General features: G+C 67.1%; 101 protein-coding genes, 1 pseudogene and 1 other annotated feature (2 of these 103 cut by a window edge). Of the genes and pseudogenes, 54 read left to right on the top strand and 48 right to left on the bottom strand.

Going from position 1 to position 115343, the window contains the following annotated elements:
• The 3 genes in view from ncot_RS11845 to ncot_RS11835 are tightly spaced (at most 16 nt apart) and all read right to left on the bottom strand, a layout consistent with a single transcriptional unit that may run on beyond the window.
• On the bottom strand, positions 1-2333 hold the 5' portion of the coding sequence (locus ncot_RS11845) for a DEAD/DEAH box helicase (protein ID WP_168617793.1). The gene continues 847 nt to the left of window position 1, outside the view; 2333 of the gene's 3180 nt are visible here — the first part of the coding sequence; its start codon is at positions 2331-2333; its stop codon lies off the left edge, out of view.
• The gene (locus tag ncot_RS11840) at positions 2330-4081 is read right to left on the bottom strand and encodes a phospholipase D family protein (protein ID WP_168617792.1); all 1752 of its coding nucleotides are present in this window, start codon (positions 4079-4081) and stop codon (positions 2330-2332) included. Before ncot_RS11840 ends, ncot_RS11845 begins: the two co-directional genes overlap by 4 nt.
• A 16-nt stretch (positions 4082-4097) precedes the next feature.
• Entirely contained in the window at positions 4098-5297 is a 1200-nt protein-coding gene (locus ncot_RS11835; protein WP_168617791.1) for a DUF6361 family protein, read from the bottom strand.
• Positions 5298-5583: 286 nt separating this feature from the next.
• Here ncot_RS11835 and ncot_RS11830 point away from each other — a divergent pair, with 286 nt between their 5' ends.
• The 9 genes from ncot_RS11830 to ncot_RS11790 all read left to right on the top strand — a co-directional run bounded on the left by ncot_RS11830 (position 5584) and on the right by ncot_RS11790 (position 28684).
• Complete coding sequence (locus ncot_RS11830) at positions 5584-12414, top strand: AAA domain-containing protein (RefSeq protein WP_168617790.1); 6831 nt, start codon at positions 5584-5586, stop codon at positions 12412-12414.
• A gap of 538 nt (positions 12415-12952) precedes the next feature.
• Positions 12953-15484 carry a VWA domain-containing protein gene (locus tag ncot_RS11825; RefSeq protein ID WP_168617789.1) on the top strand — a complete coding sequence of 844 codons (2532 nt, stop codon included), beginning with the start codon at positions 12953-12955 and terminating at the stop codon, positions 15482-15484.
• A 22-nt stretch (positions 15485-15506) separates the two neighbouring features.
• Entirely contained in the window at positions 15507-18959 is a 3453-nt protein-coding gene (locus tag ncot_RS11820; protein ID WP_168617788.1) for a tubulin-like doman-containing protein, read from the top strand.
• Positions 18937-21627 carry a hypothetical protein gene (locus ncot_RS11815; RefSeq protein WP_168617787.1) on the top strand — a complete coding sequence of 897 codons (2691 nt, stop codon included), beginning with the start codon at positions 18937-18939 and terminating at the stop codon, positions 21625-21627. The genes ncot_RS11820 and ncot_RS11815 overlap by 23 nt, the downstream gene beginning before the upstream one ends.
• Positions 21628-21646: 19 nt before the next feature.
• The gene (locus tag ncot_RS11810) at positions 21647-22195 is read left to right on the top strand and encodes a hypothetical protein (RefSeq protein ID WP_168617786.1); all 549 of its coding nucleotides are present in this window, start codon (positions 21647-21649) and stop codon (positions 22193-22195) included.
• 80 nt (positions 22196-22275) lie between these two features.
• Positions 22276-24351 (top strand): hypothetical protein, encoded by a 2076-nt coding sequence (locus ncot_RS11805; RefSeq protein ID WP_168617785.1) that lies wholly within the window; start codon positions 22276-22278, stop codon positions 24349-24351.
• Entirely contained in the window at positions 24254-25966 is a 1713-nt protein-coding gene (locus tag ncot_RS11800) for a hypothetical protein (RefSeq protein WP_277345720.1), read from the top strand. Before ncot_RS11805 ends, ncot_RS11800 begins: the two co-directional genes overlap by 98 nt.
• Before the next feature lie 1288 nt (positions 25967-27254).
• Complete coding sequence (locus ncot_RS11795) at positions 27255-28157, top strand: hypothetical protein (RefSeq protein ID WP_168617783.1); 903 nt, start codon at positions 27255-27257, stop codon at positions 28155-28157.
• Positions 28154-28684 (top strand): TerD family protein, encoded by a 531-nt coding sequence (locus tag ncot_RS11790; protein WP_168617782.1) that lies wholly within the window; start codon positions 28154-28156, stop codon positions 28682-28684. Before ncot_RS11795 ends, ncot_RS11790 begins: the two co-directional genes overlap by 4 nt.
• A 1-nt stretch (position 28685) precedes the next feature.
• Here ncot_RS11790 and ncot_RS19825 read toward each other — a convergent pair whose 3' ends face one another.
• Positions 28686-29522: an HNH endonuclease family protein gene (locus ncot_RS19825; RefSeq protein WP_277345719.1), complete on the bottom strand. Its 837-nt coding sequence runs from the start codon at positions 29520-29522 to the stop codon at positions 28686-28688.
• Between the two features lie 237 nt (positions 29523-29759).
• Here ncot_RS19825 and ncot_RS11780 point away from each other — a divergent pair, with 237 nt between their 5' ends.
• The 4 genes from ncot_RS11780 to ncot_RS11765 all read left to right on the top strand — a co-directional run bounded on the left by ncot_RS11780 (position 29760) and on the right by ncot_RS11765 (position 34485).
• On the top strand, positions 29760-31172 hold the full coding sequence (locus ncot_RS11780; RefSeq protein WP_168617781.1) for a hypothetical protein: 1413 nt from the start codon (positions 29760-29762) through the stop codon (positions 31170-31172).
• A 76-nt stretch (positions 31173-31248) separates the two neighbouring features.
• Positions 31249-31710: a hypothetical protein gene (locus ncot_RS11775; RefSeq protein WP_168617780.1), complete on the top strand. Its 462-nt coding sequence runs from the start codon at positions 31249-31251 to the stop codon at positions 31708-31710.
• Complete coding sequence (locus ncot_RS11770; protein WP_168617779.1) at positions 31707-32795, top strand: hypothetical protein; 1089 nt, start codon at positions 31707-31709, stop codon at positions 32793-32795. Before ncot_RS11775 ends, ncot_RS11770 begins: the two co-directional genes overlap by 4 nt.
• A 958-nt stretch (positions 32796-33753) precedes the next feature.
• Positions 33754-34485: a hypothetical protein gene (locus ncot_RS11765; protein WP_168617778.1), complete on the top strand. Its 732-nt coding sequence runs from the start codon at positions 33754-33756 to the stop codon at positions 34483-34485.
• A gap of 24 nt (positions 34486-34509) precedes the next feature.
• Here ncot_RS11765 and ncot_RS11760 read toward each other — a convergent pair whose 3' ends face one another.
• Complete coding sequence (locus ncot_RS11760; protein WP_168617553.1) at positions 34510-35757, bottom strand: IS256 family transposase; 1248 nt, start codon at positions 35755-35757, stop codon at positions 34510-34512.
• 214 nt (positions 35758-35971) lie between these two features.
• Here ncot_RS11760 and ncot_RS11755 point away from each other — a divergent pair, with 214 nt between their 5' ends.
• The 16 genes from ncot_RS11755 (at position 35972) to ncot_RS11680 (ending at position 51324) form a co-directional block, all read left to right on the top strand.
• Positions 35972-36817: a hypothetical protein gene (locus tag ncot_RS11755; RefSeq protein ID WP_168617777.1), complete on the top strand. Its 846-nt coding sequence runs from the start codon at positions 35972-35974 to the stop codon at positions 36815-36817.
• A gap of 48 nt (positions 36818-36865) precedes the next feature.
• A protein-coding gene (locus ncot_RS11750; RefSeq protein WP_240937878.1) for an IS3 family transposase occupies positions 36866-38166 on the top strand; the annotation gives its coding sequence in 2 pieces (ribosomal slippage) (positions 36866-37160 and positions 37160-38166; 1302 coding nt in all).
• Positions 37144-37296: a sequence feature (AL1L pseudoknot), on the top strand. Its footprint overlaps the gene before it by 153 nt.
• A gap of 63 nt (positions 38167-38229) precedes the next feature.
• Entirely contained in the window at positions 38230-38535 is a 306-nt protein-coding gene (locus tag ncot_RS11745) for a hypothetical protein (protein ID WP_168617775.1), read from the top strand.
• Between the two features lie 113 nt (positions 38536-38648).
• On the top strand, positions 38649-39647 hold the full coding sequence (locus ncot_RS11740) for a hypothetical protein (RefSeq protein ID WP_168617774.1): 999 nt from the start codon (positions 38649-38651) through the stop codon (positions 39645-39647).
• A gap of 245 nt (positions 39648-39892) precedes the next feature.
• Entirely contained in the window at positions 39893-40129 is a 237-nt protein-coding gene (locus tag ncot_RS11735) for a hypothetical protein (protein ID WP_168617773.1), read from the top strand.
• A 10-nt stretch (positions 40130-40139) separates the two neighbouring features.
• On the top strand, positions 40140-40382 hold the full coding sequence (locus ncot_RS11730) for a hypothetical protein (protein ID WP_168617772.1): 243 nt from the start codon (positions 40140-40142) through the stop codon (positions 40380-40382).
• Between the two features lie 37 nt (positions 40383-40419).
• Positions 40420-41403 (top strand): LysR family transcriptional regulator, encoded by a 984-nt coding sequence (locus ncot_RS11725; RefSeq protein WP_206064949.1) that lies wholly within the window; start codon positions 40420-40422, stop codon positions 41401-41403.
• A gap of 258 nt (positions 41404-41661) precedes the next feature.
• The gene (locus ncot_RS11720) at positions 41662-43065 is read left to right on the top strand and encodes an MFS transporter (protein ID WP_168617771.1); all 1404 of its coding nucleotides are present in this window, start codon (positions 41662-41664) and stop codon (positions 43063-43065) included.
• A gap of 41 nt (positions 43066-43106) precedes the next feature.
• Positions 43107-43673, top strand: a complete 567-nt coding sequence (locus ncot_RS11715; RefSeq protein WP_168619317.1) for an OsmC family protein — start codon at positions 43107-43109, stop codon at positions 43671-43673.
• 6 nt (positions 43674-43679) lie between these two features.
• Entirely contained in the window at positions 43680-45257 is a 1578-nt protein-coding gene (locus ncot_RS11710) for an AMP-binding protein (protein ID WP_168617770.1), read from the top strand.
• Positions 45254-46078 carry an enoyl-CoA hydratase/isomerase family protein gene (locus tag ncot_RS11705; RefSeq protein WP_168617769.1) on the top strand — a complete coding sequence of 275 codons (825 nt, stop codon included), beginning with the start codon at positions 45254-45256 and terminating at the stop codon, positions 46076-46078. The genes ncot_RS11710 and ncot_RS11705 overlap by 4 nt, the downstream gene beginning before the upstream one ends.
• A gap of 25 nt (positions 46079-46103) precedes the next feature.
• The gene (gene ccrA / locus ncot_RS11700; RefSeq protein WP_168617768.1) at positions 46104-47378 is read left to right on the top strand and encodes a crotonyl-CoA carboxylase/reductase; all 1275 of its coding nucleotides are present in this window, start codon (positions 46104-46106) and stop codon (positions 47376-47378) included.
• 289 nt (positions 47379-47667) lie between these two features.
• On the top strand, positions 47668-48717 hold the full coding sequence (locus tag ncot_RS11695) for a zinc-binding dehydrogenase (protein WP_168617767.1): 1050 nt from the start codon (positions 47668-47670) through the stop codon (positions 48715-48717).
• A gap of 261 nt (positions 48718-48978) precedes the next feature.
• The gene (locus ncot_RS11690) at positions 48979-49854 is read left to right on the top strand and encodes a lysylphosphatidylglycerol synthase domain-containing protein (protein WP_168617766.1); all 876 of its coding nucleotides are present in this window, start codon (positions 48979-48981) and stop codon (positions 49852-49854) included.
• 103 nt (positions 49855-49957) lie between these two features.
• The gene (locus ncot_RS11685; RefSeq protein ID WP_240937877.1) at positions 49958-50674 is read left to right on the top strand and encodes a phosphatase PAP2 family protein; all 717 of its coding nucleotides are present in this window, start codon (positions 49958-49960) and stop codon (positions 50672-50674) included.
• Positions 50671-51324: a glycerophosphodiester phosphodiesterase gene (locus tag ncot_RS11680; RefSeq protein WP_168617765.1), complete on the top strand. Its 654-nt coding sequence runs from the start codon at positions 50671-50673 to the stop codon at positions 51322-51324. The genes ncot_RS11685 and ncot_RS11680 overlap by 4 nt, the downstream gene beginning before the upstream one ends.
• Positions 51325-51345: 21 nt before the next feature.
• On the opposite strand, the gene ncot_RS11675 is transcribed toward ncot_RS11680, so the two are convergent.
• The 6 genes and pseudogenes from ncot_RS11675 to ncot_RS11650 form a co-directional block, all read right to left on the bottom strand.
• Positions 51346-52098 (bottom strand): urease accessory protein UreD, encoded by a 753-nt coding sequence (locus tag ncot_RS11675; RefSeq protein WP_168617764.1) that lies wholly within the window; start codon positions 52096-52098, stop codon positions 51346-51348.
• On the bottom strand, positions 52095-52808 hold the full coding sequence (gene ureG, locus ncot_RS11670) for an urease accessory protein UreG (RefSeq protein WP_168617763.1): 714 nt from the start codon (positions 52806-52808) through the stop codon (positions 52095-52097). Before ureG ends, ncot_RS11675 begins: the two co-directional genes overlap by 4 nt.
• A complete protein-coding gene (locus ncot_RS11665; RefSeq protein WP_168617762.1) occupies positions 52798-53463 on the bottom strand; it encodes an urease accessory UreF family protein in 666 nt (221 codons plus the stop codon). The genes ureG and ncot_RS11665 overlap by 11 nt, the downstream gene beginning before the upstream one ends.
• Positions 53464-53474: 11 nt before the next feature.
• On the bottom strand, positions 53475-55184 hold the full coding sequence (locus ncot_RS11660) for an urease subunit alpha (protein ID WP_168617761.1): 1710 nt from the start codon (positions 55182-55184) through the stop codon (positions 53475-53477).
• Positions 55185-55414: 230 nt separating this feature from the next.
• Positions 55415-55672: pseudogene (gene ureB, locus ncot_RS19865) on the bottom strand (urease subunit beta); the annotation flags it as partial.
• The gene (locus ncot_RS11650) at positions 55669-55971 is read right to left on the bottom strand and encodes an urease subunit gamma (RefSeq protein WP_168617759.1); all 303 of its coding nucleotides are present in this window, start codon (positions 55969-55971) and stop codon (positions 55669-55671) included. The pseudogene ureB and the gene ncot_RS11650, both read right to left, overlap by 4 nt.
• Positions 55972-56191: 220 nt before the next feature.
• Between ncot_RS11650 and ncot_RS11645 the strand changes: the two genes are divergently transcribed.
• Complete coding sequence (locus tag ncot_RS11645; protein WP_168617758.1) at positions 56192-56848, top strand: hypothetical protein; 657 nt, start codon at positions 56192-56194, stop codon at positions 56846-56848.
• A 113-nt stretch (positions 56849-56961) separates the two neighbouring features.
• On the opposite strand, the gene treZ is transcribed toward ncot_RS11645, so the two are convergent.
• From treZ to ncot_RS11600, 9 genes are read right to left on the bottom strand one after another with little or no spacing between them, the layout of a single operon-like run.
• The gene (gene treZ / locus ncot_RS11640; RefSeq protein ID WP_168617757.1) at positions 56962-59493 is read right to left on the bottom strand and encodes a malto-oligosyltrehalose trehalohydrolase; all 2532 of its coding nucleotides are present in this window, start codon (positions 59491-59493) and stop codon (positions 56962-56964) included.
• Between the two features lie 47 nt (positions 59494-59540).
• The gene (treY, locus tag ncot_RS11635; RefSeq protein WP_168617756.1) at positions 59541-61817 is read right to left on the bottom strand and encodes a malto-oligosyltrehalose synthase; all 2277 of its coding nucleotides are present in this window, start codon (positions 61815-61817) and stop codon (positions 59541-59543) included.
• A complete protein-coding gene (glgX, locus tag ncot_RS11630; protein ID WP_168619315.1) occupies positions 61814-63994 on the bottom strand; it encodes a glycogen debranching protein GlgX in 2181 nt (726 codons plus the stop codon). Before glgX ends, treY begins: the two co-directional genes overlap by 4 nt.
• A 32-nt stretch (positions 63995-64026) precedes the next feature.
• Positions 64027-64617, bottom strand: a complete 591-nt coding sequence (idi, locus tag ncot_RS11625; RefSeq protein ID WP_168617755.1) for an isopentenyl-diphosphate Delta-isomerase — start codon at positions 64615-64617, stop codon at positions 64027-64029.
• The gene (locus ncot_RS11620) at positions 64614-65639 is read right to left on the bottom strand and encodes an FAD-dependent monooxygenase (protein WP_168617754.1); all 1026 of its coding nucleotides are present in this window, start codon (positions 65637-65639) and stop codon (positions 64614-64616) included. Before ncot_RS11620 ends, idi begins: the two co-directional genes overlap by 4 nt.
• On the bottom strand, positions 65636-66187 hold the full coding sequence (locus ncot_RS11615; protein ID WP_168617753.1) for an isoprenylcysteine carboxyl methyltransferase family protein: 552 nt from the start codon (positions 66185-66187) through the stop codon (positions 65636-65638). The genes ncot_RS11620 and ncot_RS11615 overlap by 4 nt, the downstream gene beginning before the upstream one ends.
• On the bottom strand, positions 66184-67272 hold the full coding sequence (locus tag ncot_RS11610; RefSeq protein ID WP_168617752.1) for a 3-oxoacyl-[acyl-carrier-protein] synthase III C-terminal domain-containing protein: 1089 nt from the start codon (positions 67270-67272) through the stop codon (positions 66184-66186). The genes ncot_RS11615 and ncot_RS11610 overlap by 4 nt, the downstream gene beginning before the upstream one ends.
• Complete coding sequence (locus ncot_RS11605) at positions 67269-68456, bottom strand: geranylgeranyl reductase family protein (RefSeq protein WP_168617751.1); 1188 nt, start codon at positions 68454-68456, stop codon at positions 67269-67271. Before ncot_RS11605 ends, ncot_RS11610 begins: the two co-directional genes overlap by 4 nt.
• Positions 68453-69286, bottom strand: a complete 834-nt coding sequence (locus ncot_RS11600; RefSeq protein WP_206064947.1) for a UbiA family prenyltransferase — start codon at positions 69284-69286, stop codon at positions 68453-68455. The genes ncot_RS11605 and ncot_RS11600 overlap by 4 nt, the downstream gene beginning before the upstream one ends.
• Before the next feature lie 430 nt (positions 69287-69716).
• On the opposite strand from ncot_RS11600, the gene ncot_RS11595 reads away from it, so the two are divergent.
• Positions 69717-70070 carry a hypothetical protein gene (locus ncot_RS11595; protein WP_168617750.1) on the top strand — a complete coding sequence of 118 codons (354 nt, stop codon included), beginning with the start codon at positions 69717-69719 and terminating at the stop codon, positions 70068-70070.
• Positions 70071-70156: 86 nt separating this feature from the next.
• On the opposite strand, the gene ncot_RS11590 is transcribed toward ncot_RS11595, so the two are convergent.
• The gene (locus ncot_RS11590) at positions 70157-70675 is read right to left on the bottom strand and encodes a gamma carbonic anhydrase family protein (protein ID WP_168617749.1); all 519 of its coding nucleotides are present in this window, start codon (positions 70673-70675) and stop codon (positions 70157-70159) included.
• Positions 70676-70737: 62 nt separating this feature from the next.
• The gene (locus tag ncot_RS11585; protein WP_168617748.1) at positions 70738-71499 is read right to left on the bottom strand and encodes a hypothetical protein; all 762 of its coding nucleotides are present in this window, start codon (positions 71497-71499) and stop codon (positions 70738-70740) included.
• A 103-nt stretch (positions 71500-71602) separates the two neighbouring features.
• On the opposite strand from ncot_RS11585, the gene ncot_RS11580 reads away from it, so the two are divergent.
• The 5 genes from ncot_RS11580 (at position 71603) to ncot_RS11560 (ending at position 78760) form a co-directional block, all read left to right on the top strand.
• On the top strand, positions 71603-73189 hold the full coding sequence (locus ncot_RS11580; RefSeq protein ID WP_168617747.1) for a hypothetical protein: 1587 nt from the start codon (positions 71603-71605) through the stop codon (positions 73187-73189).
• Positions 73186-74124, top strand: coding sequence for a phosphatase PAP2 family protein (locus tag ncot_RS11575; protein ID WP_168617746.1), 939 nt, complete (start codon positions 73186-73188; stop codon positions 74122-74124). Before ncot_RS11580 ends, ncot_RS11575 begins: the two co-directional genes overlap by 4 nt.
• A gap of 121 nt (positions 74125-74245) precedes the next feature.
• Positions 74246-77143, top strand: coding sequence for a hypothetical protein (locus tag ncot_RS11570; RefSeq protein WP_168617745.1), 2898 nt, complete (start codon positions 74246-74248; stop codon positions 77141-77143).
• Between the two features lie 8 nt (positions 77144-77151).
• Positions 77152-78252 carry a hypothetical protein gene (locus ncot_RS11565; protein ID WP_168617744.1) on the top strand — a complete coding sequence of 367 codons (1101 nt, stop codon included), beginning with the start codon at positions 77152-77154 and terminating at the stop codon, positions 78250-78252.
• A gap of 76 nt (positions 78253-78328) precedes the next feature.
• The gene (locus ncot_RS11560; RefSeq protein WP_168617743.1) at positions 78329-78760 is read left to right on the top strand and encodes a glutaredoxin domain-containing protein; all 432 of its coding nucleotides are present in this window, start codon (positions 78329-78331) and stop codon (positions 78758-78760) included.
• Between the two features lie 76 nt (positions 78761-78836).
• On the opposite strand, the gene ncot_RS11555 is transcribed toward ncot_RS11560, so the two are convergent.
• The 4 genes from ncot_RS11555 to ncot_RS11540 all read right to left on the bottom strand — a co-directional run bounded on the left by ncot_RS11555 (position 78837) and on the right by ncot_RS11540 (position 82162).
• On the bottom strand, positions 78837-79244 hold the full coding sequence (locus ncot_RS11555; protein ID WP_168617742.1) for a hypothetical protein: 408 nt from the start codon (positions 79242-79244) through the stop codon (positions 78837-78839).
• 710 nt (positions 79245-79954) lie between these two features.
• Positions 79955-80524, bottom strand: a complete 570-nt coding sequence (locus ncot_RS11550) for a TetR/AcrR family transcriptional regulator (protein WP_168617741.1) — start codon at positions 80522-80524, stop codon at positions 79955-79957.
• A gap of 92 nt (positions 80525-80616) precedes the next feature.
• Positions 80617-80979: an SPW repeat protein gene (locus ncot_RS11545; RefSeq protein WP_168617740.1), complete on the bottom strand. Its 363-nt coding sequence runs from the start codon at positions 80977-80979 to the stop codon at positions 80617-80619.
• Positions 80980-81139: 160 nt separating this feature from the next.
• Positions 81140-82162 (bottom strand): DICT sensory domain-containing protein, encoded by a 1023-nt coding sequence (locus ncot_RS11540; RefSeq protein ID WP_168617739.1) that lies wholly within the window; start codon positions 82160-82162, stop codon positions 81140-81142.
• Between the two features lie 57 nt (positions 82163-82219).
• On the opposite strand from ncot_RS11540, the gene ncot_RS11535 reads away from it, so the two are divergent.
• From ncot_RS11535 to ncot_RS11520, 4 genes are read left to right on the top strand one after another with little or no spacing between them, the layout of a single operon-like run.
• Positions 82220-82495, top strand: coding sequence for a hypothetical protein (locus tag ncot_RS11535; protein WP_168617738.1), 276 nt, complete (start codon positions 82220-82222; stop codon positions 82493-82495).
• A gap of 1 nt (position 82496) precedes the next feature.
• Entirely contained in the window at positions 82497-83360 is an 864-nt protein-coding gene (locus ncot_RS11530; protein WP_168617737.1) for an FHA domain-containing protein, read from the top strand.
• Positions 83360-83746: a hypothetical protein gene (locus ncot_RS11525; protein ID WP_168617736.1), complete on the top strand. Its 387-nt coding sequence runs from the start codon at positions 83360-83362 to the stop codon at positions 83744-83746. Before ncot_RS11530 ends, ncot_RS11525 begins: the two co-directional genes overlap by 1 nt.
• On the top strand, positions 83746-85122 hold the full coding sequence (locus tag ncot_RS11520; RefSeq protein WP_168617735.1) for a deoxyribodipyrimidine photo-lyase: 1377 nt from the start codon (positions 83746-83748) through the stop codon (positions 85120-85122). The genes ncot_RS11525 and ncot_RS11520 overlap by 1 nt, the downstream gene beginning before the upstream one ends.
• 187 nt (positions 85123-85309) lie before the next feature.
• Here ncot_RS11520 and ncot_RS11515 read toward each other — a convergent pair whose 3' ends face one another.
• Positions 85310-85495, bottom strand: coding sequence for a hypothetical protein (locus ncot_RS11515; RefSeq protein WP_168617734.1), 186 nt, complete (start codon positions 85493-85495; stop codon positions 85310-85312).
• A 230-nt stretch (positions 85496-85725) separates the two neighbouring features.
• Between ncot_RS11515 and ncot_RS11510 the strand changes: the two genes are divergently transcribed.
• Both ncot_RS11510 and ncot_RS11505 read left to right on the top strand, forming a co-directional pair.
• Positions 85726-86625: an HNH endonuclease family protein gene (locus tag ncot_RS11510; RefSeq protein ID WP_206064946.1), complete on the top strand. Its 900-nt coding sequence runs from the start codon at positions 85726-85728 to the stop codon at positions 86623-86625.
• Positions 86626-86712: 87 nt separating this feature from the next.
• On the top strand, positions 86713-87693 hold the full coding sequence (locus ncot_RS11505) for an LLM class flavin-dependent oxidoreductase (RefSeq protein ID WP_168617732.1): 981 nt from the start codon (positions 86713-86715) through the stop codon (positions 87691-87693).
• Positions 87694-87746: 53 nt separating this feature from the next.
• On the opposite strand, the gene ncot_RS11500 is transcribed toward ncot_RS11505, so the two are convergent.
• Entirely contained in the window at positions 87747-88175 is a 429-nt protein-coding gene (locus ncot_RS11500; RefSeq protein ID WP_168617731.1) for a hypothetical protein, read from the bottom strand.
• A gap of 201 nt (positions 88176-88376) precedes the next feature.
• On the opposite strand from ncot_RS11500, the gene ncot_RS11495 reads away from it, so the two are divergent.
• Both ncot_RS11495 and ncot_RS11490 read left to right on the top strand, forming a co-directional pair.
• Positions 88377-89753 (top strand): FAD-linked oxidase C-terminal domain-containing protein, encoded by a 1377-nt coding sequence (locus ncot_RS11495; RefSeq protein WP_240937876.1) that lies wholly within the window; start codon positions 88377-88379, stop codon positions 89751-89753.
• 60 nt (positions 89754-89813) lie between these two features.
• On the top strand, positions 89814-90230 hold the full coding sequence (locus tag ncot_RS11490; RefSeq protein ID WP_168617729.1) for a hypothetical protein: 417 nt from the start codon (positions 89814-89816) through the stop codon (positions 90228-90230).
• A 47-nt stretch (positions 90231-90277) separates the two neighbouring features.
• Here the strand turns inward: ncot_RS11490 and ncot_RS11485 are convergent, their stop codons facing one another.
• The 5 genes from ncot_RS11485 to ncot_RS11465 all read right to left on the bottom strand — a co-directional run bounded on the left by ncot_RS11485 (position 90278) and on the right by ncot_RS11465 (position 93658).
• Positions 90278-90805: a DUF488 domain-containing protein gene (locus ncot_RS11485; protein ID WP_168617728.1), complete on the bottom strand. Its 528-nt coding sequence runs from the start codon at positions 90803-90805 to the stop codon at positions 90278-90280.
• A 49-nt stretch (positions 90806-90854) separates the two neighbouring features.
• A complete protein-coding gene (locus ncot_RS11480; RefSeq protein WP_168617727.1) occupies positions 90855-91283 on the bottom strand; it encodes a hypothetical protein in 429 nt (142 codons plus the stop codon).
• A 76-nt stretch (positions 91284-91359) separates the two neighbouring features.
• Positions 91360-92268, bottom strand: a complete 909-nt coding sequence (locus ncot_RS11475; protein ID WP_168617726.1) for a sucrase ferredoxin — start codon at positions 92266-92268, stop codon at positions 91360-91362.
• Positions 92265-93395, bottom strand: a complete 1131-nt coding sequence (locus ncot_RS11470; RefSeq protein WP_240937875.1) for a cupin domain-containing protein — start codon at positions 93393-93395, stop codon at positions 92265-92267. The genes ncot_RS11475 and ncot_RS11470 overlap by 4 nt, the downstream gene beginning before the upstream one ends.
• Positions 93396-93397: 2 nt before the next feature.
• The gene (locus ncot_RS11465; protein WP_206064945.1) at positions 93398-93658 is read right to left on the bottom strand and encodes a hypothetical protein; all 261 of its coding nucleotides are present in this window, start codon (positions 93656-93658) and stop codon (positions 93398-93400) included.
• A gap of 313 nt (positions 93659-93971) precedes the next feature.
• Here ncot_RS11465 and ncot_RS11460 point away from each other — a divergent pair, with 313 nt between their 5' ends.
• Positions 93972-95183 carry an HNH endonuclease signature motif containing protein gene (locus ncot_RS11460; protein ID WP_168617725.1) on the top strand — a complete coding sequence of 404 codons (1212 nt, stop codon included), beginning with the start codon at positions 93972-93974 and terminating at the stop codon, positions 95181-95183.
• A 236-nt stretch (positions 95184-95419) separates the two neighbouring features.
• Here the strand turns inward: ncot_RS11460 and ncot_RS11455 are convergent, their stop codons facing one another.
• Entirely contained in the window at positions 95420-96451 is a 1032-nt protein-coding gene (locus ncot_RS11455; protein WP_168617724.1) for a YihY/virulence factor BrkB family protein, read from the bottom strand.
• 137 nt (positions 96452-96588) lie between these two features.
• On the opposite strand from ncot_RS11455, the gene ncot_RS11450 reads away from it, so the two are divergent.
• Entirely contained in the window at positions 96589-97251 is a 663-nt protein-coding gene (locus tag ncot_RS11450) for a hypothetical protein (RefSeq protein WP_168617723.1), read from the top strand.
• 1 nt (position 97252) lies between these two features.
• Here ncot_RS11450 and ncot_RS19510 read toward each other — a convergent pair whose 3' ends face one another.
• From ncot_RS19510 to ncot_RS11435, 3 genes are all read right to left on the bottom strand, one after another.
• A complete protein-coding gene (locus ncot_RS19510; protein ID WP_206065436.1) occupies positions 97253-97612 on the bottom strand; it encodes a YtxH domain-containing protein in 360 nt (119 codons plus the stop codon).
• A gap of 180 nt (positions 97613-97792) precedes the next feature.
• Positions 97793-98557: a dimethylargininase gene (gene ddaH, locus ncot_RS11440; RefSeq protein ID WP_168617722.1), complete on the bottom strand. Its 765-nt coding sequence runs from the start codon at positions 98555-98557 to the stop codon at positions 97793-97795.
• A 31-nt stretch (positions 98558-98588) separates the two neighbouring features.
• Entirely contained in the window at positions 98589-99110 is a 522-nt protein-coding gene (locus ncot_RS11435; protein ID WP_168617721.1) for a hypothetical protein, read from the bottom strand.
• Between the two features lie 156 nt (positions 99111-99266).
• Here ncot_RS11435 and ncot_RS11430 point away from each other — a divergent pair, with 156 nt between their 5' ends.
• Entirely contained in the window at positions 99267-99608 is a 342-nt protein-coding gene (locus tag ncot_RS11430) for a DUF1801 domain-containing protein (protein WP_168617720.1), read from the top strand.
• Positions 99609-99664: 56 nt separating this feature from the next.
• On the opposite strand, the gene ncot_RS11425 is transcribed toward ncot_RS11430, so the two are convergent.
• Positions 99665-100060, bottom strand: a complete 396-nt coding sequence (locus ncot_RS11425) for a VOC family protein (protein ID WP_168617719.1) — start codon at positions 100058-100060, stop codon at positions 99665-99667.
• Between the two features lie 146 nt (positions 100061-100206).
• Here ncot_RS11425 and ncot_RS11420 point away from each other — a divergent pair, with 146 nt between their 5' ends.
• Complete coding sequence (locus ncot_RS11420) at positions 100207-100827, top strand: hypothetical protein (RefSeq protein WP_168617718.1); 621 nt, start codon at positions 100207-100209, stop codon at positions 100825-100827.
• A gap of 64 nt (positions 100828-100891) precedes the next feature.
• Here ncot_RS11420 and ncot_RS11415 read toward each other — a convergent pair whose 3' ends face one another.
• Complete coding sequence (locus ncot_RS11415) at positions 100892-101356, bottom strand: hemerythrin domain-containing protein (RefSeq protein ID WP_168617717.1); 465 nt, start codon at positions 101354-101356, stop codon at positions 100892-100894.
• Between the two features lie 257 nt (positions 101357-101613).
• Between ncot_RS11415 and ncot_RS11410 the strand changes: the two genes are divergently transcribed.
• Positions 101614-101967, top strand: a complete 354-nt coding sequence (locus tag ncot_RS11410; protein WP_168617716.1) for a TraR/DksA C4-type zinc finger protein — start codon at positions 101614-101616, stop codon at positions 101965-101967.
• On the opposite strand, the gene ncot_RS11405 is transcribed toward ncot_RS11410, so the two are convergent.
• Both ncot_RS11405 and ncot_RS11400 read right to left on the bottom strand, forming a co-directional pair.
• Positions 101954-102475, bottom strand: coding sequence for a hypothetical protein (locus ncot_RS11405; protein WP_168617715.1), 522 nt, complete (start codon positions 102473-102475; stop codon positions 101954-101956). The genes ncot_RS11410 and ncot_RS11405 overlap by 14 nt on opposite strands.
• A 45-nt stretch (positions 102476-102520) precedes the next feature.
• Positions 102521-102955, bottom strand: a complete 435-nt coding sequence (locus tag ncot_RS11400; RefSeq protein ID WP_168617714.1) for a hypothetical protein — start codon at positions 102953-102955, stop codon at positions 102521-102523.
• Between the two features lie 167 nt (positions 102956-103122).
• On the opposite strand from ncot_RS11400, the gene ncot_RS11395 reads away from it, so the two are divergent.
• The gene (locus ncot_RS11395; protein ID WP_168617713.1) at positions 103123-104295 is read left to right on the top strand and encodes an SGNH/GDSL hydrolase family protein; all 1173 of its coding nucleotides are present in this window, start codon (positions 103123-103125) and stop codon (positions 104293-104295) included.
• A 54-nt stretch (positions 104296-104349) separates the two neighbouring features.
• On the opposite strand, the gene ncot_RS11390 is transcribed toward ncot_RS11395, so the two are convergent.
• Positions 104350-104760, bottom strand: a complete 411-nt coding sequence (locus ncot_RS11390; RefSeq protein WP_168617712.1) for a VOC family protein — start codon at positions 104758-104760, stop codon at positions 104350-104352.
• Between the two features lie 35 nt (positions 104761-104795).
• Positions 104796-105638, bottom strand: a complete 843-nt coding sequence (locus tag ncot_RS11385) for a phosphatase PAP2 family protein (RefSeq protein WP_168617711.1) — start codon at positions 105636-105638, stop codon at positions 104796-104798.
• A gap of 147 nt (positions 105639-105785) precedes the next feature.
• On the opposite strand from ncot_RS11385, the gene ncot_RS11380 reads away from it, so the two are divergent.
• The 3 genes from ncot_RS11380 to ncot_RS11370 all read left to right on the top strand — a co-directional run bounded on the left by ncot_RS11380 (position 105786) and on the right by ncot_RS11370 (position 107829).
• On the top strand, positions 105786-106031 hold the full coding sequence (locus tag ncot_RS11380; RefSeq protein WP_168617710.1) for a hypothetical protein: 246 nt from the start codon (positions 105786-105788) through the stop codon (positions 106029-106031).
• A gap of 165 nt (positions 106032-106196) precedes the next feature.
• A complete protein-coding gene (locus ncot_RS11375) occupies positions 106197-107576 on the top strand; it encodes an MFS transporter (RefSeq protein ID WP_240937874.1) in 1380 nt (459 codons plus the stop codon).
• 16 nt (positions 107577-107592) lie between these two features.
• Positions 107593-107829 (top strand): hypothetical protein, encoded by a 237-nt coding sequence (locus ncot_RS11370; protein WP_168617708.1) that lies wholly within the window; start codon positions 107593-107595, stop codon positions 107827-107829.
• 40 nt (positions 107830-107869) lie between these two features.
• On the opposite strand, the gene ncot_RS11365 is transcribed toward ncot_RS11370, so the two are convergent.
• The 5 genes from ncot_RS11365 to ncot_RS11345 form a co-directional block, all read right to left on the bottom strand.
• Complete coding sequence (locus tag ncot_RS11365; RefSeq protein WP_168617707.1) at positions 107870-110314, bottom strand: phosphoketolase family protein; 2445 nt, start codon at positions 110312-110314, stop codon at positions 107870-107872.
• Positions 110315-110434: 120 nt separating this feature from the next.
• The gene (locus tag ncot_RS11360; protein WP_168617706.1) at positions 110435-112228 is read right to left on the bottom strand and encodes a thiamine pyrophosphate-requiring protein; all 1794 of its coding nucleotides are present in this window, start codon (positions 112226-112228) and stop codon (positions 110435-110437) included.
• A gap of 58 nt (positions 112229-112286) precedes the next feature.
• Positions 112287-113324 (bottom strand): SDR family oxidoreductase, encoded by a 1038-nt coding sequence (locus ncot_RS11355; protein WP_168617705.1) that lies wholly within the window; start codon positions 113322-113324, stop codon positions 112287-112289.
• Between the two features lie 96 nt (positions 113325-113420).
• Entirely contained in the window at positions 113421-113699 is a 279-nt protein-coding gene (locus ncot_RS11350) for a hypothetical protein (RefSeq protein WP_168617704.1), read from the bottom strand.
• A 126-nt stretch (positions 113700-113825) separates the two neighbouring features.
• Complete coding sequence (locus ncot_RS11345; protein ID WP_168617703.1) at positions 113826-114902, bottom strand: hypothetical protein; 1077 nt, start codon at positions 114900-114902, stop codon at positions 113826-113828.
• Positions 114903-115059: 157 nt separating this feature from the next.
• Here ncot_RS11345 and ncot_RS11340 point away from each other — a divergent pair, with 157 nt between their 5' ends.
• Positions 115060-115343: the 5' portion of a flavin reductase gene (locus ncot_RS11340; RefSeq protein WP_168617702.1), read on the top strand. The gene runs 223 nt beyond the window's last position; 284 of the gene's 507 nt are visible here — the first part of the coding sequence; it begins with the start codon at positions 115060-115062; the stop codon falls past the right edge of the window.

The following is a 115343-nucleotide window of genomic DNA, read 5'->3' as shown; positions in this document are numbered from 1 at the left end:
TCGGGTCGGTTGAACAAGGAACGGAGCCCGTTGGCCAGGGTCGCCGCGGACTTGAAGAGGCCCCAATCAGTCACATCTGCGCTGTCACAAACGAGCCGGTTCATGGCACGCCAAGCGACGTTTGCGGGGGAGTAGAGGGCGATCTCGGCCAGCACCTCGAGGGCTTCATCGTCGAGACGGGCATTTCCCTCGCCCAGCGCAGTGCGCGCAGCCCGTATGTGATGCGCGAGACCATTCGGGATATCTCCGGGTTCAGCCGGCTCGCCTTGGTTCTCAACTTCGGTGCGGGTTCCGACCAACGCCTGCGCCAGATCGTGGTCTGACCGTTCCGGCCAGGAATCCGACCATGAGAATGCGGTGCGCCAGATACGGTCCTGCGGCTCACTCCCACCTGCGTCAGGGTGCGGGGTCCCGAGTGGTGCCTGGTTGGCATGCTCGGCAACGGCGGTCCTGGCAAAAGCCAGTGCCTCGTCCGGGGGCAGCGGCCCGCCACCGTTCGCGGCAACCCAGACAATTGGGTCGGCCTTCCCAGCGAGGCCGGGTAACGGCCAGTGACACAGGAAGGCTGCCATCTGCTTCGGCTTGCCGTCGGCAGCCGCTGTGTACTGGAGGCGACGGGCGATGTTCTTTCTGACGTCTGATGTGTATGCCGTGTAGTGCTGGCTGCCCTCCACGGCACGACGTTCTGCCTCATAGCTCAGGATGCTCGCGACCGACGAGGGCGTCGCGGTCCAAGATGAGAAGACGAGCCGCTTGGTCATTTCTCGGGCGAACTCGTCCGCGAACGGGCCCGAAGGTTCGACGTACATCAAGGACGGCGGCAGCCAGAGCAGCTGCCACCAACCTTGGTCAACCGTGTCCGAGGCGAGGACGCGCATCCGTGCGTTGCCGGGCTCAAGCTCCTCGAAACGTTCCAGCGACCTGCCACTGATGTGGTGGGAGTCCTTGAGCAGCCCCGCGAGCTCGGGGGTCTTTTCGGCGTCACGCAGCCGGCGCCCGAGCTGGTAACCGTCGGCAAAGGTGAGGAAGTACGGCGCCGACTTCCAGTATTCAGCAGTGACTAGCCCGTGATCACGCGACTGTCGGACTGCGTCGGCCACGCGGTGCATGGTTGCGAAGTCCGTCAGGTCGGCCGCACGCAGATCCGAGGCGCTCACCACCCGCTCGACTGTCATTCCCTCGTTGGGCAGCGAGGGACGCTCAGCACGCGACATCAACTTGAGCAGGTGCTCGCGCAGGTTGGCAGGTATGTCGCTGACCATGTCGCCGCTCAAGAGCGCGGAGCGGTAGTTCCGGAGACCAGCGCGGATGTCATCGACGCTGACGTCCTCGCGACCCTTCGCTAGGAACTCGAGAGTCCTGAAGAGATCCTTGGCGTGGTCCTCGCCATCCTCCCCGGCGAAGGTAAACGGCTTGTACGGGGTAGCGGACAGGAGCAGCACCTTGGCTGCGTCGTACTCAAAGAGGTGGTGGGCAAGTTCTCCGGCGGGGTTGTTCTCCGACAGTAGGTGCCGGAAGCGTTGGAACTCGTCGAGGATCACCAGATCTGGCTCGAGCGTGTGCACGCTCGCAGCCGCCAATGCGGCGCGTAGCTCACGGACCAGGTCGATGGCTGAGCGTCGCAGCTCCTTGGGAATCGAGTGTCGTCGACCCATCTCGGCGACCAAGGTTTCATAACGGCCGCCCAGGCCAGGGTCTCCACCGACGGCGAGCACCTTGCCGAATTCGCCAAGGATCACCGGGTCAATGCCGTCATCCCCGAGGTCGTGACGCAGCCAGTTGAGTTGTCGCTCGAAGTTCTCCAGCGTTGCAACTCCACCTTGGAACAAGAGCTTCGTGGCGCGTCGTTGGTGGCCGTCCAATTGGTAAAGCTCCATGAGCGCGATGGCAATCATGGCGCGTTCACGGGCCTGCCCGAGGCTCTGACCCATGTCGAATGACGTGCCCGGAGTGAACGAAATGAGGTTGACTCCGCCGCCCTCATCTTTCGAGCGGTTGAGGCGACGACTGTGCTCACCGAGCAGCGTCAGGCGGCTCGAGAACGGGATCTCTCCCTGCCCTGTGACGTTCAGCCGGCGGATGTTCTGCCGGGCGAGGTCGCTGTTGGCGCACACGTAGACGACATCGATGCGCGGAATAGAATCCTGCAGTTCTTCGATGGCACGCGCTATGACTCCCTGCGCGACGCGCGTCTTCCCTAGTCCAGTCTCGTCGGCAACGAGGAAACGGTTGGCGTCTGCGGCCCCGTAGAACTGTGTCATCACGTGCTCGACCGAGCGTCGCTGAAACTTGGTGAGGTCGCGCAGCCACGGCGTTGCGTCGTAGCGGCTCATGCCAACTCCTTGTTCGCGGTGGCTGCGTCTCGAACGACACTCCAGAACTCGCTGAATCCCTCCGGGAGCGCCTTCCGGCCAGCCTCGGTTCCCTCGAGACGGGCGACGAGGGCGTCCAGATCGGCCAACGCCTCGGGGCGGGTCGCGAGGGCGCCGAGCACCATCTCGAGAACGCCGCTTCCGCCTTCCCCGAACGGACTGGCGCCGCCGGTTCCGGTAGATCGTGTGGACGCACGGTCGACCAGTGCGGCCGGTTTCCCCAGGCTGAGCAGGAAGAAGAGGAACCTGAGGAACTTGTCAGGGCTGTCCATCTGTCTGGCCAGGACTACGTCGAGTCGATCCTTGGGCTCGTTGATGAGTGCAGCAACGACGACCGTGGACGCCAACAAACCTGTCGGCGACACCACTCGGATGGCCAGAAACGGCGTGATGTCAGGAGTGGGAACCGCGGGCACGACAGTGTCGAGGGCTACGCCGGGTCCTACCGGCGCTCCGTGCTCGGGCAGAGTCAGCAATTCGACGGTGGCGTGCCAACCGGGTTCGAGACTGAACGGTTTCTCGGAGGTCAGGTGCAGATCGTGAGTGTCATCCGTGCCGGAGCTGATCACCTCAACGGAGAAGGTCATGCCGGCCACACGACGCACGGCGTTTTCGAGTTCGCGTTGGAGGGCGTCTTCGGCCTCATCGACCTCTGCCTCGGTCGGTTGATAGGGCTCAGTCATCGCCATGAAGGTGCCGTCATCGCCCAAGAATCGTTCGATGCCGAAGTGGTTCTTGTGTCCGCGGATCTCGACCAAGAATTCGGTGTTGTTGGTGAAGGCGGCGCCTGTCGCATTGGCTGAGCCGATGAACACGTGAGACTTCGACCAGTTCTGGGATTGCTCGACTACATACATCTTCGCGTGCAACTGACCGCCGAGTCGTGACCCCTCGACTTCCTGTGACACGGCCAGTTCGTCGAGGACTCGTGCTTTGAGGCGACTGGTGGTGACAGTTTCGAGCTTCTCGAGTTCTTCAGCCCGGGACAGAATTTGAATCTCCCCTTTGGGTCGAATGCGACTGAGGCCGGCGGCGTCCACGAAGGGGGAGACAACGAGGTGGCGGGCTCCGCTGAAGTCAGTCGACCTCTTGCGATTGGGATTCAGGTAGTGCAGCACCGCCTGCTCGGCGCTGGGCGGCAGCTCCCAGACAATGCGCCCTGCCTCGTCGGCCAGTTCGGAGATCGCCTTCCGGCGGGCGCCGCTCAGCGAAGGAGTCGCACGGTCCGGCAGGCTCACCAGGAAGTCACGCAACGCTGCGCTCGCCGGCTGGGTCTTCTTTGCGATGCTCTCGGAGTCGAGACGCACCGCCAGATCCCACGACGAGTCCATGGTCAGGTTGCGGGTCAACACCAAGAGTCGGTACGACGGCGGGCCTGCGTCATCGACATACCGAATGAACCAAACCTTCGGGTGGAAGAGCCCATGGCTCGAGGGAGGACGCACAGGGTGCACCATCGGTTCGAGAAATGCGAGGAGATCGGGTGACTTTTCGGGAACACCGATCGCGCCGGCCTGACAGAAAACGTCGATTCGATCTGCCGTGCTGCGGATCGACTCGAGTGTTGCGATCGGGTCGGATGTGCCACTCGCAAGGTGGAACCCGGTGAAGGCGAGCGCGGGCAACAGTGTCGCAGTCAGGTCCAGGGCGAAGGTCGTCGCAACCGCGCGATCGAACTTGGCTCCATTAGGTGGTGCCAGCTGGTCCATCAGCAGGGTTCGTGAGTCAGGCGCCAGCACGGTCGAGCCCGTTCTGAATGTCGTTGACGATGGTCTTTACGGTGCCCCATCGGTACGTGAGACGGCCTGTGCCTGACTCCCCGGACCAAGCCGCAAGCATCTTCTCGTTCTTGAGCCTGGACTGGGCACCCTTGCGTTTTTCGCGCTCCTCGACCAGGGCGCGGAGCACAGAATCGTCTGCGGTGTCGGTGGCCGTGCGAAGCCCATTGACCCAACTGTTCACGAACTCCTGAGCACGACGCTGGATATTGGGGTTAGAACCCTTCGTGATCACCCACATCCGTTCCAGGTCCCAGGTCCGCAGAGCGCCTTCGCTCGTTGCGCGCAGTTCCTGATGCCATTCGGTCAACCGTTCGCGAAACTCGGCCGGCCGGTCCGAGTCGTCTTCAGCCAATCCGTGCTCCTGGAAACGTTCCGCGATCAACAGGTTGTAGAGGAGCGCGGCGCCCTGCATGACGCTGCTGAACATCCGGGCGTGGTGGAGTTCCTCAAACTTTGACTCTGAGACGGCGTACCAAGGGGCGAGTGAATCTTGAGCAATAGGTTGATCCTGCTCAAGGAGGTGTGCGAGCACAGTGTCCTGAGTTGAGGTGACGATGCGTTCCTTGAGCCAACTTGCCTCCTCGGCTGTCATGGCGAAGGCTTCCTCAACCCGGTCGGGGAAGCCCTGTGGAGCAGGGGGAACCGTTCGATTCCACTCTGCGGGAGAGCGCTGCGTGAGCTCGGTAGCACCCTCCGCCCCGGAGGAGGGCAGCGTGAGGGCACCGATGCTGCCCCTGTGCTCGCGGACGCCGTATCGGAGCATGCCGGTCCAATAAATGTCGGACGGCAGGTTGCGCACGTTGACACCGGCTCGAGCACCGATCAGCCCAGCCTTGTCTTGGGAGCTTGATCCGTGCAGGGCCTTGATCAAAGCCCTTTCGTTTGCGCGCCCCTTTGTCCGATGTGTTGGGCCGGCCTGTCGAGTCACGTTGTTCGCCATGTAGCACCAAGGAATGAAGAGGTAGTAGCGCGCTCGAGTCTGCAGCACGGAAGTGCCGGGGAAGAGGAGATCGCTGAACGCATCGCGAATCGGTCCGATTCCCAATTCGTCGCGGCTCTCCTTGTCGTTGAACATGGCGATGAGTTCGCGGGCTGCCTTCTGCTCTGCCGGTGTTGAGTCCAGCCAAGCAATCAGTGACGGCATCGTCCCTCGTTCCGTAGCGGGTCGGTACAACGTTGACCATAGGGCAGAGTGGTGTGAGACCACAGGGGGTCATTCCTCGTGGCCAATCTCCGCGGAGTTGCTGCTCTTCGCCGAAAGCGGATCACGTACGCGTAAATCGGGCACAATGGCGAATGACCCAGAGGCGCGCGTGATACGAACGACTTGTGGGCACTGGGATCGAATGAAGTGGCAAAGATCGGCATTCTCGGACCGCTGTGGGTTCGGAAAGTCCCAGATGCTGGTCCGACGATGAGGGGCACAAGAGTTGAGTGATGAGGCGCAAACAGGCAGCAGAGTCAGCTTGCACCCGACCACGATGGAACTGGCTGAGGCGCTTGCGCGTGATGCCGCCAAACGCGTCGAGATAACTCACAGCGATGCGAACTGGCTCGCGATCGAAGAAGTGTCCAGCACTATCACCTTCGTCGAGGCAGAAGGCGATGAGTTACGCATTGTTCCGTTCCTCGGGGACGCCGATGCCATCACGACGCGGCCTTTCGTACGTGAAGTCAGGGCGTCATGGCTCGATGGTGAACGTGAACTCGTCGTCGACGTATCGGCCCTCTCCAGTTATGCCGATCGTGGACAAGTCATCGATCTCATGCATGCCGCTCTCGATGCGCGGGCGCAGTCGCCAGAGGACTCCAAGTCTGTTTCCGTCCCGTTGTCAGCTACCGCAGAACCCGATGTGGCGGGTGCCTACGAAGAAGTGAACTTCGACGAGCCCGCCATTGAAGCAGTGGTCGACGAGCCCGGCGAGGATGCTCCCCCTGTCATTGATGCGCAACTACGTGCTGACGTCAGCGCGCAGTGGTCATGGGCGTCATCATCGGCCCGCATTCCGCAGATCTCTGATCTCACAGTCGCCCTGTCGGAGCCCTTGGCGCAAGCACGCATCAGTGTCAGAGTCCATGACTCTGATTTGGAATTCGGAACGAAGGTCGCGTTTGAGGGACCCCTCCCAGCGGGAACCACCGCGGTTGGAAGCATCAACGTCCCACTCTCCGCCCGGGTGATGTCGCAGGTCGAGGAGCGGCGTAGTGCCGAATGCGTGATTTCCCTGGAAGACGTAGCTACTGGACGGGCTCTGTCGCGCTTCGAAGAGGCCGTTGACCTTCAACCCCGTGATCTGTGGTTCTGGCGAGGGGACCCGCGCCGCTCCGAACAGCGCGTTCGCATGCGTCAGCGCGTCGAGGAACTGGTGAGTCTCCTTGAAGCAGAACCTGACAGCCCCGATTCCGAAGCCCTCGCGCGTGAGCTGGAAGAACTTGTCCAACAACTCGAAGTGGACAACGCCAGCTCCACGCTCCTCTCGCGTTCTCTGTTGGCGTCATTCGTCCGGCCGAACCATCCCGAGATCGCCAAGGTGGCACGTGAAGCCGCCGCACTGCTGGGCGAGACGACCGGCGATGCCTCGTTCTTCGCCTATCAGATCGGAGACGTTGCACAGGCCGAGGATCGGGCTGACGCCACGGTCACTGCCGTCTATGAAGCACTCAGAGCTCGCTCCATTGCCTACGCCGAGCCTCCGCCCGGCTGGGACTATCGCGGTGACGGGCAACGCATCCGAGACCACGGCGCGGTCGCGAAATCTGGGCTGGGCACGTGCATGGACACGACAGTTCTCACCGCTGCAGTCCTCGAGCAGGTCGGCCTGCATCCAGTGCTTGTGCTCATTTCCGGGCACATATTCATCGGCTATTGGCGAAGGGATCCACTGCCCGAGAAGGGTTCGATGCCAGAGTGGTATCCCGGCACGCCGGTGATCGGCAATCGTGAAGCCGTCAGTTCTCTTGTCGACGGGGGCTGGCTAGGTGTCATCGAGACGACTGCCTTCACCGCTGGCCAGGACGCTCCGGCGGCGGAAGCACGCGCACTTGCGCGTCATTCTGTGAGCCGGGGGCTGGGCGACGGGTTCTTGGAGTTGATCGACCTGGCGGCAGCGCGCCAGGCCGGGGTGTCTCCTCTTCCCGCGATCAACGAGCGTGCCGATGGAATCACCGAGATTGTCGAATACCGGCCAGGGAGTTCCGCGTCCGTCACCGAAGTACCGACTGAGGCGCTTGACACCACTCCACTGGAACGACAGATCGACAACCACCCTGCCCGTTATCGCACCTGGAAATCTTCACTGTTCAGCCTGAACGCGAAGAACGCGCTCCTGAACCTCGGCAGCAACGCCCGAGTCCAACCACTTGTGCTTCCTCCTGAGGGGCTCGGCATCTTGGAGGACAAGCTCAACCAAGACGTGTCGTTCAAACTGTGCAGCGGTTATGACATTCCGGAAGTCTGGCGAGCCCGCGACATCGCCAATGCGCTGCAGCTCTTGGAGTCTTCGACGCCCGAGGGGCGGGAGGAACTCGTCTCCCACCTCAAGGACCGGCGCCTTTACGTCCAACGGATCGGCCGGTCGGGAGGCAAGTCCGCGCCGCTCACTGAGGCCACTTTCTCCAAGGAGATCCGCTCGATGGCGCACCGGGCGAAGTCTGCGCGCGATGAGAGGGGCATGAATCCGCTGTTCCTCTGCCTTGGTCTCCTACGTTGGCCCCACAAGGATGGTGTCTTCGCAGAGGCACCTCTGATCCTGGTTCCGGTCGACATCGGTGTGGCACGAGGGCGTCAGGAGTTCACCCTCAAACTCGACTCGTCCCAGCAGACGACGCCCAACGCAGCTCTCATCGAGTGGCTGCGCCGCGAGCACGGACTCTTCATCCCAGGACTCGCCGAACCTCTGGCAGATCGCGCAGGCATTGATGTCGACGCTGTTCTGGGCGAGGTCCGTGATGCGATTGCAGTGCGTGGACTTCCGCTTGAGGTGTCAGGTGGAGCAAGGCTCGCGATGCTGGACCTGTCTGCATTCCGCATGTGGCAGGACCTGAACCTCAACGCGGATCACTTCGTGGAGCGTCCACTGGTCAATCACCTTGTCCACACGCCCACAGAAACCTTTGAAGACCCAGCCATCGAGGCGGTGGATGACGCGGCTGACGAGTCGGCCGTGGAGGATGGGTTGGATCGGCTTGAGACGCCGATTCCGGCTGACGCCACCCAGAAGCGGGCGGTGCTCTGGGCACGTGAAGGACGCACCTTCGTGTTGCAGGGTCCTCCAGGAACCGGGAAATCGCAGACCATCACCAACATGGTCGCTGAGTGCCTCCTGTCAGGCCTTCGTGTCCTGTTCGTCGCTGAAAAGGGAACAGCCCTGGCAGTTGTCCAGCGACGGCTGGACGAGATCGGTCTCGGACCCTTCACGCTGAACCTCCATCACGAAGGCTCCAATGCTGCGGAGGTTCGCGCGCAGCTCAAGCGCTCGCTCACCGCGACGGTACTGCCGGACAACACCGCAATGGAGAGCGCCCGCCGACAGTTGCGGAACGCTCACTTCGAACTGATCCAATATCCTGAACGCCTGCACAAGACGAACGCCGCGGGACTCTCTGCCTATGGGGCACACGACGAACTCCTCGTCCTGAAGGATGGCCCTGTCATGCCGGTGCCGTCGACAGTTGTCGCCCATCGCGCCGAACAGGTGGCGGCTCTCAAGGATCTGTTCGCAGACCTCCAGCGGTGGACTTCAGCTGCAGGGGTTCGCCCCGATCAGCCGTGGAGACTGGCAGGGGTAGGCAAGGGTGATCCGTTTGATGTAGAGGCTGCCAGCGCTGCCGTGCGCGACATACTGGCGGGTCACGCGTGGACCGCGTCAACGACAGGAGCCGTCGGAGATGCACTCGGCTCGGTGACGCATCCGTCACAACTTGAGATGCTTGCTGAGGCGGCCAACCCCGAATTGCCTGAAGGCGATGAGCTGACCGGGCTTCTTGAGGTCGCTTGGTCGACTCGTGCCGCCAGAACTCTCGATGATGCGGAGAAGGCGATTCGAGAATGGTCGCAGAGGATGCACGGATTCCCTTCCGAGGTTCTTGGTTTGGATCTCCACGCGATCTCGCTTCAACTCGAGGGTGCCACGGCTTCGGGGTTCATGGGCCGCAAGAATCGCCAGACTGCCGCCATAGCGCCACTCGCGCGCTTGGCGCCTCCGGGTTTCGATCTAAACCCGATCAACGCCGTTGCGATTCTGCGAGACCTCATGGCGGTGCAGGCTGTGGGAGAGCAGGTTCGGAGGTCCGTCGGTGCCATTCCGGGACTGTCCGCGTCGGTCCCCGGCAACGCGTTCCCACCCGGCGCACTTGTTCCCGCTCGAAGCAGGCTGATGGAACTGGAGCAGTTGACATCTGGACTGCGCGCCAACGATGAATGGACCAAACGTGTTCATGCCCTGGCGGGCAGTGGCGACCTGAGAGCCCAAAGTGCTGCTCTCTCGTCGTACGCCGAAGCGTGGAGCCGACTGCGTGACGAATTGTCGATTCAGGACTCCGATCTCGAGGCGTGGATCAACGGAACATCCCTGTCGGTGGCCATCGAGCGCCACGAACAATCGTGGCAGCGTGACGTCGAGTTCGAGCGGCTGGTTCCGCTGCAGAGGTGGTGCACCCTCGTACGGAAGCTCGAGCCCATGCGGGATGCGGGACTCGGTGACGCCAGGGTGGAGCTTCTCGAAGGCAGACTTCCCGCTCACACAGCCGAAGACGCACTCGCACGTGGTGTTGCTCGGGCATCCCTCGAAGAGCGCATCAACGCTGAGGGCCTCGACCGCTTCGACGCGGTTGCACACGACCAACGGGTGAACTCCTATTCCGAAGCACAGGGACGCGTGCGTCTTCAGTGGGTCACCGACGGGCCGGCCAACATTTTGGCTCGTCGAGGCGGGGGCGGGGGCGGGCGCGGAGCCGGTTCGGGTGCTTTGGCGCGTGAGCTCGAGAAGACAACCCGTAAGCTCGGAACTCGACCGATCCTGCGCAAGCACGGCGAGGCCGTCCAAGAACTCACGCCCCTCGTGCTGTGCAGTCCGTCGTCAGTCGTAGACCTCATCGAGCCGGGTGTCATGGAGTTCGACCTGGTCATCTTCGATGAGGCATCCCAGATCACTGTCCCTGAAGCAGTCGGTGCCCTCGGTCGCGCACGCGCCGCGGTCATCGTCGGTGACAGCAAACAGATGCCACCCACACGCAAGGTGGGTGGCGGCGCCGTCGACGACGAGATCGATGATCCGGATTTCGAGGAAATCGTCGAGGATCAAGAGTCGATCCTGAGCGAGTGTGAACTGGCACGCGTCCCCACTCTCAGTCTCAACTGGCACTACCGGAGCCAGGACGAAGCCCTCATCGCGTTCAGCAACCGCACTTACTACCGAGGCGAGCTCAGCAGCTTCCCGACACCTAGCCTGCTTTCGTCGGAGACAGGCCTGGAGTTCAGGCAGGTCCACTGGCCGGAGAACGACGACAAGGGCATGTATCTCCGTGCCGGAGCCAAGAAGGTCGACCTCGGCAACGGCGTGGTTGCCGGATCGAACACCAATCCGTTCGAAGCCATGGAGATCGTGCAATACATCCACGACCTCGTTCACGCCAGCGAACGCCTTCCTTCAGTCGGGATCGTGACGTTCAACGAGCAGCAGCGGCAACTTATCGAAGAGCTGTTGCACGCAAGTACTGATCCCAAGGTGATCGATGTCCTTGACGAGGGCAAGATGGGTCGCGGCGAAGCGCTCTTCATCAAGGCGCTGGAACAGGTCCAGGGAGATGAGCGTGACTACGTCGTTTTCTCGATCGCGTTCTCCAAGCAGGCGAACGGCAAGGTGCCGACGAACTTCGGGCCGCTGTCGAACGCGGGTGGTGAGCGTCGCCTGAACGTGGCGGTCACTCGAGCGCGCCGCAAGAACGTGGTCTTCTGCAGTTTCAACCCGGCATCCACGGAACTCGACGTGTCAGGTTCGTCATTCCAGGGACCGAAGGACCTCAAGCAGTTCCTGATGGACGCGCGGGCCGCCGGTAACCAGAACGACGTGGCAGAACCAGCGAACAGGATTGCGATCCGAGATCGTCACCGAGACGACATCGCTTCGGCACTCCGCGATGCTGGCCTTCACGTCATGTCTGACGTCGGACTCTCGAACTTCAGGCTCGATCTTGTGCTGGCTCGACCGGAGAATCCGGAGCGCCCGATCCTCCCCGTCCTGCTTGACGGCGAGAGCTGGCAGCAACGCGTCACAGTGTCGGATCGTGACGTGCTGCCGGTCGAGGTTCTTCAGAACCTCATGGGTTGGCCGACTGTCGCGCGGATCTGGTGGCCCATGTGGCTCCAGAACCGGGACGAGGTGATCAGCCGCGTGCTGGCAGAAGTCGATCGTGCCGAAGCAACGCTCGACGCTGCGAACTCGGTCGAGCCGGACCCGGCCCCAGCCACACCACTGAGCGAGACGACCCCGATCGCGCCCCCGCCAACGGCGGATGCTCGGACGTCCGAGTTGCCGTCAATGCTCGCCTCGGGTCAGCCCGAACGCGTCGCGGTCGAAGAGGTCGAGGACGGGCTGTCGTCGGAGTCGTGGGATCCGAACCGAGATGGTTGGACGCCGGGACCTGCGGACGTTGGTTCGTCGCACGAAGCAGCCATCCGGGGGAGCGCCACGACAGCTGGCAGCCACGCGGCACAGACGGATTCGGGCTCGATCACGGAGTTTATTCCGGCCCACACGACTGTCATCGGTTCGAAAGAGGTCTTGGACCGTTTGCCTGATCGCGACGCCGCGACGATTGTCCGTGAGCAGGTTCTCGACGTGATCGAGACGGAAGGACCCGTCGAGTTAGGGCGGCTGGCGCGCGTCGTTGCGCGCAGGTTCAACCTGAACGCGGTCCGGTCTGCTCGGGTTGCCGACATAGTCAGACTCATTCCTCGAGCTCAAGTGCACAAGAGCCGCAAGTTCGGCGACTTTGCCTGGCCGCCCGACATGGACCCTGAGTCGTGGCACGGATTCAGACTCGCAGGATCTGATGGTTCTCGAACGCTCCACGAAATCGCTCCTCAAGAGATTTCCAACGCGATGCTTGCTGTGCTCGAGGAATATCCCGCCGACGAGCTCGGGGATGACCTGCTCCGGCGTACTGCAGAGTTGTTCGGAATCGCTCGACTCGGAGCGAATGTTCGCGCGCGTCTCGAAGCGGTCCATGCCCAACTTCCAGAAGATGGCGATCACCGATGAGACCCATCACCAATTCGTGACGGCTGGACAGCCAAGTTGTAGGAGTTAATCTCGTGGAAAGCGCATCGAAGGGACGTTTGGGGCCTTAGGCTTCCCGTTCAGAGCGTGGAAGGACGTGACGGATGTCGTGGGACTCGGGACCGGGAACCGGGAGCGGCTCGGAGTGGGATGACCCAAACTCTCCCAGTGCTCCGTCAACGTCCACGCTTTCGGTCACAGAGCCGAGTTCTCCGCCTCTCCACTGGTTGGCTTTGGGGTTGGCTGCGGCAGGTGTTGGCGTCGCGTTGCCCCTCCTCACCGACGCAATCTCGGCTTCGGTCCTGGGTTGGTTTCTCGGCGGAGTCGTGGCCCTCGTCCTATGGGGGATCTTCATCGTCCGAGACGGCACCCGGCGCGCCCGTGGGCCGGCAATGGTGAGTTCCTTGGGCACGTGGCTGGGATTCGCACTGATTCTTCTGGCAGCGGTGGCTGTCGTCGCCAATGCGTGGTCCATCGCTGATGAATTGGCGCGTCGCCAGTGGTGACCCGACGCCTTCGGGTGGCATTGCTCGCGTTCGGACTGCTGCTGGGTCTGGCCTTGATTCCGCTGACGAGTTCGGCTGAAGAATCCTCCACCGGGGGCACCGGCGCAGTGCAGCGTTTCGGTTCGTGTCTGACCTCGGGAGGACAGGGATCTCTTCTCCTCTTGATGGACACCTCAGCGTCACTTCAGCAGACCGACCCAGATGGGCAGCGCGTGGAGGCGGCCACCTACCTTCTCCAAGAGCTCTCGGCCTTCGCCGAGGAGACCGGTGCCGAATTGGATGTCGCTGTTGCGGGTTTCGCGGATTCCTTCGACGTCTCACTCGACTGGACGCCCTTGGACAGAGACTCCACTGGACAGGTCTTGGATGCGGTCGCGGACTACAGCTCTCGTGACGATGGTTGGGAGACCGACTATTGGATGGGACTCAACGGTGCCCGCAAACACTTGGCCGACCGCGTGGAGACAGGAGACTGCGCTGCGCTCGTCTGGCTCAGTGACGGAATGTACGACCTCGACACTCGCCGGTCGGACTCCGAAAAGTCGTCCTATGGGAAGACCAAGCCGTACGGCCCTGATGTGGAGCTCACGACCAAGTCAGCCGAGAAGAAACTGGAGCAGGCGGGCGAAGAAGACATCTGCCGTGCCGGTGGCGTGGCCGACGCTCTACGAGTGCAGGGCGTCACCACATTGGCGATCGGTCTCGCCCGAGACCAGGACGCTTCTGCATTCGACCTGATGTCCGGCATAGCAACAGGAGCACGAGCAGGGGACGCGAGATGCGGAAAGCGCGATGCCACCAATCTGGGTGAATTCGTGCTTGCCCAACAGATTGGTGATCTGTTCTTCGCCTTCGATGAACTCTCGAACCCGAACAACGCCCCCATCTCGACGTCGACCCCGTTGTGTCAGGGCTCGCCCTGTGTCGAAGGAACGCACCAGTTCGTGCTCGACGCCTCGATCTCTTCGGTGCGGATCCTCGGCGGTGCCGGCATCGACAGCTATCAAGCATTGTTGATCTCGCCTGGCGGTGAGCGCGTTCAGATCGACCCCGGTGGCAAGATCACGAAGACCTTTGGGGCGTTCGGCGTCGAAGGAACTTGGGTGAGCAGTGCAGTCTTCTCGCTCACCATCGATCGCAAGAAAGACAAGGGCTGGGCCGGTGAATGGCGGCTCGTCTTCATCGACCCCGAATCCACCGGCAACGGCACGGCGCGCTCGAACATCAGGCTGTACGGCGACCTGCGGCCAGCGTGGGTGGACGCCAAGAGCCAGAAGCTCGTGGCTGGTGAGGAAACCCAGATCCAGCTGGGGCTGGAGAGAGTCGACCGGACGGTGGTCAGTCCCCAGAGTCTTGCTGGCAAGGCGGTGGTCGACGCCCAACTCGAGCTGAGTGACGGGTCCACTCTGCCGATTGTCGAGGGTCTCACCGCAGACGAACTCGGGAAACCGGTCGCGCTTGACCTCGCCGGTGCACCTAGCGGATCGGCAAAGGTTCGACTCGTCCTGAGCCTCACAACGGCTCCCGCAGGTCAGACGCCGGGCACCACGCTGGAGCCCCAAGCTGTCGAGTACCCGGTGACCATTGAGCCCCCGCCTGCCTACCCGGTCGTCGCATCGACCCTGGACTTCGGTGGCAATGACTCAGCTGATCCGGTTGAGGCGGACCTGAGCCTTGGTGGCAGCGGCTGTGCGTGGCTCGGCAAGCAGGAGACTTTGACCCTGCCTGAGGGAGTCAAAGAGGCGCCGGTGACGTCCGAGGCGAACGACGAGAACACGTGTGCGACCGACAGCCTGCAGGTCGTCCTCACCCCCGACTCGGTCGGTAGCGGGTTGGTGAGTGGAACGCTACGGGTGATGACAGTGCCTGAGGACGGTGGCGCCCCCATCCCGGTTGTGGTGAATTACACCTACGAAATGGAGCGTCCCGCGGACGCGAAGATCTTGTGGGTGACTTTCGGGCTGCTGCTCTTCGCCGGACTGCTCATCCCGCTGCTCATCCTTGCCTTGGTGAAGTGGTGGACGGCGAAGATCCCAGGCACCGGCCTTTCGTGGTACGTCGTGTCCGGACACGTGTCAGACGGATCATCGTTCCTGACCCGCCACATCCCGGACACCAGCCGCGTCACGCGCTACAGCTTGGAAGGTCAAGACCGACGCCGGGTGCGCATCTCCGACCGAACCACTCTGCAGACGAAGCCGTACATGCGAGGCGTGGCGTCACCGGGGCGGACGGTGGTCACCAACGCGCCTTCGGTGTTCTCCACCGGGACCCACGGCCCACTCGCCGTCCAAGGTACGTGGGTGGCGGTGCTCGATCCTCTGGATCCGGCGCATGGCGTGGTCGAACTCGTGGCCCTCATGTCCCCGACGGCCGATTCTCTTGAACGCCTCTTGTCGGATGCGCGTGACAACATGCCAAGCGCCGTCGAGGAGTTGCGCTCAAAGTTGGGTGCGAAGCCTCGTCGACAGCAAGACGAAGACGACTGGGGAGCGACTCCCAGCGCCGACCGATCACAGCCGTCAGACCCCAGCGACGACTGGTGAATCAGATGCAGGAGAAGACTCAGTGAAGAAGTTCCTTGTGGTGGGTGTTGGTGGCTCCGGCGGCGCAACCCTGCGCTACCTGATGGACCAGCTGCGCGCGGACCTGCGTGTGCAGGGCATCAACGAATTGCCGCCTGCGTGGCAGTTCGTCCAAGTTGATGTCAATCCGCAGCCGGAGCGTACCGAAGGCCTTGGGTCCATCGAGGACCTCGGTGGCCGCTATGTCTCGGTCAGTTCCGCAGGCAACACCTTCCGCATGGTTCGACAGACGGTCGAGACCCGGCTGGGAACCGCTGGTCACCTCGACGGTCTCTTGGGCTGGAGTCCTACGCCTCGTGATCAGGCAAACGAGGTGCCAGTGGGCACCGGCGCCGGACAGTTCCGGGCAGTCGGCCGAATGCTGACCCTGACGCGACTCGACCTGATCCAGAAGGAACTCCAACGGGCCTGGCAGGAACTTCAGCAGGCTTCGCCGTGGGGGGAGCTGCCGGTTCGCATGAAGGAGCAGGGGCCGTACGACTCCAACGGTGTCGTGGTGCCGATCGTCGTCGGTTCACTCGCCGGGGGTTCTGGTGCGTCGATGTTCCTTGATGTCTGTCGGGTGATGGGTCGCGTGGGTGGCCTCCGACGTACCCAGTTGGGCACGTTCCTCTACACCCCTGACGTCTTCTCCTCGCTCGACCCCGCCCAGCGGAAGGGGATCGACGGCAACGCCCTCGGAGCTCTCGGCGAGTTGCTGTCCGCCCAGACGGGCAGCAGCAACGACATCGACAACGACTTGCTGGAAGCCTTCGGGCTGGCTCGCGAAAAAGAGAACGAGGCTGCGTTCGGGAGCGTCTTCCCGATCGGCTCGACCATCGGTGGAGATGGGGCTCGCTTCGGAGACAGCGCCGAAGACATCTACCGTGGGCTCGGACGGGCGCTTGCCGCGACGATCTCGTCGGAAACCGCCGCCCACCAGTACCTACGCAGTCGTTTCGAGAACCCGACTGCACCCACCGGGGCCCAGGAACTGATCGGCTGGGGCGCCAATCCTTCCGCGGTTGGTTGGGGTTCGTTCGGCTACGCCAGCCTCAGTCTTGGTCGCGATCGCTACGCCGAGTACGCCGCACAGCGGCTCGCTCGCGTTGCCGTTGATCGCTTGGTTGTGGGTTTCCGTCGAAACGCAGGAGATCTGTCACCGACTGAACAGTTGGACCGCGACGTGCGCAACCAGTGGCCAACCATTCTTGAGCGGTTGGGCTTGCGACAGCCGGAGCAGAAGGCGAGTGCGTGGCTCTCCTCGGGGCCACTCCCCGAACGTCAGGAGCGTGACATCGCCCGTGCTGCCGCTGCTCCTCTCAAGCAGGCTGCCCAGAGGATTATTGCGAACACCGGGGCCAACTGGATGCCCCAGCTGCAGCAGGCACTTCCATCTCACCAGTCCGGAGCGGTGCAGTCGTTACGGGAGGCTGCGTATGCCTGGGCGGAGCAGTTCGCAGACAAACTGGAAGCAGACGTCGGGCAGGAATTGCTTCGTATCCTGGCCCACCCTCACCAAGGGTTGCCCTATGCCCGAAAGGTCATAGACGTCCTGACCAGCGACCTCACCCAGCTGGCGGAGGAACTCGCGAAGGCTCCCGCTGCTGAGGACCTCCCCCTCCGGGTCAAGGACGACCTGGACGCCAAACTCCGCAAGGTGGAAGTCAGTCAGGAGGTCAAGGACAAGGTCGTCGACAGTGTGATCGACGGCCTGCGACGTGACCTGAAGGCACGAGCGGCGCATCACGCGCGCGGTGTCCTGAAGTCGTTCGTCGACGACGTGCTGCCCGCGATGGCACGCGCTCTGAAGGACACACAGAAGAACCTCGAGACCGCGATGCGTTCTTCGGAGGGCCAAGCTGGTCTCGCGCAACTGCACAGCACGATCTACAACGAATGGCCCGACGGCGATCTGGTGCCGCCGCGTTTTGAGCACGCGCACAACGAAGTCTTGTTGACCACGTCGGGTGACTTCCCCGTGACGTTCAAGGGACACGTCGAGGCCAATTCCTCCGACGGAGTGTTCACCAGCGCACTGGATGAGATGGTCGAACAGATCATCGTCGGCAAGTGGGAGGACACCGGCGCCAGCGTGACAGATTTTCAGGTCATGGAGACGCGCCAGCACTGGCGCTCGCCAGAGTTGCCCACCGGTGCTGCCTCGAAGGAGCCCACTCCACCCACGAAGCCGATCTACCATTTCGCGCTTCGGACCGGGGAGATCTTGGAGCGTGCGCTGGCCTTCCAAGCTCGCCAGGGGCACTTCTCCGACTACAGCAACGAAACTTTTGACGGTTATCTCAATGAGCCCCGTGTCTCCGAGGCAGAACGCGAGGAGCGTCGAACTCGCTTGGTCAAGAAGTTCGAGGAGACGGTGAAGCAGGCGCACCCCCTCGTGGGGGTGAACCGACAGATGATCGAGGCCGTCAACGGCGACAAGTTCCAGGTGGAGCTCACCTTCGGTGTCGTCCCGTTGCCGCCCGGTTCGCGTGCAGCGAACGAAGTCTTGGCCTATCTCGAACGCAGCCCGGACCTGGAGTCGCAGTCGGCGGATCGCTTCAAGGAAGCACTGTCCGAAGCCAGCACCGTCAGCAAGATCGCGGTCTACGGTGCGTATCCGAAGTACTCGCCGCTGGTCTTCAGCTCGTTCCTGGCTCAGCTTCAGGACCGATGGTCCAACCTCACAGAGGCCGGACGGCGCGAGATCTGGAAGTGGAAGCGCACTCGTCCGCTGCCGGCCTCGATCGGCATGGGTCCGAAGGAACAGAAAGCGATGGTCAGCGGGTGGTACATCGGTCGCGCACTCGGGTTGATCAGCCAGCCGGCCGACGGCACCAGCAACGACCCGGTGCAGGTCTTCGACCTTGTGGATGGGGTTTGGCGACCGTTCGCGATGCGTCAGTTGACGCCCCGCGACCAGTACCGCGGCGCCGTGGGATTCGAGTGGTTGCCCGGCATTCTGGAGGGGCACAGCCTGGCTGTGGTCAACACGGTCAACGACACGATGTTTGCCTCTCTACTTCCGTATCGCGCCTTGCGTCGCATTCACGACGATGGAATGGAGCCTGCTGGCGCAGCGACGAGCGTCAGCGCGGGGCGCCTGATTGAGAACTGGCTGCGTGATGGTTCTTGGCCATCCGGTGAGCCCAGTCCCATCTCAACCATCCGTGATGCCGCCGAGGGGCCGGATGAGAGGGCCGCGGCCCTCAAGAGTTGGGTCGAACTGGTTCAGGCCTATGTCACGGACAACTTCCTGACGAAGCCCCGTGGCCCCGGTGCATTGGCCGAGCGGAGGCTCGCCATCGCTTCTTCCGACAAGCTTGACCACGCACCGATGTTGGCTGAGATTGCACTCCTCACCCACCATGCTTTGAAGGAACTGCTCGAGACCATCGAGCGTGCTCGCGAGGCCTCGACACGAGGAGAAGGCCATGGCGCCATCCCCGAAGTCTGATCTGGTCGTCCTGATCTCTCCGGGACCGGATCTCCCTGGATGGATGGGTGTGCTCCAGGACTGGTCCGCAATGGGCTTGGTCCGCGACTTCATCGTGATCAACGCCGACATTGCGGCGACCACCGGCACGACACCGTGTCTCACAGTGAGTGCCGGAGTTGCGCGAAGCGCTGCACTTCAGCATGAGCTTGCGGGACGGCACCTTGTTTCCGGCGTCCAGGTGGTCTGTCTCAGCCGGGTCGACTCCGATCTTTCGACAGTCGGTTTTGGTCGGGCCGGAAGACTGCGCCAGGAGGTGCGCGACACTCTCCCAGCTGCGCGTCTAACGTGGGTCCATGCGATCTCGGTGACGGTTCCCGACGAATGGCCGCGTCTGGCGGCCGACGAGCTGGCGTGGACTGGCGCTCACAATGTGGTGTTGGCGCCTGAGAATGCTCAATCACCATTTTCGGGCGTTGCACAGGTGACGAGTGCGGAGAAAAATCGCCCGGTGGGGCTGACCCACCGCGCAGCGGCACTGTGTTCCGCAGCGGGACTTTGGGAAGCAGAGTCGCGCGCTGTCTTCGGCGGAGACCCAGACGGGGGAGGAGGGCAGGTCGTTGCCCTGCGAACCTATACCCGCCATCTCTCTCGAGAAGGCATCCTCTCTCGCGTCCTCGCCCACCTCGCCGACATGCGGACCCGGTATCCCGTTCCCCACAATGAAGAGGGCCGATCCGTACAACTGGTCAACGACGAGGTCCAGGCAACCGAGCAGATGGTCACCAACCTGATCGCAAGGCATGATGAATTACGCCGCTCTAGACGCGTGACCCCCAGCAATCCGGCGCGCAAGGACTTGGGGTTGTTCCAAGCGCTGAAGATGTTTCTTCGCTTCTTTGCCGGGGTCCTGCGCGGAGCTCCGAAGGCGTTCCTGTATTCCCTGCAAGAACAAGTTGCCAAACGGATTGCCGCGAAGGCACAGAACGTGTTGTTTGGCGGTGACCGCTCCAGCTTCCGGCTCACCGTCAATGGAATAGCTGGTATCCAGGATGACGGCACCATTGCCGATCCTGATGAGGTAGATGCCAAGCTGGCGTCGCTGCTTGCCCAGGTGCGCAACGAACCGGGCGCGGCAGCCGGGGAGCGACAGGAGTTCCCAGCGCTGTGGAAGGACTACGTGTCGGGAGCGTTCACTCTGCTCGACGGACTTCCTCGGGTTGAGGGTATGCCGGCTGCTCGAGTCGGTGCGGTCGAGGCAGTCGTGGGAAATCCGATGGCAGTCGCACCAGACCCACGAGTTCCCTTTGATGTCCCGTTGCACGCTCAGTCAGTCGTCAAGGCCAGCACTATTGCTCCCTACGACGACGACTTGGCCCGCATCCTCTATACGGGGTTGAAGAGCAAAGCCGAAGGTGGGCCGGGGAGTGGGGTGAGCGAATCCACACTTGTCGACATCAAGGAGTGGTTCCGGACACCGGCTGCCTCGTACGTCGGAAGTCTGGGCCGGCGTTTGTCGACCGAGATTCGAGAGGCTCGCGAAGAGGTTGTCTCCGGGGCTGCCGAGCTGGCAGACGTCGGCGACCCGTTGGACCTCCCCGAAGAGCTGGAGACACTTCAGAGGTCTCTCGCAAACACCATCCTCATTCACGCGGGAATCTTCCTTGGACTCATCGCGCTCACCCTGTTCGGGGGTTGGGCGCAGATCATGAGCTGGACGAATGCAGCGGTCGTCTCGGTGACCCTGGTCCTGGTCTGGTTGGTCTCGGCCTCTGCGATCTTTGTCAAGCGTCAGCACAAGGTCTTCCATCTGCTCCACGAGCGTGAGATGGCGATGGCACGGGCGACTGCGGTGAAACAGAATCTCGAATGTGCGTTGATCGACGTACGCCGCCTTCAAAGCATCTACCGCCAGTATCTGGATTGGTCCCAAGCTCTCGGGGTTTTCCTCCAGGAACCATGGGGCCGCGGTAACGCCCAGGACGAGAGCGAGTCTCGGCTGGGCGAAGGGTTCGGACTCAACCATCGATTTGGCAACGTGGTGGCAGACGAGGAAGGTGTGGAAGACGAAGCCCGTCGGTTGCAGGGACGTTTGTTCCCGGTGGGTTGGCTGACCGAGGCTTGGGATGAATTCCTCACAGATCGTCCGAACTTCACGGATCGTCCAGTGCTCGAAGGGGAGCCCGAACTGATTTTTACGGATCGACCGGTGACAGAAGTCTCGGTGCTTCACCAATGGAGCGAAGCGGTGGCGGCACAACCGCGAATGGATGTCGCCGACAAGTTGAGGGACCGCTTGGTCGAGCAGATCAATGGGGTCGGGTCGACGTCAGCATCTCAGTTGATTCGTCACGTGCGTTGGCAGGACACCGCTGGGGTGGAGACCGCACGCCCGCATGAGGAGTTCATCGTCGGCCTGGCCGAGATCTCCACTGGCGCGGTGCAGGGCCGATCTTTCTCGCGGGCAATCTTCGCTGATGTACCCGACGCAAATGACCCTTGGAAGGTGGAGCAAGCACTGGGTAGCGATCACACTGACCGAACCGCAACGACACTGGTGGTCACTGAGCTTTCGGCGAGTTTCAGCCCTCGGGACCTGGCGTTCGGTCCTTCCAGTGATGCCGGAGTGAGCCACCACGACACGCCTCCGGGAAACCCTGCTCCATCCACAGAAGCTCCGCAGGTGTGACGTGCCCGAGGTCGGTCTCATGTCGATCCTGTGGGTCACGGTGCTGGGGCTCCTCTGTGTCGTCGTCCTCCCGATGCTCGCCCATTGGCTGAGTCCGCACCACGAAACAACGCAGATGGTGGTCTGGGCCGTGTTCTGCCTGCTCCTCGGCGGTGGGGTCGTCAGGCTTCTTTTCGTCGGAGCCGGTGGGCCCACCTTGGCGACCTTGGTTTCGGTTGTCGTTGTGGGGATAACGGCTGCCCATTGGTCAGAACCCATGAACCGTCTGCTTCGGGTCACGATGATCTCCCTGGGGTTCCTCTTCGTGACTCTAGGGATCGCAACCGCTCTGCTGGAACGCGCAGAGGGTGGTCCAGCGGCGGCCACGTTCTTGGCCGGGTGTGCAGTGCTCGTCGTCGCGTTCCTTGCCGACGGGAACGCTTCGGTCCCGGGGGCCACTGAGGCGGATGCCCCGGTCACGGTGGACGAGTGGGGAGTGTCTCGCCTCGATGACGCGACGGTCGGCGATCGGCCAGAGAGCAACTCGAGTTGGATGAATTCGGAAGATGATGCAGGTGATGACTGGTGACTGAGGCCGGGCAGAGAGTCGCTCGTGCAAAGGCGTGGCGGATGTCATTGCCGGAGACGCGGCGACCCAATGAGACTGACGTGGAAGTGTTCGCACGTCTTGATGTGCGCTCGGTGGAGAACACTCGTCGACTGTTGTGGAACGATGTTGTCTCTCTGGCGCGTGAGTACAGCGAGCTCACGGCAGCGATCCAGGCCTCCCCGGGCTCCAGTGAGGATGCTCCGCGTGAGTCCAAGTCCGGCGGGTCGGGCTCGCCTTCGGCGGTGGCGAATGACCCCGCGGCGGAGACCCCGGATGACGCGCAAGGTTTCGATCCACGTCAGGCGAAGCTACGTGCCTACGTTGAGAACTCAAAGGGCGACGGCACATCGCTCGATCTAAAGGATGACGCCTGGATCGAGCGTGTCCTGAACGATCCCGAAGCTGAGCTCGACCGGTTGTCGACGAAAATCCAGCGCAGGCACAACAAGCGTCTGCGGGACTTGCTCGGCATCGGCTCCACCGGCGGGGAGGCTCAGCGCAGTCTGGCTTCTCCGACCGACTTCACCAACGAGCCAGACTTGCAGGCGGAGCACACGCCTCGCCATGACGTGGACTCGGTCGGTACCAACCCCGAAGAGCTCGAACTCGCTTGGCCACAACCCGAGCACGGCTTCGCATGGTTCAGAGTCATCGCAGGATATAGCGGGCGTCGACCGGTGTTGTTCGACGGTAGGCAAGTTGCCTCCACTGCCGAGTCCACGACAAAGGATGCGGAACCACTGCGTGACGGTCGTCGTCAATACGACGTTTGGGCCTACCTCGGCGCAGACCAGCGGGAGGCAATGGCCGCCCGCCCAGTCCTCTGGGCCAGGGGCACCGCTCTGCAACCGGTCCAGAACGTCAAAGTCAGTGTGTCTGGCGATGACATCTCGGGAACGTGGACCGCCGGTGACGGCACGTCTCAGGTGGAGGTCTACCGGTTTGCGGGGGATGAAGCGCGAGCCAGCCACGAGATCGTCGACGATCGGCGCATCGCTAGCGACAAGGACAATCTCTCCGGTTTCGAGGACAGGGATCTGCAGGCGGGTGACTACGTCTATCGCTTCTTCGCATGCGCTGTGGTGGCAGGAAGGAAGCTCCGTAGCACACCTGTCACGGTGCGCCAGTCCGTAGTGATCCCGGTGCCACCCGTACAGAAGCTCGAGGTGGTGGCCGATCCCGAACGCCCCGGCTTCATTGTTTCCTGGGCACATCCCAGCGGAAGCGACGTCAACGTGCAGATCCATTTGACGAAGGATGAGCTACCGACTGGAATTGGCACTCGGGAACTGGATGAGTCCAGCCTTGAAAGGGTTGGATTCAGCGACAGCACTCGTCTCACAGTCCCGCCACAACTACGATCAGACGGCCGTTGGATGATTCGAGTGGACTGGCCCGACGACGCGGATCGGGTCCACTTCACCGCAATCAGCAGTATTGGCACCTCCTATCGTGTCGGCGCCACAGGTACCGAGGTGCGGGTCAGGGCATTGGACTCGGACTCGATCCGGGTGGTGGAGCGTGTGGACGAGCAGTACCTCGTCTTCCCTTGGCCCTCGGGAGCCGACTCGGTCCAGGTCTCGATGCGACCCAGCGGGGCCCTCGATCCGGACCCGAAGACATGGCCAAAGGTGACACGCTTCACGCGTGAGAGGCACGAAACCCACGGGGGGATCCACTTGGAACCGCTCCCCTCCGAGGGGTGTCGTTTGGCAGTTTTCGGTCTTGCCTACTACGGCGGAGAAGTCACGACGAGCGAGCCGCAGTTCGTCGAGTATCCCGGTCTGACCCGCATCAGGTACGACTTCGTCCAGGAGTTCGAAATGAAGGGGTTCCTTCGCAAGAAGGAATCTCCTGCCGGGACAACCCTCTGGGTCGAAGCAACCGGTGAGGTTGCCGAATCAGTCGTTCTGGTCCGCAACCACAACAGACTTCCGTTGCATGTCGCGGACGGTGATCACATCTTCGAGGGACAGCTGGAAACCAGAGGCGGAAAGTCGATCCTGCGGAGAGAGGGATTCTCACGCGGCACCGACCGTGCGGGATTCGTTCGCCTCTTCGTCGCTGTCCCCGACGACGAGCAACACCTCTACGCGGTTCTCGACCCGTCGATCGACAGCCTCCAGTGGAGCTGACGTGGCCCGATATCAGTTGACGTATGCAGCCGTGTCTGCGAGCGAGGGGCGCTCCGGAGGATGGCGTGTGCTCGAGACCTCACCTGGCATGCCTTCGTGGGTTGCGCAGACCTTGGAGGCAGCGGTGGTGACCCGGATTGACGAGGTCGTGATGACGCACGAATTCGCGTCCCAACGCGACCTTGACGCCCGGGTCCACTCGCTGACCTTTCAGCCGTTCGACCACTACGCGGTTTGGTGTAATGCCGTGGTGGCTGGGAAGGACGCGACAGGACGCCCCGGCAATGTCTTCACACATGCAGTGCTCGTCGAGAACCTTTCGGTGGAACAACGCCCGATCGACCTCTGGCGTTCTCAGGGATGGCTGACGCCGTTCGGCTCGCGTGAGGTTTCCGCAGCTCGCCTGCCGGTCTCCACCCCGGAGCCTAAGGCTCATGGACGAGATGCAGCGCTGAGCCGTGCGTTTGGCTCGGTGGCGAGCACTGAGTGCTTGTTGGCCGCAGTGACTGCATGCTTCCAGGATCACAAGCCTCTCATCTTGTCAGGCGAGGCCCTCGATGACGTCGTCGAGTGGATGCAGGTTGTCTCATGGCTGACGGGCGGCCGAGTGAGTCAACGGATTCCGTTCTGCACATTCGTTCGTAGTTCCGACCTGGTAGGACTCCCAAGGGAGTTCCGCGTGTTGGCTCTCCCCGGCGAGGATCTGGAGGCCGCCTTCGGAACGCTGTCCGGCCGCGACAGTGACCCCTTGATCCTCAACGTCGACGAGCTTCCCAGCGAGTCTGCGGCGGAGCGCACGTGGCAGTACAGAGAACAGGTCTGGAATGCAGGTACTCACTGGCAGGATGCGCTCTTCCTGCTGTCCCAGATGGATCACGATGCCGTCACCGCGCTCTCCGTCTCGATGGACCGTCTGGTTGCGGATCTCAAACCGGGAGAGCACCTGAGCCCGGAATGGCCCTTGGTGCTTGCACTACTGCGCGAGAAGGGGCGTGAGCATCCCGAGGCAGATGCCCTCATTCGGGAGTGGCGCAAGCTGCAGCCGTGGGATGGACTAACCGATCCCGGCCTCTTGGCCCTTTTCCAGCCTGAAGCAGGGGAGTTGGTTGTCGGCACCGACGGCGACGACCAATTCCTGGACTTCCTCGACCCATCGCCGGATGGCGAGTTCCAAGAACATGTCGAGGCGAGACACGCTGAGCCGGTAGAGCCGCAGGAAGAGATCTGGTTCCAGCTGACGAGCCAAGCGAATGAGGTCTGGCCCCGATACGACTCCCTGGAACTCGGAGTGGCTTCCCCCGCTGCGCTCCTTGGCCCACTCCTCGACATCATCGAGAGTGCATCGGAAGACGATCAGGCGACCCTCAAGCAGGCGATCGCATTGTGCCTTGGTCTTTGCTCACCGCAGGATGCCGGACCTCTCCAAGTGGAGCGCGCAACCAACTTGCTGGCATTGGGAGATGAGCTTTCGTCTGCCCTGATTGAGTTCCTCGAACGTTGGCAGGATGCGGTGCTCCAGTTAGGCGTAGGAACTGGCGCGGAGGCAGTGGCCTCACGCGTCACGGAGGTGGAACCCATCAACGAACCGATGTTCGACGGGAGTGGCGATGAGTAAGTCAGTTGAGGTGGGAGCGGGGCAGTCAGCACAGCTACCCATGGGATATCTCGGAGCGTCACTCACCGGTGCCTCTGACACATTGCAACTGAGTGCAGTGAGCCGCGATGGCGCTGATTGTGGCGAGCCTCGGGAGTCTGACCGTGACGTGATTGTTCGTCCGGGCCGCGGAGAAGTGCGCCTTGTGGTTCGTCCCCGCGGCGCTGGTGTATTTCCCCCGGGTGCACGAGTCGGTGTCGAGGTGAAGAGTGTCGCCACAGCAGGCAACGAGGGCCCGCAAATTCTCGTGGAGCAGGTGGACATCGGCGGCTACAAGGACTTCGAGTTGGCCCGGGTGATCGACGCTGCGGACAGTGGTTGGCGCCTCACTGTGGATGCACGTGCCGCGCGAGATCTCGACTTTATGGACTCATCGGACGCGCCATCTGTAGTTCCCGTCGACGAACGCGAGCTCCCTTGGGTGACGAGTGGTCGTTACGCGTTGCGCAGCTTGCGGGGCGGAGACTCAAACGTGTTGACGTCGGCACGCCCCTGGGCCGTCGTGGTGGACAGCTCTGCGTCGTTTCGAGCCGTGGCCTCGGCGGACACCCTCGTCGACGTCGTGGAGCAGTTCGCTGGCGTCCTGGTCGAATGGAGCGGTCGGCTACCCGTCGCCGCCGGTGTTACAGGACTGTCGCGTCCGAAGTGGTCTGATGCTGCGTGTGATGCGCCTCGGGTTCTGGTAGATGACGTTTTGCAGGCGACGGGGCCAGCCTCTTGGACTCTCGTGCTGCCAGCCGTTGAAGAAGCGTCGTCTCTAGGAGCCCACGTCGTGGGAGTACTCGTGGACGGACCTCCAAGCGACCTTGCTGAACTCGCGGCATTCTTGGACCGACCCGGCGCTCCCGCTGTTGTCTTTGGCGTTGTGACTGCTGATTCGTCGACCAAGACGCCTGAGTCCGGGGCTCCGCTTCTATCGCACTTCGCCCACATGGCGGGGGCCGTCCAAGCTGCCGTGGTCACAGTCGATAATTGGCAGGATGATGAGTCGAGTCGTTGGGCAGAGTTGGTCGAGGCGCTGAAAGGAGTCGAGCGGTAGATGAAGTGTCCTACTTGTTTTCGGTTCGTTCCGCCTGAGGTGAAAAAGCTTGTCTGTGTCGGGCTTTGTGAACCAGAGCGACGCGCGAGCCTCAATCAGGAATACGGCGGGACTGACGTTCCCCTACAACCCATCTTCGACGCCGACCTTCGGTCATGCCCGCAGTGTCGGGTTCCTTCGAGCAGGGAAGCGTGTCCGAGCTGCCACTCGGTGATTCCGGCCGAGTGGCGCGCGCTTCCAGCTCCAAACGTGACCTGCGTGGCCATGGCGGGGGCGCGGACCACTGGCAAGAGCATCTACTTGGGGGTGCTCAAGCAGCAGCTTGAAATTTTCGCTGACAAGTATGGCTCCGTGCTCGAGATGCTCGGTGACACCAGAGCCGTGTATGACCGCGCGTTGGGTGACGTGATCTTCAAGGATCGACAAATCCTGCCACCGACAGTCGAGATTTCGAAGAGCTTTGATGCACACCGGCCACTCATCTACCGATTCGTGGACAGCACTGGTCGCCCGCAGATCTTGGTGCTTCGGGACGTGGCTGGTGAGGATCTGGAGGATCTCCGCAACAGAAGGCCGCAACTTGCCTTCGTCAGCCGGGCCGACGCAGTAATTGCCCTTCTGGACCCACTGAAGATTCCAGAACTACGCAATGTCCTGCGTGGTGTCGTGCCGATGGGGGAGTTGGGCGGTGACGGAGTGGAGGTCTTGCAGCAGGTTCTTGAGCTTCTCCAGCTGGGTAAACCTCCGGGCGTCCGGATCCCGATCGCCGTCACACTCTCGAAGGTGGACTATCTGCACGCAGCTGCTGACGTGGCTGGTGAAGTGGTCAGGAGCGTGATGGTCAGGCCAGGATCTCCGCTGCGTCGAGACCCCTCCATGCGGACTCCCACGTACGACACGGTCGACGGCGATCTGTTGCACCACGAGATTGATTCACTGCTGCGGATGGTGTCAGGCAACAGGGTGGACAACGTTTTGCGCAACGCAGCCGGCGTGTACCGATACTTCGCCGTGTCCTCGCTCGGTGCTGCGTCGGACGGACAATCGATCAACACGTCGGGCATCGCCCCCTTCCGGGTCCTGGACCCGGTGAAATGGATTCTGAAGCAATGACAGAAGTCATCATCGGTTCTTCCGGGCCGCTCCTGCTCGGAGCGAAGCGCTGTGCAGCTGTGGTCGACGTGCGCTGGGAGCCGAAAGGCGTGCCGACGGGATTGTTTGCACTCATCGAGGATGCGCAGGGCAAGCTCCTCTCACGCGATCATGTCGTCTTCGGGCGCAGACCAGATTCTCCCGACCGTGCGGTGTTCCTGCGTTCGACCACGTTCGACAACGGGGCGGTCCACACTCAGTTGCAGATCGACTTGGAGTCGCTCCCCTCGGCGGCACAACGAATCGAATTGGTCCTCGGCGCCAGAGTCGCGAATGTGACGCTGGAGGCCTTGGGATCCGTCAGCTTGGAGACCTGGGACCCGCGCACGGGTTCGCAGGATCTGAGTTTTGTGTCACCACCGCCGGGTGTGAGCAAGTGTCAGATCCTTGGCCTGCTGTTGCGCTCCAGTGATGGTGGTTGGGAGTTTGAAGCCAAGGGGGAGCCCGTGGATGTGGACTTCAGCAGCCTGGTGCGCCACAGGCTCTGAACTAGCACTTCGGCACCAGATGCTTCAGAACCTCGACATCTGCTGCTGTGACCGGAAGTTGCCATTCAATTGATGCTTCCACGTAGCGGACGCCGTATTCGCAGCGGAACGCTTTGTTTGGCGGGAGCCACGACGCGGGTGTGCTGTCGGACTTGGCCATGTTGGAGGGGCCATCGGCTGCGAGCAACTCGTGCGTCACATCATTGGCGAACGCCTCCCGCTCGGACTGAGACCACTTCCACGCGCCAAGGTCCCAAGCGGCTGCGAGCGGGATCAGATGATCGATCTGCACGGCCAAAGAAGTTTCATAGCCACGCTGGAACCGGATGGTTCGCCCCGTGTAGGGGTCATCCAACACCCCGGACAGAACGAGACAACCGTTCGTGTCGGGCTTGATGACGATATCGCTCAAGTCCTTGCGCAGGACGTCGTTCCTGGTGTCGCAACCGTTGTGTCCCAGAGGAGCTGATGTCGCGTCGTTCCATGCGGTCCCGAAGACGCAGCCGGCTCTTGGCGAGCAACTTCGATCGTAGCCATCGACATTGGGCCGTCTAGGGATGACTTGGACCTGGCCAAGAAGTGAGGCCAGTTTTGCTCCTCGGCTGTTCGAAGCTGGCTTCGACAAAGGCTCCGTTGCTTGGCTTCCTTGTGTTTCCGGTTCGGAGGGCAGGGCGGATGGTTGAGGGTCCCCTGACAGGATCTCTGATGGTGAACTCGACGGGGCGGAGGGTAGTGCCGTCGGCTCGCCCGTTGATGCTGATGTGTGATCGTCCCGATTGTCGCGAACCAGACGGACCCCATCTAGGACCAGCAGAATGCAGGCGACGAGCCCCAGCACCGCTGCAAATTGCTGAGCACGGTCGGTCGGTCCGATGGCAGTTCCCTCACACTTCTTGCGTTTCGGTCCCAAGAGTATCCAGCCCCGTTAGCCTTCTGGGTGCGTTTGGTTGAAGTCGGAAGTTTCGGCGCGCAAACATCCGCGAGGACAGCCAATGTGCGTTAGGACTTGGCAACTCACAAGGAATCAGGTGTTCGGGCCATGGCAGTGGCTGATCCGGTGGTTGTAGGAGGAAGTGTGACTGACGCTCGAGAGTCGTGCGCGCTGAAGTTGGAAGAGCTGGCGGCTGACCCGCGCTTCGAAGGCCGACATGAAGACCTTCAGTCGTTGGCGACAGCCGTGCGCGACCAAGGTGATGGATCTTGGACTGGGGTCGATCTGATCGGGGCATTTCCGGCCGAGGCGAGCATCACGGTCAGGGGTATGCACTCGTTCGAGCGAGTAGCCGGAGCGATTGCTGGCATCTCGGTGTTTCTGCCTGTCGCTTGGACCTGGTGGAGCCTTCACAGCGCGTCGAAGGCCTACGAGGACCTTCTCAATGCTGGAGACGAGAAGGGGCGCACGTTCCTCGCGATGTGGACGACGGGGTTCGATGGCCGTCTGACGGGCAACCACCAATTGGTTCCGATGGCGATGATCTCCTTCTCGCTCGTTCTCGCCGCGGTCGCGTGCATCGTGGTACATCGCCTCGTAGCGGAACGAAATGTCGGTCACGAGGAGAACTCGGCGCGCGAAGCCCGTCGTGACCTAGCCGGAGCGCTCGGTGCAGCCCAGCGCTTCCTCAACGAGCGACGCACTGACGACCCACGCTTCCTCGAAGCAGCTCTGAAGAGGTCGGTCAAGGAATTGAACAAGGCGCATGAGGCTTCGAGGAAGGGGGTTGAGGAACTGCGCAAGGCCACCAACCAAGCCGTTGAGGCTCTGAACAGCAGCACCAATCAAGCGCTGTCAGCACTCAATTCCAGCGCTGAGAAGTCCTTCGAGTCGCTGAACACCACTACGGGCAAGTCGCTCCAGGCACTCACCTCCACGACGAATGATTCCCTTCAAACGCTGGGGGCCACAACCAGCAAAGCTGTAGAGGACCTTGGCGCAGTCTCGAATCAACTTGCTGAAAGGCTTCAACCACTGTTGGACGCGTCGTCACGTGCTGGAGCCGAATTGGCCTCTTCAGCTGCAGCAGCGACCACGGCCCAAGAGCAGTTGAGTTCCTCGACAACGCACATTCAGCAAGCCCTGACTGGTGCGCTGGACGAGTTCAAGAGTTCGGTCGCACAAAGCAACTCTCAGTTGGCAAAGAACAATTCTCAAGTTTCACAGCAGACCATCAGTGTGCTGCAGCAGTTCACGGAGGGGCTGGGCAGAGTCGCAGGTGCCAAGGACGAGTGGGCTCACGCACTCACGAGTGGGCTGGACGCCAATCGACAATCCGTGGACGACGTGCGAGCCGGCAATGTGGAGTTCGCCAGCTTGCTGCAGCAGCACCAGGGGACACTGCAGGCACAGATCAACGACCTGACTCTTGCAACTGACCTGGCCAGCCAGCTGCTCAACGAGCTTAGGTTGCAAGGGGAGGCTGACGCCTCGCGGCCGAGCAGTCCTGTGGATCCATATCTCGATCCGGCGCCCTCCAACCAGGTAGGACATTAGCGAGATGAGGGTGCGTGCATCCCTCAGTGACAGTAGACGCGGCCGGCTGCGGGCAGCAGAGTCCTTGGCTGGATGGGTGTTTGCGGACATGCTCTTGGTTCTGTTCTTCGTCGGGTTGGGGACCGCAATCCCGGTGGATCCTCCTGAGCCGCCACCGAAACCCGAACCCGTAGCGAAGCCCGAGATCGTGGGCATGGAAACGAAGCCAGTAAGTCTCAACATCCGTGTCAACGCCGATGCTCTGATCAGCAAGAATCAGACGGCGCGGAAGCAGGCCCGACAAGCTGTGGCGGATGCCACGAGGCAATTGCGCAAGAAGGACGCCCAGGCGGCCCTCGTGTTGGTCTTCGGTGGTGGAGAGACTGCCGTGATGGGGCAGCAAGTGGCATCAGCCCTGTATCCCGAACTCAACCCGGCAGCGAAGTCCATCTTCCCAAAGGGCACGCCATACAGATCCTTCTGGGACGGTGGCCTCCCTTATGGCGATGTTCGTGTGGAGGTGTTCCTGTTCACGACGGAAAAGGCTGACTCGCCGTGAAACCACTCCTCATCGCCCTGATGGTCGCCTGCCTCGTCGGCGCAATTGTTATCGTGTGGTTATTGATTCTTCGCAAGCGGCGGGGGAGGCCCTCGGAGCATCCGGCACCGGTCCAGAGCTATGTGGGACCAATCGCGGACCTGCCACCGTTCCAAGCACCTATTGCGACGACGCCGCCTGCCTTTGCTCCGGACTACTTCTTCGTGGGGGCAGATGAATCGGTCGTCACTTCGTCGCTGTCGGACAGACAGCAATTAGCTGTCGCCCAGCGAGAGCTTATCGTCCGGACTCCGCATTCGGGGGACGAGGGCCCACGCTGGGGTGTGCCCATGCAGGATGGACGTTCGGCGGTGCTTTTCGACAGGCCAGTCAGGCGCTCCTCTGCTGAACGATCCTTGCGTATGCTCATCAACGCACGGGAGAACATCGTCCGTGAACTTGGTAAGACTGCGCCTCTGGTCGACTTGCACTGGCCATCAGAAATACTTCTCGACTTCGACCAAGGTATTGACGGATACGTGTGCCCGGAACTGCCCGGGCGCTTTGTGGAAGACGGCGAAATCCGTACGTTGGACACCCTAAGTCGCCGCCAAGAGCTTGAGAGTCTTCACTTGTTGGACCGGCTGGAACTGGTCCGTGTTCTTGCCGCATGGCTTGCAGCGCTGCATTCCTCAGGCGTCATCTTTGGAAAGGTTGAGGCAAGAAATATTGCCTACAGCGTTGACCCGATAGTGATTTGTCCGCTTGATTTCAGGAAGGCTCGATCCTTTGGGCAAGGAGCCTGGACGAACCAGCCGGGGGAAGGGATGTCCTCGTTTGGTGACGACCGTGAGAAGTTTTCCGAACTTGCCCGGCAAATCATCGGGCGAGCGCCTGCGTCGTCCGGACAACAGGTCGCCAATAACTTGCCGACTACACAACTTTTGACCGAATTGATCGCGCCCTTGGATCGAATGTTGCGTCGCGCAGCGGGGCCGCCAGGAACGATGCCTACGATGCAGGAGTGGCTGGCAGCTCTGGATGACCAGAGCCCCAACCAGACGCGACAGGACCGTGACCACAGACCAATCGACTTGCTGATCTGACCGTCGTCCTTAGTGGTGGCACTCCACCAAGATCACAAGCGGAGAGTTGTCGGTGGACTCAACGGGGACGACTTCAAACGGGCGTGGAACGGCTCTGCGAAGCTGCGTGAAGGCACCGTCCGCTGGGTGTGCGCGCATCCGATCCTCACGGGAATCCTTGCGCCAATCATTGCGCTCTTCCTGATCGGTGTGATGTTGACACCCATGGACGAAGCAGACGATTCATCGAACGATGACAAGTCTGCCGGGGACGTTTCGACCTCGTGGAAAGTTCCCGATCTGGCTGGGAAGCGTTTGGACAAGGCGAACAAGGCATTGGCCGATGCTGGTGCCCCCGAAAATGCGACAGATCTGCGCGATATGGCTCCTCGTCGTCGCAACATCGGTGGTGCCGAGCATTGGAATGTGATCGACACAGTTGCGGGCCCCGGCAAGGTGATCGCATCCGTGCCGCGTTACGCTTCCGCGGTCTCAGGGGACCCTCGGAGGAGCGACCCCATGAACGCGCCGCCCGACGTGGCCTATTGGCACCAAAGGCGACCGCGAGTGTGGACGGGACAACCAAGACGTGGCCACCGGCAGGCACGCCGTAGCGGATGGGTCAGTTGTTCATCTACTACGTCAAGGACTCGGTTCTCGAAAAGCGGCGAGAGCAAGCAGGGTGGGATCGCAATCACCCCGACGTGGACGTGTACTCCGACGGTGGTGATGATTTCAACGTACCGGGGTTCCTGTGCCCGACACGTTTCTGCTGATTTCCGATGACTTCGCTCTTGACCAGCAGCTACCAATCCACGACCAACACCTCGAGTACAGGCAAGTGGGTCACTGTCACGGAGACCGCGACGTTGGCCGACGGTGAAACCAACGGAGATCGACTCGCCGCCGACTGTGTTCGTCTAATCTGTCGGTGCCCGACTCGCAGATCTCGGGCAGGCGCCAACATGAAGGATGGACCATGGCAGAGGACGGGCAATCAGAAGAGAGCAGCCATACATCGAGTATCCGTCGGCTGATGACTGGCCGTCGTGGCGCGTTGGTGGGCTTGCTGGCCGCGGTGCTTGCTCTGGTCACGTTGGTGTGGTCGTTCGACTTGATCCCGATTGGGAGCCAGTCCGATGGCGAGTCGCCGGCTACGGCGCAAGCGCGCGCCGATGCTGGCGTGGCTCTGGAGGCGCTTGGAGTGGGAGATCGGGAAGCCGTCGAGGAGTCACTTGCGGCGCATCGTGCGGATCCTGCGTTCGCCTATTTCTTCACTCGTGACGCGACACCTCGGGCGTTGGGTGACCTCTTGGGCACGGTAGCTGAGCCGGAGGGTCTCGGGCTCAAGGAAGACGTGGACCCGAAGAGATATGACGTGGTTCTGGCTGACCTTGCAGACACGTTGTCGTTGGCCACGCAGAACACCGGAGAGTTTGACCTGCCCGCGACCTGGGCGGAAAGCTTCGCGGCGTACACAACACGCCCTGGAGTTCTGACCGAGGAGAACGTCGAGGACGGTCGCATAGCGCAGGATCAGGCAAACAAGCAGAACCTGTTGCTGCTGCTCGCGCGGGGGCGATGGGGAACTGACTTCCTCATGACGATGACGAAGGCATTCTGGGACTGGGAGCACAACTCGATCGCGGTCGGAAGTCCTTGGCCCGGGGTGCCCAGCTCGTTCATGGTCAAGTCCCGGGTAGTGGTGTAGCGCTGCGTTCTCCTTGTTGATGGTTCAGGCAGTCAGTTCGGGTAGGTCGTTGACTCCGATCTCGGGTTCGGTGGTGGGCACGATGTTGATGCGGCAGCGAGTGAGGACTTCGAGTCCGAGGTAGCGGCGGCCTTCGGCCCACTCGTCGGTCTGCTCGGCGAGGACGGCGCCGACGAGCCGGACGATGGCGTCACGATTGGGGAAGATCCCAACGCTGTCGGTGCGGCGCCGGATCTCGCGGTTGAGGCGTTCGGCGGGGTTGTTGGACCAGATCTGGGTCCAGACGTCTTTCGGGAACGCGGTGAAGGCGAGGATGTCGGCACGGGCACCGTCGAGGTGCTCGTGGACCTCAGGGAGTTTGTCGGCGACGTAGTCGAGCAGCCGGTCGAACTGGGCGTGCACGGCGGGCGCGTCGGGCTGGTCGTAGACCGAGTGCAGCATCGCCTTCACAGCAGGCCACATCGTCTTCGGTGTGGTCGACATGAGGTTCGCTGCGTAGTGAGTGCGGCAACGCTGCCAGCTGGCGCCGGGCAGGTTCGCCGCGATCGCCTCGACCAGCCCGGCGTGGGCATCGGAGGTGACGAGGCGGACACCGCTCAGGCCGCGGGCTGTGAGGTCGGCGAAGAACTCGTTCCACGCCGCACCGGTCTCTGACGTCGCGACGCGCATGCCGAGGACCTCGCGGTGTCCGTCGCCGTTGACGCCGGTCGCGACCAGGACGACCGCGTTGATCACACGGCCGCCCTCGCGGACCTTCATCGTCAACGCGTCGGCGGCGACGAACGTGAACGGCCCCGCTGCATCCAAGGGCCGGTGCCGGAACTGTTCGACGTGCTCGTCGAGCTCAGCTGCCATCCGCGAGACCTGGGACTTCGAGAGTGAGTCGATGCCGAGGGTCTTGACGAGCTTGTCCATCCGCCGGGTGGACACCCCGGCGAGGTAGCAGTCGGCCACGACGGTAATCAGCGCAGACTCGGCGCGCTTGCGACGCTCGAGGAGCCACTCAGGGAAATAGGTGCCCTTCCTGAGCTTGGGGATCGAGACGTCGACGGTGCCGACGCGGGTGTCGAGGTCGCGGTGGCGATAACCGTTGCGCTGGCTGGTCCGGCTCGGGGTCGGGCGGCCGTACTCGGCACCGACCACGGCGTCGGCATCGGCACTGAGCAGGGTGTTGATGATCGACTGGAGCAGCGAGCGCATGAGATCTGGACTCGCCTCAGCGAGGGCTTCGCCGAGCAGGCCGGCAGGGTCGACAATGTGGGGAGCGGTCATCGTGATGACTCCATTCGAGGATTCTGTGGAAGGTTGACTCGAAGGATCACGCGGTGGCCGCGTCCACGTCCGACATACACGCCGGTCACGAAGACAGCGACCGCGCTACACCACTATCGGGGACTCAACTTCGTTCATCCCGGGTCGCGCCACCGCGGCCGCCTATGCACCTGCACCCAATGGGGCATTCCTCACTGACGGAATGGTGGCGTTGATGGCCGCACTCACGTCGAATTCCGAAGCGGCGGGTTGGGCCTTCGTGGACTTCCAGCCAGGCACCAAGAACGTCACGTTCAACGGTGAAGACCACCTCATGGGCAACTTCGCCCACTATCTCTTCTTCGAGCGCACCGAGTCGGGCATCGCTGACGCCGATGGTGCCGGTTCGAGTGCGTTGGTGACGGCACTCACCTCTGCCGTGCGTGCGACCGGTGGATCGTATGCGGAGGACGCCGTGGGTCCCAGGGCGGACGGGTTCGTTCTCGATGACTATCACGATGCGCTGGCAGCCGAAGCGGAGCGGCGGGGCAGCGTTTGGTATCGAGGGTTGGGCCGCGGCGCCATGGCCATCGCCTACTTCCTGCGTGACAACGGGCATTCCATTCTTGATGTGGTGTCGACGCTGCCCGTCGTTGGCACACCGGCAGACGTGACCAATGGGATTTGGTTCAGCATCCAAGGTGACTGGGACTCTGCGGGTCTCTCCGCGGCAGGGGTAGTGCCGGTGCTTGGGGACGCTGTTGTGGCGGTGGCAAAAGCCAACAAGGCCGTCAAGTTGCTCAGACGTGTCAACAAGGGCGCCGAACAGCTCTCCAGCGCCGACGAACTCCCCAAGGGCGCAACCGATCTGGGAGAAGGAGTGCTTCAGTTCGAGAACAGCGACGAGTTCTTGGCGGCACTCGGTCACCCTTCGCCCGGAGTCACCTATCAACTCGGCTCGACCACCTACCGAGCGACAACAGACGGAAAGTCTTTGGCGCACGTTGGGGGACCCTCTCGCGCATCACTCAAGAGGAGCCAGAAGGTCAAGCAACTAAAGGCCAGAGCTCCGGAGTATTGAATCGCCCCGGGTCTGATGGAGGCTCTCAATCCATGGAGGATGAGAGTCATGGCAGCACCAAGGAAGTACGGCGACGAGCTGCGTGAGCGAGCTACCCGGATGGCTGTGGACGCGCGCAAAGACCCGGCGACCAGGTCGGGTGCGGTCCCCAGGATCGCGGAGCAGCTCGGGATGCATCCAGAGACGTTGAGGAACTGGGTCCGGCAGGCCGAGATCGACGGCGGTGTCCGACCGGGCACAACGACCGACGACGCGGCGCGTCTCGTTGAACTCGAGCGTGAGGTCCGTGAGCTGCGCCGGGCCAACGAGATCCTGAAGACCTCCGCAGCGTTTTTCGCCGCCGCGGAGCTCGACCGCAAGATCAAGTAACCAAGGTGCCGACGGCGGTGCTGGTCGACTACATCGACCAGCACCGCGATCGGCTCGGGGTCGAGCCGATCTGTGAAGTCCTGCGTGATGCAGGCGTCCAGATCGCCCCGAGCACCTACTACGCCGCCAAGACGCGGCCGCCGTCGGCGAGGTCGATCCGCGACGCGGAGCTGGTCACCGACATCAAGGTTGCGCACAAGGCGAACCTGGGTGTCTACGGCGCTCGGAAGATCCATGCCGAGCTCAACCGCGAAGGCATCCCGGTGGCTCGCTGCACCGTGGAGCGGCTGATGCGCGCCGAGGGCCTGCGCGGCATCCCGCGGGAGAAGACCCGAAGGACCACCATCGGCGACGGCGCCGAGACCGAGCGACCCGAGGACCTGGTCAAGCGCAAGTTCATCGCCACCGCGCCCAACCAGCTCTGGGTCGCCGACCTGACCTACGTCCGCACCCACTCGGGGTGGGTCTATGCCGCCTTCATCCTCGACGTCTTCAGTCGCATGGTGGTCGGCTGGCAGGTGTCCACCTCGTTGCGCACCGACCTCGCACTCGATGCCCTCGACATGGGTCTGTGGTCCCGGCAGCGAGCCGGCCAGGACGTCACCGGCCTGATCCACCACAGCGATAGGGGCGTGCAATATCGAGCAATTCGCTACACCGAGCGGCTCGCCGAAGCAGACGCTGTCGCATCCGTCGGGTCCAAGGGCGACTCGTATGACAACGCGATGGCCGAGGCGTTCAACTCGCTGTTCAAGGCCGAGTGCATCCGCAACCCGGTCATGCGCCCCAAGGGTGGTTGGAAGTCGGTCGGTGACGTCGAGATCGCCGTCGCCGAATACGTCGACTGGTTCAACCACCGCAGGCTCCACGGCGAGATCGGGCTCATCCCGCCCGCCGAGCTCGAGACCAACCACTGGGCCAGCACCGAGCCCGAGCACTACCCTGAAACACCCGTCCTCACCGAGGCCGGATCCAAGTAACCGAGCCTCCACGAAACCCGGGGCGATTCATATTCCTTCAAACTCCTGCGGTCGGCACGGAAGGTGGCCGAATCGGCGGAAGAGCATGGGCTCTTGGAATACGAGTCGGAGTTCGAGGTTTCCGTCGATCGTGGGCAGGTCGTGGCGCATGTCAACGACTTGGCCAACGGCCGTTTCTTCGATGGCATGGCGCTCAAGGACGACGGCACGTACGAAGGTGTCGACGTGCTCTATGGCGACGAAGAACGCAGTAGCACCCAGGTCGCATTCGACGAAAGCATTAGCGTGGATTCTCCGGCACAGGCGACACTGGTGAGTGGCGAGACCGTGGACATCACATCGGTTGTCGTGGTGCGTGTCCCTGCCTGAGACCACCCAACGCGCAGGCTCTGACGTCATCCATCCCTGTTGTCTCCGGTGAGGCGAAGGTCGGCTCGACGCTGACCGCTGACGCAGGGGAGTGGGGACCGGCAGACCCGGCCGTGTCCTTGACCTACCAGTGGTTCGCCGATGGCGAGCCGATCGCTGGTGCCACCTCGCCCACGTTGGAGCTGCGCGGCGCCCGGGCCGGAGCCGAGATCACCGTGACAGTCACGGGCTCGCAGCCCGGCTATGAGTCCGCCTCGCAGACCTCTGTCGCCACGGCTGCTGTCGCACCGGGCGATCTGGTTCGCGGCCAGGTGGCGATCACCGGTGAGCCCGAGGTGGGCCAGACGCTGACTGCCGACCCGGGCGAGTGGGGTCCGGTCGATCCCGCCGTCGAGCTGGCGTACCAGTGGACGGCGAACGGTTCGCCGATCGACGGCGCGACCGGTCCGACGCTCGACCTGTTGCCGGCGTACGCCGGAGCGGTGATCACGGTGACGGTGACGGGCACGCAGCCCGGCTATGCGGAGCTCGCCGAGACGTCTGCACCGACCACGCCGATCGCGGACGCGCCGCCGAGCGAGGTCACCCCGGTGACGCCGAAGATCTCGGGGGTCGCCAAGGTCGGCAACCGCCTCACCGCGCAGCCGGGCAACTGGGGCGATGGTGTTGAGCTGAGCCTTCAGTGGAGCGTGTCGGGGGCTCCGGTTCCCGGGGCGACCTCGCGGACCTTCCTGCTGACCGGTGACCACGCCGGCAAGCGGGTCACCGTCACGGTGACCGGCACCCTGGCCGACGGTGGCAGCGGCTCGGCCACCTCGGTCGAGACGAAGACCATCGCCAAGGGCAAGCTGCGCTCCTCGAAGCCGCGGGTGACCGGCAAGCCCACCGTCGGCCGCAAGGTCTCGGTCGCTGCGGGCACGTGGACGGCCGGCACCAAGTTCCGCTACGTCTGGAAGGTCGGCCAGAAGAAGATCCGTGGCGCCACCGGCAAGAGGTTCAAGGTGCGCCGGGCGTATGTCGGCAAGCGGATCCAGGTGGTCGTCACCGGATCGAAGAAGGGCTACGTGACGGTGAAGAAGAAGTCGGCCAAGACCTCGAAGGTGCTCCGCTGATCCAGCCCAACAGCCCGTGTGGGCCGCACGTTTCGCGCGGCCCACACGGATGGGGCTCGCGGGAAGGTCCGGTAGTGACTTTCAGTTCGGCCACTTCAGCCTGAGCGATCGAAGGTCCCGGGGTGTCGGTGGCTTCTGGGACTCTGGCGACATCGGGAACATCTCGGGTTCTCTTCGGTGTGTGGTCCCACAAGGATGTCAAGGTTGTATTTACGCGGGCCGCGTGTAAAGGTTGTGTTTACGAAGTGGAGATAAGGGAATCGGCTCTCAGGCACGGCGTCACCGCCGGCGACATCGTGCATGCATTCGAGCAGGCGATCCGCTATGTCGAGTTTGAATACGACGGCGAGGACCGGCTCTTGGTGATTGGGACGGATCTGTCTGGCAATCTGCTTGAGTTGGTCGCCGTTCCTGTTGCCGGGCCGACCCGGATCATCCACGCGGACCGATTGCGCGCGAAGTTCTACGAGTACTTGAAGTGAGGTGATGAGGATGAAGATCCTGAAGAAGGTCGACGACACCGGTCTCAACTCCTTGGAGCCCGCCAGGTCACAAGCCCGTGATGCGCGGCACATGCGGCGGATCATCGAAGCCCGCCATGGTGTGGACGCAGCGCAGACCGAGTTGCGCGATGCCGTTGCTGCAGCACGTGAGGCCGGCGACTCATGGACCGTGATCGGAGCCGCGTTGGACATCACCCGGCAAGCCGCATTCCAGCGCTTCGGGAAGTCCTGAGTATGGATGTGTCTCGTCCGTTGGGCCGGCTCACTGAATGCCCTCACGGGCGCTCTCTGGGCCTCTCCTTGAGGTAACTCTTTCGCGAGATCCGGCGACGACCTTCGACCACCGCTACTCTTCTCGGATGCTGTCCGCGGATGATCTGGCCATCTTCCTCGAGGTGGCCCGGCGGGGTCGCCTGACCGAGGCTGCAAAGCACCTGGGCATCAACCACACGACAGTGGGCCGTCATATCTCACGACTGGAGCGCGCGGTCGGTCAACGACTCTTTCTCAGGGAACCTGCGGGTTGGGTCTTGTCGGAACCAGGCCTTCGACTGCTCAGTCATGCCGAGTCGGTCGAGGCAGCCGTTCGCGCCGCGCGGGAAGACTGCCTCGAGACGGGTGAACACCTGACCGGGTCCGTCCGCGCGATCACGCCCGAAGGTCTCGGCGCCTACCTGCTGACCCCTGGTCTGGCGCGGATGCGCGAACGCTTCTCGGGCATCAACGTCGAGGTGGTCACGGCCAACCGGCACGCGTCGTTGACGACGCGGGAGTTCGACATCGCCATCACGATCGAGAAGCCACAAGCGCGAGCGGTCGACGTACGTCTGCTCGCCAGATATGAATTGCGGCTGTACGGCGCACCGAGCTACCTCAACTCGAGAGCCGCGGTCTCGTCCGTCGAGGACCTCTCAGACCATGACTTCATCTGGTACGTCGACGAAGCCCTCGGTGTGGAGACCTACGAAACGCTCCACCACATGGTTCCCGGTGTCGAGCCGTGCATCCAGAGCAACAACATCACCGCGCAGATCCGAGCAGCCCAGGAAGGGCTGGGACTGGCCTACCTCCCGACCTACATCGGGGATCGACTTCCTGGACTCGAGCGGCTTGAAGGCTTCGACTCCGCCTCACCACGCAGCTACTGGATGATCGCTCCTCGGAACCTCTCCAGACTTGCTCGGATTCGGGCTCTCACTTCGGTGATCGAACAGCTCGTGCATGAGACCGAGGGCCTCGCTCACGCTGGGTGACCTGCGCCTCTGCAGTTCTGCACAGCCCTGTGAGGGGTTGGTCATTGTCACCCCATGCTTGCGCTGGTTGTCTGTTGCCCACGATCAAGGATGTGATGCAGGACACCCCAGAAGCGCCCTCGATCGGCGAGTGCTCGGTTCGACTTCAGCAAGGGAATGACGGCTCGGCGATGACGTCGCACGTGTCGCTCCCGCACAGACGAAGCCCTGTGTCCATCACGAATCCTGCGTCGCTCGACGCACTTCTCAGGAGCAGCCATGACACGCAATCCAGCAATACCGACCGCGACCCCGCGACAGAGCAGTGCGAAGCAAGTCGGCTTCGCGAGCTTCATCGGGACCACCATCGAGTGGTACGACTTCTTCCTCTATGGCACCGCGGCAGCACTGGTCTTCGGCCCGGTGTTCTTCCCGGACTCGAGCCCCGCTGTCGGAGTCATCGCCGCCTTCGCCACCTACGCCGTGGGCTTCCTGGCTCGGCCGCTCGGAGGCATTGTCGGTGGGCACCTCGGTGACAGCGTCGGACGCAAGCGCGTGCTCGTGGTCTCACTGACGACCATGGGCGCCGCCACCATGGGGATCGGACTCCTTCCTACCCACGCGCAGGTCGGCCTCCTCGCTCCGGTGCTCCTGCTCGTCCTTCGGCTGATCCAAGGGCTCGCCGTCGGCGCCGAATGGGGCGGGGCAGCCGTCATGTCGGTCGAGTTCGCCCCCACGGAGCGCCGCGGTCTCTACGGAAGCTTCACCCAGATGGGCGTCTCCTCGGGCATGCTCCTGGCGACGAGTGCCTTCGCCATGACCCGGGGCCTCACCACCAGCGATGCATTCATGACGTGGGGCTGGCGTCTGCCTTTCCTGGCCAGCGGCTTGCTCGTCGTTCTTGGGCTGATCATCCGGATGAAGCTCAGCGAGCCGACCAAGTTCGCGGAGCTACGGGAGTCGAACCAGACCCACAAACTGCCCGTGGTCACTGTTCTTCGCACGGAGCGACGAGCGGTCATCCTGACCACAGGAATGCGAATCTCGCAGAACGCGGTCTACTACATCTTCACTGTGTTCGCGCTCGTCTACATCAAGGACAGCTTGGGCGAAGACTCGAACGCCGGCTTGATTGCCGTCATGATCGCTTCAGCGATCGGTCTGGTCTCGGTCCCGCTGTGGGCGATGCTCTCCGACCGTGTGGGGCGGCGACCGGTGTTCCTCTTCGGCGCAGTCACCAGTGGCCTCTTCATCCTTCCCTTCTTCGGGCTGGTCGACAGCGGTAGCCCGGTCATTGCCGTAGTGGCGATCGTGATCGGCATGGTCGTCTTCCACGACGCGATGTATGCACCTCAAGCGGCCTTCTTCTCGGAGATGTTCACGACGCGTGTCCGCTTCAGTGGCGCCTCGCTCGGATATCAGATCGGATCTGTGCTCGGTGGCGGATTCTCACCGCTGATCGCGACCAGTCTCCTGGCTCTCGGCGGTGGCAGCCCGCGATATGTCGTCATCTACTTCATCGGTCTCAGTGTCGTCACTGCCCTGTGTGCCTACCTGGCTCCGGAGACCTACCGGGCGCAGCTCGACGAGAAGAACGCGTCGGACGACGCCGCTCCGGTCGACCTGCCAACTCCTCGCCAGCCAGCAGCGGACGAGGACGTGCTTCGTCCCGCTGACGCCTGATTCCCACACCAGCCTGATCCACCATCGGAAGGACATTGATCATGACCATCACGAACCAGAAGACCGCTCCCAACGGCATCGACACACAAGCACTGCAGGACACCCTGGACGCCGTACGCAAGCAGCCCGAGCTCGCCCAGGTCACCTTCGGCATTGACTGCGAATGGCTCGGCGGATGCCACCAGCGATCGACCACGGCCGATGTCGTGCAGAACGGCGCTCCGGTCCGCACCACGCGCTTCACCATGGAGTCCGATGAACCAGAAGCCCTTTTGGGCACGGACCATGCCCCCAATCCCGGTGAATATGTCCTGCAGGCCCTGGCTGGCTGCTACGCGGCGACCTTCGCAGCCCAAGCGACAGTGCGGGGGATCGAGCTGGAGACGCTTCGACTCGAGATGGAGACCGACTTCGATCTCCAGGGTTTCCTCGGGATCGATCAGCGGGTGCGACCTGGTGCGCAGGCCATTCGGGTCGTCGTGCATGCGACGGCCAGCAATGCCTCCGGTGAAGACCTGCAAGCACTCGTCGAGGCTGTGGAAGCGCACTCGCCGATCAGGGACACCCTCGCCAACCCGGTGCCCGTGACCACGACTCTGGCGCGGTGACCTGGGATGTCGGGTCTGACGCTTGACCACCTCGTCTGGCGGATGGAGGAGGTTCACCGCCACGCCGAGATTGTCGACCGGAGCTCTGCTCGGTCGGTCCGCTCCTTCCCTGAGGCCGCTCGGCGGATCCGCGACCTCGCCCGGGGCCTGCGGTCCCGGTTCGGCCTGGGTACCGGCGACACGGTCAAGGTGCTGGCGTTCAACTCGACGCACCACGTGGAGTTGCTCCTCGGCGTACCCCTGACCGGTGCTGCCCTCGACAGTCTCAATCCGCGCACCCCGACGGAGGCATTGATCCTCGACGCATCATCGTCTGCTCCGGCCCTGGTGATCGTCGACCCGGCCACGCTGGCGCACCCAACGGTTGGTGAGGCAGCGCGTGCGGTGCTCTCAGTCCTGGAGCGGATGGCTGTCCCTGTCCTGATGATGGGTGATGGGGACCCGGGGTGTCCTTCCCTGGAGGGCGTGGTCACCGAAGGTGCGCGGGTGGCAGATCCACTTCCGGCCACGGACGAGAACGACACGGCGTACCGCTTCCACACCAGCGGCACCACCGGATCTCCGAAGACCCACACCGTGAGCCATCGCCAAGCCTTGTTGCACTGCTTGAGCCAAGCAACCGTGGACGCGACTGGGTTGTCACGCAAGGACCGGGTGCTTCCCCTCGCACCGTTGTTCCACGTCAATGGTTGGGGACTGCCACTGGTCTCGGTCATGGTCGGTGCATCGTTGGTGCTACCTGGTGGTGACCTGACGCCAAGGCGCCTGGTCCAGGTTCTGCAGGAAGAAGAGGTCACGGTCGCTGCAGCGGTGCCCACGGTCTGGCACGACGTGTGTGAAGTTGTCCTAACCGCACCAGGCACCAAGTTCCCGGCTCTTCGTGAGGTGTTGACCGGCGGTTCACCGGTCTCTGACTGGGTGTGTTCGACGCTCCGCTCCGTCCTGGACACGGAGGTGGTCAGTGCGTGGGGAATGACGGAATCCATGGCCTGCAGCACCTACGAACGCGAGGCTGCGGAGGAGTCTGTAGGCAGGCCCATCCCACTGGTGGAGATGCGTGTCGTCGGAATCGACGGTCCGGTGCCAGCCGGGGACCGCGGACGACTGGAGATCCGAGGGCCGTTCGTCATCGGTCTGGGGCGGGCAGCCGGAGGAAACGAGTGGTTCGACACAGGGGACATCGCCTCGCGCGATCTCTCGGGACGGATCCGGCTCCACGATCGGAGCAAGGACCTCATCAAGTCAGGAGGCGAATGGATCGCCTCCGCCGAGGTGGAGAACCTGCTCTGTACGCATCCGGCGGTGACCGGCGCCGCCGTGGTTGCGCGACCTGATCCTCGGTGGGGAGAACGTCCGGTGGCTTACGTGACCACGGAGTCTTCCAGTGAGCGGCCAACCGAGGAGCAGATCGTGGCTCACCTGCTGCCCCTGATGCCGAAGTGGTGGCTGCCGGATCGAATCAAGTTCGTTGAAGACCTCCCCCGAACTGCGGTCGGCAAGGTCGACAAACGGAGCCTGCGTGATCTCGAAGCACAAACAATCCATGAGTTGCAGAGCACAGACAAGGAAGAGGTTTCGGCATGACTGAGACGATGCACGAGTTCATCCGCACCGAGCGTCGCGGTGACGTGGCTTGGCTGACCATCGACCGCCCCAAGAAGTTGAACGCCCTGTCGGTGCAGTTGATGAGCGAGCTGTCCGAGGCGTTGGCCGAAGCCGACACCGACGACTCGGTGAAGGTTGTCGTCCTCCGAGGCGGTGAGAAGGCGTTCAGTGTCGGCTACGACATCGCCGAGGAAGTTGAGCTCGAGGTGTCCACTGCTGAGCAGTGGCACGGAGGCCTTTCCAACAACATTGGGCTCACCATGCAGGTCTGGGGGTTGAGCAAGCCGGTCATCGGGATGGTCGAAGGATGGTGCCTTGCCGGCGGTTGTGAGCTTGCCATGGCCTGCGACCTGCTGATCGCCGGACCGGAGGCACAGTTCGGAGAGCCTGAGATCAGGTTCGGCTCCGGACCTGTGACGCTGCTGATGCCGTTCATCCTCGGACAGAAGGTCACCAATGAACTTCTCTTCACCGGTGACGTCATCGGGGCCGATCGTGCTCTCGAGCTCGGGCTGGTGAACAAGGTGGTGCCCGCCGACGAGCTCGAGGCCACTGTGACGAAGCTGGCGCAGAAGATCGCGCTCACCCCGTTGTCCATCCTGCGCTACACCAAGCGAACCCTCATGCGTGCCTACGAGCAGATGGGCCTCAGGGACGCGGTGCAGGGAAACCTCGACCTTGCCGCCGTACTGAACTCGGCAGACACCCCTGAACGCGCCGACTTCACCGAGCTCGTGGCTTCCAAGGGCCTTGGAGCGGCACTCGCCTGGCGTGATGACCGCTTTGCTGGCCTGGACTGACTCAAACTCGGACGAAAGGAACACCATGAACGACAACGAACGCACATCCGTCACCACTCGCGGAGCCGACGCAACTGCCATCGGCGCCCTGCCACCAGTCGGTGTGGTGCCCGAGCAGATGCACGTGCAGGCCGTCCGCCAGGACCGCTATGGGGATCCAGCAGACGCCTTCCAACACGAGGTGGTCCCCACTCCGCGCATCGGCAGCCGAGAGGTTCTCGTCGCAGTGATGGCCGCCGGGATCAACTACAACAACGTCTGGGCTGCCAGGGGCTATCCGGTCGACCAGGTCGGCGTGCGTCAGAAGCGTGGCGAGCCGGAAGACTTCCACGTCGGTGGATCAGATGCTTCGGGGGTCGTCTATGCGATCGGTGATGAGGTGAGCGACTGGCAGATCGGTGACGAGGTTGTCATCCACCCGGGCGTCTGGGACGAAGAAGATCCTTGGATCGCTGCAGGTCGGGACCCGATGATCGCGCCCAGCGCAAAGATCTGGGGCTATGACACCAACTATGGTGCGTTCGGGCAGTTTGCTCGTGTGCAGTCCCACCAGCTGATGCCCAAGGCGCAACACCTCAGTTGGGCCGAGGCAGCGGCCCCCACCCTGGTCGGCACGACGGCCTACCGCATGCTCCTTGGATGGGAGGGAAACACCGTTCAGCCCGATGACCTGGTCCTGGTCTGGGGTGGTTCCGGCGGTCTCGGCACCCAGGCCACTCAGCTCGTCCAGCATGCAGGTGGTCGAGCCGTCGCGGTCGTCTCCGATGAGGAGCGCGGCCGATACGCAATGAAGCACGGTGCGATCGGATTCATCAACCGACGGGAGTTCGATCACTGGGGAGTTCCTCCGCTCGTTGACGACAAGGCCGGCCAGAAAGAATGGACGACCGGTGTGCGTGCCTTCGGCAAGCGGCTGTGGGAGGTTGCCGGAGCACGGGAAGACCCGGCCATCGTCTTCGAGCACCCCGGTGCGGCCACTGTTCCGACGAGCATCTTCTTGTGCCGGCCCGGCGGCATGGTGGTCATCTGCGCAGGCACGTCAGGGTTCGACGCGATGGTCGACCTGCGCTATCACTGGACGCGCCAGAAGCGGTTCCAAGGTTCCCACGGGACGAACGACGTCCAAGCACTCGCCTACAACCAGCTCGTGTGCGACGGAAAGATCGATCCAGTCGTGGGACGAGTCCTGAAGTTCGATGACATCCCGCAGGCACATGCACAGATGGGTCGTGGCGAGGAGGTCTTCGGCAACACCGTCGTGCTCGTGGGGGCCGACTCACCGGAGCAGGGGCGCGCCTGACCACCAGATCTCTGACGCCGGCCGTTTGGACATCCTCGTCCATTCGGCCGGCGTCACAGAGTCAGTGCTGGAAAGCGCACCGTGGATCACGACTCGCAGAGCACTCGGCTCGCATCGAGAACGACGGTCCGGCATCGCGACAGTCAAAGGCACAGATCGAAGCGCTGGGTGGCGAGGGCGAATAGCGGCGACCTGCGGTGGGTCGGTCTTCCGGGTTTCGCCTGCCAGGCGACCGGGCTCGCAGGTGACCGCGCTTGGGTTCGCATCCCCGACCGGGCAGGCTGGGGGCATGACATCTCCTGAGAGCACCTTCCTGACGGTTTCCGGCCCACGGGAGATTCGCGAGGGGGTCGAGACGCTGACCGAGCCGGCGCCGGGTCGCGTCATCGTCGACATCACCTACACCGGCATCTGTGGCACGGACGTCCACGGCTACACGGACGGTCACATGCTTCCGCCCGCAGTGTTCGGCCACGAGTGGACAGGCACGGTGAGTGCCGTGGGTGACGGCGTGAGCGGCATCGAGGTCGGTCAGCGCGTGATGGGAGGCGTCGGGCCGGCCTGTGGTCGATGCGCCCAGTGTGTGGCTGGCCACGCACGGCAGTGCGACACGGCGTTCGCGGAGGCCAACGGGGTCGACGACGAGGCTCCGGACCATGGCGCGTTCGCGGGTCGGGTGCACGTCGCCGCACGTCGGGTCATCCCGGTGCCCGATGAGGTCTCCGACATCGAGGCCGCCCTGGTCGAACCGGCCGCGGTGACCTTCCACGCCGTACGCCGGGTTGCCGCAGAGCTGGGCGCGATCGTGGTGGTGCAGGGGGCTGGACCCATCGGCCTGTTGACCGCGCAGCACGCGCGCAACGCGGGTGCTGGGCGCATCATCGTCTCCGAGCCCTCGGCCGCGCGTCGCGAGGTGGCTTCTTCTGGACTCGGCTTCCCTGACGTCGTCGCACCTGACGACCTCGAAGCGACCTTGGCCGAGGTGTCGAACGGTCTCGGGGCTGATGTGTTCTACGAGTGTGCGGGCGTGGCGTCACTTCTGCAGCCGTCGGCGAGCTTCGTACGTCGCGGCGGAACCCTTGCGCTGCTGGGGTTCCCCCTCACGGAGTCGACGGTCAGCTATGGGGACTGGCAGGTGCGGGAACTGACGGTGGTCGGTTCGCTCGCCTACAACCACGAGGACTTCCTCGGTGCCATCCGCGCCATCGCCGGCAAGCGTGTCGACGTGACGGCCCTGCACACCGGCACGGTTGGCCTCTCGGAGCTACGCGACCTCCTCGAGGAGCTCGACTCCGGAAAGAGCCGGCACAGCAAGGTCCTGGTCAGCCCCAAGGCCTGAAACCCGCCACGGGTGTGACGCGGTCCTCCTGAGCTGCTGGTTGGGCGAACTGGCACGCAGGACGCGGGCTGTGGAGCGCGTCGCAATTGACGCGGAGACCCTCCTTCGGTCGTGCGCCCGCGAGCCGCCGAATGGGTGATATGTCCAGATTTGGGTACCTTGGAACTGGCTGGGGGACACCACGGGTTGGACCGACGAAGTTTCGCCCGAACGAACTGAGCCTGCGCTCGCAGGCCCGAACAGGCGAATCAGAGAGGTTTCATGTCCCTGCGCACCATCCTGCACTCGCGGGCGTTCCTGGCACTCGGCGTCGTCGTCGCGGTGGCCGTGCCGGCCTTCACGCTGCCCCGGCTGCCGTCGTTCTCGTTGTGGCCGGTGCTCCTGGGGCTCCTGCCCTGGGTCGTGGGCAAGTACGTCCTGTGCCCCCTGCGCTGGCGGGCCCTCACCAACGCCGACTTCAGCCGACGCTGGTTCCTTCGCGCCTACGCCGAGTCCGAGCTGCTCGGGCTCCTGACGCCCGGCCACGTCGGCGCCGACCTGTGGCGGATCCGCCGGCTCACCCACGCCGACATCCCTCGTGGCGACGCCTTGTCGAGCGTCGCGGTGGACCGGACGGTGGGTGCCGTGGGCTTGGCGGCGTTCGTGGTCTTCGCGGGCTCCACACTCCCGCTGCGGATGATGCTCACCGCGCTGGGCATCGGCGCGGCAGCGCTGGTCGCGTTCGTCGTCGTACGCCGGATCTGGCCGCAGCTGCTGCCGACCGGGCCGCTGCCGCGTCCGAAGCAGTTCGCGCACGCCCTGGCGCTCTCCGCCGCCTACCAGGCGTCGATTGCGATGTTGCTGCTGGGCACGTTGGGCGCCACCGGCTACACGCTGTCCCCGCTCGAGCTGCTGGGTGCCTTCGGTGCCAGCCAGGTCGCCGGGGCCGTTCCCGGCCCGCACGGTGCCAGCCCGCGTGACGGCGCGCTCGTCGTCGCGCTGGTGGCCCTCGGCGTTCCGTGGACCGCCGCGGCAGCCGCGGTCGCGCTCAAGGCGGCCGTCGCCTGGCTGCCGGCGTTGGTGCTGGGGGGAGTCAGCCTGATCGCGACACGGCGGCTGCTCCGCCGCTCCGCGGCGTCGGCGCCCGCTGCCGCCTGAGCACACGCCTCGGCAACGGGGAGCACACCCCCTCATTAATGGGGAGGACACCGGCCCGTCCTTCGCGGACACTGGATCAGGGGAAGTGATCCATGGAGGGGTCGTGGTCCGCTGGATGTGGCTGTTCAAGCAGGTCGCGTACGTCGTCAGCGCCGTCGCGGCCTACTTCGGCATCCGGGGAGCAACCGAGGGTTCGGTCGACGCTGCCGTCGAGCACGCCCACCTGATCGTCGAGTGGGAGAAGTCGCTCGGCATCTATGTGGAGCAGACCATGCAGGGGCCGTTCATCGAGCACGCCCACCTCGCGACGCTGGCCAACTGGGTCTACATCTGGGGCCACTGGCCGGTGATCGTGGTGACGCTCGTGTGGACCGGCGTCCACCACCGCGACGTCTTCCTGCGACTGCGCAACGCCATGCTGGTCTCCGGCCTGCTGGGCATGGCGCTCTTCGTCACCTACCCGGTGGCGCCGCCTCGGCTGAGCGGCCTGGGCTTCATGGACAGCGTCACCGAGACCTCCTACTCCTACCGCGTGCTCCAGCCTCCCGCCTTCGTCGACCAGTACGCCGCCATGCCGAGCCTGCACGCGGGGTGGAACCTCTTGGTCGGCATCGCGATCGTGAGTGCCAGCACCTCGCTGGCGCTCCGTGCCTTCGGCGTCATCATGCCCGCGTTCATGGCGGTCGCCGTCGTGGTCACCGGCAACCACTTCATCCTCGACGTCCTGGTCGGGCTCAGCCTGGCCCTGGTGGGCCAGGTGGCCAGCCGGGCCCTGGAGAGACGCCGCGACACCCGGCCCGTCGAACGGGTGTCGGCGTGAGTGTGCTCGCGATCGCGCACCGGGCCGGCAACTCGCTCACCGGTCTGCACGAGGCGAACGCCCTCGGCGTCGACGTCATCGAGTGCGACATCCACCGACACCGCGACCGCCTGGAGGTCAGGCACCTCAAGACCGCGGGCCCGTTGCCGTTCCTGTGGGACCGCTGGGAGCTGGTGCCGGCCTCGGCACCCAGGCTGGGTCTCCACGAGCTGCTCGAGGCGGATCGCCACGGCACCACCTTCATGCTCGACCTGAAGGGGATCGGCGCCGGGGTGGGCACGGCCGTGGTGCGACTGCTGGCCGACAGGAGCCGGGCCCAGCCCGTGCTGGTGTGCGGGCGCAACTGGTCGGCAGTCACTGCGGTCGCCGAGCTCGACCAGGTTCGACCGGTGCTGTCGGCCCGCAAGCCACGCGAGCTGACGGCGCTCTGGAAGCGCGTGGGCACCGGCGGGTTCCACGGGGCCTCCGTGCACTGCACGCTGCTCGACAGGAACGTGGTCGAGCGGCTTCGGAGCCACGTGGAGCTGGTGATGACCTGGCCGGTCAACGACCTGTCACTGCTGGACCGGATGGTCGACATCGGGGTCAACGGCATCATCAGCGACGAGCCCTCGGTGCTTGCCGAGCTGATTCGTCGCCAGCGTGCGTGAGGCGGGACTTCTGGGCAACGCTCAGCCGACAGACCGGTGAAGTCGGCGGTCCTCCACGACCGCCTGCCACCGTTGCCGAGTTGCCGCCAACGCCAGGTCGGTCAGGTGGGCCTGGTTGGCCAGCGAACGCGCCAGCGCACCCGGACCCGCCAGGCTGGTCTCGTGCGTGTGGAGTGGTTCCGCCGGTCGCGCGCCGAGGAGCGCGGTCGTGGCCAGCACCCGGTTCTCGCCGAGGATGCCGGGGGCGCGCCGGAGGCCCGGATCGCCGAGATCGACGTCCTCGACCAACAGCGGGCGGTCCTCGCACGTGGCCCGCATCCTCGCGCGCAGCCGGCCACCGGCCTCCCCGCTGCGGCCCAGGACCAAGGTCTCGTGGTGCAGGGCGACCGCGCCGTCGGCGAGCTCGACGGTCGTGGACCGGTCGACGTCCGCACCCTCGGAGACCACCAGCGGCGCGCCGGCCCACACCAGGCTGCCGCCCTCGGCGACCCGGATCGCCGCGGCCCACCTGCAGGAACCCCCACGGCCGTTGTAGGCAACGGTCGCCGACGGCTCGATGATCTCCAGGTGTGCTCCCGGTCCGACCTCGACCTCGAGTCGTACGTCGTCCCCGGCCAGCAGCGAGGCACAGGCCGCCACGAGCGCCACCCGCACGAGGTCCGGCCCGGCATGCACCGCCCGCGGCCGGACGAACCTGTTCGCGTCGAGCCGCTCGATCCGGGTGTGCCCGGGCCGGCGGTCCACCGCAATCCGGACCGCCGCCTCGTTGCTCATCCGTGCACGTGGTCGGTGTCCGTGGCGTGGAAGTGCGGCGCCATCGGCCCGGGGTCCTGGGGCACGTGCGATCCCTGTCCGTGCCTGACCGCGAGGTCGCGGACCCAAGCGCACAACTGGTCGATCGATGCCTGGTCGTGCTGGCTGACCGGAAGCACCGGGAGGCCGTCGCGGACCGAGCCGGCGTCGCTGACCATCTGCTCGGCGTCGACGCCGACGTACGGCGCGAGGTCGGTCTTGTTGATCACCAGCAGGTCTGCGCGTTCGATGCCGGGACCACCCTTGCGCGCCACGTCGCCGCCCCCGGCCACGTCGAGGCAGAAGATCTGGGCGTCGACGAGTGCGGGACTGAACGTGGCGGTCAGGTTGTCGCCGCCACTCTCCACGATCACGAGGTCGAGGGGCGCGAAGTCGCGCTCGAGATCCTCGACGGCGAGCAGGTTCGCGGTCACGTCGTCACGGATCGCGGTGTGCGGACAGGCGCCCGTCTCGACCGCACGGATCCGTTCGACGGGAAGCACGCCGGCAGCGCGGAGCTGGCGGGCGTCCTCATCGGTGTAGATGTCATTGGTGACCACGCCGATCTCGAGGTCGGAGGACAACTCACGGCACAGGGTCGCGATGATCGTGCTCTTGCCGGTGCCGACGGGACCGGCAACCCCCAGTCGCAGGGGGCGGACAGGTGTCTGGGCCGATGTCTCAGGAAACAAAGATCCTCCTCGTGGAGTGGTGGTGGTCGAGCGACCACAGCTCGACCATGGGGGCAGTCAGTGCGGGAAGCTCGTCGGGACCGGTGGCCACGGCACGTTCCACGATGGCCTCGATGGTGCTGGCCGCGCCGAGCAACCAGCTGGTCGCGTCGGCGGGGTCGACCGGCAGCAGCTTGAGTGACGCTGCCGCGACGGTCTGAGCGTCGTCATACAGGCTGGCCCTCGCGACCGCGGCGGCACTCATCCCGAGCGCGGCGCCGACGACGCCGAGGGCGATCGGGCGCAGGGGTGGCCGACCGAGCCCGTGCAGGGCGACGACGGCGGGATGCTCGGGCCACAGCCGCCATGCCAACCGGGCCAGGCCACGGCCGAGCAGCTCGGAAGCCTGGCGCAAGGGGGCGCTCGGTGTGCGGGCGAGCAGCTCGTCCTGCACACGGTCGAGTCGGGCGGGCTCCTCGAGAGCCGTCCGCAGCGCCGCGGCAGCCGCTGAGGCCTCGACCAGGCCGACGGTGCGCAGCCGGGCGTCGATGTAGTCCGGCACCTGGCCGGCATCCAGGCCCCCGACCAGTGCCGGCTCCAGTCCGGCCGAGTGCGCGTGGCCGCCGGTCGGCAACCTGCCGTCGGCGAGGAGCAGTGCGCCCAGGTCAGCAGTCACAGGAGACCAGCTCAGAACAACGAGTAGCGCTGGGCCAGGGGGACGACGTCGACAGGTTGCGGGCGCACCAGCTCGCCGTCGATGGTGATCGCGAAGGTCTCGGGGTCGACGTCGATGGCCGGCAGCGCGGTGTTGTTGGGCAGGTCGGCCTTGGTCAGCTGTCGCGTCGGTCGTACGCCGGTGAGTCGGCGGTGCAGGCCCAACCGGTCGCCGAGTCCGTCCTCGACGGCCAGCGGCGAGACGAACGACGTGGCCAGGTGCGGCGCCGAGCCCGGCGAGGCAGCCATTGCCGGGCGCATGAACACCGGCTGGGGTGTGGGGATCGCCGCGTTCACGTCGCCCATCGGCGCCCAGACGATCGCTCCGCCCTTGATCACCGCGGAGGGCCTGATGCCGAAGAAGACCGGGTCCCAGAGCACCAGGTCGGCCAGCTTGCCGGCCTCGACCGAGCCGACCTCGTGGTCGATGCCGTGCGCCACTGCGGGACAGATGGTGTATTTCGCGACGTAGCGACGGGCCCGCTCGTTGTCGGCCGGCATCGACGTGCCGAGCTGGCCGCGCTGCGCCTTCATCACGTGGGCGACCTGCCAGGTGCGCGAGATCAGTTCTCCGATGCGGCCCATCGCCTGGGCGTCGGAGGAGGTGATCGAGATGGCGCCCATGTCCTGGAGGATGTCCTCGGCCGCCATCGTGGTACCTCGGATGCGCGACTCCGCGAAGGCGAGGTCTTCGGGCACGCGTGGGTTGAGGTGGTGCGCGACCATCAGCATGTCGAGGTGCTCGGCCTCGGTGTTCACCGTGTGCGGCAGGGTCGGGTTCGTCGAGGCAGGCAACACGTTGGCCTCGCTGGCCATCACGATGATGTCGGGGGCGTGGCCGCCGCCGGCGCCCTCGGAGTGGAAGAGATGGATGCCGCGGCCGGCGATCGCATCGATCGTGTGTTGCACGTAGCCGGCCTCGTTCAGGCTGTCGGCGTGCAGTGCGACCTGGAGGCCGAACTCGTCGGCCGCGCGCAGCGAGGCGTCGATCGCGGCAGGGGTCGCGCCCCAGTCCTCGTGCACCTTGTAACCCCCTGCGCCGCTCCGAGCCTCCTGCTCGAGGGCGGCGGCGCTGACCGTGTTGCCCTTGCCGAAGAGGATCACGTTGAGCGGGAGGTGGTCGAAGGCGCGGTGCATCATGCCCAGCGACCAGGCGCCGGGAGTGACGGTGGTGGCCTTGGACGCCTCGGTGGGCCCGGTGCCGCCGCCGACCACGGTCGTCGTGCCGGTGGCGAGCGCCTCGAGCATCTCGGTCTCGTTGAGGTAGTGCACGTGCGTGTCGATCGCCCCGGCGGTGAGGATCTTGCCCTCTCCGGCGATCACGTCGGTGCTGGGACCGATGTGCAGGTCAGGGTGGACGCCGTCCATGATGTCGGGGTTCCCGGACTTGCCGACTGCGACGATCCGGCCGTCCCGGATGCCGACGTCGCCGCGCACGATGCCTCCGTGGTCGAGCACGACCACGTTGGTGATCACCAGGTCGAGGGCGCCCTGGTCACGAGTGGTCAGGCCCTGGCCCATCGACTCGCGGATGCTCTTGCCACCGCCGAAGACCGACTCGTCGCCGCCGAAGGTGCGGTCCTCCTCGACTTGGATCCACAGGTCGGTGTCGCCCAGCCGGATCTGGTCGCCGACGGTGGGTCCGTAGAGCTGGACGTATTCACGGCGGTCGATCCTGCTCACCGGGTCACCTCGTCGTCGCTGTCGCTGGTGCTGCTGCCGCTCTCGTTCTCGCGCCCGGGCTCGGGATGCGGGGGCTGGTCGCTGAGCCGGACGCCGGCGCCGCCGGCCCGGCCCGGACTCTCGACGGGCGTGCCCGGTGTGCCGAACGGTACGACGGGCTTGGGCTGGCGGGCGTGGGTCGGCAGGTCGCCGTCGAGGTGGCGGATCTGCAGCCCGGGGACGTTTCCGGTGCCGCCCAACGCGATCAGGTCGACCGTTCGGCTGACGCCCGGCTCGAAGCGGATCGACGTACCGGCGGGGACGTCGAGCCTGAAGCCCTGCGCCCGGTCCCGGTCGAAGCTCAGGGCCGGGTTGGTGTCGGGGAGGTGGATGTGGGAGCCCACCTGGATCGGCCGGTCGCCGTCGTTGACGATCACCAGCGTGCGCTGCTCGCGGCCGCTGCTCAGCTCGAGCGGCTCGGCGGAGACGCGGACCTCGCCGGGGATCACTGGATCGGCTCCGTGATCGTGACGAGCTTGCGTCCGTCGGGGAAGGTCGCCTCGACCTGGACGTCGCGGATCATCTCGGGGACGCCCTCCATCACCTCGTCGCGGGTGAGGACGTGGCGGCCGTCGTTCATCAGGTCGGCAACGCGGGCACCCTCGCGAGCCCGCTCCATCACCCAGCAGGACAGCAACGCGGTCGCCTCGGGGTGGTTCAGCAGGACGCCGCGTTCGCGGCGGTCGCGGGCGACCATGCCGGCCACGCTGAGCAACAGTTTGTCCGTGTCGGAAGGAGTCAGGTGCATCCGCGTCCTCCTGAGTCGCTGGTACGGCGAAACTAGCACGCAGGAAGCAGCCTGTGGACGCTCATCGCGAGCTGAGAGCGGAGCCACCTCCGCCCAACCTGTCTCGATGTTCTCGAACCCGCCATCCACGCCGTGCCAGGTGGAATGATGCGGGCATGGAGATCGCATGAAATCGCAGCGTGAGCGGCAGCGCATGATCTGTGGAGGTCGAGTGGCGAGAGTGATGCTCCCTCTGGGGCTCGCCATGCTGCTCAGCCTCGGGATGCTGCCGGCCCACTCGCTCGGGACGATCGTGAAGTCGGACTTCCTCGCGAAGAGGACCGTCAAGGCATCCATGAACGGGGTGGGCGAATGGCGTGCCTACCGGGGGTCCTTCAAGACCGTCGGGGGGAAGCCGCGAGACTGCCGTTCCGACGAGCAGATGCTGGATTACGACGAGGCCAGGTCGAAGTCCTACCACGGCAGGGAGAGTGGCCTGCCACGCTCGGTGTGGTCCGGTGCGGAGATCGTGATCCTGCGCTATGCCGACGCAGACTCCGCCCGACGTGCGGTCAGGCGCAACGGGTCCTATCCGCGGCGCTGCCCGAAGGTCACCGAATGGGTGTGCACTGAATGTGACGGCATCTGGACGACGTGGCGAACGAAGGTCCCAGCGGTGACCGTGGGCGCTCAAAGTGTGGCGTGGAAGTTCCGGGAGGTCGGGAACTTCAAGTCCAACGGTCATGCCGTCGTGGCTCGCAGGGGCTCAACAGTCGTGCGGGTGACGGTGACGCGCACCCGGGACGTGACGATGAAGGACGGATGGGTCTACCCGCAGCTCGTCAGGAAGCGGGTCGTGACGCGCCTGGCACGCAAGGCGCTCAACAAGTCCACGTGAGCCGGAGCAGACAACTCTCGCAGCCACGCCTGCTGCTGAGGTTCGGTGGGAGATGCGGCAGCAGCGACAGGTTCTCGGTGCTCTCCTGAGCGGTTCGGTGCACACGGTGAGACCTAGGAGCCCGGGGGCGAAGCGATGATCTCTGCGACTCGGCGCCCTGTCGCCAGCGCGGCAGGGTCGTCAGTGGGCACGCCGCGATCGGCGACCTCATCGAATCGGGTCATGGCGATCGACCAGTGGTCGGCCTCGAGATCGGTCCACGAGGTCGCCCAGCCCGCTGCGGTCAACCGCGAAGCCAGCCCCCGGACCAGGGCGGGCGACACGATGTCGTCGTCCACCGCGCTCACGAACTGCACCAGTGGTCGCCCCGCGCCATGGGGGAACACCTCGGGAAGCGGTTCGCCGGTGAAGGGAACGATCGCGTTCGGGCCGTCACCCGGTGCCAGCAGCACGACGCGGGCGACGGGCTCGTCGAGCCACGTGACCAGGCCGAGGGCGGCGGTGCCGCCCAGGGACCAACCGACCAGGACGATTTCCTGCGGATCAGCACCGATCTGCTCGGCCACCCGGCGAGCGTGGGAGAGGGAGGCCAGCAGCGCTGTGCGGCCGCCGTCGGGGTCATCGCAGTCCCAGTCGGGCACCACCACGCGTACGCCGTGCTGGGCGATCGTCGCGCCGAGCTGCGCGAGCTCTGGTCGTGAGTCGGCTCCGCGCCCGTGCCACAGCAGCACCACGCCACGGTCGCCGTCGCCGTGCACGTCGACCAGCCTTCCGGGAGCGGATTCCTCAGTGACGGTCATGGAGCTGAGCCTGCCTCCCGTGTGATGCCCGTGTGATGCCCGAGTCGATGCCCGGTTCAGGCCCCGGTCGATGCCCCGGTCGGGCGTCGTCTCGCGCAGGAGCAGCGCTCCCGCATGGCGCGGCAGGGAGAGGACTCCCGCGTCGAGGACCGCACCGGACGGGGTCGCGAAGACGAGCGCGGAGTGGTCGACCGGCAGCGTCGCCGCGGAGTCGCCGAAGTTGACCACCACCAGCACGTCGCGGCGCCGCATGGTGAGGACGCGGCCCTCGACCGTGCAGGACACCGAGGTGAAGTCGGGGTCCGTCAGTGCCGGGAGCTTGCGACGCAGCTCGGCGAGCCGTCGATAGCAGTCCAGGACCACTGCGTGGTGGCCCGTCGCGAGCTCGTCCCAATCGAGCACCGAGCGACGGAAGGTCTCGGGGTCCTGAGGGTCCGGCACCTCGTCGGGGTTCCAGCCCATCCTCGCGAACTCCGCGATGCGTCCCTCGGCGGTGGCCCTGCCGAGCTCGGGCTCGGGGTGGGAGGTGAAGAACTGGAACGGCGAGGAAGCCGCCCACTCCTCGCCCATGAACAGCATCGGCGTGAACGGGCCGGCGAGGGTGAGGAGCGCGGCACACGCGAGCTGGTCGACGTCGAGGTGCTCCGCGGGGCGATCCCCACGGGCGCGGTTGCCGACCTGGTCGTGGTTCTGGTTGCACACGACGAGGCGCCAGGTGGGCATGTGCTCGACGTCGACCGGGCGACCGTGCTCGCGCTCGCGGAACGACGACCACGTGCCGTCGTGGAAGAAGCCGCGCTCGCACACCTTGGCCAGCGCCTCCAACGGCTCGAAGTCGGCGTAGTAGCCGCTGGTCTCGCCGGAGAGTGCGACGTGGAGGGCGTGGTGGAAGTCGTCACTCCACTGCGCGTCGAGGCCCAGGCCGCCTCCCTCGCGCGGGGTCACCAGCACCGTGTCGTTGAGGTCGGACTCGGCGATCAGCGTGAGGGGGCGACGCTGGTGGGCCGACAGGGCGGCCACCTCCACCGCCATCTCCTCCAGCAGGTGAGGGGTGGAGGAGTCGCTGAGCGCGTGCACCGCGTCGAGGCGGAGTGCGTCGACGTGGAGCTCCTCCAGCCACATCCGCACGTTGTCGAGGATGTAGCGGCGCACCTCGGGCGACCCGTCCGCATCGAGGTTGACCAGGTCGCCCCACGTGTTCGACCCCTGCTTGAGGTAGGGGCCGAAGAGGGGGAGGTAGTTGCCCGACGGCCCGAGGTGGTTGTGGACCACGTCCTGGACGACGCCGAGCCCGGCGCCGTGGCAGGCGTCGACGAATCGGCGGTAGGCGTCCGGGCCGCCGTACCCCTCGTGGACCGCGAACCAGCCGACGCCGTCGTAGCCCCAGTTGTGGGTGCCGTTGAAGGCGTTGACCGGCATCAGCTCGACGAAGTCGACGCCGATGCTGCGCAGGTGGTCGAGCTTGGCGATCGCGGCGTCGAGGTCACCGGCCGGGGTGAAGGTGCCGACATGGAGCTCGTAGATCACCGACCCGGCGAGCTGACGCCCGGTCCACGACTCGTCGGTCCACGTCCACGACGTGCGTTCGAGTCGTGAGAGGCCATGGACCCCGGCAGGCTGCCGCCGGGAGCGTGGGTCCGGTCGTGGGTCGGGGTCGTCGTCGAGCAGGTAGCCGTAGTCGACCGAGGGCTCGTCGGCCGCGGGCGGGAGCGGCTCGTCCGGCGTCCACCACCCGTCGTCGCCACGGCTCATCGCGATCACCGGACCCTGGGCCGGATCGCCGAGCAGCAGCCGGACGCGCTCCGGGCGGGGCGCCCAGACGTCGAACGGACCACGTGTCGTCACGTCGCTCAGTCGTCGTGCACGAGCATGGCCACGTGTCGTCACGTCGCTCAGTCCTCGCGCACGAGCAGGGCCACGGGGTGCACCGCCAGCAGGTCGTCGAGCCGTCCGGTGGCGCGGAGACCGGTGAGCACGTCGTGCCACGTGCCGGGCGGGAGGTCGAGCGTGGTGTCGGCCCAGCCTCCGACCGTGCCGAGCCCGACCGGTAGGCGAGTGGCCACGGTGATGGCTCCGCCCCGGTCGAAGGACAGCACGTGCTCGGCCGCCGGCCCGCGGGCGGGGACGACGTCGTACGTCGTGAACAGCTCGGGTCGGTCGCGTCGCAGCGTCAGCGCCGAGCAGGTGACGTGCAGCTTGGTCACCGCGTCGTCGGAGTCGGTGCCGGCCAGCACGGCCGCCCGGTGCTCGAAGTCGACCGGGCGGCGGTTGTCCGGGTCGACCAGCGACGTCTCCCAGAGCTCGCTTCCCTGGTAGACGTCGGGCACCCCGGGAACGGTCAGCGCCACCAGCTTGAGCGACAGGGAGTTGCTCCGGCCCGGCTCGTCGATGTGGGCGCACAGGTCGGTGAGGACCCGCTGCACCTCGGGGGAGGTGAAGACCGCGTGCACGGCCGCGTGCACGGCCGTTTCGTACTCCTCGTCGGGCTCGGTCCACGTCGTGTGGTCTCCCGCCTCGCGCATCGCCTTCTCCGCATAGCCGTGGAGACGCTCGGGCAGGTCGGGCAGGTGGTCCGGAGTCCAGACGCCCAGGACCGCCTGCCACAGCAAGGACCCGAAGGCGGGATCGGGCACCGGGACGAGCCGGAGCAGCTCGTCGAGAGCGGCCTCCCACACGTCGGGCAGCTCGGACAGCACGGCGATGCGGGCCCGCACGTCCTCACCACGCTTGGTGTCGTGGGTCGAGGTGGTCGTCATCGCGTGCGGCCACTCGCGCTGGCGCAGGGCCATCGCGTCGTGGAAGGCAGCGGGCGCGACGGCGAAGACGGAGGGGTCGGCGCCCACCTCGTTGAGCGAGGTCAGCCGGGACCAGCGATAGAACGAGCAGTCCTCGACCCCCTTGGCCATCACCATTCCCGAGGTCTGCTGGAAGCGCCGCGCCGGCGCGGTCCACGGGTCGGAGAGCACCGGCTCGAGGGCGTCGTACGCCGCTGCCAGGTCCTTCCGGTGGGCGCGGGCTGCGGCGAACGCCTCGTCGAGGTGAGCTCGTCCCTCGGGCAGGTAGGAGCGGTAGACGGGGAAGCAGGCCAGCAGCTCGGCGACGGCGTCCTCGACCTCCGCCTCCGTCACCGAGCCCGGGGCGCCGTCCATGAGGCGCTGGAGCTCGCGAGTGATGCGCTTGACCTCGGCGTGCAGGATCCCGTCGGCGACGGCGCGCTTGTTGTCGTGGACCATGCGGGCCCAGTCGACCGGCTCACCCCGGAGCCGGTCCTCCAGCCGGGTCAGCGGGGCCTCGCCGGCTGGGTCGGTGAGCACCCGGTCGACCAGGGCGAGCACCTCGTAGCCGGTGGTGCCGGCGGTCGCCCACGACGTCGGCAGGGACTCGCCGGGCTCCAGGATCTTCTCGACCAGGACGTGGGCGCCTCCGGTGAGGGCGGCCAGGTCGTCGAGGTAGCGCTTGGGGTCGCGCAGGCCGTCGGGGTGGTCGACGCGCAGGCCGTCGACCAGCCCCTGGTCGAACCAGCGACGGATCTCGACATGGGTCTCGGCGAAGACCTCGGGGTCCTCGACCCGCACCGCGGCCAGGGTGTTGACCGCGAAGAAGCGCCGGTAGTTGAGGTCGTCGTCCGCGGCCCGCCAGCTGACCAGCTCGTAGTGCTGCTCCTCCAGCGTGCTGGTCCCGGGAGCCAGCGGGAAGCGCTGGTCGTGGTAGCGCACCTCGCCGTCCTGGATGCGGATCGAGGCCTCGTCGTCGTCCCCGACCACCGGGATCAGGATGCGCCCGTCGCCCGCGGCCCAGTCGACGTCGAAGGCACTCGCGTGCTCGGACTCGCGGCCCAGTCGCAGGACGTCCCACCACCACGGGTCCTCGGTCGGGGTGGCCACCCCGACGTGGTTGGGCACGATGTCGACGAGCACTCCCATGCCGAGGCGCCGGGCCTCCGCGGAGAGAGCGGCCAGGCCCTCGGGACCGCCACGCTCCTCGTCGACGTGGTCGAAGGCCACCACGTCATAGCCGTGCTGGCTGCCGGGCTCGGAGGCGAGCAACGGCGAGAGGTAGACCCAGTCGATGCCGAGGGCGTGGAGGTAGGACAGCCGGCTCGCCGCGGCGTACAGGTCGAAGTCGGGGGTGACCTGGAGCCGGTAGGTGTTCCGCGGGACGCGGGTCACGGCTGGTCGGTCCCTGATCGGGCAGCGAGGGAGGCCGCGACCGAGTGGTCCGGGGTCGGCTGGGCCTCGCGGTGCTCGCGCAGCACGACGACACTGTGGGAGGTCAGCTCGACGGTGGCACCAGCCTCGAGCACGGAATCGGTGTCGACGTCGCTGCCGGTGTCGATGACGACGTCCCAGGCGGCGGCGTACTCGTCGCTCGGCAGGGTCACCTGCGCGGGACCGTCGGCGTTGAAGTAGAGCAGGAAGTGGTCGTCGGTGATGGTGCCACCACGGGCGTCCTTGCCCGCGATGCCGTTGCCGTTGAGGTACATCCCGATCGCCTTGGCGCCGTCGTGCCAGGCGTCGTCGGCCATCGGCTCACCGTCGAGACCCAGCCAGACGATGTCGTTGAGGCGCTCGCCGTCACCGGTGCGCACCGTGTTGCCGGTGAAGAACCGCTTGCGGCGGAAGGTCGGATGCTTCGCGCGCAGGCTGGCGACCGCTGCCGTGAACTCGATCAGCGGCTCGTCCGCGCGGTCCCAGTGGACCCAGCTGATCTCGCTGTCCTGGGCGTAGGTGTTGTTGTTGCCGTCCTGGGTGCGGCTGAGCTCGTCACCGTGGAGCAGCATCGGCACGCCTTGGCTGAGCAGCAGGGTCGCGATGAAGTTGCGCTGCTCGCGGGCCCGGGCCTCGAGGATCTCGGGGTCGTCGGTGGGCCCCTCCACGCCGTGGTTCCACGAGCGGTTGTGGCTCTCGCCGTCGTTGTTGTCCTCACCGTTGGCTTCGTTGTGCTTCTCGTCGTAGGACACCAGGTCTCGCAGCGTGAAGCCGTCGTGGGCGGTGACGAAGTTGATGCTGGCGAACGGCCGGCGACCCGAGTGCTCGTAGAGGTCCGAGGAGCCCGCGAGCCGCGACGCGAAGTCGCCCAGTGAGGGCTCGCCACGCCAGAAGTCACGCACGGTGTCGCGGTAGTCGCCGTTCCACTCGGTCCACTGCGGCGGGAAGCCGCCGACCTGGTAGCCGCCGGGGCCGATGTCCCACGGCTCGGCGATCAGCTTCACCTGGCTGATCACCGGGTCCTGCTGCACCATCTCGAAGAAGGTGGAGAGCTTGTCGACGTCGTAGAACTCGCGCGCCAGCGTGGCGGCGAGGTCGAACCGGAAGCCGTCCACGTGCATCTCGGTGACCCAGTAGCGCAGCGAGTCCATGATCAGCTGCAACGAGTGCGGGTGCCGAACGTTGAGGCTGTTGCCGGTGCCGGTGTAGTCCATGTAGTAGCGCTGGTCGTCCTCCACGAGCCGGTAGTACGCCGGGTTGTCGATGCCCCGGAAGCTCAGCGTCGGGCCCAGGTGGTTGCCCTCCGCGGTGTGGTTGTAGACGACATCGAGGATCACCTCGATGCCCGCCGCGTGCATCGTCTTGACCATCGCCTTGAACTCCTGGACCTGCTGGCCCGTGCCGCTCGCGGCGTAGTCGGCGTGGGGGGCGAAGAAGCTCAGCGTGTTGTAGCCCCAGTAGTTGCGCAGCCCCTGGTCGAGCAGGGTGGAGTCCTGCACGAACTGATGCACCGGCATCAGCTCGATGGCGGTGACGCCGAGCTTGGTGAGGTGGTCGGTGACAGCACGGTGGGCGAGGCCGGCGTAGGTGCCGCGCTGCTCCTCGGGCACCTCCGGATGCAGCTGGGTGAGGCCCTTCACGTGGGCCTCGTAGATGAAGGACTCGTTGTAGGGGATGGCCAGCCGGCGGTCGCCCTCCCAGTCGAAGAACGGGTTGACGACGACGCCGTGGACCATGTGGGCCGCGGAGTCGTCGTCGTTGCGGGACTCCTCGTCACCGAAGTTGTAGCCGAAGAGGGACTGGTCCCAGTCGATCTCTCCGCTCGTGGCCTTGGCGTAGGGGTCGAGCAACAGCTTGTTCGGGTTGCAGCGCAGGCCCTGGGCGGGATCCCACGGGCCGTGCACGCGATAGCCGTAGCGCTGGCCCGGCTGGATCGACGGCACGTAGCAGTGCCACACGAACGCATCGACCTCGGTCACCTCCACCCGGGTCTCGGTGAAGGTCTCGGACCCGTCCTCGGCGGGCTGGAAGAGGCAGAGCTCGACACGCTCGGCCACCTCGCTGAACAGCGCGAAGTTGGTGCCGCTGCCGTCGAAGGTCGCGCCCAAGGGGTAGGCCGTCCCCGGCCAGCTCTCCATCACCATGGCGACGCTACCTGCCGGACCATGGATCATTGAACCTCCGGACGAGCGGCCTCTGGCAGCTCTGCGCGGGTGCAGGGTGTGAGCCGGCCATCGACCGCCTCGCGCGCGGCGAGTTCTGCGACCTGTGCGGCACACCAGACCGAGACGTCGCGTTCACCGGCGAGCACCTCGTCACGGAAGAGGGGCCACGTGATCCACTGCGACGCTGCCACCTCGGAGGCGTCGGGGGCGACCGCGGAGGTTGCCGTCGCCGTGAAGACGGGGCACAGCTCGTTCTCGCGCACCCCGTTGGCCCCGGTCGCCTCGTAGCGGAAGCTCGGCAGGACGAGATCGAGTGTTGCCAGGGTGAGCCCGAGCTCCTGCCCGGCCCGGCGCTCGACCGCCTCGAAGATGTCCTCACCCGGTGACGGGTGGCCGCAGAAGCTGTTGGTCCACACGCCCGGGAAGGTCGGCTTGTCGTGGGCCCGTTGGGTGAGCAGCAGCCGGCCGGCGCGGTCGAAGACATAACAGGAGAAGGCAAGGTGCAACGGCGTGTGCGCGTGGTGCACCGTGGCCTTGGGGGCCGAGCCGATGGCTCTCCCCGCCTCATCGACGAGGATGACGAGCTCCGCGGTCATGCCGGCCTCGCCAAGGCGTTGACCGCCGCCGAGAACACTCCCGGCAGCCGCTCCGCCGTCGGGACCAGCGCCCGACGAAGCGGAGTGAACCGGGTGGCGCCCAGCAGCGAGGCGGTGAGCAGGCGGTAGCGCCGCGTGATGTCGTGCCACTCGTTCTCATAGCGCATCGGGTCATTGTCCACGATCGCGGCAACGGCCGCTCGAGCCTGGGCCAGGGCCATGGCCACGCCTTCGCCGGTGAGGGCGTCGACGTATCCACCTGCGTCCCCGACGAGCAGCACCCGGCCGGCGACCCGTCGTCGGGCCCGCTGCCGGAGCGGCCCCGCCCCGAGGACGTCACCGATCGGCGCGGCATCGCGCAGTCGGGCCCGCAACGGTCCGAATCGCATCAGGTGGTCCTCGAACGAGCCTCGGGAGGAGGTCAACAGGGCAACACCGACCACGCCGTCGGCGACGGGGGTGACATAGGCCTCGGCCGAGTCGGCCCAGTGCACCTCGACGAATGACGTCCACGGCACGACCCGGTAGTGCCTGCGCAGCCCGAAGCGTCGTCGAGGCGATGCTCGGCCCTCCAGTCCGAGCAGGCGCCGAGCAGGAGAGTGGAGTCCGTCGGCGGCCACGACGTGGCGGAAGTGCTGCCCGTCCACCTCGACGCCGTCGGATTCCGCCCGGATGTGCTCGGCACATCGCTGTTCCAGTGATGCGCCGGCGGCCACGACCGCTGACCGCATCGCAGAGTGCAGGGTGGTGCGTCGGACGCCGCGACCGAGCCCACTGCGGAACGGCGCCTCGACCGAGCGGTTCCCGGCAAGGTAGCGGATCCCGACGAGGTCCTCACCGGTCGGCTCGATCCCGATGCCCGCGAGCGCGGAGACGGCACCGGGCATCAGCCCCTCGCCGCAGGCCTTGTCGATGGTGCCGGCGCGCTTGTCCCACACCGTCACGTCGAGACCGGCGCGTGCGGCATACAGGGCACTGGCCAGCCCGGCGGGACCGCCACCGATCGCCAGGAGGTCCCTCATGGTCTCACCCGTGCGTCGGGCAGTACGCCGGAAGCGGCCACGGGCAAGGAGTCCAGCGCCCGGTTCTCGACCCGGATCCGCACCCACAGCAGCACCGCGTTGCAGAGGGTGAACACCAGCGCGGTGATCCAGGCGGAGTGGACGAGCGGCAGGGCAAGGCCCTCGATGACGACAGCGACGTAGTTGGGGTGGGAGATGAAGCGGTAGGGACCACCCGTGACGCGCGGCAGCCCCGGCACGACGATGACCCGGGTGTTCCACTGGCGACCCAACGTGGTGATGCACCACCAACGGAGACCTTGGGCGGCCAGCACCAGCGCAAGCATCAGCCAACCGAGGACGGGGAGGAACGCAGGTCGGCGCAACCACACCTCGATCAGGGCGCCCACCAGCAGGGCCGTGTGCAGCACGACCATCACCAGGTAGTGCCGTTGTCCGGACTCCACGCCACCGCGTGCGAAGCTCCACGCGGCATTGCGCTTCGACACCACCAGCTCGGCGAGCCGTTCGAGCCCGACGACGGCGATCAGCACGGTGAACCAGGTCATCTGGCCGACTCCGGTGCCCGGAGCAGCACGAGCTCGGAGCAGAATCCGGGGCCCATGGCGAGCATCAGCCCGTAGGAGCCCGGCGTGGGTGGCCGCTCGGCGAGGGTGTCGGCAAGCACGTGAAGCACCGACGCCGAGGACAGGTTGCCGATCCGGGCCAGGGAGTCCCAGGTCACCTGCAGTGCCTCCCTGTCCACGCCGAGGGTCTCCTGCATGGCCTCGAGGACCTTCGGTCCGCCCGGGTGCGCGACGTACCACTCGATGTCGTCCTGCGTCAGGCCGCAGTCCCGGAGGAAGGTGCGCACGTCCTCGCCGACGTACTGGTTGACGATCGCGGGCACGTCGCTGTCCAGCACGATCTTCAAGCCGGTCGTGCCGACGTCCCAGCCCATCATCCGCTCGGAGTCGGGGTAGAGCCGGCTCCGGCAGCGCAGCACCTCCGGCTGGGGCGCGCCGGGGACCTCATCGATCTGCTCGGCGCGGTCGGCACCGACGGCGACCACGGCCGCTGCGCCGTCACCGAACAGCCCACTCGCGACCAGGTTCGGCACCGAGGGGTCGTCACGCTGAAGGGTCAGGGAACACAGCTCGACGGCCATCAGCACGGCCACGCTGTCGCGATGGCCGGCGAGGTGGTCGTGCAGTCGTGCGACTCCGGCGGCACCGGCGACGCAACCCAACCCGACCAGTGGCATCCGGATCACGTCGGGACGCATCCCGGTCAGGGAGGCGACGCGGGCGTCGAGCGAGGGGACCGCGAGGCCGGTGACGGTCGCGGAGATGATGAGGTCGACGTCCTGCGGGGTGAGCCCGACGGCCTTCAGCGCGTCGGTGACGGCGCGGGCGCCGAGCTCGACCCCGGCGTCGATGAATGCGTCGTTGGACTCCGTGAAGTCGGCCAGCTCGCCATACTTCTCCAGCGGCAGGGCCAGATGACGCGACTCGACTCCGGCGTTGCGGTGAAGGCGTTGGACGACCCTCTCGTCGACGGCGACGCGCAGCATCGTGTGCGTGAAGGCGTGGGTGATCTCCGCCTGGCTGTAGCGGTGCTCGGGCAGGGCCCCCCGGACGCTCAGGATTCTCATGCGGGACTCTCCTCGGTGTCGTTGCGGCGTCGCCGGAGACCCCGGCTCCGGCTGGCGCCGGCCAGCTCGCGGACGAGGCCGCGCGCCATGGCCGTCGTGATGCGGCCGTTGGCCAGTCCGAGCTCGACCAGGTCGTCGAAGACGCGTTGGTCGACGGCGGAGGCGCGCAGGCCGGCGTCGATCACGCTGCCGTGCCGACACAGCCATGCAGCCACCGCGACGTGACGCAGATGGCCCCCGAGCAGCGGCTGGATGGCACTGGCACAGCGCGCGCCGGCGGTCGTCGGGTCGCCCGCCGCCAACGCTCGAGCAGCCGCCCGCCCGGCAGCGAGCCCGGTGGCCACGGCGTAGTAGATGCCCTCGCCGGTCATCGGGTTCACCAGTCCGGCGGCGTCGCCGACCAGCATCACCCGCCCCGCGGGCGGGCGCCAGCGTCCCGTCGACAGTGGGAGCTGGTGCCCCTTCCAGTCGGTGCCGCCGTCGGTCGCGCCCGGCAACAGGGTGTCGAGCCTCTCCAGCATCTGGGCCCTGGTAGGGCCGTCGCGCCGGTGGTCGAGCAGCTCGCCGTAGCCGACGTTCGACAGGCCGTCGCCGCGGTCGAAGGACCAGGCGTAGGCCGGCTGCCGCGCAGTGTCGAAGACGATGACCTGTTGACCCGACCGGCTCGCAGGAGTGGGGGAGTAGCCACGGATCGCGACCGCCATCGGCCCCGGGTCCAGACCGAGCGCCCGACGGATCACGGAGTGCGCGCCGTCCGCGCCGACGAGCGTGCGCGCCTCCACCTCGTCGTCGAGGATGAGCGTGGACCCTTGGACAAGCCTGCGGACCCTGTGCCGCACCAGTGTCGCGCCGGCGGTCTGCGCGGCCCGGACCAGCCGTTGGTCGAAGACTGTCCGGGGGACCACCCACGTCGGCCGCGTCATCTTCCGGTCGACGCCGAACGAGCCGCGATCGAGTCGAAGCCGGGGGACCGGCACCCGGTCGTTGACGATCCCGCTGACGCCGGCCTCGTCGAGGAGATCGATGACCTGCGGGGCGATCCCGTCGCCACAGGACTTGTCGCGGGGGAAATCAGCGCGGTCGAGCAACGCCACGCGGAGGGCCGGGTTGACGCGCAGCGCTCCGAGCGCCGTGGCCGCGCCAGCCGGACCCGCCCCCACGACCGCCAGGTCCCAGGCCGTCATCGGGCCACCGCCACCAGCAGCACGACGTCGACCAGCGCGATCGTGACGGTTGCGTAGAAGGGTGCCTTGCCGCGACCGAACAGCGCGATGCTGGCGATGGCAACCACGACGACGAGCGTGGTCCAGGCCCACGGGGCCGGTGCCCCGGCAGGGCCGAGGACCGCGACCGCCGTGGCGAGGATCAGCAGCGCCGTGGCGATGAGTCGGCAGCGGACGGCGCCCAACCGGTGCGGAAGCCCGCGTACGCCGGTGGCCACGTCGTCCTCGAGGTCGGGCAGCGTGTTGAGGAAGTGCGCGGCCACCCCTAGTGCGGCCGCAGTGGTGACCATCCACGCCGGGGGCAGCTCGGACGGGTGGCCCGCGAGAGAGACGACGGCGGGCAGCGAGCCGAACGCCACGGCGTAGGGAAGCCAGGACCAGGGTGACGCCTTCAGGTACAGGTTGTAGAGGTGGCCGGACAGGACACCGAGGACCACGTGCGTCATCCCGCTGCGCCAGCCAACCATCAACGACAGCACGACACAGGCGACACCGACAATGAGCAGGCAACGCAGCACGAAGGACGGTGCCAGGTCGCGGCTCGCCAACGGCTTGTCACCTCGGCCGACCGCGCGATCGCGATCGGCGTCGAGCAGGTCGTTGCCCCAGCCGATCGTCAGCTGGCCGGTGAAGACCGCGGCAGTGACGACGAGGCCCTCATACGCGGACAGGTCGAGGGCAACGGCCAGCAGCGCCACGACGACGGTGACGGCGACCGAGGGGCCGAAGTGGGCGGCTCGGACGAGCGAGAGCAGCACGGTGGGCCGACGCGTGACCTGTGGAGTCCTCACCGTTCCCGGCTCCTGGAGGGTCCGTCGTCCCGGACCAGCGTGGATCCCACACGTGTCCTGCGCTCCCGGCCGTCCATCCGGCACCCTTCTGGTCGTGGTCGTGGGCTGCCGGTACCCGTTCGGCCGGGACTGAATCCTGGGCAATCCGCTGAGCCCCTGCGAGCCGCGGCGGTGAGCGATGCTGGGCGCCCGTGGCCGATCCCCTGATCAACCACCCTCGGGTCGCCGGTCTCCACCCGCCGCCGGCACTCTGCACGGATCTGCGGCTTCGGGAGCTCTTCGGCGGCTCTTCGGGGGCTCTTCGGGGGTGCTTCGGGGGTAGAGCGAATGTCACCCCGATCGACGATGCGCAGCGCCGCACCGGCGCGAATGATGGGGCTTGTCCGCCCGCCCGGGCGGACCCTCTCGGTCACTCATGGAAAGGAACGTCATGCGCATCAGAACAATTCTGGTCACGACAGCAGCCGCAGGTGCGGCGCTGATCCTCTCCTCCGGACCTGCCACGGCAGGCGAGGTCAACGGCAACGGTCAGCCCGAGGGCGGGCAAGGCCTGGGTTCGGCCCATGCCAACTCCATCTGCGCGTTCTCCGGCCTGGAGGACGGCGACGGTGCAGGATTCCCCGGACCCGGTCAGGCGCCTCCGCAGAACTGGGGCCACGTGCAGCAGGCGGAACGGGATGCGGGTGCGACCGTGCAGGACCTCAAGGCGTCGGGCTCCCAGCCGGGCGACTCCTGCAATGGACACACCGGCTTCCTGGCCAGCCCGCCGCCCGAGATTCCCTGAGCCGCGGCTCGAGCAGGTGCACCCGGTGACTCCTGGTGGTGCCACCGGGTGCACGTCGTCCGCCCACGTCCCGGCGGCGAGCGGGATCAGCCCGCGACCGTGCCGCCTCGGTGCAGCTCGCGGTGCTCCTCGTAGATCTCGGCGTTGACGTGCAACCGCTCGACCTCCTCGGCGGTGAGCTCCCGGCGTACCTTCCCGGGCACTCCCGCGACCAGTGACCGGGGCGGCACCTCCATGCCTTCGGTGACCAGTGCGCCGGCGGCGATGAGGACCTCGTCGCCGATGACGGCGCCGTTCATCACCGTTGCGCCCATCCCGACCAGCACGTGGTCGCCGATCGTGGCCCCGTGGACCACCGCGCCGTGGCCGACCGACACGCCCTCACCGAGGGTGACGGGCTTGCCCTTGTCGACGTGGAAGACGCAGTTGTCCTGCACGTTGGAGCGTGGGCCGATGGTGATCGGCTCGTTGTCGGCGCGGAGCACCGCACCGTAGAAGACGGACGCCCCCTCGGCCAGGTGGACCGAGCCGACGAGGGTGGCGTTGGGCGCCACCCACGCGGAGTCGGGGACGACGGGGGAGCGGTCTGCGAGTGCGATCAACATGTCGGCAAAGGTATCGACCCGCGAAGAAGACCAGGATGCGCAGGGTCCGTTGCTCGACCGCCTCAGTCCGGCCGCTGGACCAGCACGGCCTTGTGGTCCGACGCGTTCTCGAGCAACCGCACCGACACGGCCGGCCCCGGGCCGAACACGTCGTCGACCTTCCGTCGGGGGCCAAGGGTCCCCGGCTGGTCGTCCCGTCCCTCCCATGCAGAGGTCAACCCGTCCAGCCGGAGGCCGTCGAAGTTCGAGTCCCCGACGGCGTACGTCGTGTGGCCGAGCGCGAGCTGCTCGTCGACCAGGCGCTGCACCCGACGCACCTCGTGCTGGTGGCGAGCCACGAGCAGCGGTCGGTCGTCGCGGTAGCGTCCGCGGGCCTGGACCCCGGGCACGAGGTGGTAGTTGACCAGGCTCACCCGCCGGCCAGCCACGTGATCGTCGTAGACGGCCACGGTCGCGAAGTGGGGTGGCTCGATGCCCAACCAGCGCTCAGGCTTGTCTGCCCGGGCCGGCCTGCTCAGCGGCACCACCCGCGCCTCGTCGAGCGTGAACCGATCACGTCGAGCACCCACCACACAGTCACCGAGGACCGGCATGGTCCAGAAGTGGTCGGCGTTCTGCCGGCCGATCCGCTGCCCGACCCGGCGGCCTCGCGCCAGCCCGACCCTGCCGGTCGCCAGCAGCAGTCGGGCGCGCCACGGATGCCACTCCTGCAGGCCGATCAGGTCAGGCTCCTGCTCGAGCACCTCGTCCAGTGCCCGCCGGGCATCGGCGGCACCGAGACCACGGTGCACGTTGGCCGTGGCCACGACGGTGTGGGAGCTCACCAGCAAACTCTGACAGCCGGACCGACAATCCGCGAGGGCGGAGACACGGTGTGAAAGCACTCGACCGGATCGGAAAAAACACGAGCGAATCCTTGGCCACTGCATGAGAATGCACCTCATGGCGTTGGCGGAGCGACCGGCTCGGGCCATCGCGCGTGGACGGATCGCGGACCTGCTCCGGCAGCGTCCTTGGCAGGTCGTCCTGGCGATGGCTGCGCTGGCCTGCGTGCTCGGGTGGCTGCCGTTCCTGGGGAGACCGCTGAGCCCCGACGAGAGCGGCCTCCTGATGGTCGCCCGGCAGTGGGGCCCGGGCGACTCCCTCTACGGCGACTACTGGGTCGACCGTCCACCCGTGCTCATCGCTCTCGTGGCCGTGGGCAACCTGATGGGCGGGGCCTCGGGACTGCGACTCCTGGGCATGGTCGCGGTTTTCGCCTCGGTGTCGTTGGCCGGGCTCCTGGGTCGCACCGTGGCGCCACGGACCCGCACGGCACCCGTGCTTCCCGCCGCGGTCGCTGCGTTGCTGCTCGCCACCCCACTCTTCGGCGGGACCGTCGTCAATGCCGAGCTGCTGGGCCTGCCCCTGCTGCTCGGTGGGATGATCGCGGCGATCCGATCGGTTCGGTCGACCTCGATGCAGCCCTCGTCGGAGCGGACCGCGCTGAGGTGGGGGATGGTGGCCGGAGCCGCCGGCGCAGCCGCGGTGCTGACCAAGCAGAACCTCCTCGACGTCTTCGTGCTCCTCCTGGCGCTGCTCGTCGCCGGCGTCATCAGGTCGGGAAGGTCGGGCGACGCGGCGGCCGGGACGAGCGACTCCGCGTCGCACGGCAGTCTCGGACTCCGCGGACGGGGGACCACGGCGTTGGGCGCTGCGCTCGGCGCCGGCTCCGTCCTCACCGTGGTCGTCATCGGGTCCGCAGCCCTCGGGACCGGCCCGGTCGACCTGTGGTCGGCCGTCGTCCAGTTCCGCTGGGAGGCATCGACCGTCGCCACGGAGTCGCCCGCCACGGGCCACCGGTTCGGCCTGATGCTGTGGGCCCTGGTCGGCAGCGGGGCGCCACTGCTGCTGGTCGTCCTCCTCCGCCGGGCACGGCAGGCAGCGTTCGGCGAACCCTCCCGACACCTGCTGGCGCCTGCACTCGCCGTGGTCGGTTGGGAGGCGGTGGCCGTGGTCGCGGGCGGCAGCTACTGGCTGCACTACCTGACGGGTCTCCTCCCCGGTCTGGTCCTGCTGGCGGCCGTGAGCGGCCTGCCGCAACGGCTGCGCGGATCGGTCCCCGTGGCCGTCGGACTCATCGCGGTGTCGACGCTGTGCTCGATCGGGTGGGTGCTCGTCCACCCGATCGACCGACCCGAGCAGGAGGTGGCCAGCTTCCTGGCCGCTCGGGCACAGCCGGGTGACACGGCGGTGGTGGCCTTCGGGGTGGCCTCGATCCTCGAGTCCTCCGGCCTCGAGAGCCCCTATCCGCACCTGTGGAGCCTGCCGGTGCGGGTCCGCGACTCTCGCCTGCACGAGCTGGCCACGGTGATGGCCGGCCCCGACCGGCCGACCTGGCTCGTGATCTCGGGCAGGGGCCTGGGCACTTGGGGTATCGACACCACGGCTGCCCAGCGCTACATCGGCCTCTACTACGCGCGCGTCGCCGATGTCGCCGGGTATCGCATCTTCCGGGAGGACGTTCCCCGATGACGCTCCTGGAGCTGCGGCCGCTCGAGCGACCACCGATGCCGACCACCCGACCGGCGGCGCGGGTCGCGGCCCTGGCGGCGTACGTCGCCCTGCTGGTCGTCTGGATCCGCGTCATCGGCATCCCCAACGACGCGATCGGCGTGGCCCTCTGGCTCTGGCTGATGACGATCGTCTGGCACATCGACGCACCGCGCGAACGACACCTCGACTTCGTGCGCGACTGGTGGCGGCCGATGCTGCTGGTCATCGTCTACTGGTTCCTGCGTGGCCTCGCGGACCAGACCTTCATGCCGGTGCACGTCACCGCACCGGTCCGCGCCGACGAGTGGCTCGGGGGAGGGACGACTCCCACCGAGCTGCTGCAGCGCAACCTGTGCGGTGACCCGTGCATCGAGGACAGCGCTCCGCGGTGGTACGACGTGCTGCTCACCACCGTGTATGCGTCGCACTTCCTGGCCGCACTGACCATTGCTGCAGTGCTCTGGATGCGCAACCGGCTGGAGTGGCTGATGTGGATGCGGCGCTACATCGCGACCCTGTTCATCGGAGTGGCGATCTATTTCGCCTACCCGATGGCGCCGCCGTGGATGGCCGCCAAGCTCGGCGTCATCGGCGATGTGCACCGGATGAGCGGGCGAGGCTGGGCCGACTTCGACCTGCACCGGCAGAACATGGTGCTGATGGGGATGGCCAACAAGGTGGCCGCGATGCCGTCACTGCATGCCGGAATCGCGTTCCTGATCGCGTTCTACGCGGTCTCGCGGCTTCGCTCACCGCTGCGCTGGCTGCTCCTGCTCTATCCGGTCGCGATGTCCACCGCGCTGGTCTACTACGGGGAGCACTACGTGATTGATGCTGTTGCCGGAGCTGTGGTGGCCCTGCTGGCCCTGGTCGGTTGCTCGTTCTTCGAGAGGCGGGCCGCTGCCGGGTCCTGAGGCCACTCGTCGTCTGCGATCACCCCAGGATTGCTCACTCGTGGTGCACCGACGTATCAGCGGCCGCGCGCGGAACTCCTCGTCAGCAAAGGCCCGGAACCAGCAAGGGACGTGAGCACGGATGAACGAGCTTTTCCGATTCATGGTCATGCGTCCGGCGGACCTGCCCGCCGACGAGGACATCCACACTCTGACTGCCAAGTCGCTCGACCTCGGGGTCTCGGGCGGCCGGCTGCGGCGCGAGGCCGCGGCGTTCCTCCAGTCCGACGACGCGGTACGCCGTGTCACCGACTCGCCCCTCGGCGTCGCGGCGCGGTCGGTCGCCGACGCGCTCGGGGTCGACCGGCTCTCGAACGCCGACGCCGACGCGCTCGTCCAGGCCACCACGGGTCGCAGCGCAGCGGACACCGTCGCGGAGGCGGAGTTCGGGACCTACCGGCAGCGCGTCGAGGACACCCTCGTCGCCACCAAGGTGGTGTCCGGGTCGTCGGGCACGGACACGCGTGCGCTGGCGGTCGTCGCCCAGGGCCTCGACGTCATGGCCCGGGTCGCCGACGGCGTGGACGTGATCGGCGTACGACCCCTGGTGCTGCCGGACGAGCCGACCGGACGGGATGGTGACGAGACCCGTCCCGAACCCGAGCCCGACCACGAGCGCGACGACGAGCGCGGCGACCACCGTGATGAGGACCGTGACGACGGGCGTGACGACGAGCGTGATGAGGACCGTGACGACCAGCGTGACGACGACCGCGACAAGGAGATCCGCGCGCAGGTCGCACGCATCGACGAGGTGATCACGACCTTGAAGTCGCTCCCGGCGTCGGTCTTCGAGACCGAACCACAGCGACGCCGTCCGCTGGGGGAGACCGTCCGCGAAGCGGCCACCGAGCGCGAGACCGAGGTGCGCGAGCACCGCGACGTCGCGCGCGACGGCAGCGAACCCGGGTCGGTGTCGCCACGGGTGCCGTGGGTGATCGACGCGCAGGCCGCGCGCGAGCTGCCGGCCACCGTGCAGGGCACCCTGCGTTCGCTCTCGGTGGAGACGTCCAGCACGCCGCTGCCGGTGATGCTGCGTACGTTGGACGAAGCCCGTGGCGCGAAGCTGTCGTCGCTGTCGGAGAAGCCGTCGAAGGTGAGCGTGGTCTCGAAGCTGGGCAGCTCCCTGGCGGCCGAGTCGGACGCCGACGAGCTCGTCGGCTCGCCGTCCGCCGGCATGCCGCAGGGCCACGGGTCGATCCGGCCCGTCGGCATCGGCGACCTACTGCTCGTCAAGGAGCACGTGCTGCGCTACGAGGGCGGCGAGCTCGCCCACGTCGAGAACGTCCTCAAGTCGGAGCACCTCAGCCGCGACACGCGTCGCCTGGAGCGCACCGAGACCACCATCCTCACCGAGTCGGAGACCAGCAAGGAGGAGGAGCGGGACACCCAGTCGACCGACCGCTTCTCGCTGCGTCGGGAGACCAGCTCGACGATCAAGGCCGACACGCAGTTCAAGGCGGGGCTGGCCGTCACCGCGAAGTACGGCCCGTTCGTCGAGGTGAAGGCCAACGCCGACTTCGCCACCAACCACTCCTCGGAGGAGTCGACCAAGCAGGCCTCGGAGTTCAGCAAGGACGTGGTCTCCCGGTCGGTCAGCAAGGTCGTCGAGCGGGTGCTCGAGCGAAGGTCGACGACCACGCTCAACGAGTTCGAGGAGAAGTACTCCCACGGCTTCGACAACACCGACGGGGACGGCAACATCTCGGGCGTCTACCAATGGGTGGACAAGGTGCTCCAGGCGCAGGTCTACAACTACGGCAAGCGGATGCTCTTCGACGTCACGCTGCCCGAGCCCGGCACGGCGTTCATGGTCGCGGAGACCAAGGGCAAGCTCGAGCACGAGACCATCAAGCCTCCGGTGCCGTTCACCCTCACTCCGACCCAGGTGACCGAGGGCAACTACGCCTACTGGGCACGTCAGTACGACGTGACCGGGATCGAGGCGCCGCCACCGCCCGTGAAGACGTTGAGCAAGGCGCTCGACGGCACGGTGCCGCAGGACCCCTACGAGTTCAGCAAGTCCGCCGACATCGTCATCGACGAGGGGTACGTCGCGCGCTACGCACTGTGGACGGCTGCCTGGAACACCTACCCCGGCGCATCGTGGTACCTCCTGATCGGGAACAACGGCCTCAACGTGTTCACCGACTCGACGTACGTCGACATGGCCGACGAGGTCGGATCGGTCTCGATCTCGACCTTCGGGTGGAAGCTGCGTGACTTCGCAGCCACCGTCGAGATCTTCTGCGAGCGCACCCAGCGCGCGATGACGGCCTGGCAGCTGAAGACGCACGCAGCGCTCACCCAGGGCTTCCTCACCAAGCAGCAGGGCTACGAGAGCAAGCTCGCTGAGGCAGCGGCTGCCGCAGGCGTCGTCATCTCTGGTCGCAACCCGCTGTGGAACTCGCGCATCATCACCTCCGAGCTGCGCAAGCAGTGCCTGTCACTGCTCACCGCCCAGCAGTTCGACGCCTTCGGCGCACTGGAGGTCTCGGCGGAGGGCTACCCGCAGCCCAACCTGGCACGCAGCGAGGCGCAGATGCCCTACGTCCGTTTCTTCGAGCAGGCCTTCGAGTGGGAGCACCTCGTCTACTTCTTCTACCCCTACTTCTGGGGCTGGAAGCCGGCGTGGTCGCACCACCTGCTGCTCGACGACGTCGACCCGACGTTTGCCGACTTCCTGCGCGCCGGCGCCGGCCGAGTGGTGTTCCCGGTGCGGCCGGGGTTCGAGGCTGCCGTCGTTCACTACCTGGAGACCGGCGAGATCTGGAACGGCGGGCCGCCGCCGGACATCTCGAGCTCGCTCTACGTGCCGATCGTCAAGGAGATCCAGGAGGCGACCGGCGCACCGGGCAACGAGGTGCCCGTCGGCGAACCCTGGCTGGTCCGACTCCCGACCACGCTCTCCAAGCTGCGGCCTGACGACTCGCTGCCCACCTGGGCCAAGGTCGGCGACGACTGGCAGCCGTCCAACTAGGAGGTCCGATGCGCAACCACATCATCGTGGCGGCGGTGGACTGGGAGTTCGCCGGGGTCGACTTCCAGCTGCTGGCCACGAACCGGCGCAAGTACCTCACCCGCCAGAACACCAAGAAGGCTGACCTGCGGTTCCTGATGATGGACGTGCGTGGTGGCAAGGTCACGAAGATCGAGGTCACCTACCCGGGCGGGAAGCAGGTCGAGACGGCGACCGTCGTACGCACGCTCGACCCGGTCGGCCGGGCGAGCTACGGCACGTTCACCGATGCCAGCGGGGCGACGCACACGGCCTTCAAGCCTGGTCAATGGGGCGTCATGTCGATCACCGACGTCTATGCGGCGGTCCGTGACATCGGCGTGACCGAGCCGGGGACCCTGCAGGAGCTGAGCTTCTTCGGCCACGGCTGGATGGGCGGGCTGATCCTCGTGAACAGCTGGGACAACCGCAGTCCGAGCGTCCCCGTGCCTGCCACTGGCGGGGCGCCGACCTCGATCACGGTGACCCTCGGACCGACGCAGCGCGACCCGAGCGACAAGGACTCGCGCGGTCAGTACGACTTCGTCGCACCCACGCAGGACGCCGCGGCCCTGAAGCTGATGAGGGACGCCTTCGCGAGTGACGGGTACTCCTGGTTGTGGGGCTGCGCGTTTCCTCGCGTGATCCACCACGCCCTGTGGGCGATGGAGGGTGCCAAGGCGTACTCCTCGAGCGGGACCGGCGACGACACGGTGCTGACCCTGGACAAGGTGGTCAAGGACGATGTCGACTACCTCGACAAGTGGCTGATCCCCGTCCTGGGTTCACCGTTCCCCTCACGCTCGACCATCACGACGAAGTTCAAGTTCCTCAAGTACGCCTTCTGCGCGGCCAACGCCTCGTGCTTCGCCGCGCTCCTCGCGGACGCCACCCGCCAACCCGTGCGCGCGGCCCTGCTGGGCACCTATTCCGAGTACGACAGCCCCACCGACCAGATGCACGTGCACACCGGCTTCGCGGGCCACGTCGCGTTCTACAAGAACTACGTCGGCATGAAGATGGACCCCGAGGGGCGTGGCTACGGGATCTACACACCGGGCATGACCTGCGCCGTGCCGTCGGTGCCCTGAGTCCGGGGCCGGTTCGGGTCCAGGTCCGGGCTCGAGTCGGGGTCCGGCTCTGATCAGACGTGAGATCCTGTCTGACATGCGCTGGCTCTGGCTCCTGGTGCTCGCAGTGACGGGCATGCTCGTGGTCGATGCCGCGCGGGACGGCTCGATCGCCCTGGCCGTGGTGTACGGCGCCCTGGGGCTGGCGTACTCCTGGTGGCTCAGCCCGTGGCGGTTCGGTGGAGACGCCAAGCATGCAGAGGTCGAGCGGCTGCCGGCGTCCGAGCGGGCAGTGGTGATCTACTGGCGACCGGGCTGTGCCTATTGTGCGCGGCTGCGGTTTCGTCTGGGGCGCGGTGGGCGCCGGGCGACCTGGGTCAACATCTGGCAGGACCCGGAGGCTGCAGCGTTCGTCCGCAGCGTCAACGACGGCAACGAGACGGTCCCGACGGTCCTGATCGACGGTCGCCCGACCACGAACCCTGACCCGGCACTGGTGCGGGACCGGCTGAGGGCCGGACGGTCATGAGCTGGTCCGGTCCGCGGCCGTCCACCCGATCGCCTCAGGGACTCGAGCGGTGCGACGCCGGAGTGATGACGTCGCGTCAGTCTCCGATGTCGATCACCAGCCGGGCCGGTCGGGTGAGGCTGTGCACCCGGAACGGCCGGACGCCGTCGAGCCCGGCGAGCACCTGGGTGTAGCCCTCGAACGTGCCGGCGACGTGCACGGCGGGGATGGCGTCCGTGCCGCACAGCCGCGTGGGTCCGCTGTAGTAGTCGGACGCCGGCCACGTCGTGTTGGAGGCGGAGACCTGCAGGGTCGAGGTGCCCTCGAGGTCGACGGTCTCACCGCTGCCCTCGAGGAGGGCCTCGTCGACGTACTCGACGTTCCAGCCCGGAGTGCCGGTGCCGGAGAACTCCAGCACGATCCGGTCGTCGTTCCTGTGACGCGTGACCCGGACGTCGGTCAGCACGACGGGTTCGCCCGAGCCACGTCCTTGCTGTGGTCGCACGTGTTCAGGAAGTGCCGTCCCGCCCTGCGCTGGTGCGTCCTCAGCGCCTTTGGTCGACGTGGTGCCCTGTGCTGATGTGTCTGCAGCGTCCTTGGTCGACGTGGTGCCTTGTGCTGGTGCGTCCTCAGCGGCGTTGGACGGCGGGCCGCTGGTGGTGGGGTCCTTCCCGCAGGCGGACCCGAGCGCGGCCATGACCGTCAAGGCCAGGAGGACGCACGTGGCTGAGCGCGCCCTCCGCGTGGCGACAGGAGGGTCCGCGAGCACGGCGCGGCCAGCGTGATCAGAGCGGAACGTCATCGGTGCACCTCACCCGTAGGAGTTGACTGGAGGACGCGCCGGCGCCCGCCCCGGTTGTCATGCAGGCCGTCCCTCGAACCGCCGGAGGCTCGAGGGACGGCTCGAAGGGCAGGTCGCCGGGTGGCCCCTTCCAACCCATCGCCGGCTCGAAGGGCAGGTCGCCGGGCGGCCCCTTCCAACCCATCGCCGGCTCGGTTGAACAAACGTTCATTCAAAGGACGTTTTGAATGAACGTTTGTTCAACGCGGTGGAGCACCAGCACGCATCCCGCGTGGGAAGCGCATCATCCGGGTCCGCGGCCCACAGTGTCCGCGGCCCACAGTGCCCGCGACCCACAGTGCCCGCAGCCCACAGTGTCCGCGGCCCACAGTGTCCGCGGCCCACAGTGCCCGTGGACGGGTGTGCCGTCGTGATCAGGCCGGGGCCGGCGTGCCGACCGCCAACGCCACGACGGCGGCGGCGCCCTTCATGTCCGGAAGCGCGCCGCCGGCCCGGCGGGCGTTGGCGTGGTCGAGCATCACCGCGACAAAGGTCTCGGCGCCCTGGCGCAGCAGCTTCTTCGCCACGGTCCACTCGACGGCCTGGTCCAGCGCGGACTCGGTCAGGTCGACCAGCGAGCGGCGCAGCTGGCGCAGGTGGTCGCGCACCTCCGGATGCGTGCCGCTCTCACGGAAGATGATCGTGCGCAGCACCAGCGAGTCGTGGTCCTCCAAACCGAGGCTGCGGTGCACGGCCAGCAGCGAACCGGCCGGGTCACCACGGCGTACGACGTCTGCGACGGACTCCTTCGTCGGCGTCGGCAAGCGTTCCTTCAGCAGCGTCAGGAGCAGGTCGATCTTGTGGGGGAAGTAGTAGAAGACGAGTCCCTTCGGCACCTCGGCCGCCTCGGCCACGCGGGCCGTCGGCGTCGCGTCGAAGCCGTCCACGGCGAAGAGCTCCTCGGCAGCGTCGAGGATGCGGGTGCGACGGTCATGGGTGGGCATCGGGCTCCGAATCTGGGGAGTGGCAGGAACGCGGAGGGCGGGGCCGAGCGTCAGCACCCGGACTGTCCGCCCTCCGGCGTCACGTGACCGGACTAGTGGGTGATCGTCCTGTGGTGCGGGTGCATCCTCTTCTCGATCTGGGGCATGGCCAGCACGCCGGCGACGGCGGTGATCGCACCGGTGATCCAGGCGGTCATGGCCAGGTTGTCCCTCGTGGCGAAGTCCATCACCCACGGGGAGATGAACAGGAGCACGCCCATGAGGATGAGGGCGTAGTCGGCGATCTGATCGCCGGGCATCGCCAGCGACCACAGGGCGACCACGGCGACGGCTGCGCCCAGGACCACCATCGTCCAGGTGGCCCTGGTCTCGGTGTTGGTCCAGATGGGGGAGAGCAGGGCGTAGACGCCGGCTGCCAGCGCCACCCAGTCCTGCCATCGAGTCCACTTCTTCATGATTGATTCCTCGCTTTCCGTTGACCCGTCGTCGACAGGCGGGTGCCTCCCTCCAGAGTGCTCCTTGATTGACCGCCCGGTCAAGAGCATGCGGCCACCTGTCCTGAGCGGGGAATCCTGAGCGGGGAATCCTGAGCGGGCCAGTCGCGGAGCTGGTGCTTCAGTCGCGGAGCTGGTGCTCGATGTAGCCGACCACCCGGAGGAACAGTCGCGTCGCGGCCGCCGCGTCACCGCCGTGCGGTCCGGTCGGTGTGTCGAGCTGGTCGAGCACGTTGCGAGCGGTCGGCACGCCGGCATGTGTGGCCACGTCGGCACAGGTGAGCGCTGCGTGGCGCACTGCCACCGGATCGAGGGTCCACACCGTCTCGAACTTGCGCTCCCGGTCGGGGACGCCGTCCTGGCCGGGGAGCTCCCACGCGGACAGAGCGATCGGCTGGGCGACGCCCTCACAGATCAGGCTCCACTCGCGCAGCATCGGCGCATCCTCGGGCAGTGTCACGTGGGTGAGTCGGGACTGGCTGACCGACGCGTGGGCGTCGGAGTCGGAGTCGGGGTCGGAGTCGGGGTCGGAGTCGGGGTCGAAGTCGGAGGCAGGGCCGACGTCTGTGGCGGCGGTGGAGTGTGGCCCGCCGGTGAAGACGAAGGTGGCCCGACCGGTGCGGGCCAGGTCCTCCCACCGGGGCAGCGAGGCACGCAGGTGGCGTTCGTGCTGGAACGCCCCGAACAGCACGGTGCGCTCGCCCTGCGCCACACACTCGTCCTCGATGGCGTGGGAGAGCGCGACCAGCGTGGCCTTGCGCAGGAGCAGGGGGGCCACGTGCGGCTCGGTGCGCCTCAGCTCGGCATGGACCGACAGCGTCCGCGGGATCGACCTGTCGCCGGACTGGTTGATCGCGGCCTCGAGGCGGACACCCGCGGCCTGTCGGGCCATCACCGCTCGCACCCGGTCGACCGTCTCGACCGGGTAGCGGCGATGGCCGCTCGGCAGGCGCTGGGGGGCCGGGAACCCGTGCCGCGACTCCCACATGCGCAGCGTCGCCGGGCTCAGCCCGGTCTGCTCGGCCAGCTCGCCGATCGTCAGGGTGCCGCTGGTGGGGCTGTCGTTGGTGGGGCTCTCGTTCCTGGAGCCGCCGTTCGTGGAGCTGGGGTCGGGGGCTTGCGCTTGTTCGGTGGTCGGGTGCACCCTAAGATCCTAAACCTAAACAAAGTGTTTAGGAAGATGTTCAACTTAGGAGCGGTGATGAGTCAGAACACTCAGCAGGTCGCAGGTGGTGCGGCACCCACCGAGGTCGTCGACTGGACCGAGCTCGGCATGCGCATGTGGTCGTTCCTCACGGGCCGTGAGGCAGCGATCAACTACGAGTTCCAGGAGATGGAGGTGGAGATCCCGCGAGACACGGGGCAGAACGCTCCCCGGGCAACCTGGCGACTGAACGGAACCTTGCGGGTGACCACCGATGACCGCGCGTCGGCCCGGCCGGCCTCGCCCCGAGCAGCCTCGCCACGATCGGCCTGACATGAGCCGCCGGCTCCAGATCAGTGCCGACCTCCGGGTCACCGTCGACCTGCCGGATGGCGGGTCCGCCCGCGGGCACCTGCGCGGCAGTGGGCGGAGCCTGACCCTCGAGGTCGACCGCCCGGAGGTCTTCGCCTCGCCGGGTGACGCGGCGTCCTTGGCCGAGCTGGCCGATGCGTTGTGCCGCCGGGGGATCCGGCTCGACGTCACCGACGGAAAGTCCATCCTGCTGAGGATTGGCGACGTCCGCGCCTCGTGGTGGCACCGTCGCCTGACGGGTTCGCGCCACATCCGCCTGGGCAGCCTGCGCAGCCTGGTTGCGCCGGGCCGGGCCCGCCTGCGACCGCGGGGTCGAGGAGCTGTCCTTCCCGATCGGGCCCTGGTGCCGCCGGCCACACTCCTCCCGATCGCGCCGACCTTCCAGCGCCGGCCCAAGCGGGTCATCACGACCACCCACGACGTGGCGCGCGGGGGCCAGCCCCGGCTGGTGCTGGCAGAGCAGCCGCGGCTCGTCGGTGTCTCCCAGCGGGTGACCTGGCTGCGCGACGGGGTCACCACCATCGGCTCCGGCGACGACTGCGACCTGCGGATCGAGGGTCTGGCGGCACTGCACGCCGAGGTCGTGCACGACGAGGCCGACGAGCTGGTGCTCGTCGCCCGCGCTGGCGGAGTGCGGGTCAACGGGGCCACCGTCGATCGCCAGCTGCTGCGCACCGGATGTCGGGTCGACATCGGCGACACCACGTTGGTCTTCAGTCGCGAGGAGTACGCCGACCACGGCCGCCCCTACGGCGGGCGCATCGGCGGAGAGCTCGGTCACCAGCAGCCCCAGCCACCCCGAACCGTCCTGCAGGGAGACTCGTGATGCACCACCCTCGTGACACGGTCACCGCCACCCGCACCGCCACCGGCACCGGCACTGCCACCGCCCTCGCCACCGCCGTCGCCACCCGCACCGGCGTCGCCGACGCCGACACGCTGCTTGTGCGCGTCGGCGCCGGTGACCGCGACGCCTTCGCGGCGCTGTACGACGCAACCAGCGTCTTGGCCTTCCACCTGGCGAGGTGCCTCGACCCCCACGACGCCGAGGCGCTGCTGCGGGCCAGCTATCTGGAAGTGTGGCGCACCGCATCGCGCTTCGATCCCGCTCGCATGCGCGCGGTGCCGTGGATCCTCGGGGTGGTCAGGGCATGTGCTCGATCGGCGAATCCAACCTCGCCCGAGTCGCTGCACGGGGTGGCTGTCGCCTGATGACCCGCACCCACACGGCGATCGTGCTGTTCACCCGTGACCTCCGGGTGCACGACAACCCCACCCTGTCGGCCGCCGTCGCCGATGCCGAACGCGTGGTGCCGCTGTTCGTGCTCGACGACGCGATCACGCAGTCGCCGTACCTCGCTCCCAACCGGGCCACGTTCCTCGTCGACTGCCTGCACGACCTCGACGCGTCCCTGCGCCAGCGCGGGTGCGACGGACTGCAAGTCAGTCGCGGTGACACGGCCACCGAGGTGGCCGCCGTGGTCGCGAAGACCGGGGCCGACGTGGTCCACGTCTCCGGGGACTGGAGCGCGCACGCGCAGCGCCGTCGTGCCTCGCTCGAGGAGGCTCTGCCGGTGGAGCTGGTGGTGCACGACGAGACGCTGGTCGCCGTGCCGCCGGGGGTGGTCGTGCCCGGTGGGAAGGACCACTTCGCGGTCTTCACGCCGTTCCACCGCCGATGGGCGGACCGGCCGAGACGTCCGGTCCTCGACGCGCCGCGCACCCTCGCGCCGAGGTCGGCCGTGAAGCCTGCGCTGACCAGCCCTGGCCGGATCGCGGCGGCCGACACGCTCTGCGCCGGTGACCGGGCGACCCACCTCCCTCCGGGAGGCGAGCGGGAGGGGCGCCGGCGCATGCACGCCTGGTTGCGCACCTCCGTCACGGCGTACGACGACCACCACGACGACCTCGCCGCCGACGACACCTCCCGGCTCTCGCCCTACCTGCACTTCGGCTGCATCTCACCCGTGGAGCTGATCGCGAAGGCAGGACGCTCGCGCGGCGCCGAGGCATTGGTGCGACAGCTCTCCTGGCGCGACTTCCACCTGCAGGTGCTCGCCGCTCGCCCGGAGGCCGGCGTCCGGGACTACCGCGGCCACGGTGATCGGTGGCGCGACGACCCTGACGATCTTGCTGCCTGGGCCGCCGGGGCCACGGGCTACCCGATCGTGGACGCCGCGATGCGCCAGTTGCGGACCGAGGGCTGGATGCACAACCGTGGTCGGCTCGTTGTCGGCAGCTTCCTGACCAAGACGCTCTACCTCGACTGGCGCGAGGGCGCCCGGCACTTCATGCACCACCTCGTCGACGGCGACGTCGCCAACAACCAGCTCAACTGGCAGTGGGTGGCTGGCACGGGCACCGACTCGCGGCCGAACCGGGTGCTCAACCCGTTGCGCCAGGCGGAGCGGTTCGACCCCTCTGGTGACTACGTCCGACGCCACGTGCCCGAGCTCGCCACGATCGAGGGCCCGGCCGTGCACACGCCCTGGAAGCTGCCCGCCGAGGTGAGGGCGGGCCTCGACTACCCCGAGCCGATCGTCGACCTCGACGAGGGGCGACAGCGGTTCCAGGAGGCGAGGCGCTGACATCCGCCGGTCCGACCCGTCCCCGCGCGAGACGGTTTCGCGCCGGGACTCCAGGTCCTGCCCCCGCGACTTCCCCGCGAGCCGGGGTCAGTCGGGCGGCAGGTCAGCCGGGCGGCAGGTCAGTCGGGCGGCGGGTCAGTCAGGCGGCGGATCAGTCAGGCGGCGGATCAGTCAGGCGGCGGATCAGTCAGGCGGCAGGGTCACTCGGGGCGGAACCCCATGTTGCAGTCCGGGTGCCGAGGCCGGAGCCGGTCATCGCCGAGCGCCCGGTGGCGCCGTTCTTCGAGCGGCGGCTGAAGTCGCCGGCGTAGTAGCCGTTGTGCGGGTGGAGGCGTCCGGTGTAGGTGCCCCGGTCTTCTTCGATGGTGAGCATCTCGGCCCTCTCCTCGGGAATCGGTGGCGACATCTCCATGGCGCCGGTTGGTTGGTCTCACCTGTTCCACGAACGGGGTCGGCCGATTTCGACAGTTGCGACCGCGGTGACGTGCCGAATGTCTCGAGATGGGCCGAAGGCGGGCAACGGTCCGCGATGATGGGCGCAGGATCGGGTCGAGGGTGGTGAGGTCGTCGGTGGGGCATCAGGTGAATCGGTCGAGTCGCGCCGTGGTGGTGCTCCTCCTGGGGCTCGCGCTGGTCGGGTGGCAGGCTCCTGCCCGGGCGCACGGGAGTGCTCCGGAGGCGGTCAAGGACCGGGTGGAGGTGCGGGCCGGCACCGAAGTCGTCGTCAGGCCCCTCGCCAATGACTCCGTGGCCCACAAGCGGGTGGCGCGGGTGCGGATCGTGAAGGCGCCTGCCCGGCTGCGCGCCGACGTGCGCAACGGGCGCAAGCTCAGCATCCGGCCGCGCGACACGGAGGTGGGCAGGCACCGGATCGTCTACAGCGTGACGGACAAGCACGGTCGCCGGGACCGTGCGCGAGTGGTCGTGGACGTGCGGCCGCACCTGAAGTCGCTGGTCGCCCGGACCCGGCGCCTGGACGTCGCGACGGAGAACCGGACCGGCTACGACCGGTCGGCGTACAAGCACTGGACGGATGCCGACTCGGACTGCTTCAACACCCGCGCCGAGGTGCTCCTCGCTGAGACCCGCGCCGAGGCGACCTGGAACGACAACTGCACGGTGCAGACCGGGAAGTGGCGTTCCTACTACGACGGCCGGACGACCACGAACCCCAGCGACTTCGACATCGACCACCTGGTGCCGTTGGCGGAGAACTGGGACTCCGGTGGTCGCGACTGGACGGCAGCCAAGCGCGAGCGGTTCGCCAACGATCTCGGTGACGATCGTTCCCTCGTGGCGGTCACCGCGTCGTCCAACCGCTCGAAGAGCGACCGCGATCCCGCCGAGTGGATGCCCGCCCGGGCGAAGTGTCGCTACGTCACGGAGTGGGTGGCGGTGAAGGTCCGCTGGGGGCTGACCGTGGACCGGGCGGAGAAGGACACGCTGCTGGCGTACGCCGCCTCGTGCTCCCACCGCATCGTCGAGGTAGACAGGGCCAGCTGAGCAGTGGGATGAAATGCGTTGCCGGTGGGGTTGTCCCGAGAGACGACGGCGCCGGTTGTGCGCCGTACCCTCGCTGAAAGGTGCCGCATGCCCCTCCCGGTCTCGATCCTCGACCTCGCCACCGTGGCCCGCGACCAACCGGTCGGTGAAGCGCTGGCCGGCACGGTGGCCCTGGCCCAGAAGGCGGAGGAGTCAGGCTACGCACGGGTCTGGTACGCCGAGCACCACAACATGGCGCGGATCGCGTCCTCGGCGACGTCGGTGCTCATCGCCCACGTGGCGGCCCACACGACGACCATCCGGCTCGGCGCCGGGGGTGTCATGCTGCCCAACCACTCGCCGCTGACGATCGCCGAGCAGTTCGGCACGCTCGAGTCCCTGCACCCCGGCCGGATCGACCTCGGCCTGGGCCGTGCGCCGGGCAGTGACCAGAACACGATGCGGGCGCTGCGGCGTGACAACACCTCGTCCGACACCTTCCCGCAGGACGTCCTCGAACTGCAGGGCTACCTGCGCGGCGAGTCGCTGATCCCGGGCATCGACGCCTACCCGGGCAAGGGCACCGACGTCCCGCTGCACATCCTCGGGTCCTCCTTGTTCGGTGCCGGACTGGCGGCTGCCCTGGGGCTGCCCTACGCCTTCGCCTCACACTTCGCGCCGGCCGCGCTGCACCAGGCGATCGAGCTCTACCGCCGCGAGTTCAAGCCCTCGCAGCAGCTCGACGAACCCCACGTCATGGCGGGCTACAACGTCATCGCTTCCGACGACCAGGCCGATGCGGAGCGCCAGCGGCAGGAAGTCCTGCGCAGCCGGGTCGCGCTGATCCTGCGCCCGGGCACGCCGTACACCGACGAGCAGGCCGACGTCCTGCTGGAGTCACCACAGGCGCAGCACCTGCACCAGATGATGACCTACAGCGCGGTCGGCACTCCTGACGTCATCCAGAAGCAGGTCAACCAGTTCGCCGAGGAGACCGGTGCCGACGAGCTGATCGTGGCCCACCAGGGCACCCGTGTCGAGGAGCGGTTGCGCTCCGTCGACCTGCTGGCGGACGCCTACTTGGGCTGAGGCTCCCTGAGCGACCCGGTGCTTGCCAGTCTGACCAGAAGTAGCCAGTCTGACTAGAACCAGTAGGCGTACTTGCCGGTGACGATGAAGGGCTTGACGTACTTGGTCTCGTAGCCGCCCCAGTCCTCGCACTCGCCGTCGTAGCAGTACCAGTCGGAGACCCACACCCGACGCTCGGTCTTCTCGAAGTCCAACGAGACCGAGGAGAGGCTCCACCGTTGACCGCACTGGCGGAAGTCGTAGCTGCGGGACGCGTCTCCGTCCGAGTAGGAGTTGGAGTACGACAGGCGTCCCTTGGCGCCGATGATCCGACGAGCCTTCTTGATCGTGGTCTTCTTGGTGACCTTGCGGAACTCCGACTTGGTGATGCAGCCCGGGGTGCCGCTGGCGGCTTCCGCCGACGACCCGACGAGGACGGCTGGTGCGACGCTGAGCGTCACGATGGCAGCGAGGGTGGCGAGCCCGGTGATGATGCGCTTCATGTGGTGTTGCTTCTCCCGTAGTTGTGCAAAAGACCTCGACCAGTGTGCGTGTCATCGGCCCGACCCGCAGGAGAATCGTCCAACTCGACACGTGTCGTGGGACACGACGGCGGGACTGGTCTTGCCGCCGCGAGGGGGATGTTCGGGGACGCTGTCCGGGGCGGGGCGGATAGCCTCACGGTGGGAAGTGAGGGATCGGCTGTGACGACCACCATCATCGAGACGCTCGAGACCATCGACGACCTCGACCTGCTGATCAGCGCGGATTCCACGTCGGCCTACGCCCACGACCGCGCTGTGTGGGCGGCGTACGACGTGCCGGTGGCGGTCGTGCGCCCGCGCACCACCGAGCAGGTGCGTGCGGTCGTCGCGGCCTGCATCGAGCACCACACCCCGGTGGTCACGAGGGGCGCCGGCACCGGACTGTCCGGTGGCGCCAACGCGACGGCCGATGCGGTGGTGGTCTCGCTGGAGGAGATGGACCAGGTCCTCGAGGTCGACGTCGAGCACCGACTGGCTCGCGTGCAGCCCGGCCTGGTCAACGACAACTTCCGTGCCGCCCTGGTCGAGCACGACCTCTGGTATCCGCCGGACCCGGCGAGCAGCCCGTGGTCGACGATCGGCGGCAACGTCGCCACCAACGCCGGCGGCATGTGCTGCGTGAAGTACGGCGTCACCGGCGACTACGTGCGCGAGCTCGAAGTGGTGACCGGGACCGCCGAGGTGGTGCGGCTGGGCCGCCGGACCGCCAAGGGAGTGGCCGGCTATGACCTGCGCGGCCTGATGGTCGGCTCCGAGGGAACGCTCGGGATCGTCACCGAGGTCGTGGTGAAGCTGCGGCCGCTGCCGCCGGAGCCGACGACCGTGATCGGCAACTTCGACTCGCTCGAGGATGCCGGGCGAGCAGTGGCGCTCATCGGTGCCTCAGGGGTCGCGCCGAGCCTGCTTGAGCTGGTCGACCGGGGCTGCCTCGAGGCGGTCGACGCCTGGCGGAACATGGGCCTGGCCAGCGAGGCGGACGCCGTGCTGATCGCACGCAGTGACGCGCCCGGGGCATCGGGGGAGCAGGAGGTGGCCGAGCTGCTCCGCTGCTTCGAGGAGGCCGGTGCGACCTACACCGCGGCGTCCACCGATGCGCAGGAGTCGGAGGCGTTGTATGCCGCCCGGCAGCTCGCGTTCCCTGCGATGGAGCGGCTCGGGGTGGTGCTGACCGAGGACATCTGCGTGCCGCTGTCCCGGGTGCCCGACGTGCTCGGCCAGCTGCGGGCGATCGGCGATCGGCACGACGTGAAGCTGGCGACCATCGCCCACGAGGGCGACGGCAACCTGCACCCGTTGCTGGTCACCCCGCCCGGCGACGAGGCCGCCGGCCTTCGCGCGCAGGCCGCGTTCGACGAGATCATCCAGGTCGCCCTCGAAGCCGGGGGCACGGTCACCGGCGAGCACGGCATCGGCCTGCTCAAGCGCGACGGTCTGGGCCGCGAGCTGTCACCGGCGGTCGCGCGGATGCACCACGCTGTGAAGGCAGCCCTCGATCCGCACGGAATTTTCAACCCCGGCAAGGCCCTGCCGATCTGAGGTGACCGCGCAGCGCGCTGTCCCGTCCGCGTCGTGGGCCGGTTGGCTAGGGTGGACGACATGAGGTGCACTCGGGATCTCGTCGGGTTGCTGCTGGTCACGGTGCTGGCCTGCGGGTGCGGCACCTCGTCCGACTCCGATGACGAGGAGGAAGGCATGAGTGACGCGACCTCGGGCCCCCGGAGCCCCGGCCAGGGATCCTCTCCATCGGGCTCCGGAACCCTGCCCCCTGAGCAGCAGGAGGCGGTCGACGACCTGGCTGAGAGGCAGGGGATCGCGGCGGACGACGTCGAGGTGGTGCGCGTGCAGGACGTCACCTGGCGTGACGGCAGTCTCGGCTGTGCCGAGCCGGGTCGGATGTACACCCAGGCGCTGGTCGAGGGCCGGCGCATCGTGCTCGCCGCGGGCGGTGCCGAGTTCGAGTACCACTCCGGGGGTTCCCGGGCCCCGTTCCTCTGCGAGAACCCGACCCAGTAGCCCTCAGCTCGCCGTCCCCGGGAGCTGCGCCGGCGACGACCGACGGGTCAGCGGTCCCATACCACCACGCCGTCGGGACGCAGTCGTGCCCCGTCGCTGATCGGGTGCTCGACCAGCCGCCCGTCGTGCATCAGGTGCCGGACCGGCACGTCGTGGGCCACCGCCGCGACGTCGCTGATGATCCGTCGGTGGCAGCGCCACCACACCGCCTCCGAGCACATGATCGCCGTACGCCGGGAGTCGACGTCGGCGAGCAACTCCCGCAGGCCTGCCGCGAAGTCGTCGGTCCGCGTCCACGCGGCGTAGGCGCGGAATGCGGCCACCTGCCACCACGGGTCGAGGGTGTCCTCGTCCTCGTCCTTGGTGAGTCGTCGCCGCCCACCCAGACGGGCGTCGTGGCGATGACCGATGTCGAGCTCGGCGAGCAGGTCCTCGACCTGCCCCGCCGCGGCCGCCGGGTTGCTCCGGCTGCCGGGGAAACGGCGTACGTCGACGACCGTCTCGACGTCGGCGCCGCGCAGGAGCGCGCCGAGCTGGTCGCGCTCGAGGCGACCGTGTCCGAAGGTCAGCAGCACGTCGCGCCCCTCAGGATCATGCACGCGCCGGGCGGGCGGTGGTGCTCGGTCAGTCGGACTGGCCCGTCCTGCGTGACGTCAGCCCGTCGATCAGCAGGCTGAGACCGACTCCCACGAGCCAGGTGTCCTTGGCGATCGCGGTGCCCTGCTGGCTCGGTCGGAACTTCGATCCCTCCTCCGTCATGCCCGGTGTCTTCAGGTACATCTGGATCAGGCCGCCACCGAAGGCGGTCAGCGCGGCTCCGGCGAGCACCGAGGGCACGAACGGCGTGAGCAGGGCCGCGCCGAGGGCGATCTCACCCGTGCTGAGGGTCTGGCCGAAGACCTTCGGGTCCATGGACTTCGCCTGGGGAATGGCGTTGGCCGCCATGCCCTGGAGGCCTTCGGCGGCCTCGGGCGGCAGCTTCCGCTTGGACAGGCCGCTGTTGAGGATGAAGGCTCCGGTGGCGAGGCGCAACGGGACGTGGCTCAACTTCATGGGATCTCCTCGTGCTGGGGGTCAACGTGCCTCCGACGGTACCCACCGCGGCGATCTCGACCCCGGGCCGTGGCCGTCACCCTGCGCGGACGATCGACAGCGTCTCGTGGTGGGGGACCGGATTGTCCCGCGTGGCCCGGCAGGTCAGCTGGAGCGGCTCGTCACCGGTCGACGTACGAACCCTGACGGCCCAGGGCGCGCCGCCGACACTGAACACCGCGTGCGTCACGTCCTCGTCCACCTGTCGGGAGAGCAGGCGGACGGCGTCGTCGCGCGTCTCGCCGAGCTGTCGACGCAGCGCGACCTCCGCGAACTGCACGGGCATGGGGAAGGACGAGCGGCCGCGCAGGTGGTCCAGGTCGAGCTGCCCGGTGGCGAGGCCGTCGGCGATCGCCAGCGCCGACTCCGGCTCCACGCGACCGTAGTAGAGCCCCTGGGGGAGGACCAGCAGGTTGCCGGCGAACCGGTCACCGCCGATGTGGGAGACCTCCCACGTGGCCTCGGGGTGGGCGGCGGCCAGCGCCGCGGCGAGCGGCCGGCCGCGTTCGGCGCAGCAGGCGTCGTGGCGCCCGTGCGTGCACACGCACACCAGCGTGCCGTCGTACGCCGTCAGGCCGGGGGAGTGCCCGGCACCGAGCGCGGGCAGGTCGAGCTCGAGGAGCTGGTGGGGGTCGTCGAGCACCGTGGCCCCGATCCACGGTCGTGAGGGGTGGGCGAAGGCAGCGAAGACCCGGGTGCCCTGGGTGCGCTCGCCGCGGGCCGGTCTGCGGACCAGCAGGGGACGGACCCTGGCGGCCGCGGCCCGTGCGGCCACGGCGTTGCCCAGCCCATCAGGCAGTCGCGCGTCGCGCAGGGCGTTGTCACCCCAGGGGCCGGAGTGCTCGATCAGCAGGAACGCCCTGACCGTCGAGGCGGTTCCTGCCACCGGCTCGTCCCGCAGCCGGCTTGCGGTCGAGCAGCGGAACGCCGGGTCGCGGGCGGTCACCTCACCACCTCGAGCAGGCCCTCCCGGACCAGGCGACGGCAGAGCACGAGCGCGCTCTGCGGGTCGAGGTGCTCGGCCAGGTCACCCGGACGGAGCTCGGTGCGGTTGCGGACCTCATCGAGTGCGGGACGCAACCATCCGGGCACGTCGATCGAGCGGTCGCCGAGCAGGACGTCGAGACGCTGCCCGCGCGTCAGCAACACGCAGGGATGACCGGGACGGCGGCGCAGGAGCGTGGTCTCCGTGATCGTCTCGAGGGTGAGGGCGTCGTGCAGCCCGCCCGCCAGACGAGAGCTGCGGCTGGTGAGGAAGCGACGTACCTCCGCCTCCACGGCCGCCGCGGTGTCGACGCCACGGACCCGCGTGGCCAGGTCCTCCAACCGGTGGGCGAGCTCCTCGACGAGGGTGTCGGGGTCGTCCAGGTAGCCGGCCGGCAGGTGCTCGTCGGGTGCGCCCGCGACCACGTCGGCCAGGCTGCGCTGCAGCAGTCCTCGCCAGGTGGCCTGGTTGATGCCCAGGGTGACGTGCAACGAGACGGTGTCCTGGGCTCGTGCCGCGTGCGGCGTACCGGTCGGGAGGTACATCGACAGCCCGGGCTCGAGACGGACGTCGGTGGCCCCCTCGGGTCCGTGGACCTCCCACAGCTTGGAGCCGGCGGTCTGGAAGACGAACACGTCGTGGGAGTCCGAGTGCACCGCGAAGCCCTGGGCGCCGGGCGGGGTCAGGTAGGCGTTGGCCTGGCACGGGTGGCCCAGCTCCAGCTCGAGCTCGGCAACCAGTCGTGTGATCGGCGGCCAGTAGCGGTGCAAGCCCTGGTAGACGATCGTCGCGCCGTCGGCGAACAGGTCGAGCGCCTTGCGCGGGTCCACCAGCCCCGTCAGCGGCTTGCCGGCCAGCGTGGCACCACGGGTGTAGGACGACTCGGACAGCACCGAGCCGTCCCGGGCGATCCGGATGGATGGGGTCCGGATCGCCGAGGACGTCAGCAGGTTGTCGGCGTCGTCGAGTGAGAAGAGGTCGACCAGCTGCGCGGGGTCCGCCTGGTGCAGGTGCACGCGGGATGCCCAGACCTTCGAGACGAAGGTCTGGGCATCACCGCTGAGCAGGTCGAGCGCAGAGCCCGGCACGGTCAGGGTGCGACCCCGTCGGTGCCATCGGTCCCATCCGCGTCGGCGCCGTCGGAGTCCGTGCCGTCGGAGTCCGTGCCGTCGGAGTCCGTGCCGTCGGAGTCCGTGGTGTCGCCGTCGGCGGTGTCCGTGGCGTCGCCGTCGGTGCCGTCGGCGTCTCCGCCGTCAGTTCCGTCGGCGTCGCCGCCGGGAGCCGGTGCGCTGCCCGTGGGCGTGGTGGTCATGTCGTCGTCGCTGAGCGGTTCTTCCGGGGTGGTGGTCATGGTTCCTCCTGTGTGGGCGTGGTCGTCGCCCGGGAGGGCCGACGCTCCTGATGGCGCAGTACCCCGTCGCGCGGATGCGAAGCCGTCGTGCAGAAAACTTCTCCACGACGGGCGATTTGCTCTGGCGACCTGGTTCGAACAGGTGTACGATGAACGCAGTTCATCCGACGATGTGGCTAGGTGGTCGTGAAGGGCCGGTCGAAGTCTGGTGGATAGATGCATCACGGTCAGTAATCGCCTGCCGAGGAGGCCTCCGGCATCGCAGTGAAGTCCAACCTGCGTGTGTGGAGGAGTGATCGTGATGATGCACCCGATGACCGAGAGTCTGGGTTCGGTGCGCGATGCGATCAGCGCCATGGGCGAGTTCGAGCCGCTCTATGTGCCGGAGCCGCAGAAGCGTGAGCTGCTGCGCGGCCTGGCTGCCGCACAGGCCCAGCTGGCCGCGGTGCGGTTGAAGGTGATGGCGGTCGCCGGAGACGTCGCCGCACGAGACGGGGCGAAGGACGTGGCGACATGGATGGCCGCGGACCACCGGATCGCGCCGGCCGAGGCGCGCACCGACTTGGCCCTGGCCACGACGTTCGACGTGCGGTGGCAGGCAACGGCGGCGGCCTTGGCGGCAGGTGACGTGCACCTCGACCAGGCTCGCGCGATCGCCGATGCCCTGGACGGGACCCGTGACGACCTCAGTGCGACCAAGCTCCTCGAGGCGGAGCAGATCATGCTGACCGCGGCCAAGAAGCTGGACGCGGCCGGGTTGCGCAAGCTGGGGCGTGGGCTGGCCGATGTGGTGGATCCCGATGCGGCCGAGGAACGTGAGGCCAAGCGGTTGGCCGAGGAGGAGAAGCACGCTGCCGAGAAGGCCAAGCTGACGTTGACCCCGAAGGGGGACGGCACGACCCGGATCGCCGGGGTGTTGCCGAATGCGGTGGCCAGGCGCCTGTCGACCTGTCTGGAAGCCTTCGCGCAGCCGCGCAAGCAGGCAGCGGAGTCCGACGGTCGCCGGGTGCCCCACTCGAGGCTGCTGGCGCGTGCGTTGGGAGACCTCCTGGAACGCATCGATCCCAGCCGCCTGCCCGATCATGGGGGCGACGCGACCACGGTGATCGTGACCCTCAGCCTCGAGCAGCTGCGCACCGACCTGGCCTCGGCCGGGATCGGGTTCAACGACGACGTCGCGATGACGGCGGCGACCGCGCGGCGGCTGGCCTGCCAGGCCCAGATCATCCCGGTGGTGCTCGGTGGCGAGGGACAGATCCTCGACGCCGGCCGTCGATCGAGACTTCACCATCCGATGCAACGCAAGATGATCCGGCTGCGTGACGGGCAATGCCAAGCCGCTGGGTGCACCGTGAAGGCCGAGTGGTGCGAGATCCACCACCTGGTCCCGTGGTCCCACGGCGGCAAGACCTCCGTCAAGGACGGAGTCCTGCTCTGCAGCCATCATCACCACCGGGTCCACGACCAGGCCTACCTGCACGAGCGACAACCCGATGGATCCTTCCGCTTCACCCGGCGCACGTAGGCCGGCGAAGCGCAGTCCGGTGTTCGCTCAGTGGTCGTCGCGGTGGTGCTGCGGGGGCAGCTGTGGGCTGTCGTGCACCTCCTCCGAGGTCAACGTGGTCGGTCATGGGCGTGCGGTACCCGCTTCGGCACCAGCCACACGGCGTACGCCGGCCGGGCGAGAGGTTGCCGGCCGAGCGGGGGGCACGCGGACAGGCAGCTCGACGTACGTCGGAGGCGCGGCGGGCGGGCAGGGCTCTACACGTCCTGGTCCCCGCCGCGCGTGCGCCGGAGTCGCCGCCCACGAGCGATGTCCTCGCGCTCCTTGGCGGCCGCCTTCTCGCTCTTGCGGGTGTCGCGAGCCGGCAGCTGGATGCTCTCCTCGGCGGGGATGCCGGCCTGGAGCTCGCGGGCCCGCTCCAGCTCGGCATCCAGCTCGGCACCGAAGAGCAGGGCGAGGTTCGTCAGCCACAGCCACAACAGGAAGACGATGGCACCGGCGAGGGAACCGTAGGTCTTGTTGTAGCTGGAGAAGTTGGCGACATAGAAGCCGAACCCCGCCGACGCGATGATCCAGACCACGATGGCCAGGACGGCACCCACACTGATCCAGCGGAACTTCGGCTGCTTCACGTTGGGGGTGGTGTAGTAGAGCAGCGCCACGATGAGCACCACCACCGCGAGCATCACCGGCCACTTGGCGATGTTCCACACCATCACCACGCCGTCGCCGAGGCCGATCGCGTCTCCGACGGCCTGCGCGGCGGGTCCGGTGAGCACCAGTCCGAGGGCGACCACGACGACCAGGGCGACCGTGATCAGGGTGACCAGCAGCATCGCCGGGCGGAGCTTCCAGATCGGACGTCCCTCGTCGATCTCGTAGATCCGGTTCATCCCACGGCCGAAGGCGCCGACGTACCCCGAGGCCGACCACAGCGCGGCAGCGAGCCCGATGACCAGGCCGATCCCGGCACCGGAGGCCGTGCTCAGCTCGGTCAGGGTCGGCTCGAAGGTTTCCGCAGCTCCTCCGGCCCCCACGTCCCGGAGGATCTGCAACAAGGTGTCGACGGTGCTGGGGCCCTGGCCGACCAGCCCCACCAGCGACAGGATCGCCAACAGTGCCGGGAAGAGCGCGAGGACGGCGTAGTAGGTCAGCGCCGCAGCCAGGTCGGTGCACTGGTCGTCGGCGAACTCGCGAGCCGTCTTGCGGGCGACGTAGAACCAGGAGTGCTTGGTCAGGTCACCGGGGGAGTCGGGCTTGTCCGCCTGGGCGGCCACTTCGTCGGTCATCTCGTGCCTTCCTGTCGCGCAGGGTCGATGCCCTCCGGTGCCCACTCGACGCAGCAACATGCGCAACCACGTCGCGACAACATGCGCGATCGCTTTGTGGGTACTGGAACCTCACCTCGAGAAGGGACCTGTTCTCCGTGGATCCACGATCGTTCGCCGCACGCCTCACCCGCAGCGCTTCCAGTGCCGGCGGGCAGTTGCTCGCCGCGGCGACCGAGGCCGTGGCGCGAGTGCGGCCGAGCGCCAAGCCCCTGCACCCGCGGGGCGAGGTGTGGAGCGCCCGGGTGATCCGCCACGGATCGCCCGAGCACATCGGCGTGAGCTGGGTGGACGAGCTGGGGGAGGACGACGCCGTCGTCCGGCTCTCTGCTGCGGTCGGGTTGCCGACGTCATGGCCGGACATCCTGGGAATGGCGGTGCGGGTGGAGGTGCCCGGCGGGCACGCCGACCTGCTGCTCGCCACCACCGGATCGGGAAGGCTCTCCAGGTTCGTGCTGCTCCCGGCCCGCTCCGCGCAGGGCCACCGGCACACCAGCCTGCTGCCCTACAAGGGACCCGAAGGCCCGGTCCTGTTCGCCGCCGAGGCCTCGGCCCCGGACCGCTTCGACCTGCAGCACTCCGGCCTGACCGGTGAATGGATCACCTTCGGGGAGCTGCACCTGCTCGAGCGCCAGGAGGGCGACACCTCGTTCGATCCGATCGAGGTGGGGCCTCTCCCGGGGCTTGAGCACTATGCCTGGGTCAACCGGCTGCGGGAGCCGGCCTACCGCACGGCGCGGCGCAGCCGGGCGGAACCCTAGGTCACCGGGGCACCTCGCCCGGGGTGGCTGGGCCGGTGCCGAGGGCACCGAGATCCGCGGTCGTCTCCGGGTCACTGCCGGCCAGACCGGCATCGAGGCCGGTGGTGGGTTCGCCGGATCCGTGGACCTTGTGCTTCGCGGCCGAGACCGTCTCGGAGGCCTTCGACCTGGCCGCCTCGGCGGCGTGCCCGGCCTTCTCCCCGGCCAGGTCGCGGGCCTGCTCGGCCTTCGCCCGGACCTTCGGGTTCTGGCCGAAGTCCTTGGCACGTCGCACGATCTGCTCGTAGCGCTCGCGTCCGGCGCGTGCGCCGAGCACGTACCCGGCACCGAGGCCGATGATCATCTTCAGCTTTCCGTTCATGGTTCGCTCCCTTCGAGTCACCCCTCGGTGCCCAATCGCTGTCACCTCATGCGCGACCTGTGGGTTCTTGATGCGCGAGCGGTGAGTTCTTGATGCGCGCGAGCGGCGGGTTCGTGATGCGCGAGCGGCGGGTTCTTGATGCGCGAGCGGCGCGTTCTTGATGCCGGCGGCTGGCGTGCGTCAACCGCGCAGGCGCACTGACAAGCAGGTCACGCAGCCCTCGAGCTTCTCGAACTCGCTCATGGCCACCGCCATCACGCGCAGGCCGCGCGCCTCGTAGAGCTCTCGCGTCCTGGGCGCGCTGCTCGACATCAACACGGTGGCCTCGTCGAGCAGGACGACGTGCGCGCCGGGTTCCTCGGGCACGCTGAGGTAGCGCGACCAGACGCTGGTGTCGTCGACCAGGTCGTCGTACCCCACCACGGTCCCGTCGGGCAGGGCGGTGACCGCCGACTTGAGGTGCAGCACCTTCGTCAGCGGTACGCCGACCACGTCCACGCCCAGTGGTGCGAGGTGGCGGGCCAACTGGTCGAGGCCCGCCCGGTTGGTGCGGCCGCCCAGGCCCACCCACATCGTCGTGCCGTGCTTGAGCACGTCGCCGCCGTCCAAGGTCCCGGGAGCCTCGATGCGGGCGACCCGAAAGCCCAGCTCGAGCAGCGTGTGCTCGGTGCCTGCGGTCTCGGGCTTGCGTTCGTCAGCGCCCGGACGGGTGATCACCGCGAGGTCGCCGAACACCACGACCGTGTCCTCGACGAAGACCGAGTCCGGGCAGTCCGGGGCGGGCGAGACCTCGATGGTCTGCCAGCCCTCGGCCTGCAGCGCGGCGACGTACCCGTCCCACTGCCAGTGGGCCAGGTCGACGTCGACGGGCACCCGATCGAGGTGCGTGAGCAGCCCCTCAGCGAGGCGCGGGCTGGGACGGCGGACGAGCGCGCGACGGTTCATCCGTCGATCCTCTCGCAGTCAGCAGCCCCGATCATGTGGACGGCGTACTGCCCGGCGAGTCCTTCCCGATGGTCTTGGCCACGTCAGCCGGAGTGGCGTCCATGGTGCTGGGGTCAGCCGCGGCGTCGATCCGGTTCGTCGGCTTCGTGGCGGGCTTCTTCTTCGGCTTCGGCTTCTCGACCGGCGCCGGGTCGAGTCCGAGCTCCTCGGTCACGTTCACCGGCTCGGGCTGGGCCTCCTTCACCGCAGTGGGTTCCGGGCGCCCGCTCTCGGCGCTCCCGCCCTGGGCGGCGTACGTCGCGGGCTCGGCCTGCGGCGCAGCAGTGGCGGAGTCCGTCCCGGTGGACTGCTCCTCGGAAGGGGTGGCCTGGCGTCGACCGGTCAGGGACGACACCGCGCCGGCTGCTCCGGCTGCCACCGACCTGGCCACGTGACCGCTCGTGCTCAGGGTTCCCTTGGCCAGACCGATCGCCCTCCCGGCGGCGGCCGCCGAGATCTTCAGGGATCCGGCCGTGACGTTCTTGATCTTGCCCAGTGGTTTGTTCCCAGCCACGAGGGGCTCCCTTCTCTCGTCGTCAGATCAGATGCGGGACCGGAGGTCCCACATCGAGCCAGTACCCGATGCGGCGGGCCACACACATCTCATCGATGCACGGTCAGGATCGGTAGGGCCAGGATCGGTACGGCCAGGATCGGTAGGGTCTGGAGCATGAGCGATGACTGGCGCAATGAGACTGTGGAGCACGTTCGGGCCCTGATCGAGCGGGCCGAGCCCGAGGTCATCGAGGAGGCCAAGTGGCGCAAGGCCTCGAATCCTGACGGCGTCCCGACGTTCTCGTGCGACGGGTTGATCTGCACGGTCGAGACCTACAAGGACAAGGTGAAGCTCACCTTTGCCAAGGGAGCGTCGCTCGACGACCCCTCCGGCCTCTTCAACGCGAGCCTGGATGCCGGCACGCGCCGTGCGATCGACATCCGCTCGGGCGACTCGCTCGACGAGGACGCGTTCGTGGAGCTGATCAAGGAAGCGGTCGCGCTCAACCGTTCCTGACCGGCACCTCGGGTCCCGCCGCGCCGGAGGGACGGCTCGGGCGTGGCCTGCCGGCGTCATGAGCGGTCCGACCGAGCCTCGTCGCGTGTCGGCATGAACAGCTCGACCGGGTTGCCGGCGGGGTCCTCGACGATCACCTGTCGCCCGCCGACACCGTCGATGATCTCGCTGCGGAGCACGGCTCCTGCATCCCGCAGGGCCGCGACGTTGCTGTCGAGATCGTCCACCTCGAGCAGGAATCGGTTCCACCCGCCGGGCTCGGGACGGGTGCCGTCGGACATCGCCTGCCCGCCACCGCCCGGGGCGCTCAGAGCCAGGCGCAGGTCGCCCCGGCTGAGCATCGCGAAGGTCGGGGCGGGATGCGACACCTCGGTGAAGCCGAGCTGGTTGCAGTAGAAGGCGATCGCGGCATCGACATCATCGACGATGTAGCGGACGCTGACAGTGGCCACGGCAGTTCCTCTCACGGGCCTTCCACGCTACGCCTCCCGGCGGCCGTTGGCATCGGGAGAGACATCGGTATCGGGTCAGACATCGGTCGGGACAGACGTCGGTATCGGGGAGAGGGGGTGTCGGTGCCCTCCTGTAGGAATCGCAGATGACCACAATCCTTGAAGCCGCAGCGGTCAGCGTGCGTCTGCGCCGGCTCTGGCTCGGTGAGATCGCCCGCTCGACACAGCTGGCAGCCAGTGACCTCGCCGACGCCGTCCACGACGTCCAGCTGAGCCGGGTCGCCGACACGCTCGTGGTGTCGGGTGCCTACGACTTCGGTGTCGGTGATCCGTTCGACAGCGAGCTCGGTGAACGCCTTCGGCAGCGGGTGGTCCGGCTGAGCGGAGGAACGGTGACGACAGTGGAATGGAGCTTCGACCCCGACCTGAAGCCGGTTCGTCGCCCGCAGTCGAGCGACCTCGACATCTTCACGCCGGGTGACCCCGCGCTCGAGGAGCTGCCGACGATGCTGGTCCGGCTGCGCGACCGTCTGCCACCGCTGGGCGCCGAAGCGCGAGAGACCCTCGGACGGCTCCGGCTCGTCGCCGCCTCCAAGCACCGCTTGTGGTTCGCGGCGCCGTCCGTCGCCGTCCGCGACTCCCTGGCCCGGGTCCCCGGAGCGCGAGGGGCGCTCACCACGGCGGTGCAACGCGTCCAGAGGCACGACCTTGCTCTCTACCGGGTCGTCGTCGACGGAAGCCACCGAGCCAAGGGTCTGCTCCTGTGAAGCCTTCTCCTGTCGTCTCCACGAGCGAGCCGGTGTAGCACGCTCACGGTCAACGAGCTCCCGGTCAGCGGGCGCCCTCGCAGACCCAGCCGCCGGGCAGGGTCCCGTTGTCGATGAAGTCGGCCAGCTCGGCCGCAGCGTCCTCGGGAAGATCACTCTCGGCGTGCGGATAGATGATCGGCTCCTCCTTGCTGTTGTGCGCGTCGAGACGCGCGAGGAGATCGCCGCAGAGCTCACGCAGCTGCTCGAGGTCGGGCTCCTCGGCGGAGACGGCGACTGCGAGGGCGTCCATCACCGACCAGAGCTCACCGTGCTCACGCAGCATCACCATCACCGGCATCATCAGCCCGCCCTGCCGCAGCGGCGGGAAGAGGATGGTCTCCTCGAGATGGATGTGGCGTCGCAGTGCGGCGAGCGCGGTGAGCAGTGGTTGCGCGCTCACGTTGTCGGCTTCCAGCTCGTTGACGAACTCCTCGATGCCGGCGTCGATCTCGTGGTGCTCGCGGATCAGTGCCTCGGAAAGGTTCATGATGCCTCCTGGTCCTGATTCGACCAGATCACCCGTTCGGCGGCAACGGCAACGCGGCGACGACGGCGACTCGGCGCAGCGGCAGCAACGGCGGCAATGGTGACAGGGCGCAACCGCGGCAATGGTGACAGGGCGCAACCGCGGCAATGGTGACAGGGCTCGACGGCGGCAACGGCGACGGATCCCAGCGAGTGTCAGGATGGTGGCATGGGTCTTCAGCAGCTCCTCGACCACGTGAACGGCGGGTCCGCTCGGTCATGACGGACACGGACGCGGCACGTGCTCGGCTCGAGGCCGAGCGGGAGGCGACGCTGGAACGCCTGGCCAGCCTGAGTGACGACTTCGACTCGGTGGTGGAGGCCTCGCGGGACACCAACGCCGACGACGAGCACGATCCGGAGGGGGCCACCATCGCCTTCGAGCGGTCACAGACCGGGGCGCTCGTCCGGCAGGCCAAGCAGCACCTCGAGGAGATCGGCGCGGCGGTGACGCGGCTGGACGCCGGCGCCTACGGAACGTGTGAGTCCTGTGGCGAGCCGATCGGCGAGGGAAGGCTCGAGGCCCGGCCCGTGGCGAGGACCTGTATCCGGTGTGCCGTCACTCGCCGGTGAGGGCGGCGCGCACGGCCGGACGCACGCCCACCGGAACGTTGGAGCGTGGTCGATAGCTCGCCAACGGCACGATGTCGTGCTCCCGCACCACCTCGGAGATGTTGCACATCATCGCCTCGAGCTGCTCTCCGGTGCGACCGGTCCCGGCTGTGATGTCGGCGAGCACCTCCGAACGCCGCAGGGGCCGACCGGCATGCTCGGCCTGCAACAGGCTGAGGTAGCCCTCCACCGCCGTGGCGATCTCCTCCGCAGACCAGGCCCGGCGGGCCAGGTCCGGCACCGCCGTGCCCGCCGGCAACGCCCAGCAACCGGCTTCTTCGACCAGCAGGTTCCCAGCCTCGGCCATCGCCTCAGCAGTCGTGCGCAGGTCGATCTGCCAGGTGAACAACAGGTCCCCGGCCGATCGGAGGTCCTCCTCGTGCCGCGACCAGACCACCTTCGCCACCTGCAGCGGAGATGCGGTCGTGCCGGCGGCACCCAGTGCCTCGAGGATCCAGGAACTCAGCAACAGGTCAGGCTTCACCCCGTCAGCGTGCCACCCTTCCAGCAGTTGTCAGTCCGATGACATGCCGGCGACCACGGCCAGGATGATCGTGAACACGCCGCAGACCGCTTCGGTGACGGTGACCCCGACGTGGTCGTGCGGAGCGAGGATGGCGCTGAGCAGCAGCCCGGCTCCGGCCGCGCCCGCCACCACGGGGGCGATCAGCTGTCGACCCTGGCTGGTGACGATCCTCAGCGCGGCCAGGCCGACGAACAGGGCCAGCGGCGCGTCGCGGAACGACGTGCTCCGGCCCACCGCTCCATGGTCGACGAAGAACGGTTCGGCGAGGAAGACGATGGCCGGGACGGCGAGCAGCAGCCACCCGGCCAACCTGCTCGTCGGCATGGCTGCACGGGCCGGTGCCTCGAGCGCGGGTCTGCTCAGCGGGCCGTTCGCGGGCAGACGGTGGTGGGGGTCGGGTGCTGCAGGCGTGCTCATGCTCATGGTGAGGTCCTTCCAGATCAGGCGGGGCAACGATCCGTCGAAGGGTGTTCGGCGCAGGGCCCGGTTCGGGCCACCAACCTCATGTCTAGACCCACGAGTGCCGCCACACAAGCGACCACGGTCGTCGACGGGGCCCGGCAGGGCCGGGGGGCCGATATCGTGCCCACGTGTCGAACTTGATCGAGGTGCCGATCGTCCCGGAGCTGTTGCGCGGACTCGTCGAGCTGGAGGACACCGGGCGTGGCCTGCGGCCGCACCGGTTGCCGTCGTGGGCTCGCACGCAGGCCGCTGATCCCCAGCTGGACATGGCCGAGTCGCAACCCTCTGGCGTACGCCTGGTCTTCCGCACGTGCGCCACCAGGCTGGAGCTCGAGACCATCCCCACCAAGCGTGAGTACGTCGGCGCGCCGGTGCGACCTGACGGGATCCACGACCTGGTGGTCGACGGCGTGCTCGCGAACCAGGGCTCGGTGCCCGGTGGCGACACCTTGGTCATCGACATGTCCGCCGGCTCCTTCGAGCACCGGCAGGGTGATCCCGGGACGATCCGATTCGACCGTCTGGCCGCGGGGGAGAAGCTGGTCGAGATCTGGTTGCCCCACGACGAGGCCACCGTGCTGGTCGCACTCCGCGCGGACGCGGCGGTGGCTCCTGCTCCTCGGGACGCTCCCGTGTGGCTGCACCACGGCAGCTCGATCAGCCAGGGCTCCAACGCCACCCATCCGACCGGCACCTGGCCGGCGGTCGCTGCGCGTCGCGCGGGCCTGGACCTGCTCAACCTCGGCGTCGGTGGCAGTGCGCTCGTCGATCCGTTCACGGCGCGGACGATCCGGGACACTCGTGCCGACCTGATCAGCCTGAAGCTGGGCATCAACGTGGTCAACCAGGACCTGGTGCGACTGCGCGGCTTCCGTGCGGCCGTGCACGGCTTCCTCGACACCATCCGCGAGGGCCACCCCGAGACGCCGCTGCTCCTCATCTCGCCGATCCTGTGCCCGATCCACGAGCAGGTGCCCGGGCCCAGCCTTCCCGACATGAGCGCCCTGCAGGAGGGGCGGCTGTCGTTCGTGGCCGGGGGCAGCTCCGACGAGGTCGCGGTCGGCAAGCTCACCCTGGAGTCCATCCGTGCCGAGCTGGAGCGGATCGTGGACGAGCGCGCCCCGTCGGACCCGCACCTGGCCCACCTCGACGGCCGGGAGCTCTACGGCGCAGCCGATGCCGAGGAGCTCCCCCTCCCGGACGCGCTGCATCCGGACGGTGCCACACACCGGCGGATCGGAGAGCGGTTCGCGCAGTGGATGACCGGCACCGCCGGGTGGGTGCCGCCGACCGACCACTGACGACCCGCTGCCCGAAGCCGGCGTGCTCCGGCGGTCTGGGCGAACGGCTCGGGCTCAGCCCTCGCCGTTGCCGATGTTGACCAGCCACTCGACGCCGTACTTGTCGGTGAAGCCACCGAACTCGTCACCCCACATCTGCTTCTCCAGCGGGGTGGTGACGGTGCCGCCCTCGGACAGCTTGGCGAAGTGCTCACGGAGCCGGTCGTCGTCACCGGAGATGCTGATGGTGATCCGGCGGCTCGGTTGGGCGACGTCCATCCCGGGCGGGGTGTCGGCGGCCATCAGGGCGTAGCCGTCGTCAGTCTCGAGGAACGAGTGCATGACCAGGTCCTTCTCGGGGCCCTCGGCGCCCATGGCCCCGAAGGTCATCACCTCGGGCGTGCCGCCGAGGACCGATGCATAGAACTCCATCGCCTCGCGGGCGGTGTTCTCGAACTGGATGTAGGGGTTGAGCCGTGATGCCATGAGTTCCTCCTCGGCAACGGGATGGGCCCACCACGCTAGTCCCGTCGGAGCGCCGGCGACAGGGGTCGCGGCCGGGTGCGTGGACGGATCTCTGGCGGGGCCCGTGGCGGGGTCCGTGGCCGACGGCGACCGTGCCACCAGGACGCCCCGAGCAGGGCGGCGATCACGATGGCGTCACCGGCGACGACGTCGAGGAAGTAGTGGTTGCCGGTCAGCACGACCGCCATCACCATCAGGGGCGGGAGCAGTCGCCCGGCGACACGCATCCAGCGATTGCCGGACTCCCGCACCAGGGCGATCCCGACGAGCAGGTCCCAGCCCGCGTGGAAGCTCGGCATGGCGGCGTACGGGTTGGTGAACTGCGGTGGTTGCAGCACCCGGTAGGCGTTGGTCCGGGTGGTGACCGTGTCGATGAACCCGAGGTCCATCAGCCGCGGGGGAGCGACGGGGTGCAGGGCCACGATGGCCATCCCGACCAGGCCCGAGAGCAGCAGGGCGTCGCGGTAGACGGGGTAGGCGCCCGGCCGGCGGAGGGCGAGCCACACGAGGACGGCGGCGATGACCGGCCAGTGACCGTAGATGTAGATCGCGTTCAGCACCGTCATCGCGCCGGGTACGTCGAGTGCCACCGCCTGGGCGGGCTGCTCGACGAAGATGCCGAGGATGCGCTCGAGGGCGACCACGCCGTGCGCGTTGCCGGTGGCGGTCACCGTGTCGCCGACGGTGAGGCCGCGGACGCCGAAGTAGGTGGCCACCGCGACCAGCAGGAGGACCAGCTGCCGCGCCAGGAAGATGCTCCGAGCCCGTTGCCGAGGGCGGGGCCGGAGGGGTGCGGTGGCCGGGTCCTGGTCGCGGACCGGACGGTCGAGGAGGGTCACACCGTCAGGTCACCACCGGTGACCGTTGCCGCACATCCGGTTGTTCCCCCGGATGCACCCTCGCCCCGGGATCAGGGATCCCTCAGGGGAGCGGAACCCGGCTGGTCGATCGCGCATGGGATCGCGAGGATCGGGAACCGGGACCCCATGACTGAAATGAACCAGGACGATGCCCGCATCGAAGCCCTGCACCGCGTGGTCGAACGAGTCAACGCGTGGCAGGAGACCGCGACCGAGGGCACCATCGAGGATGAGCTGGACAAGGGCCTGCGCGAGGCAGGACTGACCCTGACCGACGAGCGACGCGAGCTCCTCGCCGAGCAGATCTCCGCGGGCAGGGAGGTCGACGTGGCAGCCATCGCCGGCGCCTCCGACGAAGGCGGACCGGCCTGACGGCAGCCGAGCGGCTCCCCGCCCGCCGCCGGCGGGCACGACGCCGCGAGGAATGCTCAGGCCGACAGGGGGTACCTGCGAGGCATGTCCACTGCTGAACTTGGTCGCGTCACCACAGACATTCCGGCACGGCTGGACCGGTTGCCTTGGGCTCGATGGCACTGGATGGTGGTGATCGGGCTCGGCACCGTGTGGATCCTCGACGGTCTCGAGGTGACCATCGTCGGTTCCATGTCCGAGGCGCTGAAGCCAGGTGGCACCGGTCTCGGGCTCAGCAACTTCGACGTCGGCCTCGCCGGCGCGGTCTACGTCGCCGGAGCCTGCACCGGCGCCCTGTTCTTCGGCCAGCTGACCGACCGGTTCGGCCGCAAGAAGCTCTTCCTGATCACGCTCGGCGTCTACACCGTCGCCACGGTGCTCACCGCGTTCTCGATGAACCCGTTGTGGTACTTCGCGGCTCGCTTCCTCACCGGCACCGGGATCGGTGGCGAGTACGCCGCGATCAACTCCGCGATCGACGAGCTGATCCCGGCGGCGTACCGCGGACGCGTCGACGTCGCGATCAACGGGTCCTTCTGGATCGGTGCTGCTGGAGGCTCGCTGCTCACCATCCCGCTGCTCGACCCCACCCTCGTCGACCCGGCGTGGGGCTGGCGGCTGGCCTTCGGGCTCGGCGCGGTCCTGGCCCTGGGCATCCTCGTCGTACGTCGCAACGTGCCCGAGAGCCCGCGGTGGCTGTTCATCCACGGACGTGAGGACGAGGCCAAGCGCATCGTGGAGGGCATCGAGGGCCGGGTCCGGGAGGAGTCCGGGCGCGAGCTCCACGACGTGGACGAGACGATCACCATCCGGCAGCGACGCACCATCGGGATCGCGGAGATCGCCCACACCGTCTTCAAGCTCTATCCCAAACGCACCATCCTCTGCTTCTCCCTCTTCGTCGGTCAGGCCTTCCTCTACAACGCCTTCTTCTTCACCTACGGCGACACCCTCACCACGTTCCTCGGTGTGAAGCAGACCGGGTGGTACCTCGCGATCTTCGCGGCCAGCAACTTCATCGGCGCGCTGGCCCTCAGCCCCCTCTTCGACCGGGTGGGCCGGGTGCGGATGATCTCGGGCACCTACATCCTGTCCGGGGTGCTGCTCGCCGGAGCGGGCATCTTCCTCGGCCAGGTCACGGCCGTCTCCCTGACCGTCATCGGAGCGATCATCTTCTTCTTCGCCTCGGCCGGCGCCAGTGCGGCGTACCTCACCGCGAGCGAGGTCTTCCCGATGGAGACCCGGGCGCTGTGCATCGCGTTCTTCTACGCAATCGGCACGGCGGCCGGTGGCATCAGCGGACCCCTGCTGTTCGGGGCACTGATCGAGAGTGCCGCCAGCAGCGGTGACATCACCAAGATCGCGCTCGGATACTTCATCGGCGCCGCGTTGATGATCGGTGGCGGAATCGTCGAGGCGTTCCTCGGGGTGCGAGCCGAGGGGCAGTCCCTCGAGAGCATCGCCCAGCCGCTGACGGCCGAGGACGCCTCGAGAGCGGACGCCTGAACAGAAGGAGAGAACCATGCCCATGCCCCCGCCCAAGCCGACCACGGAAGGCAGTCGCGACCGAGGGGTCGCCCACGAGGAGAGGCAGATAGTGAAGGCACTGCGCGCGAACGGACCGCAGTCGCCGGACGAGCTGGCCGCACTCGTCGGTGCCCCCTACTGGGAGAAGGGTCGCTTCGAGCGAGCCCTGTCCTTCGCGCTCGCCGACGGCTTCGTGCACCGGACGTCCGAGGGGTCGCTCGCCACCTCCTGAGCGTCCCGGTCGCTCAGCTGCTCCCGTGATCGGGTCGCGGTCAGCCCTCCGGTGCCTCTCGGGCGAACTGTGAGGTCTGCTCCACCGGGCCGGGCGCCCTGCTGAACTCCCAGTCCCGGACCTCGGGCAGGTCCTCCCCGTGGGTGCGCACCCACGTGCGGTGCTCGACCAGCTTGCTCTTCAGGCGATCCCGGACGGCGCCCGCCGTGGCGCGCAGTCGCGGCACCCGGTCGATCACGTCGATGGCCAGGTCGAAGCGGTCGATCCCGTTGAGCACCGTCATGTCGAACGGCGTCGTCGTGGTGCCCTCCTCGACGTAGCCGCGGACGTGGAAGTTCTCGTGGTTGGCCCGGTTGTAGGTCAACCGGTGGATCAGCCACGGGTAGCCGTGGTAGGCGAAGATCACCGGACGGTCCGTCGTGAACAGTGAGTCGAAGTCGGCATCGGAGAGACCGTGCGGGTGCTCGCTCTCGTGCTGCAACCGCATCAGGTCCACCACGTTGACAAACCTGGTCCGCAGGTCGGGGAAGTGCTCGCGCAGGATCGAGACTGCTGCCAGCGCCTCCATCGTCGGCACGTCACCGGCGCAGCCGATCACCACGTCCGGCTCGGTGGCGTCCCGCGGCTCGGTGCCGGCCCACTCCCAGATGCCGATGCCCTTGGTGGCATGGGTGATCGCCTGGTCCATCGGGAGGTACTGCAGGGCGGGTTGCTTGCCGGCCACGATCACGTTCACGTACTGCCGGGAGCGCAGGCAGTGGTCGGCCACCGACAGGAGGGTGTTCGCGTCCGGCGGCAGGTAGACGCGGATCACGTCCGCCTTCTTGTTGACCACGTGGTCGATGAAGCCGGGGTCCTGGTGGGAGAAGCCGTTGTGGTCCTGGCGCCACACGTGTGAGGTCAGCAGGTAGTTGAGCGACGGGATCGGGCGCCGCCAGTCGATGTCGTTGGTGGTCTTGAGCCACTTGGCGTGCTGGTTGAACATCGAGTCGATGATGTGGACGAACGCCTCGTAGCAGGAGAACAACCCGTGCCGGCCGGTCAGGAGGTAGCCCTCCAACCACCCTTGGCACATGTGCTCCGACAGCGTCTCCATCACCCGCCCGTCGACGGCCAGGTGGTCGTCCCCGGGGAGGATCTCGGCGTTCCAGGTCCGATCGGTCACCTCGAGCACGTCCTGCAACCGGTTGGAGCTGTGCTCGTCGGGCGCCATCATCCGGAACTGGTCACCGTTGGCCGCCATCACGTCGCGCAGCCACCCGCCCAGGACCCGGGTGGCCTCGACGCTCCCGGTCCCGGGCTGTTCCACGGCGACGGCGTGCTCGCGGAAGTCCGGCAGCACCAGGCTCCGGGTGAGCACGCCGCCGTTCGCGTGCGGGTTCGCGCTCATCCGGCGCTCGCCGGGCGGGTGCAGGTCGGCGACGGCCCGGACCGGGCGGCCCTCGTCGTCGAAGAGCTCCTCGGGACGATAGCTGCGCAGCCACTTCTCGAGGACCCTGCGGTGGTCGTCGTCCTCACGAGCGTTGGCGAAGGGCACCTGGTGCGAGCGCCACGAGCCCTCCACCTGCTTCCCGTCGACCTGCTTCGGCCCGGTCCACCCCTTGGGGCTGCGCAGCACGATCATCGGCCAAGCGCGGCGAGCAGCCGGCCTGCGCTTGGCCGAGCGGGCTTCCGCCTGGATGTCGCCGATCTCGTCCAGGCAGTGGTCGAGGGTGGCGGCGAAGGCTTGGTGCATGGAGGCGGGATCGTCACCCTCGACGACGTACGGCGTGTGGCCGTAGCCGCGCAGCAGGGACAGCAGCTCGTCCTCCGGGATCCGGGCCAGGACCGTGGGGTTCGCGATCTTGTAGCCGTTGAGGTGGAGGATCGGGAGCACCGCACCGTCCCGGCGCGGGTCGACGAACTTGGTGGAGTGCCAGCTGGCCGCCAACGGCCCGGACTCCGCCTCACCGTCCCCGACGACGGCCGCGACGACCAGGTCGGGGTTGTCGAAGGCCGCCCCGTAGGCGTGCGCCAGGGAGTAGCCGAGCTCGCCACCCTCGTGGATTGAGCCCGGCGTCTCCGGGGCGACGTGGCTGGGGATGCCGCCGGGGAAGGAGAACTGCTTGAAGAGTCGCTGCATGCCGTCGAGGTCACGGCCGATCTCCGGGTAGACCTCGGAGTAGGTGCCCTCCAGCCAGGCCGAGGCCACCATCGCCGGGCCACCGTGCCCGGGGCCGGCGATGTAGAGCGTGTCGAGGTCGCGGGCCGTGATCGCGCGGTTGAGGTGGGCGTAGAGGAAGGTGAGCCCGGGGGTGGTGCCCCAGTGGCCGAGCAGGCGTGGCTTCACGTGCTCGGGTCGGAGCTCCTCCCGGAGCAACGGGTTGTCCATCAGGTAGATCTGGCCCACGGACAGATAGTTCGCGGCCCGCCACCAGGCGTCGATGTCACGCACCTCGGCCCTGCTCAGCGGCTTGCCCTTCACCGTGCTGCGTGTCCGAGTCATGACCGGGCGGTAGCCGAACCTCTCGGATTCATACGTGACTGTCCCGCGGGCGGGCACACGCGCGGGCGCACCCCCGGGCGCACCGCCGAGCACACGGGCCCGGGGCAGGGCAGGTGGTTGTCAGTCGTCACTGCCGTGCGGCAGCGCCTCCTGCAGCTTCGTCCTGATGCCCTCCTTCATCACGCCCCAGCGGCTGGCGTCGCCCTTGATCATCGCCTTCGCGGTGGCCGTCATCTGGTCGAGCGTGGCGTGCGGGGGGATCGGCGGTACGTCGCCGTCGCAGTGCACGTCCAGCACGAACGGCCGGTCGGCTGCCAACGCCGTCGTCCAGGCGTCCGCCAGCGCGTCAGGATCGGTGACCGTGATGGCGCCGAGGCCGATCGAGGCGGCGAAGTCGGCGTAGGAGACGTCGGGCAGCGCTTGGGACTCGACGAACTTCGGCGTCCCACCCATCGCCCGCAGCTCCCAGGTCACCTGGTTCAGGTCGTTGTTGTGCAGCACGGCGACCACGAGCCGTGGGTCGGCCCACTCCTGCCAGTAGCGCCGGATGGTGATCAGCTCCGCCAGTCCGTTCATCTGCATGGCGCCGTCACCCTCGAAGGCGATCGCCGGCCGGTCAGGGTGGGCGAACTTGGCGCCGATCGCATACGGAACGGCCGGGCCCATCGAGGCGAGGGTGCCGGAGAGCGAGCCGCGCATCTCGCCGCGCATCCGGACCTGGCGGGCATACCAGTTCGCGGCTGACCCGCTGTCGGAGGTGACGATGGCATCGGCCGGTGCCCGGGAGGAGAACTCAGTGAAGATCCGCATCGGGTTGATCGGGTCCGCCGGGACGCCTGACTCGGCGTCCATCGTCTCCCACCAGTCGGTCACCCGGTCGGCGATCGACTCCTGCCACGACCGATCGGTCTTCCGCTCCAGCAGCGGGACGAGGGCGCCCAGGGTGGCCGCCGCATCACCGACGAGGTTGACCTCGAAGGGATAGCGCATCCCGATCATCGCCCCGTCGATGTCGACCTGGATGGCACGCGCCTGGTCGAGCTCGGGCAGGAACTGGGTGTAGGGGAAGTTCGACCCGACCATGAGCAGGGTGTCGCACTCCTGCATCATCTCGTAGCTGGGCCGGGTGCCGAGGAGACCGATCGACCCGGTCACCCAGGGCAGCTCGTCGCTGAGCACGTCCTTGCCCAACAGGGCCTTCGCTGCCCCCGCACCGAGCAGGTCCACCACCTGGGTCACCTCGGGTACGGCGCCACGGGCTCCCTGGCCGACGAGGAGAGCGACCTTCTCGCCGGCATTGAGGATCTCGGCGGCGCGCCGGAGCTCGAGGGAGTCGGCCCGGACCGTGCCGCGCTGGACGCCGAGGCTCGACGGCACCATCTTGAACTCGTGCCCGGGCGGGGAGTACTCCAGCTCCTGGACGTCGGCGGGGACGATGATCGCGGTCGGTGCCCGGCGCGCCATCGCGGTCCGGATCGCCCGGTCGAGCACGTTCGGGAGCTGCTCGGGCACGGTCACCACCTGCACGTAGTCGCTCGCGACGTCCTTGAAGAGCGAGAGCAGGTCGACCTCCTGCTGGTAGCTGCCGCCCATCGCGCTCCGGGCCGTCTGGCCGACGATGGCCACGACCGGCACATGGTCGAGCTTCGCGTCGTACAGCCCGTTGAGCAGGTGGATGGCGCCGGGTCCCGAGGTGGCCATGCAGACACCGGGGCGGCCACTGAACTTGGCGAAGCCGACCGCTTCGAAGGCGCTCATCTCCTCGTGCCTGGACTGGATGAACCGTGGCCGGTCGTCGGCCGCGGAGAAGGCGCCGAGGATGCCGTTGATGCCGTCCCCGGGGTAGCCGAAGACCTGCTCGACGCCCCATTCCCTGAGGCGCGCCAACAGCTGGTCGGCAACGGTGGTGGTCATCGAGGTCCCTTCGTCGTCGGATCGGTCCGGCGGTGCGGCAACCATCGCGGACGGGGTCTCATCCGGCCCTCCGTGCCACCAACGCTCCGGCCGTGGCTGCGCCGAGCGCCCCGGCGGCGAGGAGCGAGGAGCGGTGCTGGGAGGACCACTGCTGCGGTGAGTGCGCGTGTGCCCGTCCGCGGAACGGGCCCCGGGCGCCGAAGTCGTGCCCGCCCTCGCCGTCGGCGGGTTGCCACAGGTTGCTCGGTTGGTCTGCGGGCTTGTCGTCCGGGGTCTGCTGCGACGCGAAGCCGGTGCGGGCGAGGTATCGGTCCATCAGTCCGCCGGCGAGGCGGTTCGCCACGATCGTGCCCACCGTCGCGATGCCGACCCAGTAGGCCCGCCGCTCGGGGTGGTCGGCGGCGTGGAGCACGCCGCGGGCTGCCACGTCCGGATCGTAGATGGGTGGCACCGGCTGGGCCTGCTTCGGCAGCTTGGAGAGGACCCAGGTGAACTGCGGGGTGTTGACTCCGGGCATCTGGACCGAGGTCACGCGCACGTTGCTGTGGTCGTGGCGCAGCTCGGTGAGCAGGGACTCGTGGAATCCCCACAGGGCGTGCTTGGCGCCGCAGTAGGCGGACTGCAGCGGAATCCCGCGGTGGCTCAGCGCGGAGCCGACCTGCACGATGACGCCCCGGTCCCGCGGGAGCATTCGCTTGAGCGCGCTTCGGGTGCCGTTCACGAAGCCGAGGTAGGTGACCTCGGTGACGCGGCGGTACTCCTCGGGAGTGATGTCGACGAACCTGGCGAAGACGGAGGTGAACGCGTCGTTGACCCACACGTCGATCGGACCGAGCTCGTCCTCGACGCGCTGGGCGGCCGCGTCGAGGGCCTCGTGGTCGGAGGTGTCCACGGGGATCGGAAGTGGGATCCCGCCGCGGGCCAGGACGTCCTGCGCAGCAGCCTCGAGACCCGCCGAGCCGCGGGCCAGCAGCGCGACCCGGTCCCCGCGCTCGGCGAACATGCGGGCACTGGCGCGGCCGATTCCTCCCGATGCACCCGTCACGACCACCACCCGACGGGTGGCTCCCGCTGCCCGGGGCTCGACCTTCTTCATGGACCTCTCCTCGTCACCGACTTCTGGTCACCGTGTCTTGGCCACCGGCTCTTCGTCACCGGCTCCGCGATCCGGGAGGAGAGCCGGTCCGGCGGATCACTCCGTGTCCTCGGAGGGTTGGTCGAGCGAGGACTCGGCATTCTCCAGCTGCGTTCCCTCGGGCAGCGGGTCCTGCGGGACGCCGTGCTCGGGATCGTCGGGGGAGGTGGGGTCCGGGACGGCTGCCGGGTCCGGGTCGGGCGTGCCGCCCGGGAGCGTGCCGGGGCCACCGGGGTCTGTCGGGGGATCGGTCTCCGGGGGTTCGGCCGGGGGTTCGGTCACGCCGGGGCCGACGTTGGGACGCGTCTGCGGGTCATAGCTCGGGCTCTCAGTCATGCTGGTCGCGGTACCCAGCCAGCGCGCCGCCATGACCCCTGACCGACCAGGAGTAGCCGCGTTCGCCCCGGAGTAACCAGGTCCGCCCGGGAGTAGCCGCGTTCGTCCAGGAGTGACCAGGACCGCTCAGGACTCGCTCACCGGTTGTGACTCCTCCTCGGCGGTGACGGAGGCGAGCACCCGACGGATGGCAGTGACCAGGCCGCCGGCGGCGAAGGTCTCGCCGTTGCTACCGTCCTGCTGCTGCCTGATCGCATCGGCGAACTCGTCCGCGGCCCGGTGCGCCGCCGCGAGCTCCTCGTCTCCCGCGACGGTGGAGTCGACGGAGCGCAGGGCGTCGGCCGCCGTACGGAAGGTGTGCACCGCAGGCGGACGCAGGGTCGGGCCCAGGGCCACCAGCGAGCGGTCAGCGTTCTCCTGGTGCGCCAGCAGGGTGGTCATCTCCTGCACCAGGAAGGAGAGGTGGTTCAGGGCGCGATTCTGGCGGTCCTGCTGGTCGGCGGCACTGCGACTCCATCGGACGCGCCAGTTCATCCGTGAGGCGCTGGACACCTGCTCCATCAGCTCCTGGGCCCTCTGGGTCTTGTCCGCGATCTCGGACTCACCGATGCGCCACTCGTCCTTGGTCGGCAGCGGATCCCGCTCGAGACCGTCCGCGAGGCCGTCCAGCTGGTCGGCCAACAGGTCACGCAGCGCCTTCTGGACGTTGCGCGTCGCAATCATCGGCATCGGGGGTGCCAGCATGTTGACGACCACCCCCACCACCGCGCCCAGCGCGGTCAGGCCCAGGTAGGAGAGCACGTAGGGAGCGGGTTGGGGGCCGCCGACGATCAGGATGAACAGTGCCGAGATCGGCACCCAGCTGGCCATGGAGCCGACGCGCTTCCACGCGCCCAGGAGCGTCCCGATGCCCACCACCAGCCCGATGCCCACGACCTCAGGCAGGGGCGCCCACCGGGCAGCAACGGCCAGGGTGGCCCCCATGGCGATCGCCAGGACCGTCTCCATCGACGACCGCAAGGACTCGGTCAGCCGGGACGAGACCACCACCACGGCCCCGAGCGGTGCGTAGTAGGAGTAGTCGTCGGCCGGCCCACCCAGCGGTTGCACGACCAACCACGCCAGGGCCGCGGCCAGGGCCGCCTTGATGGCGACCGGGATGAGTGGGTAGCAGCCCCAGAGCTCACGCACGGACGTCGCCACGTTCCTGGCGCCTCCCACAGCACACCTCCCGACCGAGTCACCTCCGAGTACCCACCGACGAGTGTGCCATTCAGCGCCGTGACCGACGGCGCGGCGGAGCGGTGGTGCCTAGGCTGGAGGGTGAACCGCTCACCTGCACCGCGACGAGAGGAAACCGATGGACGACGCGTTCGATCGACTGATGGCCGCGGTCGATCCGGCCCTGGTCGTGGTCACCACCGCTGTCGAGGGCGTGCGTGCGGGATGCCTGGTCGGTTTCCACAGCCAGTCCAGCATCGATCCGGAGCACTACTGCTTCTGGTTGTCGAAGGCGAACCACACCTATCGGGTCGGGTTGCGCGCCACCCACTTCGGGCTGCACTTCCTGCCTGCCCACCGACGGGACCTGGCGGAGCGGTTCGGCACCGTCACCGGTGAGGACGCCGACAAGTTCGCCGGTCT

Origin of the sequence: Nocardioides sp. JQ2195, from assembly GCF_012272695.1 — a bacterium.
In the GTDB taxonomy this organism is placed as follows: domain Bacteria; phylum Actinomycetota; class Actinomycetes; order Propionibacteriales; family Nocardioidaceae; genus Nocardioides.
The sequence above is the reverse complement of the archived record's forward strand: the minus strand, read 5'-3'. Positions and strand labels throughout refer to the sequence as shown.

Excerpts from the sequence above, each read along its gene's own strand:
- ncot_RS11520 (WP_168617735.1), top strand. The coding sequence starts at position 83,746 with ATGACCCGCACCCACACGGCGATCGTGCTGTTCACCCGTGACCTCCGG.
- ncot_RS11715 (WP_168619317.1), top strand. The coding sequence starts at position 43,107 with ATGACCATCACGAACCAGAAGACCGCTCCCAACGGCATCGACACACAA.
- ddaH (WP_168617722.1), bottom strand. The coding sequence starts at position 98,557 with ATGAACCGTCGCGCGCTCGTCCGCCGTCCCAGCCCGCGCCTCGCTGAG.
- ncot_RS11350 (WP_168617704.1), bottom strand. The coding sequence starts at position 113,699 with ATGACTGAGAGCCCGAGCTATGACCCGCAGACGCGTCCCAACGTCGGC.
- ncot_RS11360 (WP_168617706.1), bottom strand. The coding sequence starts at position 112,228 with ATGACCACCACCGTTGCCGACCAGCTGTTGGCGCGCCTCAGGGAATGG.
- ncot_RS11565 (WP_168617744.1), top strand. The coding sequence starts at position 77,152 with ATGCGCAACCACATCATCGTGGCGGCGGTGGACTGGGAGTTCGCCGGG.
- ncot_RS11390 (WP_168617712.1), bottom strand. The coding sequence starts at position 104,760 with ATGGCATCACGGCTCAACCCCTACATCCAGTTCGAGAACACCGCCCGC.
- ncot_RS11545 (WP_168617740.1), bottom strand. The coding sequence starts at position 80,979 with ATGAAGAAGTGGACTCGATGGCAGGACTGGGTGGCGCTGGCAGCCGGC.
- ncot_RS11815 (WP_168617787.1), top strand. The coding sequence starts at position 18,937 with ATGGCGCCATCCCCGAAGTCTGATCTGGTCGTCCTGATCTCTCCGGGA.
- ncot_RS11720 (WP_168617771.1), top strand. The coding sequence starts at position 41,662 with ATGACACGCAATCCAGCAATACCGACCGCGACCCCGCGACAGAGCAGT.
- ncot_RS11370 (WP_168617708.1), top strand. The coding sequence starts at position 107,593 with ATGCCCATGCCCCCGCCCAAGCCGACCACGGAAGGCAGTCGCGACCGA.
- ncot_RS11610 (WP_168617752.1), bottom strand. The coding sequence starts at position 67,272 with ATGAGAATCCTGAGCGTCCGGGGGGCCCTGCCCGAGCACCGCTACAGC.
- ncot_RS11380 (WP_168617710.1), top strand. The coding sequence starts at position 105,786 with ATGACTGAAATGAACCAGGACGATGCCCGCATCGAAGCCCTGCACCGC.
- ncot_RS11790 (WP_168617782.1), top strand. The coding sequence starts at position 28,154 with ATGACAGAAGTCATCATCGGTTCTTCCGGGCCGCTCCTGCTCGGAGCG.
- ncot_RS11525 (WP_168617736.1), top strand. The coding sequence starts at position 83,360 with ATGCACCACCCTCGTGACACGGTCACCGCCACCCGCACCGCCACCGGC.
- ncot_RS11420 (WP_168617718.1), top strand. The coding sequence starts at position 100,207 with ATGACCACAATCCTTGAAGCCGCAGCGGTCAGCGTGCGTCTGCGCCGG.
- ncot_RS11615 (WP_168617753.1), bottom strand. The coding sequence starts at position 66,187 with ATGACCTGGTTCACCGTGCTGATCGCCGTCGTCGGGCTCGAACGGCTC.
- ncot_RS11575 (WP_168617746.1), top strand. The coding sequence starts at position 73,186 with ATGACGCTCCTGGAGCTGCGGCCGCTCGAGCGACCACCGATGCCGACC.
- ncot_RS11590 (WP_168617749.1), bottom strand. The coding sequence starts at position 70,675 with ATGTTGATCGCACTCGCAGACCGCTCCCCCGTCGTCCCCGACTCCGCG.
- ncot_RS11840 (WP_168617792.1), bottom strand. The coding sequence starts at position 4,081 with ATGGACCAGCTGGCACCACCTAATGGAGCCAAGTTCGATCGCGCGGTT.
- ncot_RS11455 (WP_168617724.1), bottom strand. The coding sequence starts at position 96,451 with ATGACCGACGAAGTGGCCGCCCAGGCGGACAAGCCCGACTCCCCCGGT.
- ncot_RS11375 (WP_240937874.1), top strand. The coding sequence starts at position 106,197 with ATGGTGGTGATCGGGCTCGGCACCGTGTGGATCCTCGACGGTCTCGAG.
- ncot_RS11515 (WP_168617734.1), bottom strand. The coding sequence starts at position 85,495 with ATGCTCACCATCGAAGAAGACCGGGGCACCTACACCGGACGCCTCCAC.
- ncot_RS11730 (WP_168617772.1), top strand. The coding sequence starts at position 40,140 with ATGAAGATCCTGAAGAAGGTCGACGACACCGGTCTCAACTCCTTGGAG.
- ncot_RS11765 (WP_168617778.1), top strand. The coding sequence starts at position 33,754 with ATGGCAGAGGACGGGCAATCAGAAGAGAGCAGCCATACATCGAGTATC.
- ncot_RS11550 (WP_168617741.1), bottom strand. The coding sequence starts at position 80,524 with ATGCCCACCCATGACCGTCGCACCCGCATCCTCGACGCTGCCGAGGAG.
- ccrA (WP_168617768.1), top strand. The coding sequence starts at position 46,104 with ATGAACGACAACGAACGCACATCCGTCACCACTCGCGGAGCCGACGCA.
- ncot_RS11490 (WP_168617729.1), top strand. The coding sequence starts at position 89,814 with ATGAGGTGCACTCGGGATCTCGTCGGGTTGCTGCTGGTCACGGTGCTG.
- ncot_RS11400 (WP_168617714.1), bottom strand. The coding sequence starts at position 102,955 with ATGAGCATGAGCACGCCTGCAGCACCCGACCCCCACCACCGTCTGCCC.
- ncot_RS11710 (WP_168617770.1), top strand. The coding sequence starts at position 43,680 with ATGTCGGGTCTGACGCTTGACCACCTCGTCTGGCGGATGGAGGAGGTT.
- ncot_RS11430 (WP_168617720.1), top strand. The coding sequence starts at position 99,267 with ATGAGCGATGACTGGCGCAATGAGACTGTGGAGCACGTTCGGGCCCTG.
- ncot_RS11690 (WP_168617766.1), top strand. The coding sequence starts at position 48,979 with ATGTCCCTGCGCACCATCCTGCACTCGCGGGCGTTCCTGGCACTCGGC.
- ncot_RS11725 (WP_206064949.1), top strand. The coding sequence starts at position 40,420 with ATGCCCTCACGGGCGCTCTCTGGGCCTCTCCTTGAGGTAACTCTTTCG.
- ncot_RS11605 (WP_168617751.1), bottom strand. The coding sequence starts at position 68,456 with ATGACGGCCTGGGACCTGGCGGTCGTGGGGGCGGGTCCGGCTGGCGCG.
- ncot_RS11695 (WP_168617767.1), top strand. The coding sequence starts at position 47,668 with ATGACATCTCCTGAGAGCACCTTCCTGACGGTTTCCGGCCCACGGGAG.
- ncot_RS11500 (WP_168617731.1), bottom strand. The coding sequence starts at position 88,175 with ATGAAGCGCATCATCACCGGGCTCGCCACCCTCGCTGCCATCGTGACG.
- ncot_RS11675 (WP_168617764.1), bottom strand. The coding sequence starts at position 52,098 with ATGAGCAACGAGGCGGCGGTCCGGATTGCGGTGGACCGCCGGCCCGGG.
- ncot_RS11620 (WP_168617754.1), bottom strand. The coding sequence starts at position 65,639 with ATGAGGGACCTCCTGGCGATCGGTGGCGGTCCCGCCGGGCTGGCCAGT.
- ncot_RS11595 (WP_168617750.1), top strand. The coding sequence starts at position 69,717 with ATGCGCATCAGAACAATTCTGGTCACGACAGCAGCCGCAGGTGCGGCG.
- glgX (WP_168619315.1), bottom strand. The coding sequence starts at position 63,994 with ATGGAGAGCTGGCCGGGGACGGCCTACCCCTTGGGCGCGACCTTCGAC.
- ncot_RS19510 (WP_206065436.1), bottom strand. The coding sequence starts at position 97,612 with ATGAACGGAAAGCTGAAGATGATCATCGGCCTCGGTGCCGGGTACGTG.
- ncot_RS11410 (WP_168617716.1), top strand. The coding sequence starts at position 101,614 with ATGACGGACACGGACGCGGCACGTGCTCGGCTCGAGGCCGAGCGGGAG.
- ncot_RS11580 (WP_168617747.1), top strand. The coding sequence starts at position 71,603 with ATGAGAATGCACCTCATGGCGTTGGCGGAGCGACCGGCTCGGGCCATC.
- ncot_RS11530 (WP_168617737.1), top strand. The coding sequence starts at position 82,497 with ATGAGCCGCCGGCTCCAGATCAGTGCCGACCTCCGGGTCACCGTCGAC.
- ncot_RS11415 (WP_168617717.1), bottom strand. The coding sequence starts at position 101,356 with ATGAACCTTTCCGAGGCACTGATCCGCGAGCACCACGAGATCGACGCC.
- ncot_RS11480 (WP_168617727.1), bottom strand. The coding sequence starts at position 91,283 with ATGAAGTTGAGCCACGTCCCGTTGCGCCTCGCCACCGGAGCCTTCATC.
- ncot_RS11755 (WP_168617777.1), top strand. The coding sequence starts at position 35,972 with ATGGCCGCACTCACGTCGAATTCCGAAGCGGCGGGTTGGGCCTTCGTG.
- ncot_RS11705 (WP_168617769.1), top strand. The coding sequence starts at position 45,254 with ATGACTGAGACGATGCACGAGTTCATCCGCACCGAGCGTCGCGGTGAC.
- ncot_RS11570 (WP_168617745.1), top strand. The coding sequence starts at position 74,246 with ATGAACGAGCTTTTCCGATTCATGGTCATGCGTCCGGCGGACCTGCCC.
- idi (WP_168617755.1), bottom strand. The coding sequence starts at position 64,617 with ATGACCGCGGAGCTCGTCATCCTCGTCGATGAGGCGGGGAGAGCCATC.
- ncot_RS11460 (WP_168617725.1), top strand. The coding sequence starts at position 93,972 with ATGACCGAGAGTCTGGGTTCGGTGCGCGATGCGATCAGCGCCATGGGC.
- ncot_RS11535 (WP_168617738.1), top strand. The coding sequence starts at position 82,220 with ATGAGTCAGAACACTCAGCAGGTCGCAGGTGGTGCGGCACCCACCGAG.
- ncot_RS11365 (WP_168617707.1), bottom strand. The coding sequence starts at position 110,314 with ATGACTCGGACACGCAGCACGGTGAAGGGCAAGCCGCTGAGCAGGGCC.
- ncot_RS11650 (WP_168617759.1), bottom strand. The coding sequence starts at position 55,971 with ATGCACCTGACTCCTTCCGACACGGACAAACTGTTGCTCAGCGTGGCC.
- ncot_RS11760 (WP_168617553.1), bottom strand. The coding sequence starts at position 35,757 with ATGACCGCTCCCCACATTGTCGACCCTGCCGGCCTGCTCGGCGAAGCC.
- ncot_RS11465 (WP_206064945.1), bottom strand. The coding sequence starts at position 93,658 with ATGACCACCACCCCGGAAGAACCGCTCAGCGACGACGACATGACCACC.
- ncot_RS11560 (WP_168617743.1), top strand. The coding sequence starts at position 78,329 with ATGCGCTGGCTCTGGCTCCTGGTGCTCGCAGTGACGGGCATGCTCGTG.
- ncot_RS11505 (WP_168617732.1), top strand. The coding sequence starts at position 86,713 with ATGCCCCTCCCGGTCTCGATCCTCGACCTCGCCACCGTGGCCCGCGAC.
- ncot_RS11810 (WP_168617786.1), top strand. The coding sequence starts at position 21,647 with ATGTCGATCCTGTGGGTCACGGTGCTGGGGCTCCTCTGTGTCGTCGTC.
- ncot_RS11355 (WP_168617705.1), bottom strand. The coding sequence starts at position 113,324 with ATGAAGAAGGTCGAGCCCCGGGCAGCGGGAGCCACCCGTCGGGTGGTG.
- ncot_RS11835 (WP_168617791.1), bottom strand. The coding sequence starts at position 5,297 with ATGCCGTCACTGATTGCTTGGCTGGACTCAACACCGGCAGAGCAGAAG.